Genomic DNA, 105,890 nt, shown 5'->3' on the forward strand with positions numbered 1-105,890 from the left:
GCCCCTGACCTGCCCGGGCAGCCCGAGCTGCACGCTCGACGAGGGGCGTCCGGCGCCGGCCGGACCGGCCTCGCGCCCGCGCCTACCGGCCTGCCCTCAGGTGCCGGGCGAAGAACCTGGCCGCGTCGTCGCCCGCGAACGCCGGGACGCCGGTGTGGCCGCCCGTGTTGGCCTGCAGCGTCTTCTCCGGGGAGCCGAACGCGTCGAACAGGTCCAGCGCGAGCTGCCGGTCGTTGCCCTCGTCGTCCCACTGCAGCAGGACGTGCAGCGGGATCCTGACCTGCCGGGCCTCGTCGAGCATGCTGCGGGGGACGAAGCTCCCCGCGAAGAGGCCCGCCGCCACGATGCGCGGTTCGACGCGCGCGAGCCGGATGCCGATGGCCAGCACCCCGCCCGAGTAGCCGACGGGCCCGGAGATCTCCGGCAGCTCGAGGAGTGCGTCCAGGGCGGCCTGCCACTCCGGGACCGCGCTCTCGACCAGCGGGAGGACCAACCGGTCGACGATCTCGTCGACCGGCTCTCCGGCCGCCAGCGCCCGGTGGAGGTCTGCGCGGGCCTGCTCGGCGTCGGCCGAGCGGGACCGCTCGCCGGCCCCGGGGAGCTCGATGCTGGCTGCGGCGAAGCCGTCCGCCGCGGAGCGCGCGGCCCGCCCCGCGAGCCGGGGGTGCATCGCACGCAGTCCGCCGGGGTGGCCGAGCAGGATCAGCGGCGCCGGCCCGGACGGGGGAGTCCACAGGATGCCGGGGACGTCACCGAGGGTGAGCTCGCGTTCGAGGACGCCGTCGTCGAGGCGCCGTTCTGTCGTGAAGTGCATGGTCGTACCTTTCGGGAGTGCTCGTGAGCGGCGCTCCCGGACGACCTATCGTCCGACCGTGCCCACGGAGGGAAGCACCCTGGTCGATACTGCGTCCACGGGTACCACCTCCTCCTTCTCTCGCACGGCTCCTGCCATCGTACGAGCGTCCGTCGCGGTCCTCCAGGGATTTCCGTCCAGCCCCTTCCGCCAGGCCGAATCGAATCGATACGATCTCGACCGTGCTCACCAAGATGACGGTCACCGACGACCAGCTCTCCCGCATCGTGTCCCCGCTCGGCGAGATCGCCGACGCCGCTCCCCTGGACGGCGGGATGTTCGCCTCGACGTTCCGGGTCGACCTCACCGACGGCCGGCGCCTCGTCGTGAAGATCACGAGCGCGGACACGTCCCGCCTCCTGCGCTACGAGCACGGGATCCTCGGCACCGAGGAGGACGTCTACCGGCGGGTCGCGGACCGGCCCGACCTCCTCATGCCGCGCGTCGTCCACTCCGACTTCAGCCGGACCGCGCTCGACGGCGACGCCCTGGTCGTCACGTTCCTCGACGGCGACGTGTGGAACGCGCTGCCCCCGCTCGACGACGCCGCGACGGCACGCGTGCGGCACGACCTCGGTGCGTTCATGGCCCGCCTGCACACCGTGACGGGCGAGGCGTTCGGGTACCCCGCGCCCGCGTCGGACCTGAGCGCGGCGACGTGGCCCCAGGCGTTCGACCTCATGGTCGAGGCCCTGCTCGCCGACGCCGAGGCCTGGGGCGTCGACCTCCCCGCCGACGCCCTGCGGGCCGTGGTCTCCCGTCACCGCGACGCGCTCGCCGAGGTCACGGTCCCGCGCCTCGTGCACGCCGACCTGTGGCCGGGCAACCTGTTCCTCTCCGCCGGGACCCCCGACGCCGCCGCCGACGCCGCGGCCGACCCGTCCGCCACCCCGGTCCCCCTGCGCCTGAGCGGCGTGATCGACACCGAACGCTGCCTGTGGGCCGACCCGTTGTACGAGATCGCGGGAGCCGACCAGCTCGGCCTCGGCCCCGTCCCGCCCGCTCTCGCCGCGGGATACCGCGCGGCAGGCGGGCACCTCCCGGTCGAGGAGCCGTGGTTCGCGTCGCCCGCACCGGGTGAATTCCTGCCCGACGACGTCGCACCGGACGCGAGCGACGCCGTCGGGCGGGTGCGCCCCGGGGCGAGCACGCTCGGGGTCGGTGACGTGCGACTGCTCCTGTACCGCGCGTACATCTCCGCGGTGCTCGTGACGGAGGTCGCGCCGCGCGACTACCAGGGCGAATGGGTCCAGGGATACCGCGACACCGCTGCCGCGAACCTCGAGGTGCTCCTCGACCAGCTCGCCCGCTGAGCCGCACCCGCCGCTCGGGGACGACCGCGGGCCCGGGCTCGCGTCCGCCGTGACGCGACCCGGGTGCGCGGTACGCGAGACGGCAGGCGACACCTGTCGTCCCAGGGCGCAGTTGAGTCACGCTAGAGTTCGGGCAAGTTCACGATCACGTCAAGTGTTCGGGCGGTCCGTGCTCGGCGGCGCGACGTGACCCACCCTGGGGGTATGCGGTGATCACGTTCGTCGTCGTCGGCATCGTCGGGCTCGTGCTCGTGCTGGTCTCGATGATCCTCGGGGAGTTCATCGAGCTGGGAGACGGCGCCGTCTCCGGGACGTCCCTGGGCGTCGGCGCGATCGTGTTCGGTGCGACCGGGGCGCTCGTCGTCACGAACGACCTGCCCGTCGTCCTCGCCTACGTGGGCTCCGCGGTCCTCGCCGTCCTGGCCGTCCTCCTCGTGGCCGTGCTCACCAAGAAGCTCCGCGAGTCCGACGACGCCGCCCCCGTCTCCCTCGTCGGCGTCCAGGGGACCGCGACGAGCGACATCTCCCCCGCGACCGGCGAGGTCTCGCTCGACGCCGCACGCGAGCTCGAACGACGCCTCGCCTGGGCCGACGAGCCCATCCCGTCAGGGGCCCGCGTCGTCGTGCTCGAGCAGTCCGGGACGCGCGTGCGCGTCCGGCGGTACTACCCCAACGACTGACCGGCCCCAGACCGCACCACGGCACCACCGCACGACCCGCTCGCACGACCCGCCACCGAAAGGAGTCGCGCCGCCGGCGCGTACCGACATGCTCGAAGATTCCAACCTCGTCGGCATCATCGCCACGATCGCCCTCGTCATCGCGTTCTTCGCGATCATCACCTTCATCGCCAAGCGCATCCGCCGCGTCCCCCCGAACGAGGCGCTGATCATCGTCGGGCGCGGAGCGGGTCGCAAGGAGGCCGCCGGCACGGGCCAGCGCGTCGTCACGGGCGGCCGCACGTTCGTGTGGCCCATCCTGCAGCAGGGCTTCTCCATCTCGCTCGAGCAGCGCCAGATCGGCATCACGGTCGAGGGCGTGGACAAGAACCGCATCAAGATCGCCATCAAGGCGTCGATCAACTTCAAGGTCCGCGGCGACGAGGAGGGCGTGCGCCGCGCGGCCCAGCGCTTCCTGTCCCAGCAGGGCACGCTGACCGAGATCATCAAGGAGTCCCTCGAGGGCTCGCTGCGCTCGATCGTGGGCGACATGACGATCGAGCAGATCATCTCCGACCGCAAGGGCCTCTCTGACCGCGTCGTCGAGTCCACCAAGACCGACCTCTCGGAGCAGGGCCTGCAGGTCGACCTCCTCAACATCTCCGACATCTCGACCCCGGGCTCCGACTACCTGTCGAACCTGGGCCGTGCCGAGGCCGCCCGCGCCCGTCAGGTCGCCGAGGTCTCGGAGGCCGAGGCACAGCGCGCGTCGGAGTTCGCCGCGATCGACGCCGCCGAGCAGATCGCCGAGCGCCAGAAGGCCCTCGACCTCAAGCGCGCCATCATCAAGGCCGAGACCGACAAGGCCAACGCCGAGGCCGAGGCCGCGGGCCAGCTCGCCCGCGCCGAGCAGGAGCGCCTGGTCGCGGTCGAGGAGCGCGAGGCGCTGGCCGAGCAGGCGCGCGTGACGCAGGAGCGCCTCGACATCGAGATCCGCAAGCCCGCCGAGGCCGCGGCCTACGCCGAGGTCCAGCGCGCCAACGCCCAGCGTGACGCCGCGAACGCCGCGACCGAGGCCGACGCGTACAAGCGCACCACGATCGCCGAGGCCAACAAGACCGCCGCGATCCAGGACGCCGAGGCGTCCGCCGAGGCCGTCCGTCGCGCCGGTGAGGCCGAGCGTGACCGCCAGGTCGCCCTGGCCGTCGGTATCAAGGCCGAGGGTGAGGCGCGAGCGTTCGCGGTCGAGGCCGAGGGACGCGCAGAGGCCGTCGCCACCGACGCCAAGGCCGAGGCGCTCAAGAAGTACGGCGAGGCGGCCCTGGTCCAGGAGCTCATCGAGCGCCTGCCGGAGATCGTCCGCGCAGCGGCCGAGCCCATCGGCAAGATCCAGGGCATGACGGTCATCTCGACCGACGGCGCGAGCGCGGTCACCAAGAACGTCGCCTCGGTCCTGGGCGAGGGCCAGCAGGTCATCAAGCAGCTCACGGGCGTCGACATCAACCAGCTCATCGCCGGGCTGGCCGGTGGGCACCTGAGCGGCCAGGCGACGACGACCGCGAGCGCGAACGGCTCGTCGGCCGCGTCGTCCAACTGACCCGCCCCTCACCACCGGCACGCCGAGGTGGGTCTTCGGCCCACCTCGGCGTCGCCGTGCCGCCCTCCCGCCGTCCCACCGTTCGATCGGAAGCCCCCGCATGCTGACCGCCCAGCAGGTCCTGAACACGAAGTTCTCCGCGACGAAGTTCCGCGAGGGCTACGACGTGGAGCAGGTCGACGACTACCTCGACCGCGTCATGGCGACGCTCACGGCGTACGAGGCGGGCGATCGCCCCGGCAGGGGGCTGCTCACCGCGGCCGAGGCCCAGGGCGCCCGGTTCTCGGCCACCAAGTGGCGCGAGGGCTACGACGTCACCGAGGTCGACGACCTCATCGACTCGATCATCAGCACGCTCCGGTCCTACGAGGCCGCCCCCACGCCGCCCCCCGAGCCGGCCGTCCCGCACCCGGCCTCTGCGACGAACGGCGCAGCCGGGCCGCACGTCACCGCACCGGGACCGGACGCTGCGGACGCCCGACCCCTCGGCATCCACGACCTGACGACCCAGCTCCAGTACGCGCGCGTCCGCGCGGGCGCGAGCGACCGGCTCGTCGTGCTGCTCCCCGACGGCACGACGGCCTCCGTGACCGCCCTCGACGCGGGCCCGGACGGGATCACGCTCCGCACCGCGCCCCAGGGCTAGCCGGAGACGGCGCTACGGCCGCCGCACGCGCAGCACCGTGTCGCGGATCGCGACGGGCCGCCCCTCGGCGTCGAGCATCTCGCGCGTGGGCGCGTCCTCGGTCTCGACGTCCCACCCGTCGAGGTCGAGCTCGGCCAGGAGGTCGGCCCCCGTGTAGAAGAAGTGCTCGTCGAAGTCGCGCCGCACCGTCTCGTGGTCCTCGGGGTGGTGCCCGACGACGAGGAGCCGTCCGCCCGGGGCCACGGCCTGCGCGAGGCGCGGGAAGACCTGGCGGCGCAGGTCGGCCGGCAGGTGCATGAAGTGGGCCGTGACCAGGTCGAACCGTTCGTCGCCGGGCTGCCACTCGAGCAGGTCGGCCTGACGCCACTCGATGCGGTCGGCGACCCCGGCGATGACGGCGTGGGCGGCGGCCTTCCCCAGGGCGACCGGGGAGATGTCGAGCCCGACCACGTCCCACCCCTGCCGCGCGAGCCACACCGAGTCGGCCCCCTCGCCCGCGCCCACGTCGAGCGCACGGCCCGGCGTCAGGTCGGCGGCCTGCGCCACGAGCTGCGGGTTGGGGTTGCCGCTCCACACCGACTCGGCCGAGCCGTAGCGCTCGTCCCAGAACGCCTGGTCGTGGTGGTGCTGCTGGTGGCCGTGCTCGTGGTTCTGGTGGTCGTGCGCCACGCGGGCTCCTCGGGTCGGGACCGGCCGTGGGTCGGTCGTCTCCCCCGACCTTGACGCCTCGCCGTGCCCGGGTGCAAGCGGCCTTGCCGTTCCGGCAAAAGGACGTCGGGCGCGCCGGCGCCTCACCCGGTCCAGCCGAGCCACACCACCGCGTCGCGCGCCAGCAGGAACCCCACGATCCCCACGACCCATGCCGTGGTCGACGCCGCGTTCCTCGTCATCCAGGCGTTGAGGCGGTCGAGCAGCGGCCCCACCTGCCCGGCCGCGAGGACGCGCCCCGCCATGAGCACGAGCGCGGGCAGCACCATGACGACGCAGTAACCGGCCAGCACGACCGCGGTCGCAGGCCACCCGAGGTCCGCGCTCGTCATCATCCCGATCGCCGCGAGGTACGGGAGCATCGACGCGACCTCGATCGCGGCGGCCGCGAGCGCCAGGCCCACGAGGGCCGTCACGGAACCGGTGCGCGGGGCGGTCGCGACGCCCGGGCGCGGGGAACGCGCGGGGTGCGCTGCGCCGTCGGGCAGGTCCGTGAGGCCCGACGGCGCCGCTCCTGTCGCGCTCGACGCCCCCATCGCGCGGGCCCGCCACCGCAGGACGCGGCCCCCACCGTCCGACGGACCCTTCGATCGCCGGTCGAGCCGGAAGCTGAACGCGACGAGCCCGGCCCCCACGAGCAGCTCGACGATCCGCGCGGGCCGCGTCTCGAACAGCTCCCCGAACCCCTGGGCGAAGGCCCCCGCCCCCAGCGCGATCACGATCCCCACCACGAGGTAGAACCCGACGATCGTGCCCAGGTAGACGAGCATCCGCCCGACCTGGACCCGGCCCGGGGTCATGAGCAGCCAGACGGGGATGAGCAGGGTCCCGAAGCTCGTCGAGTCGACGAGGGCCAGGACCACGAGCGCGCCGAGCAGCGGGAGGAGTTCCATGCCGACACCCTCACGCGGGGCGGGGGCAGGTGTCGTCGGGCGAACGGGTGATCCCCCCGGCCCTGGACCGCCGCGCCGTACATCGTTCGAGCGATCCGCGCACGAGGCCCCTGTGCTGAGATGGGAACGTGCCCGACCCCCTGCCCGCGCCGCCCGACGCCGCGCCCGCCGCCCGCCCGGCAGCGGCCCGCCCGGCCTCTCCCGCCGCGCGTGCTCGCCGCGTCGTGCGCAGCATCGACGCGGGGATCCGCTCCGACAGCGGGCTCGGGGACGCGTACTACGCGGCAGGGGTGCTGGTGATCGGGCTCCTGCTCCTGCTGGTGGACGTCGTCGAGGTGTGGTCGATCCCGCCGCTCGTGTCGGTCGAGGGGCGCTGGTGGCACGCGCTGCCCCTGCTCGTCGGGTGCGCGGCGCTGGTCGTCAAGCGGGGCCACCCCGCGGTCGCGCTCGTCGTCGGGGGCGCGGCGTTCGCCGTCGACCTGTCGTTCGGGGGCAGCCTCGGCATGATCCTGGTCCTGTGGGACCTGCTCTACGCCACCGGGCTCCACGGCACCAAGCGGCTGCGGACCGCCGTGGGCGTGGGCGTCGGGATGCTCGTCCTGCTGGCTGCGGTGGCCACGGGTGAGCACTTCCGCGACGTGCAGGGGTTCGTGCTCGGGGGGATCCAGGTCGCCGCGATCCTCGCGACCCCGCTCTGGTGGGCGGCGAACGTGCGGCAGAAGTCCGACCTCGCGGATCTCGCCGCCGAGCGGGCCGACCTCGAGGCGCAGCGCGCCGACCTCGAGGCGCAACGGGCCACCGACCTGGAGCGGATCGCCGAGCTCGGGCAGCACGAGGCCGTGCGGGCCGAGCGGGCCGCGATGGCCCGCGACCTGCACGACGTCATCGCGTCGCACCTGTCGGCCATCGCGATCCACTCGGGGGCCGCGCTCGCCTCTCCCCCGGACGCCGCGCGGGACCGCGCGGCGCTCGAGCTCGTCCGGTCGAGCAGCATCACGTCCCTCGAGGAGATGCGGGCCATGATCCTGCTGCTGCGCTCGGACCTGCCGCGCGACGGCACCCCCGCGGACCGACGGACCGTGCGTGCCCGTGACGCCGGGCGCACCGCCGTCCTCGACGCGACGCACGGCACGGTGCTCGCGGGCGAGGCCGTCGCCGCTCCCGCGCGCCTCGCCCGGCTCGACGACGTGATCACCTCCGCGCGCGCCCAAGGACTCACGGTCGACGTCGAGGACCCGGACGACGCCCGGGCGGCGGCCCTCCCGTCCGCGGTCGACCAGGCCGCGCACCGGATCGTGCAGGAGGCCCTGACGAACGCGGCCAAGCACGCGCCGGGCGGCCGGGTGCGCGTAGCGCTCGGCCTGCGCGGGGCGCGCGAGCGGGACCTCCTCACGGTCGAGGTCACCAGCACGCTGACCGCCGCCCCCGGGCCCCTGCCCCCGAGCCTCAGCGCCCGCACCGGGCTCCTCACGATGCGCGAGCGCGCCGAGGCCCTCGGCGGGACCTTCCGGGCCGGGCCGTCCGGCGCGGGCGACGCGTGGGCCGTCCGCGCCGACCTGCCGCTGCGTCGGCCCTGCGGCTCCCCCGCGCCGTCCGAGCCACCTGCCACCGACCCGTCCGGAGACCCCGCATGATCCGTGTCCTGCTCGCCGACGACCACGCCGCGATCCGCGCGGGCCTGCGGTTCCTGCTCGACTCCGCGCCGGACGTCGAGGTCGTGGGCGAGGCGTCCGACGGCGCCGCCGCGATCACGAACGCGCGCGCCCTGCGCCCCGAGGTCGTCCTGATGGACCTGCGCATGCCCGGCGTCGACGGGATCGAGGCGACGCGCACGATCGTCGCGGAACGCCTCGCTGAGGTCCTGGTCCTGACGACGTTCGACCTCGACGAGTACGTCGACGAGGCCCTGCGCGCGGGCGCCGCGGGCTTCCTGCTCAAGACCGCGGAGCCCGCGGCCCTCATCGAGGCGGTCCGCCGGGTCGCGGCCGGCGACGGGGTCCTCGCCCCCGAGGTCACGCGCCGCCTCCTCGCGGCGTTCGCGTCCGCTCCCCGGCCCGACGGCGCCGCTCACCTCCCGGGGGGAGCGGCGCCGTCGGGCACGGGGCACGCGGGCGACCCGCGGCTCGCGGACCTGACCCCGCGCGAGACGGACGTGCTCGCGGCCCTGGGGCGCGGGCTGTCCAACCAGGGCATCGCCGACGAGCTGTTCATCAGCGAGGCCACCGCGAAGACGCACGTGTCACGGGTGCTCGCGAAGGTCCAGGTCACGACCCGCATGCAGGCCGCGATCGTCGCTCGGGACACGGGCCTGGCCTAGCGCGCGACCCACCGGGAGACGGGCAGATGCCCCCGACCCGTGGGGGTCAGGGGCATCTGCTCACGTCACGGCAGGGACGCCGGGGGTCACGTCGTCTCGACGATGTGCCCACGCTTGATCACGAAGTCGTCGCGCATGTCCTCGAGCTCCTTGCCCCGCGTCTCCGGGATCTTGAAGTACACGAAGAACAGCGACAGCAGCGCGAAGAACGCGTAGAACGAGTACGCGAAGCTGAGCCCGATGTCCGACAGGACAGGGAACGTCGTCGAGATCGCGAAGTTCGCGACCCACTGCGCGGCAGCCGCGACCGCGAGCGCGCTCGCCCGGATGCGGTTGGGGAACATCTCGCCCAGCAGCACCCACACGACCGGGCCCCACGACGCCCCGAAGAACACGACGAACGCGTTCGCGGCGATGAGCGCGACCGTGGCCCAGCCGCCCTCGAGAGAGGCCGAGGTGGTGCCGTCGGACGCAGTCGTGAGCGTCGCCTGCGTGAACGCGAGCGCCATCATGCCCAGGGAGACGAACATGCCCGTGGACCCCGCCAGGAGCAGGATGCGGCGACCGATCTTGTCGATCAGGAGGATCGCGACGATCGTCACCACGATGTTGGTGACCGACGTGATGACGGACGTCAGCAGCGCGTCGTCCTCCGAGAACCCGACCGACCGCCAGAGCGTCGTCGAGTAGTAGAAGATCACGTTGATCCCGACGAACTGCTGGAACACCGACAGCAGGATGCCGACCCAGACGATCGGCTTGAGGCCCAGGCGCTTGCCGCGCAGGTCCTTCAGGGAGGCCTTGGTGTCGGACTTCAGGGAGTTCTCGATGTCCGCGATCTTGTGGTCGACGTCCTGGACGCCCGTGAACTCCCGCAGGACCTCGGCCGCCTTCTTGGTCTCCCCCTTGGCCACCAGGTAGCGCGGCGACTCCGGGATGCGCAGCGCGAACAGGCCGTACGCCACGGCCGGCACGGCGGCCGCCATGAACATCCAGCGCCACGCCTCCTGACCCAGCCACAGGACGTTCGACGCGCCACCCGCGGCCCCCGCCAGCGCGGCGTCCGTCAGGAGCGAGGCGAAGATGCCGGTCACGATCGCGAGCTGCTGCAAGGACCCGAGCCGCCCGCGGATGCGCGCCGGGGAGACCTCCGCGATGTACGCGGGCGCGATGACCGACGCGGCACCGATACCCAGACCGCCGACCACGCGCCAGATGATCAGGTCCCAGACCGCGAACGCCAGGCCGGAACCGAACGCCGACACCAGGAACAGCGCCGACGCGATGAGCATGACCTTGATGCGGCCGATCTTGTTCGCGATCGGCCCCGCGAACCAGGCACCGACCGCACACCCGATGAGCGCCGACGAGACCGCGAAACCGGTGATCGCCGCGTTGAGCTCGAACTGGTCGGACAGGGCGTCGACGGCACCGTTGATGACCGCCGTGTCGAACCCGAACAGGAAGCCGCCCAGTGCGGCGGCCAGGCTGATCCCGATGACTCTCTTGTTCAGCCGCTTGGCCTGCGCCTGGGCCCGTGCGTCCCCAGCCGCTCCCGCGTCGTTGCTGGTCATGACGACCCCCTCCGTGTCAGGTTGTCCTTCGACGATAGTGAGGAGAAGGCGTGGTCGCGCGGTGAGCGACCGTGGCGAGAGTCACGGCAGGTCACGTGCGACTTCGGAGGATCGATGCGCGCCGCCCTACGGCTCGGGGTGCAGCGCGTCGTACCTCAGGAAGCGCGGCTGGGTGCGCAGGATCAGCCACACCACGACGATGCAGGCCAGGCCGCCCGCGACCGCGGCCCACGCCTCGCCGAACCAGCTCGCCTGGGCCCCGAGGACCACCTCGCCGAGCCGGGGCCCACCCGCCACGACCACGATGAAGACGCCCTGGAGGCGACCTCGCATGTCGTCGGGCGTCGCGGTCTGCAGGATGGTCTGGCGGAAGACCGCGCTCACGGCGTCGGAGGCTCCCGCGAGGGCGAGCGCGACGCACGCCGCGACCAGACCGCCCACGAGCACCTGGGACGGCTCGGTCGACCCGACGAGGAGCAGCACCGCGCCGAACGCCGCGATCGACAGCCCCCACGCCGTGATGGCCCACGCGATCACGAGCCCCTGCCAGCGCACGCGGGAGAGCGCCCCGGAGAACACCCCGGCGAGCACCGCGCCGACCGCGAAGGCCGCGCTGAGGACGCCCGTCGTGGTCTCTCCGCCGCCGATGAACAGCACGCCGACCGCGGGCAGCAGCACCCGGGGGAAGGCCAGGATCATCGCGGCGAGGTCCACCAGGAACGTCGTGCGGACGTTGGGCCGGGTCGCGAGGTAGCGCAGGCCGTCGATCACCGAGCCGATGCCGACGACCTTGCGGCGGGGCGCGGCCGCGGCAGCCCCCGCGGCAGCCGCGTCGTCGCGACCACCCGGGCCGGGGGCGCCCGCCTCCTCCGGCAGGCGGTCCGCAAGGACCGGCGGGATCGACGGGAGGCGCCACACGGCCCACAGCGCCGCCGCGAACAGCACCACGTCGATCGTGTACGCGACCCCGTACCCCCACAGCGCCACGAGGAACGCCCCGAGCAGCGGCCCCACGGTGAGGGCGATGCTCCAGGAGATGGTCTGCAGGGCGTTCGCGGCGGGCAGGAGCCGGGGCTCGACCAGGCGCGGGATGATCGCCGAGCGTGCGGGGTTGTTGATCGCGAACGCCGCGGACTGGAGCGCGACGAGCCCGTACAGGACCCCGACGGACCCCACGTCGAGCCACGCCTGGAGCGCGAGCAGCCCCGTGACGACCCACAGCGCCCACGACGCGAGCAGCGCGACCCGGCGGCGGTCGTACGCGTCCACGAGCGCGCCCCCGTACAGCCCGAGCGCGACGAGGGGCACGAGCGCGAAGATCCCGAGCACACCGACCGCGAGCGTCGAGCCCGTGAGCGCGTAGACCTGGAGCCCCACGGCCACGACCGTGAGCTGGGAACCGAGGTTGGACACCCCGAGTCCCCACCACAGCCGGCGGAACGGCGGGGAGACGCGGAGCGGGGTCGTGTCGGCAAGGATGCCGTCGAGGCGGGGCACGAGCGACGAGGCTACCCCCGACCCCGCGCGGGAACCGTGTCCCGGGGCGACCGTCTCAGGACGTGACGCGCGCTCGCGCGGGGCGCGCGACGCCGTCGGGCTCCCCGGGGCGACGGCCCGGTGGTCGGGGCCTCACGCCCCGAGCGCGGCCCGGACCTCGCCCACGAGCGCGGCCATGGCGCGCTCCGCCTCGACGGGGTCGCCCGCGGCGACGGCGCGCGCGACGGCCTCGTGCTCGTCGAGGGCCTCGGCGACGGGCGCCTGGGGCATGAGTCCCAGGTGGGTGCGCCCGGCGAGGACCTCGCCCACGACGTCGGTGAGCGCCGCGAACATCTCGTTGCCGGACGAGCGCAGGAGCAGGGCGTGCAGGCGGATGTCGAGCTGGAGGAACTCCTCGAGACGGCCGGCCTCGCCGAGCTCGCGCATGCGGGCGGCGGTCTCGACGAGCTCGGTGCGGGCCTCGGCGGTCGCGTAGCGGGCGGCCCCGGCGGCGGCGAGGGGTTCGACGGCGCAGCGCAGCTCGGTCAGCGAGCGCAGCTGCGCGTCGCGGCCGGGTCCGGCGAGGCGCCAGCGGATGATGCGGGCGTCGTAGACGTTCCAGTCCTGCTCGGGGAGGACGACGAGGCCGATGCGTCGCCCGGAGCGGACGAGCCCGAGGGCTTCGAGCTGGCGCATGGTCTCGCGGGTCACGGTGCGGGAGACGCCGAACTCCTCGCCGATCGAGTCGAGGGTCAGCGTGCTGCCCGCAGGGAGGTGACCTGCGGTGATGCGTCGACCGAGGAGGTCGGTCACCGAGCTGTGGAGCACCGTCGCGGACATGGGTCGAGCCTACGGCTTCGCCCATTGGTCACACCATTGTTTGCCAAAGGTGATACCAATCGTGCATGCTCGAACGGCGGCCGTAGAGGTCCGCTCACGACGCAGCAGTCGACAGCCAAGGAACCCTCATGGACACAGACGTCAGCACGACCCCGACCCTGGGGGACCCCCCTCCGCAGGTCCACCTCGTCATCATGGGCGTCGCCGGCTCGGGCAAGACCACGGTCGCGACCCTGCTCGCGGAACGCATGGGCCGCCCGTACGCCGAGGCCGACGAGTTCCACCCGCAGGCCAACATCGACAAGATGAGCGCGGGCACCCCGCTGACCGACGAGGACCGCTGGCCCTGGCTGCGCGCCATGCGCGACTGGCTCGACCAGCAGGCCGCCGACGACCGCTCCGCGGTCGTGACCTGCTCGGCCCTCAAGCGCTCCTACCGCGACCTGCTGCGCACCGCCCACGGGCGGGTGCGGTTCGTGCACCTGACGGGGAGCCCGGAGCTCCTCGCGGAGCGCATGGCCCAGCGCAGCGGGCACTTCATGCCGACCTCGCTCCTGCCGTCGCAGCTCGCGACGCTCGAGCCCCTCGCCGACGACGAGGACGGGATCACGCTCGACGTCGGCCTCGCACCCGCCGAGCTCGTCGACCGGATCCTCACGAGCACCGCTCTCCCCGTGCCCCAGCCCTCCACCACGCCGCACCCCCCCGGCCGGCGACCACCACGACACCGAGGAGCGATGATGCTCTCCCTCGCCTCGCACCCGCTCGCCGCGGGCGCCCTGCGCGCCGCCACCGAGACCCCCACGACGGACGCCGGGACCACCCAGCTCATCCTCGCGGCCGTGATCGGGATCGCGACGATCATCGTCCTGATCGTCTGGCTCAAGCTGCACCCGTTCCTGTCCCTCATGATCGGCTCGGCGGTCCTCGCGATCGTCGCGGGCATCGACTTCGTGAACGCGTTCGTGAGCTTCTCGGCGGGGCTCGGGTCGACCGTCGCGGGGGTCGGCGTCCTCATCGCGCTCGGCGCGATCATCGGCAAGATGCTCATCGACTCGGGCGGCGCGGACCAGATCGTCGACACGATCCTGGCGCGCACCCCCCTGCAGCGCCTGCCGTGGGCCATGGCCCTCATCGCGTTCGTGATCGGCATCCCGCTGTTCTTCGAGGTCGGCGTCGTCCTGCTGATCCCCGTGGTCATGATGGTCGCGCGCCGCTCCAAGGTGTCGCCGATCCTCGTCGGCATCCCGGCCCTCGCGGGCCTGTCGGCGCTGCACGGCCTGGTCCCCCCGCACCCGGGCCCCCTGCTCGCGATCGACGCGCTGGGCGCGAACCTGGGCCTGACCCTCGGTCTCGGCCTGCTCGTGGCCGTGCCGACCGTGATCGTCGCCGGTCCCCTCCTCGCCAAGCCCCTCGCCGCGTGGGTCAGGCTCGCGCCGCCCACGACCGTCCTGGGCGTGACCGAGCGCGACGAGGACGCGCCCCGCCCCAGCTTCGCGGTCTCCGTCACCGTCATCCTGCTGCCCGTGATCCTCATGCTCGCCCGGACCGTCGTCGAGATGACGGGCACCCTGGAGACGCCGGTCGGCAAGGGCCTCGAGTTCATCGGGACGCCCCTCGTGGCGCTGCTCGTCACGGCGCTCGTGTCGCTCGTGGCGTTCGGCAGCGCGATGGGCCGCACGCGCGACGAGATCAGCTCGCTCGTCGACAAGTCGTTCGCGCCCATCGCGGGCATCCTGCTCATCGTGGGTGCGGGCGGCGGCTTCAAGCAGACGCTCGTCGACTCGGGCGTGGGCGAGGTCATCGCGAGCGGCATCTCCGACGCGAACCTCTCGCCCCTCCTCGCGGGCTGGCTCGTGGCGGCGCTCATCCGCGTCGCGACGGGGTCCGCGACGGTCGCGACCATCACGGCCGCCGGGATCATGGCGCCGCTCGCGACCGGGCTCCCGCCCACGCACGCGGCGCTGCTGGTCCTCGCGATCGGCGCCGGCTCGGTGTTCCTGTCGCACGTCAACGACGCCGGGTTCTGGCTCATCAAGGAGTACTTCGGCATGACCGTGGGCCAGACGTTCAAGACGTGGTCCGTCATGGAGTGCGTGCTGTCCGTCGTGGCGCTGGTCGTGATCCTGCTGCTGGGCCTGGTCGTCTAGCGCGCGGCCCGGGCTGTGGAGGCCCGACGGCGGAGGCACGCTCCGCCGTCGGGTCCTCCGGGGTCGAATCTCCGTCAGCCGGTCCGAGCCCCTGCAGAGGCCCCCGCCCACGAGAACGACCGCTCCTCGATCCCGACGCCGTCACGCCAGCGGTAGAACAGGCGGCGGTCCGTGGAGTACTCCCATCCGACGACCTTGCCGCCGCGGTCCGTGTAGTCGAACAGGTACCGGGTCGCAGGGGTGAGGTCTGGCAGGTGCTCGACGACGGTGCCGTCGAGCCTGACGAGGAACGCCCCGTTCGCGTTCACGGCGACGAGGAGGCCGGTGTGCTGGTCATAGTGCAGCTCGCCCGTGACCTCGCCTTCCTTGCCGAGGGGGAACACATCGCAGTCCACGGTGACCGTAGGGTCGAGAAACCTCGCCTCGCCGTCCGGCGTGAGCGGCGAGGGGATCGTGAAGACGTGAAGCTGCTTGTACTCGTACCCCAGCTCGGCGGGGTCCTCGTCGTCCCAGAGGAGGTCACCGAGGCCCCAGTCGTCCATGGCCACGACGAACGTGCTGTCGTCGATGAAGGTGGCCGGTCTGTCCCAGTTGCCCGTTCGGTCACCGACGAGCATCGAGCCCGCCTCCCAGCTCTCCAGGAAGTCGTCGACGGAGTAGACGCCGATCCTGTCCAGGGGCATCCAGAGCCAGCTGTGCCCCAGGAAGTGACGGAAGTCCGGCGAGACCTGCAGGAGCGAGTGGAACAGCGGGGAGTAGTTCTCGCGCTCGACGATCTCGAAGCCCTGCTCGTCCCGCTCACCCGTGCGTCGCACGACGATTTCACGGTCCGTCAGGAGTTCACCCGTCTCGGCGTCGAAGATGTCGAGACGGTTCCACTGCGTCTGCGCGATCAGCAGCGTGCGGCCCTCGCGCTCCACGAAGACGATGGAGTAGCTCGACACGTCCGCGTGATAACGCTCCCGACGGAGCTCGCGCACCGCACCGGTGGCCGTGTTCACCAACGTCGCGTTCAACCCCAGCCGCTCGGTCACGCACACCCACGGCCCGTGGACGTACAGGCGCAGCTCGAGCGGCCTGCCCTCCCAGCGCCCGAGGCCACCGACCTCGGCGATGTTCGGCAGCGCACACAAGGCTTCCGCCTCCGGACCCCTCACGGCCGTCCGCCACAGCCGCCCGTCGGCGACGACGAAGTAACCCGGCCCATCGTCCGCCGGGGCGACTGCCCGCACCGCGCAGTTCCTCAGGTCAACGGTCATCAGCGCGGTCTCCTCGGGATCTTCGACGATCGGAAGCACCGAGACGCTGGCGGGGGGCCGACCAACTGTCGTCGCCCACATCGCCGGGGCGCCCTGCCGCCACCGAGTGTGCGGCGAGTATCGACGCGCACCGGCGGCCAGCGCAAGGAGGACACGTCCGGCACGCCGGTTCACTCCCGACCCGCGGCAGGAACCTGCCCTACGGTCTCCGGGTGAGCATCGCCGTCGGGCCCTCGCTGGGCCACTACGCGACCGTCGCCCCGAACACCAGACCCAGCGCGTACGTCGCGGCCGCGGCCCCGAACCCGATCGCGAGCTGGCGCAGCGCGCGCTTGACGGGCGACGCCCCCGACAGCAGACCGACCGTGGCGCCCGTGCCGAGGAGCGCGAGCCCCACGAGCACGCTCCCCACGAGGATCGCCACACCACCCTGGAGCCCGAACAGGTACGGCAGCACGGGGATGAGCGCGCCCGACGCGAAGAACAGGAACGACGACACCGCGGCGCCCATCGCGGAGCCATGGGTCTCGAACTCGTCGTCCTCGGCGGCCGGTGCGATCACGGTCGCGGCCGTGTACGTCGAGAGGACCTCGCACGCGTGCTCCTCGGCCTCCTCGGGTGACAGGCCCCGCGCCCGGTAGACGAGAGCGAGCTCGTTGGCGTCGACGTCGAGGTGCGGCAGCGCGGCCGACGCCAACGGGCTGGGCGTCGACGCGTCGAGCAGCTCGCGCTGCGAACGCACCGACACGTACTCGCCCGCCCCCATCGACAGCGCGCCGGCGAGCAGGCCCGCGAGACCGGACAGCAGCACGGTCGCGTTCGACGCCCCCGACGCCCCGATCCCGAGGATCAGCGCGAGGTTGGACACCAGGCCGTCGTTGGCCCCGAACACCGCTGCGCGGAACGTCCCGGACATGCGCATGCGTCCGCGGGTCGCGAGCCCGCGCACGACCTCCTCGTGGATGCGCTCGTCCGCGGCCATGCGGGCGGTCGCGTCGACGTCGGTCTCGTACGTCGACCGGGCCTCGGCGCGCTGCGCGAGCGCGAGCACGAACACCCCGCCGAGCCTGCGTGCGAACCAGCCGAGCGAGCGCGTGCGCCAGTCGCCCCGCACCGGCTTGCCGACGTCGTCGCCCAGCAGCGCGAGCCAGTGGTCCTCGTGCCGCTTCTCGGCGTCGGCCAGGGCCAGCAGGATCTCCTTCTCCTCGCCGGTGCGGCGCGACGCGAGGTCGCGGTAGGTCGCGGCCTCGGCGCGCTCGTCGGCCAGGAAGCGGCGCCAGCGGCGGATGTCCTGGGGGGTCCGACGGCGGTCCTCACCTGCGTTCGCGGGCACGCCGGAGGTCGGGGTCGCGGGGGGAGTCATGCGTCCATCATGGCAAGGAAAGGACGTCCGTGGGTTTCGGGACCCCCAACTTTTCCGCACGGTTCTGCGGTTCCCGGGAGTTCCGACAGCCCCTGCGGGGGCGTCCCGTGGTTGGATCGGAGCATGTCCGAGAACACCGAACGCACCCGTCCTGAGGTCGACGCCCCCGAGGGGCCGGCCCCCACCGAGCTCGAGGTCACCGACCTGATCGTCGGCGACGGCCCCGAGGCGCAGCCCGGCTCGACCGTCAACGTCCACTACCTGGGCGTCGAGTACGACTCCGGCGAGGAGTTCGACTCGTCCTGGAGCCGCGGCCAGTCCATCAACTTCCCGCTGCGCAGCCTCATCGCCGGCTGGCAGCAGGGCATCCCGGGGATGAAGGTCGGCGGGCGCCGCAAGCTCGTCTGCCCCCCGGAGCTCGCGTACGGCCCCGCCGGCGGCGGCCACCGCCTGTCCGGCAAGACGCTCGTCTTCGTGATCGACCTGCTCGGCGTCAGCTGACCGCTCCCTGATCACGCGTCGCCCCCGCTCCCCCGGTCACCGGTGGGGGCGGGGGCGTCGTGCTCCCGGGCCCGGTCGCGGGGCGCGCCGGAGCGTGGATGAGGTTCCGGTCACGCTCGTCCCGACCGGCCCGACGGCGGGCCGCGCCTCGCGCGCCCCGGTGCGCTCCGCCGTCGGGCGTGCGGGGCAGACGACGGTCCTGGCGCCCCGGAAAGTCGGGGACAATGGGCGCGACGGACTTCCGACTCCGATGAGCGAGGACGCACAAGTGATCACTGTCAGCACCGACGGCTCGTGCCTGGTCAACCCGGGTGGAGCGATCGGCTGGGCGTGGATCAACCACGACGGAACCTTCGACTCGGGCGGCGCAGCCTCCGGGACGAACCAGATCGCGGAGCTCATGGCTCTGCTCGAAGCGGTACGCGCCCACCCCAGCGCCGAGCCGCTCCTCATCGAGTCCGACTCCCAGTACGCCATCAAGTGCGCGTCGGAGTGGCTCGAGGGCTGGAAGCGCAAGGGCTGGCGGACCGCCGGCGGCACCCCCGTGAAGAACCTCGAGCTCGTGCAGGGCATCGAGGCCGCGATCACGGCCCGCCCCGGTCCCGTGCGGTTCCGGTGGGTGCGCGGGCACGTCGGCAACCACTTCAACGAGCGCGCCGACCAGCTCGCCGGCCTCGCGGCGCAGGACTGGGCCGCGGGACGTGGCGAGGAGCGGGCGACGCTCGCGGGCACCGACGACCTCGCGGTCGCGCCCGCCAAGCGGCCGGTCGCTGCGGGCCGCCCGGCCGCCAAGGTCGGAGCCACCGCCGCGAGCAAGGCCGCTGCGGACGCCTGGACCGAGTCGACGCTCTTCGACTGAACCTCGCGAGCTGCCGAGAACGGACTTGAGGTCGTCACCACGCCGGTGGCGACCTCAAGCCCGTTCTCGGCCCCGCCGGGGCGCCCAGCCTCCGGTGCGACACTGGAGCGATGACCGCGTCCCCGCTCCCCGCCCCAGCGCTCGCCGGGGCCGGGGCGGTCGACGGCTCCCCCGACCCGCTCCCCCTCGCGCTGCGTTCCGACCGCCCGCTCGACCTGCGCTCGACGCTCGCGAAGCTCTCCCGTGGCCCCTACGACCCCACGTTCCGCGTCGTGCCGAGCGGTCCTCTCGCCGGGACCTGGCGCACGAGCCTCTTCCCGACCGGTCCCGTGACCTACCGCCTGGTGCAGGCGGGGGTGCGCGACGTCGTCGGGCAGGCGTGGGGGCCCGGGGCGGGCGAGCTCGCCGAGTCCCTCCCCTCGCTCCTCGGGGAGCCCGACGACGCAGCCTCCTTCGAGCCTCCTGCCCGCCTCGCGGACGCGCACCGCAGGCACCCCGGGCTGCGCGTCCCCCGCACCGGGCGGGTGCTCGAGGCCCTGGTTCCGGCGGTCCTGGAGCAGAAGGTGCAGGTCGTGACCGCGCACCATGCGTGGCGCTGGCTGCTCGCGCGGCACGGCACGCCCGCGCCCGGACCCGCCCCTGAGGGCATGCGCGTGGTCCCCGACGCCCGGACCTGGGCCACGATCCCCGTGTGGGACTGGCACCGGGCGGGCGTCGACCCTCGGCGGGCACGGACCGTCGTGGAGTGCGCGCGCGTCGCCCGCAGGCTCGAGGAGTGCGCTGCGATGGAGTCCCCCGCCGCGCAGGCGCGCTTGCAGCTCGTGCCCGGGGTCGGGGTGTGGACGGCCGCGGAGGTCGCGCAAAGGGCGCTCGGGGACGCGGACGCGGTGTCGGTCGGGGACTTCCACCTGGCCAAGGCCGTCGGGTGGGCGCTGACGGGCGAGCGGACCGACGACGCCGGGATGCTGCGGCTGCTCGCGCCCTACGCGCCGCACCGGTACCGGGTCGTGCGGCTGCTCGAGGTGTCGGGCCTGGGGCACGCACCGCGGCGAGGCCCGAGGCTCTCGGTCCAGGACCACCGGGGCAACTGAGCACGAGGTTCCGTGCGGTCGAGCACGGAGTTGAGGTCGCCAAGCCGGTCAGAACGACCTCTACCTCGTTCTCGGCCCCGCACGTCTGGCCAGGAGGTGACATCCCGTTGTGAACCATCCCACTGGCCCGGTCCCCGGCCTCCCGTCGGCCGCTCCCAGGTGATGAGGTTAGCCTTACCTCTGGCACATCATCCCGTGCAGCACCGACCGAGGAGCATCATGTCTCGCACCATCTCTCGACGGCTCCGGCCCGCAGCGCTGGTCGCCGCGACCGTCGCCACCGCCTTCGCCCTGGGCGCCTGCTCCGGCGGGTCCACCGACGACGCCTCGTCCCCTGCCGCCGACAGCGCCTCCGACAGCGCCTTCCCCGTCACGATCGACAGCGCGCTCGGCGAGGCCGTCATCGAGGAGAAGCCCGAGCGCGTCGTGACCTGGGGCTGGTCGACGCAGGACGCCGTCCTGGCGCTCGGTGTCGTGCCCGTCGCGATGCCCGCCTACGCGTACGGCGGCAACGAGGACGGCGTGCTCCCCTGGGTCGCCGAGAAGCTCGACGAGATGGGCGCCGAGACCCCGACCCTCCTCTCCGGCGGCGACACGAGCGAGGTGCCGTTCGAGGAGGTCGTCGCCGCGAAGCCCGACGTCATCCTGGCGCCCTACTCGGGCATGACGCAGGAGGAGTTCGACAAGCTCTCCAAGATCGCCCCCGTCGTCGCGTACCCGGACGAGCCCTGGGCGCTGTCCTGGCAGGACCAGCTCGACATCGTCGGTGACGCCCTGGGGCTGTCCGACGAGGCCGACGCGCTCATCGAGGAGACGAACGCCGGCATCGCGGCGCAGGCCGCCGAGTTCCCGGTCATCGAGGGCAAGTCCTTCCTGTACGCCGCGGCCAACACGGCCGACCAGCTCAACGTGTACCGCGCCGAGGACCCGCGCGTGCAGGTCGTCGAGGACCTCGGCATGACCCTGTCGCCGAGCGTCGAGGAGCTCGACGCCGACCCCGAGTCGGGGACCTTCTGGTACCCCCTGAGCTACGAGAACGTCTCCAAGATCGAGACCGACGTCCTCATCATGTACTTCGCGACGCAGGCCGACGTCGACACGTTCGTCGCCGACCCGGTCATCGCCGCGATGCCCACCGTGTCCGAGGGCCGCTTCGCCCCGATCGTGGGCGAGTCGTTCGTCATGGCGTCGAGCGCCCCCACGGCTCTGTCCATCCCGTGGATGCTCGACCAGTACGTGCCGCAGCTCGCGGCCGCGGCCGAGAAGGTGTCGTAGTCTCGCACTGCTCATGAGCACGACCCACAGCACCGACGCCGGCACGGGCCGGGCGACCTCTCGTCGCCCGGCCCGTGCTCGGCGTCTCGTCATCGGACTCGCCACCTTGCTCGTCGCCTTGGCCGCGGTGTGCGCGCTGAGCCTCGCGGTCGGGGCCAACGCCCTGCCGCTGAGCGTCGTCGTGGACGCCCTCACGAGCTACGACCCGACCAACCCGGACCACCTCGTGGTGATCGAGAAGCGCGTCCCCCGCACGCTCGTGGGCCTCGTCGCGGGGGCCGCCCTCGGCGCCGCGGGCACCCTCATGCAGGGCCTGACGCGCAACCCGCTCGCCGACCCGGGCCTGCTCGGCATCAGCGCGGGGGCCTCGCTCTTCGTGGTCGGCGCGATCTCGCTCTTCGGCGTCTCGCAGGTCGGCGGCTACGTGTGGTTCGCGTTCGCCGGCGCGGCGGTCGCGGCGGCCGTGGTCTACGGCGTCGCGAGCGTGGGGCGCGAGGGCGCGACCCCGGTCAAGCTCGCGCTCGCCGGTGCGGCCGTCACGGCGGCGCTGACGTCGGTCGTGACCGCGGTCCTCCTGGTCGACCGCGCGGCGCTCGACCTCATGCGCTTCTGGCAGGTCGGCTCGCTCGCGGCGCGCGGCTCGACGGTCGTGTGGCAGGTCCTGCCGTTCGTCGTCGTGGGCCTCGTGCTGGCCCTCGCGCTCGGGCGGTCGCTCAACGGCCTGGCCCTGGGCGACGACGTCGCCCGCAGCCTCGGCCAGGACGTGACCCGCACGCGCGTGGTCGCGGGCGTCGCGATCGTCCTGCTGTGCGGGGCCGCGACCGCGGCCGTCGGCCCCGTGGCGTTCGTGGGGCTCGTCGTCCCGCACGTGGCGCGCTACGTCGTCGGGCTGGACTACCGGTGGGTGCTGCCGTACGCAGCGGTCGCGGCGCCCGTGCTGCTCGTCGGGTGCGACGTGATCGGCCGCGTCGTGGCCCGGCCGGGAGAGCTCCAGGTGGGCGTGGTCACCGCCGTCGTGGGGGCACCCCTGTTCATCGCGCTGGTCCGGCGCGGGAAGACGGTGTCGCTGTGAGCGCCCCGGTCGCCGCCCCGCACGGCCTGCCCGACGGCGCCGCGCACCCCGCCGTCGACGTCGCCCGGGCCTCGCGCCACCGCGGGCGGGTGCGCGAGGCGCGCCTGGTCACGGGACTGTCGGTCGCGCTCGTGGTCCTTGCCGCGATCGGGGTGACGCTGGGCGACGCGGCCGTGCCGCTGTCCGGCATCCTCGACACGGTCCTGGGCCGTGCCGACGTCCTCACGCAGTTCGTGATCGTCGAGCTGCGCCTGCCGCGCCTCCTCACGGCCCTGGTCGTCGGTGCCGCGCTGGGCCTGTCGGGCGCGCTCTTCCAGTCGATCGTGCGCAACCCGCTCGCGAGCCCCGACATCATCGGGATCACGCAGAGCGCGAGCGCGGCGGGCGTCCTGGGCGTCGTGGTCCTGGGGATCAGCGGGCTCGCGCTCACGGGGCTCGTGCTCGCCGGGTCGCTCCTCGCGGCCGTCGCGATCTACCTGCTCGCGTGGCGCGGCGGCGTGGCCGGGTACCGGCTCGTCCTGATCGGGATCGGCGTCGCGGCCCTGTGCATGAGCGTGGTCTCGTGGGTCCTCACGACGAGCGACGTGCGCGACGCGCAGGCCGCGCTCGTGTGGATCACGGGCTCGCTCGCCCGCTCCGACTGGTCGACGCTCGACCCGTTGCTGATCTGCTTCGCGGTGCTCGTGCCGCTCACGGCCCTCCTGGCCCCGCGGCTGCGCTCGCTCGAGCTGGGCGACGACGCCGCGGCCGCGCTCGGCATCCGCGTCGAGCGTTCCCGGCTCCTGCTGATCCTCGTGGCCGTGGGGCTCGCGGGCTCGGCCGTCGCGGTCGTGGGCCCCGTCGCGTTCGTCGCGCTCGTCGCGGCCCCCATCGCCCGCCGCACCCTGGGCGACGGCCGGCTCGCACTCGTGCCCGCCGCGCTCGTGGGCGCCCTGCTCGTGCTCGGCTCCGACCTCGTCGCACAGTTCGCGATCCCCGACGTGACCCTGCCCGTGGGCGTCGTCACGGGGATCGTCGGCGCCCCCTACCTGCTGTGGCTGCTCGTGCGCACCAACCGTTCCGGACGCGGAGGCTGAGAATGACCGACCACCCCGAGACCGCCGGGGGCGCGCCCGGGGCGAGCGACGCCGTCGGGCGTCCTGCTGACGCGCGCACCGCCGGGACGCACACGCTCGCAGCCCAGGACGTGTCGCTCGCGTACGACGAGCGCCGCGTCGTCGAGGACCTGAGCCTCACGGTCGCGGCGGGGAGGATCACGTCGATCGTCGGCTCGAACGGGTGCGGCAAGTCGACGCTGCTGCGCGGGCTCGCGCGCCTGCTCAAGCCCGTGGGCGGGGCCGTCCTGCTCGACGGCGAGGACATCCGCACGCTGCCCACCAAGCAGGTCGCGACCACGCTGGGCCTGCTGCCGCAGAGCCCCGTGGCCCCCGACGGCATCACGGTGGCCGACCTCGTGGGCCGTGGCCGCTACCCCCACCAGGGCTGGTTCCGGCGCTGGACCGCGGGCGACGACGAGGCCGTGGCCGACGCGCTCGCCTCGACCGGGACGCTCGACCTGGCCGAGCGGTCCGTGGACGAGCTCTCGGGCGGGCAGCGGCAGCGGGTGTGGATCGCGATGGCGCTCGCGCAGCGCACCGACCTGCTGCTGCTCGACGAGCCGACGACGTTCCTCGACATCGCGCACCAGATCGACGTGCTGGACCTGCTCGTGGACCTCAACGAGTCGCGCGGGACCACGGTCGTCATGGTGCTGCACGACCTGGACATGGCGTGCCGCTACTCCGACCGGCTGGTCGCGATGCGCGACGGCAAGGTGCACGCCGAGGGGGCGCCGGGCGACGTCGTCGACGCCCGGATGGTGCGCGAGGTGTTCGGCCTGGACTCGCTCGTCGTGCCCGACCCGATCACGGGGACGCCCACGCTCGTGCCGATGGGGCGCCACCACCGGGGCTGAGCCTGCGTCCCGTCGGCGGCCCTGCCGAGAACGGGGTCGTGGTCGTCCTGAGGCTCAGGACGACCACGACCCCGTTCTCGAGCGCACAGAGGCTCGTGCTCGGCGGCCGAGGGTCACTCGGGAAGAGCGCACACCCCGTCGACGCACACCGCGGAGTCGTCGTTGCCGACCATCGTGAACGGTGCAGCGGCCTCCGCGGCCGAGACCGTCATGAGCGTCGTGCGACGCGGGTTCGCGATCGAGTGGAAAGGGTTGTCCTGGACGGTGTCAGTCATGGGATCTCCTGATGTCACGTGCTGCGGTGCTCGTGGGTGGTGGGGCGGGGCGCCGTCTCGACGGGCGGACGGTCGCGAGGCCACCGGGACCAGCGACGCTGCGGGTTTCCGACAGTCTGGCTGATACCCGGTCGCATTCGCTACCGCTCCTCCTGTGATCTCGGTCGCATTCCACGTGGTAGGTGGACGTGACCGGGAGGAGGTCGGACGAAGCCCCGGGACGGGGTGTCAGGCCACGGACTCCGCGGCGTCCGCGACGACCTGGTCGAGGACCTGCGTGAACACGGCCGGGTCCTGAGCACCCGAGACCCCGTACCTGCCGTTGAACACGAAGAACGGGACGCCGCTGATGCCGTAGGCCCGCGCCTGCTCGATGTCCTGCTCGACGGCGTCCTCGAACTCGCCGCTCTCGAGGGCCGCGCGGACCTCGTCGGCGTCCAGGCCGACGTCGGTCGCGAGCGCCGCGAGCTCGTCGATGCGGCCCACGTGGCGGCCCTGCTCGAAGTACGCCTTGAGCAGGCGCTCCTTCATCTCGACCTGCTTGCCGCGGGACTTCGCGAAGTGCAGCAGCTCGTGCGCCTTGAGCGTCTTGGTGTGCTGGAGCGCGTCGAAGTCGTACGCGAGCCCCTCGGCCGCCGCGACCGTCGTCATCTGCCCGAGCATCTGCTCGACCTGGCCCGCGGGCATGCCCTTGTGCTTGGCCAGGAAGTCGACCTCGGTGCCCTCGAAGTCGACCGGGGTGTCCGGAGCGAGCTCGAACGAGTGGTACTCGATCTCCACCTCGGGAGCGTCCTCGCGGCCCGAGAACCCGGCCAGCGCCGTCTCGAAGCGGCGCTTGCCGACGTAGCACCAGGGGCACGCCACGTCGGACCAGATGTCGACCTTCACCTTTTCGCTCATGACCGGGATCAACGACCAGGACGCCCCGAGGATTCCCCGGGACGGTGTGATCCTGCCGACGCGGGGCGTGCCGGCCGGCCGCGCGGGGTCCGTTGGTGGGCCGGTTCAGCCCGCGTGCCGCGCCCGGTACAGGTCCTGGAGCACCATGATCTCGGCGCCGTGGTGGATGAGCTCGCGGTTCATGTGGAGCACGAGGTGGCCGAACGGTGCCTGGGCGTCGATCTCGGTCGCCTGACCGAGGCCGACCGTGAAGACCTCGTCGTCGGGCAGCGAGTCGACGCCGTCGCGCCACAGGTCCACCCACCGGGTGAGCCCCTCGATCGCGGGGTCCACCTCGCCCGAGAACGCGACGGCGTCGCGGCGGGCGATGCGGTCGCCGAACGTCCACTCCCAGCGTTCGAAGAACGCCTCGGTGAGGTGCGCGACGAGCCACGCGATGGTCCGCGGCTGCGGGGAGTCCGACCCCTCGGGCCACTCCATGACCCACTCGCCGACGCCGAGCGTGCGGGGCGAGCGTTCCTCCCCGCGGCGCACGACGCGCAGGGCGTCGGGCCCGGGCTCCCACTCGAACTCGTCCTGGTCGAGGGTCACGAGCCGTCCGAGGACCTCGAGCCACGAGAAGCCGAGCTGGCCGCGCACGAGCGCGAGCGGGGTGGGGACGGTCAGCAGGGACCAGTCGAAGGCGGGGCTGCCGTAGGTCGCGTCGTCGCTCATGGGTCGCTCCTGAGGGGGGTTCGCTCCTGCCCGACGGCGCCGCTCGCCCCGGGCGTCCTGCTCTCCCCCGCGATCATCCCCCGGGGCCCGGGGGCCCGCCTGCGGGAGCGACGGTCAGCGGTGCGAGCGCAGCTCGTCGTGGAGCGAGCGGGCGACGAACCCGAGGGCCTGCTCGGCCGCGGGCTGGATCCGTGCGGGCACGGTGGACTCGCTCAGCACGGCGATCGCGAAGGTGGCGCCGTCGGGGTGCTCGAGCACCCCGACCTCGTGCCGCAGGTGCAGGAACGTCCCGGTCTTCGACGACCAGGTCGAGACGTCGCTCTCCAGGTCCGGTGCGAGCCGGTTCCGCAGGACGTTCCTGGCCAGGAGCGCCCGGGTTCTCTCGACCGTCGTGCGAGCGAGCCGCTGTCCGGTCCACACCTCCTGGAGAAGCCGGACGAGACCACGGGCCGTGCCCGCGTTCGCCTGCGTGACGTCGAGCTGGGGGACGAGGTGCCCGCGCCCCTCGGTCGTCGACCGGATGGCCAGCGAGAGCGCGAGATGCAGCTCGCCCGGGCCGAGGCGGCTCGCGAGCGTGCGGTGGAGCTCGTGGATCGGGTGTCTGAGCGTGACGTCCGTGATACCGAGCGTGCGCAGCATGCCTGTGACGGCGTCCGGTGGGCACAGCGCGAACAAGGCGTCGGCCGCGGTGTCGTCGCTCAGGCACGTCGCGAGGTAGAGCAGGTCCTCGACAGCGACGCTCGCAGGGTGGGCGAACTGCGAGAGCCCCGTCGGCCCCGGCGTCCGCTCGGGGCCGTCGATCGTGACCACCATCGACAGGTCGACCTTCCCCACCGCCGCCCGCTCGAGGACCGCGACCGCGAGGGGGAGCTTGACGACCGATGCGAGCGGGTAGGGAACGTCCGGCTCGATCGCGAGCTCCCTGCCGGTCCCGAGGTCCTGCACGAGGACCGATGCCCGCAGGCCCGCTGCCTCGAGCACCCGGACGGCGTCCCTGACCACCGAGCCGTCACCCACGGGCGGGCTCCTGCTCGGTCTGGGGCTCCCGGGCGACGCCCGTGCCGTCGGCGCCGAGCAACGTCGCGACCGCTGGCGAGCAGGAGGCGAGGAAGCGTTCGGCGAGGCTCTCGTCCCCTGCGGCCAGAGTGTGCGCCCGCACGAGCCGCTGGTCGCCGAGCGGTCGCCAGCGCAGGTCGTAGGTGCGGGCCTCGGACGGGGTGCACAGGACCAGGTCGTCGGAGACGAGGATCTCGGACAGTGCGCGGACGGTCGACTCCGCGACGCGGACCTGCACGGGCGCGAGCCCCGCCTCGTCCCGGGCCCGCTCCAACCGGTCGCGGACGTGGGGTACGTCGTCCTCGGGTTGGAGCCAGAGCCGTCGCAGCGCTCCCATCGGTCGTCCGCGCGAGGGACGCAGCTCACCCAGGCGGAAGGTCCCCGTCGCGTCGTCGTCCGGGTGGGACCCGACCCCCAGCGAAGCGGTCCAGCGCGCCCGGTCCGGGGGGACGTTCTCGAGGAAGAGCGAGGTGCTTCCGGACCGGAAGGCCTCGGCGCGCTCCGCAGGGTTGCCCGCGACGGGTGCCAGCGGGAGCCGACCGGCGGCACCGGCCGCGCACAGCTCCGCCAGCACGAGCGGTGGTACCGACGGCGGGACGCCCACGCTCAGCGGGCGCGAACGAGAGCGCCTGGCGTCGTCGACCAGGTCGGCGGCTGCACCGACGAGCCGGGCCGCGCCGGGCAGGACGCCGCGGCCGAACGCGGTGAGCGCGACCCGCCGCGACGTCCGGTCGAAGAGCCGCCCGCCCAGATGGGCCTCGAGGGCCCCGATGCGTCGGCTCGCGACGGACTGGCTGACGCCCGCTGCCAGGGCGCCGGCCGTGAAGCTCTCCCGGTCGGCGACGGCGACGAACACCTCGCACGCCGCCAGGACATCGAGAGATCGACCCATGGATGCCACTCTCGCATCGATAGGGGGATTTCGTGCTTTGTCTGCATCGATCACCGCTCCGAGACTCGTGGCATGACTCCTCGAGACGCGACCGCCCCGCCGGTCTCCCGCCGATCCGTCCTCGCCCTGCTCGCCGCTGCGGGGCTCACGGCCGCCTGCTCCCCGCAGGGCACGGACCCCGTGGTCGCCGCCACGGCCTCCGGGTCAGCGCCGACTGCCGGACGACCCGACCTCGACGAGGCCCTGCGGGACCTCGAACGGTCGCGGGCGCTCACGGTCGGGGTGAGCGTGCGTGGCGGCGGCCGGGCGGACTATGGCTACCGGTCGGGCGAGCGCTTCCCGATGTGCTCGCTGTTCAAGCCGCTCGCAGTGGGGGCGCTGCTCGCAGACAGGGCCTACGACGACGCGTACTGGGCGCGCGAGATCGCGTTCGGCCCGGAGGACGTCGTGGAGAACTCTCCCGTGACGTCCGCGACGACGACGTGGCGCATGACCCCCACGCAGCTCGCCGACGCCGCGCTCCGCTTCAGCGACAACACCGCGGGCAACCTCCTGCTGCGGGAGATCGGCGGCCCGACGGCCGTCACGAGCTTCGCCGCCTCGCTCGGCGCGCGCGCGACGCGCCTCGACCGGATCGAGCCCCAGCTCAACGAGGCGACGCCGGGAGACGACCGCGACACCTCGACGCCGGACGACGTCGCGCGCATCTACGGCGCCCTGCTGCTCGAGCGCAGGGCCGGCGCCCTGACTGCGGCACGGCTCGGGGACTGGATGCTGCGGAGCACCACGTCCGGCAAGCGGTTCCGCGCCGGCCTCGACGGCACCTACGAGCTCGCGGACAAGACCGGCGCGGGAGGCTACGGCGTCGTCAACGACGCGGGCGTCCTGTGGCGGCCCGCCGTCGAGCCGACGACACTCGTCGTCATGACCCGCACGGACTCTCCGAGCGCGACCTGGGACGACGAGGCGGTCGCCGCGATCACCCGTCTCGTCGTGGCCTCGTGAGCGCGGGACGCTGGGTGCTCGGGGGCCTGGTCACGATCCTGGCGGTCGGCACGCTCGGGGCGGTCCTCGTGCTGGGCGCGGTCGGGCTGCCGCCGGACGCCGGGGTCGACCGCTCGCCGAACCGGTCCTCGGCCTCCCCGACCGTCTCGCCGTCTCCGACCGGAGCCTGCCCGGCGACCGACGACGACATGCCGACCGGCTGCCTGCCGTACGACCCCGAGGCGCTCATGCGCTCGAACGACGCGTACCGGCAACGGAGCTCCAGCCCGCAGGACGCGGCTCTCGCGGCGCGCTCGGTCCCGGCGGTCGAGGCGGCGCTGACCGCGCTGACCGGGTCGGGCGCGACGTTCCGCTCGCAGGACGTCGTCGACGCCCTGACCGCTGCCGGCTTCACGACGGTCCAGACCACGGGCGACACGGACGTCTGGGGAGACGGCGCGACCGCTTTCGGGATCGGCGTGAGCGTCCCGGGCGGGTGCGTGTTCGGAGACGTCCGGCCGGGCGCGCTCGCCCTGGAGTCAGGCGGCCCGATCGCCGACGGCGGCTGCCTCGAGATGCCCTCGCACTAGGTCAGCGACAGGAAGAGCTTCTCGAGCTTCTGGACGTCGGCCGGGCCGTTCTCGTCGTCCGTGAGGCACTGCTTCATGCCCGACGCGATGATCGCGAACCCGGCACGGTCGAGCGCCTTGGACACCGCGGAGAGCTGCATCACGAGGTCGGCGCAGTCACCGCCCTCGTCGACCATCCGCACGACCGCGGCGAGCTGCCCCTGGGCGCGCTTGAGCCGGTTCGAGACCTTCTTCATCTCGTCCTTGTCGAGCTCCATGACTCTTCCTCTCATCGCATGCACACGTCGCGGGTGCTGCTCGTGCGCTGCACCAGCCCGAACAGGACGACGGCCAGCGCGGGCAGCACCATCCCGACCTGGTGCGGCGCCTGGCCCAGCAGGAACGCCGCCGCGAGGACGGTGCCACCCGAGACGACCGCGCACGGCGAGCACCCGAGGGTATCCCGCCAGGTCTCGCCGCTCGCAGGGACGTAGCTCGCGAGCGTGAGCGCCCCGGTCACGGCCACCGCGACGACGAGTCCCAGCCATGCGGGCGTGACGGCGGCCGTCCAGCCGCCGCCCGCCTGCACGAGCAGCGCGAGCAGGCCCGGGGCGAGGACGGCGCCGACGACGAGCCGACGCCGTCCCCACGTCGCCCGGGCCGGGCGCCGGGTCCGCACGGGCAGCGGGACCGGGGTCATGGGCAGGTGCAGCGCTCGGAGGGCTCGAACTCGGCGAGGACCTCCTCGGCGTGCAGGCCGCAGCCGGTCCAGGTGATCTTGCGGCAGGTGCCGCAGCGGGCGGGGCTGCACATGGTGGTTCTCCTCAGGTCGGGTGGGTGCGGCGCGCGGGCCGCGGGCGGGTGGTGGGGCGGGTCAGCGCTTGAACAGGCGCGACAGGAAGCCACCGGCCGCGGGTGCCTTGGGCTCTGCCGCGTGGCCCTCGCAGCGGTCGGTGCGGGGGACTCCCCGCATGACCTGGTCGACGTGCTGGCCGCAGCCGGCCCACGTCGTCTTGCCGCACTTCTTGCAGGTCACAGCTCTGCACACGCTCGTCCTCCTTGGTGGATGTGATTCCACTATACCCCCGGGGGTATGCTGCTTCCCGAACCCCAGGAGGAAAGCATGAAGATCGTCATCGTCGGAGGCGTCGCGGCCGGCATGTCCGCCGCCACCCGCCTGCGCCGCCTGTCGGAGGACGCCCAGATCGTCGTCCTCGACGCCGGAGAGCACGTCTCGTTCGCCAACTGCGGCCTGCCCTACTACGCGGGCGGAGTCATCGAGGACCGCGACGCGCTCCTGCTCCAGACCCCGGAGTCGCTCGCCGCCCGCTTCCGCATCGACGTCCGCGTCCGCCACCGCGTGACCGGCGTCGACGCCTCGGCCCACACCCTCACGGTCCGTGACCTCACGACCGGCCAGGAGACCGTCGAGACCTACGACCGCCTCGTGCTGAGCCCCGGCGCCCGACCGGTCGTCCCGCCCGCCCCCGGCATGGACCGCGCCCTCGTGCTGCGCGACGTGTCCGACGTCGACCGGATCGTCGCCGCGATCGACGGCACGGCCGGCTCGACGACGGGAGCAGCCCACGCGCCCGCCCGTTCGGCCGTCGTGATCGGCGCCGGGTTCGTCGGCGTCGAGGTCGCCGAGAATCTCGTCCACCGCGGCCTCGACGTGACCCTCGTCGAGCTCGGCGACCAGGTCCTCGCACCGCTCGACCCCGAGATGGCGATCCGCGTCCGCCAGGAGCTCGAGGCCCACGGCGTCCACGTACGCACCTCGACCCAGGTCAGCGCGCTCGGTCCGGACACGGCCGACCTGGCGACCCCCGACGGCTCCCCGCGCGGGACCGTCCCGGCCGACCTCGTGGTCGCCGCGATCGGCGTCCGCCCCGACGTCGAGCTCGCGGTCCTCGCCGGCGCACGGATCGACCCCCGCGGTGGCATCGTCGTCGACGAGGACCTGCGCACGACCGTCCCCGACGTGTTCGCCGTGGGCGACGCCGCGACCAAGCGCGACGCCCTCGCGCCCCACGACACCGCCGGTGCCGGGTCGGCGGGCCCCGAGCCGACGACCCTGATCCCCCTCGCGAACCTCGCCAACCGGCACGGGCGGCACGTCGCCGACGTGATCCTGGGTCGCCGCAGCGGCATGCGGCCCTCGATGGGGACCGCCGTCGTCGGGGTGTTCGGGCTGACGGCCGCGAGTGTCGGACGCAGCGAGAAGCGCCTGCGCGCCGAGGGACGGCCCTACCGGGCCATCCACACGCACCCCGCCCAGCACGCGGGCTACTACCCCGGCGCGACCCAGATGGCGCTCAAGCTCCTCGTCGACCCCGAGACCGACCAGGTCCTCGGGGCGCAGGGCGTCGGCCGCGACGGCGTCGACAAGCGCATCGACGTGATCGCCACCGCCGTCGCGGGCGGCCTCACGGCCTCCGACCTCGCCGACCTCGAGCTCGCGTACGCCCCCGCGTACGGCTCGGCCAAGGACCCCGTCAACATGCTCGGGTACGTCGCCGACAACCTGCGCACGGGCGAGACCCGCAGCGTCCAGTGGCACGAGCTCGACGACCTCGTCGCGCAGGGCGCGACCGTCGTCGACGTCCGCACGCCGGGCGAGCACGCGCGCGGGACGGTCGAGGTCGGCCGTGACGACGCTCTCGCCGAGACGGGCACGCGCCCCGCGCTCAACGTCCCGCTCGACGAGCTGCGCGAACGAGCCGCTGCCGAGATCCCGGCCGGGGCACCCGTCGTCGTGCACTGCCAGGTGGGGCAGCGCGGGCACACCGCCGCGCGCCTGCTCACCCAGCTCGGCTACGACGTGCGCAACCTCGACGGCGGCTACCTCACGTGGCGCGACGGGACGCTCGCACGGCGCGCAGCCCGCGCCGAGGACCTCGCGTCCACCGAGGCCTGACCCACCGGCGCGCCGGGCGGGCGAGGGCAGGAAGTCCTCCGCCCGCCCGGGCCCCGGGCAAGGGGGCCGGTCCTCGTCGGCCCGTCCGGGCGCGGCGGTCGCCTCCGCGCGGGCTGCCTACGATGGTCGGGTCCGCCACGCCCCCCGGGCGTGCCCCCGCACCGGCAGGAGCCTCATGCCCGTCCGTCCCCGCACCGTCCTGCTCGTCTCGGCAGGGATCGCCGCCGTGCTGCTCGGCTCGCTCGTGGTGTTCCTGTCGATCGTCGGGATCGACGGCGTCGCCTGAGAGCGGCTCAGACCACCTCGTGCGACCCGGTCCACGACGCCACCGTGCGGTCGTCCGAGGTCTGCAACGAGAACGACGTGAGCGGCAGGTTCCCGCTCCGCTTGCGAGACCGGACGACGTCGAGCGCCGCCTCGTCGCTCTCGGCCTCGAACGGTTCGCCTCGCAGCGCAGCGGTCGCCGTCAGGATCGAGTAGGTGGTCATGACGGACGAGCCTAGAGCCATACCCCGCCCCGAGACGACCCCCGACAGGATCACAGTCGCCGCTCCCCCCTCCCCTCGGCGAGACCCGGTACCCTGCGCGTGCTCCGCCGTCGGGCCTGGGAGATGCTCGGAGGACCACGCCCACCACGGAGGCCACCATGCCCGACCCCCAGCTCGTGCTCCTGCGGCACGGCGAGACCGAGTGGAGCCGTACCGGCCGGCACACCGGCACGAGCGACATCCCGCTCACGGCGCTCGGTGAGGACCAGGCGCGGGCCGCCGGGCGGACCCTCGCCGGACGCGACTTCGCGCTCACCCTGTGCAGCCCCCTGCTCCGCGCCCGGCGGACCGCCGAGCTCGCCGGGCACGCCGACGCGGTCACCGACCCCCACCTCGCCGAGTGGGACTACGGCCCCGTCGAGGGGCGCACGGCCGACGACGTGAGCCGGGAGATCGGGCGGGACTGGCTGATCTTCCGCGACGGCGTGCACGTCGTTCCCCGCGCCGCGGCCCCGGGCGACGCGGGCGGACGCCACGGCGAGACGCTCGACGAGGTCGCCGCCCGGGCGCGCGCCGTCGTCGAGCGCGTCGAACCCGTGCTGCGCGACGGGGGCGACGTGCTGCTCGTCGCGCACGGCCACCTGCTGCGCGTGCTCACGGCCGTGTGGCTCGAGATGGAACCCGACGCGGCCGCCCGGTTCGAGCTGGGGACCGCGAGCATCAGCGTGCTCGGGCACGGGCACGGCCTGCGCACCCTGGAGGGGTGGAACCGGCCGACGGGCTGAGCACGTCCCCGTTCGCCGGGCCACTACCGTGTGCGGGTGACGACGACCGCACCCCGCGTCGGGACGACGCCCCTGTCGAAGGTCAGGCTCCGTGACGTCCCCGGCGTGGCCTGGACCCTGGCGGTCGGATTCGCTCCACGTGCCCGGGACGGCGGGCGCCGTGCCCGCCTGCTGTCCGCCGCGACCTGGCTCTACTGGTGCGCGACCGTCCTCGTGCTGCCCGGCATGAGGCATCACGACCGTCTCGTCGTCGCACGGGTCGGACGCCGTTCCTTCGGCGCCCAGGTGGCGATCGCCGGACGCATCGTCGTCGCCGTCGTCGGCCTGGAGGTCGCCGTGTTCGCGATCCTGTTCCTCCCGGAGGTGCTCGTCTGGTGGGCACCCGCCATGACCTGGGTGGTGCTGGGCTGCCTGGGCGCCTGGCTCGTGACCAGCCTCCTGACGGCCCTCGCGCTGCTGACGCCGACCCTCGCCCGGATCTGGGCCGTGGGTGCCGAGGCGCGGCGACGGCTCGGCACGGAGCAGACCGCCGCCGACCTCGCGACGGTCAGGTCCATCCGCTGGACCGTCGACTCGGTGACCTCACGTCTGCCGCACGGCGGCCTCGCGATCGTCGCGGCCCACGTGCGCGCGACCGTGCCCCTGGGCGAGACGGTCGTGGTGCAGGCCGCGTCGGCGAACCACGTGCGGCTCTACGAGCGGTACGGGCTCGCCCCGCTCGCGATCGCGCCCTGGACCCTGGTCGGGGAGCACCGCTCCCCCGGGCGTGGACGCCCGGGCCGCCCCCGGACCGCCGTCCCGGAGGACTCGCCCGAGGTGGCACGATGCTCCCCATGAGCGTCAACAAGAACCTCGCCGAGGGCGAGAGCGTCGTCATGGAGCTGCGGACCCACCCCAAGGCCCTGTTCCTGCCGGTCCTCGTCCTGGTGCTGATCGTCGCCGCCGCGACGGCCATCCTCTGGTTCTCGCCCGAGCACCCGGTGATCCTGTGGGGGACGCTCGGCGTCGCAGCGGTCGCGGCGGTCGTCTGGGTCGTCGTGCCGCACCTGCGCTGGCTGACCACCAACTACACCGTGACGACCAAGCGCATCTCGACGCGCACGGGCATCCTCACGCGCACGGGCCGCGACATCCCGCTCTACCGCATCAACGACGTGACATACGAGAAGGACCTCGTCGACCGCCTGTTCGGCTGCGGGACGCTCATCATCTCGGACGCGACCGCCAAGCCCGGCATGACGCTGCCCGACGTCCCGCGCGTCGAGGAGGTCCAGGTCCGGCTCCACGAGCTGCTGTTCGCGGCCGACGACGGCTCGGACGACGGCGAGTGGCCCCCGAACGAGCCGCAGCGCGCCTGAGCCTCCCCGCCCCGCGGCGGCCTCTCGCCCCGCACCCGGCGACGGGTCAGCGGACCGCCCGCTCGGCGCGCTCGAGCATCTCCGCCGACAGCCGGACCTCGCCCGCCTCCTGCGACGCGAGCAGCCGCGCCGCGAGGTCGGCCGCCGTCCCGGCCGCCCGTGACCCGAACCAGTCCGCGATGCTCACGCCGTGCGAGGGCGAGCGCACGACCTCGACCGTGTCCCCGGCCTGCACCTCGCCCGGCGTCACGACCCGCAGGTAGGCACCCGTGCGGTTCGCGTCGGTGAAGCGCTTGACCCAGCGGTCCTCGCCCAGGCGGCGCGCGAACGTCGCGCACGGCGTCCGCGGCTGCGTGACCTCCAGGACAGCGCTCCCGACCTGCCAGCGCTCACCGATCAGCGCCCCGCTCGCCGCGACCCCGCGCGTGCGGAAGTTCTCGCCGAACAGGCCGGGCACGACCTCGTAGCCGAGCTCGGCCGACCAGTGGTCGGCGTCCTCCTGCGAGTACGCGTACACGGCCTGCTCCTCGCCGCCGTGGTGCGCACGGTCGGCCTGGACGTCGGCGTACAGGCCCAGCGGGCGTACCTTGACGGGCCCCTCGACGGGTCGCTTGTCGATCGCGGTCACGCCGACCGTGCCCGCGTCGGGCAGCAGGACGTGCACGCGGCACACGGCGAGGAGCTCACCGGTCGCGCCGGGACGGGCAGGGGCGGGGAGTGCTGGGGTCACCGGAAGATTCTCCCAGGTCGGCGCGGTCCCCCGGCCCGACGGCGCCGCACCGGGCGGGTGGTTCCCGTCGCCCCGCGCGGGACCCGGCCGGGCGACGGCACCCCGCGGACCCGGGCCGCGCCGTCGGGCAGTCGCCCCGGCGCGCGTGAGGTCGGCACGCCGGACAGACTGGGCCGATGGGCAAAGGTGTTCTACGACTCAAGTCCGTCGAGGAGTCCCTCGCATCGCTCGACGACCCGGAACGTTCGCTCAAGCGCGACCTCACCGCCTGGGACCTCGCCGTCATGGGGGTCGCGGTCGCGGTCGGGGCGGGCATCTTCTCGGTCGGTGCGACGGCCGCCGCGAACTTCGCCGGGCCGTCCGTCATCATCTCGTTCGTCATCGCCTCGATCGTGTGCGCGCTGGCCGTCATGTGCTACGCCGAGTTCGCGTCGGCGCTGCCCGTCGCCGGGTCCGCGTACACGTTCTCCTACGCGACCATGGGCGAGCTCGTCGCGTGGATCATCGGGTGGGACCTGATCCTGGAGATGCTGCTCGCGTCGGCCGTGATCGCGAAGTTCTGGGGCATCTACCTGTCGGACGCGTTCGGGCTGTTCGGCGTCGACCTGCCGCTGACCATCCCGATCGGGCCCGTGGACCTCGAGTGGGGACCGGTGTTCATCGTCGGGGTGTTCACGACGCTCCTCGCGATCGGGACCAAGCTCAGCAGCCGCATCAACAGCGTGTTCACGATCATCAAGGTCGCGATCACGCTGCTCGTGATCGTCGTCGGCTTCTTCTACGTCAAGGCCGAGAACTACACGCCGTTCATCCCGCCGTCGCAGCCCGCGCCGGAGAAGTCGGCGCTCGAGCAGCCGCTGTTCGGCTTCCTCACGGGCCTCGAACCCACGACGTACGGCGTCATGGGGCTGCTCGCGGGCGCGGCGCTCGTGTTCTTCGCGTTCATCGGGTTCGACGTCGTCGCGACCACCGCCGAGGAGGCCAAGGACCCGCAGCGCACCATCCCCCGCGGCATCCTCGGCGGGCTCGCGGTCGTCACGGTCCTGTACATCCTGGTGACGCTCGTCGTCACGGGCATGGTCCCCTACACGGACCTCGCGGCCTCCGAGGACCCGTCGCTCACCACGGCGTTCATCCTGGTCGGCGCGGACTGGGCCGGGAAGGTCATCTCGGTCGGCATCCTCCTGGGCCTGACGACCGTCATCATGGTCCTGCTCCTGGGGCTCACCCGCGTCATGTTCTCGATGAGCCGCGACGGCCTGCTGCCGCGCGGCGTCTCCCGGACGTCCCCGCGATTCCACACCCCGGTCCGGCTCCAGGTCGGCATGGGGGTCGTGGTGGCGCTCATCGCGGGCCTCGCGCAGGTCGAGCTGCTCGAGGAGATGATCAACATCGGGACCCTGTCGGCGTTCGTGCTGGTCAGCTTCGGCATCCCGATCCTGCGTCGCACCCGCCCCGACATCGCGCGCGGCTTCCGCGTCCCGTGGTCGCCCGTGCTGCCCATCGTGTCGGGTGTCGCGTGCCTGTGGCTCATGACGAACCTGACGACGCTCACGTGGCTGCGGTTCCTCGTGTGGGTCGTGATCGGGCTCGTGATCTACGCGTCGTTCGGGTACCGGAACTCGCTCCTGTCGAAGCGCAACGTCGCGGCGCGCGAGGCGGCCGCGGCCGCGGAGGGCGACCCGGCCCCGCCGTCCTGACCGTCCCGTGCACGACAGCGCCCCCTCCCCCGGCGAGAGTCTCACCGGAGGAGGGGGCGCCGTCGTGCGGGACCACCGGGACAGGGTCCCTCGGTCTCACGAGATCAGCAGGTGAGGGCCGCGTAGTCCAGCGTGTACGTCTCCTGCGACCCCGCGTCGTCCCACGCCCTGACCGTCACGCTGCCTGCGGGCAGCGTGCCCGACCGGGCGCTGAACGTCTGGTGCGCGATCTTGCCCGGGTTGACGTGGTTGAACGTCTTGGTCCCGAACGGCGTCGTGACCAGCACGTCGAGCGGCCGGTCCTCACCGTTGGTCGCGACGACCTTGAGCGAGGCCACCTTGCCCGTGCAGCGAGCGGTCGCGCTGAGCCCCGTCAGCTCGGGGTCGACGGGCGAGACCACACCGTTGATCGCCGACGTGTCCGCCGCGAGCGACGCCGTCGCGTGAGCGATCGCCTTGACGTTGATGTCGAGCGCGACGGGGTCGATGTTGTCGATGTCATCGGCCGCCGAGTGGTAGTTGGGGTCCTGCCAGATCCCCGCCGTGCCGCCGAACAGCGCGACCTCGGCCTCGGTCTTGACGTCGTCGGCCCCCGTGAACAGGCCCGACGCCGGCACCCCGTTCGCGATGAACGCCTGGTAGTCCGAACGACCCGAGAACTCCGAGTCGACCCACGCCTGCCCGATCGAGTCGAAGTAGTCCGTGAAGACGTCCTCCGTCTCCGGGGAGCCCGGCGGGACCTCGACCGGAGCCGGGTACGTGGACTCGTCGGCGTCGTAGACCCCGATCACGTAGTTCGGCGAGCCGACCATGTCGAAGTTCAGGTACGTCGCGATCTGGTCGAGCGCCGTCGGGTCGTTCGCGACCAGGTCGTCGACGTAGTGCGTCGACCCGACGAGGCCCACCTCCTCGGCCCCCCACCAGGCGAACCGCACCTGGTTGTCGAGCGGGCCGCCGTGCTTCGCGAGCTGGACCGCGGTCTCCAGGATCGCCGCCGAGCCCGACCCGTTGTCGTTGATGCCCGGCCCCTCCGGCACCCCGTCGAGGTGCGCGCCCAGCATCACGACGTTGTCCGCACGACCCGTGCCGGTCTCGGCGAGGATGTTGAACGTCGTGTGCGTGACGGTCGAGGTCTGGAGCACGTACGTCGCGTCGGTCTGGCCCCCCGCGACCCCGGCGATGATGGCCTGACCGTCCGCCTGCGTGATGCCGGCCGTCGGCACCCACACGTCGCTCGGCTCACCGAGCGTCGGGCTGATGGGACCCGCCGTGTTGTTGTAGATCAGGACGGCCGCGGCACCCGCCTCGGCCGCGAACTGGACCTTCAGCGAGAAGTTGCACGAACCGCGACTGACCAGGGCCACACCACCCGTGGCCGCGACCCCGGCCCACGCGTCGGCCGTGCACCCCTGCTTGAGGGCGTCGGCCGGCTGGACCACGGGCCCCGTGACGCCCTCAGGAGGCGTGTCCGGCGCGAACTCCGCGGGGAAGATGTTCTCCGTGACCGCGTGTCCCCCCGCCGTGAGCGACAGCGCATCGGTGCGCTGGTCGTCGAACGAGAAGTACTGGCGCTCGGGCGTGTACCCGGCGTCGGTCAGGACCTGCTCGACGTACGCGGCGCTCGCCTCGTAGCCGGGGGTCTCCAGGGCGCGGTTGCCGCCGTTGGCCTCCGCGATGGCCTGGAACTGCTCCAGGTGCTCCATGACGGCCGCACCCGAGACACGATCCTCGAGCGGGGCAGGTGGCGCAGGCGGCGCGGCTGCGGCCTGCGGGACGAACAGCGCGGCGAGCCCCAGGCTCAGCGCGGCGACGGACGGGACGATCGGACGTGTTCTCACACTCGTTCTCCTCCACTGGTCCCCCAACGCAGGCGGACGCACACTCGACGCGACGCTGCGGGGAGTTCGGTTGACGCGAGCGTAGGGGCAGATGCCTGGTCGCGACAGAGGAAAGCGGCGACTTAACACGATACTTACCGCGCCGTCCCTTTTCAGGGGACTTCCGGGACCTCGCCGACCCCGTCGAACGGGGTGATGAGCGCCCACCCCGTCCCCGACCCGGGGATCTGGAAGGACGCGGCATCCTGCAGGTAGAGGCGCACCTCGCCCTCGACGTCGAGCGGGTCGCCCTCGGGGTACGTCTCGCTCGAGCACGTCGGCGGTGTCGAGACGACCTCGATCCGCTCGCCCGGGTCGACGTCCCCCGTGAGGACCGCGTCGACCTCGACCTCCCACACGTTCGCCTCGTCGCCGAACATCGATCGTGTGCCCGCCTGCTCGACCACGGTCGCATCGACGACCAGGGTCGCCTGCTCGGTCCGCGACGCGTCGTCCGGAAAGCCCGCCCAGGACACGCAGGACTCCGTCGCCGTGCACGCCCCGAGCGCCCAGGCCGCGAGGATCCCGCCCAGCACGACGACCCCCGCCCTGGGTGCGCCGACGGGTCGCGGCGGGCGACGCCGTCGGGCCTGGTGCACCGTGGTCCCGACCGTCGCAAGATCCTCCATGACCGGCAAGTGTCCCCGACCCACCCGCCGCGCGCCAGGCCCCCGTCTCGCGGGGTGTCGCGCGGCCCGCACGCGCCCCGGCCCTGGCAGGGTGTGCGCATGGATCCGGACTACTCCCTGGCGGTGCGCGCCGCGTGCGAGTTCATCGGCACGGCGATTCTCATCATCATCGGCAACGGCACGGTCGCGAACGTGCACCTCAAGGGGTCCAAGGGGTACGGCGGCGGGTGGAGCCTCATCGCGATGGGCTACGGGTTCGGCGTCATGATCCCGGCGCTGATGTTCGGCGGGATCAGCGGGAACCACATCAACCCGGCGTTCACGATCGGGCTCGCGACGTGGGGCATGTTCCCGTGGGCCGACGTCGCGCCGTACGTGGTCGCGCAGATGCTCGGGGCCATGGCGGGGCAGCTCGCGATCGTCGCGACCCACAAGCCGTACTACGACCGCACCGAGAGCTCCGCCGACGTCCTCGCGACCTTCTCGACCGTCAACGCCGCGCACAGCCGCGTGAACGGCTTCGCGAACGAGCTGCTCGGCTCGGTCGTCCTGTTCTCGTGCGCGCTGGCGATCATCAACTCGCCCCTGACGACGACCGAGCCCGGCCTGGCGCACCTCGCGCTCGGCTTCCTGGTGTGGGGGCTCGTCGCGGGGCTCGGCGGACCGACGGGGCCCGCGCTCAACCCGGCCCGTGACCTCGGGCCGCGCATCGTGCATGCGCTCCTGCCCCTCCAGCACAAGGGGCCGTCCGACTGGGGCTACGCGTGGGTACCCGTCGCCGCGCCGCTGATCGCGGGGGTCGTCGGTGTGGGCTGCTGGAAGCTGCTGCTGGGCTGAGCCGTGCCGGCCCCACGGCGGGGCGAGCGTCCTGCCGCCGGGCGTGTCGGGTCACCCCACGGGCGCGACGTACGTGAAGAGGTTGCCGGCGGCGTCGGCCGTGTAGCCGAACTCGATCGCTCCGTAGGACCCGTCGCCCCACTCGCCGGCCCCGCGGCAGACCAGGACCTCGTCGGTCTCGCGGCCGGCGGCAACCGTGAACACGCCGTCGTCGAGCTCGTCCTGACGGTCCTCGAGGAACGACGCGTCGGTGATGTCAAGGACCTGCCCGGACGCCGGCTGGCCGGCAGTCATGGCGACGACCTCGTCGATCGCCGACTCGCACGTGAGCGGCGCGAGGCCCAACGCCTTCTCGACCGCGGACCACAGGACAAGGAGAAGCACGACGCCCAGGGCGATCAGCCACCACCCCCAGGCAGGCATCGGGGCGCGTGTGTAGAGGACCCATCCGGAGGGCGGCGGGCCCCAGGCAGGGTCCGGCTCCCATCCCCGCGGGGGCTTCCACCCCTGGGGGGGCACGGGCCAGTTGGGGGGTCGGTTGAACGTCCTGGCCATGTGCGCTCGCTTCTCCGCAGGGCGCCGACGGTGGCGCTGCGAGGAAGATAGTGGACATTCGTACCGGGACCAACACTCCGGCGCCCCCGCCGGCACCGTCCGCCGCCCTACACGCCCGCGATCAGCTCCAGCACCGCGGCCAGGACCTCGTCGAACTCGCGCTCGGGCTGGAACACGAGCCACTCGAGCCCTGCGACGAGCGTCGCCCCGAACACCGAGGCCGCGAGCAGCGACACGTCCGCGCCGGGCCGCTCCTCGCGCAGCGCGGCCGCGTAGAACTCGATGACGCGTGCGCGGATGTGCCCCACGGTCTCCTGCCACTCGCGCCCGACCCGGAAGACCTCGGCCGCGAGGAGCTTCGCGAAGTCCGGGTGGGCGCGGATCTGCTCGAGCAGCGACGCGATGAGCGCCGCGAGCGCCTCCTTGCCGCGCAGCCCCCCGCGGGCCTCGGAGAGCGTGAGGGTCAGTCGTTCGAGGCCGCCCGCGAGCGCGGCCTCGAACACGTCGGACTTGGACCCGAAGTTGTAGTAGACGCTGCCCTTGGCCACGCCCGCCGCGGACGCGATGTCCTCGACGGACGTGGCCGTGAAGCCCTGGTCGGCGATGAGGCTCACGGCCGCGTCGATGATCTGCTGCCGGGTCCCGGCGCGGCGGGCCGCGAAGGCCTGCTCGCGCCGGGTCCCGGTCGGGGCGCCGGACTCCGCGGTGGCGCCCGGCCCAAGGGGCCCGACGGCGTCCGGTCCGTCCGCCGTCTGGTCCGCCTTGGTCGTCGTCATCGTTCGTCCAGCCTCTTCGTCGTCAGATCTCGAGCGCCGGGTGCAGGCGGTCGAGGGTCCAGGTGCGCATGCGCCCCGCCCGCCAGGCGCTGATCGCCAGCGACGCTAGCAGCAGCACGCCGAGGTAGACCACCGCGAACCAGAGCCGTCCGTCGACCCCGCCCGTGATCGTCTGGCGCAGCCCGTCCACGGCGTAGCTCATGGGCAGCAGCGGGTGGATGGCCTGGAAGAACGCGGGCGTGGTCTGCACCGGGTAGGTGCCGCCCGAGGACGCGAGCTGGAGCATGAGCAGCGCCAGGATCGCGACCTTGCCCGCGGCCGGGCCGAGCAGCGCCATGAGCGCCTGCTGGAGCGCGAGGAACGTCGCGGCGACGAGCGTCGTGAACGCGAGCGTCCCGAGCGCGTGGGTCATGTCGAGGCCCACTCCCCAGTGGATGACCGCGAGCATCACGGCCACCTGGGCGAACCCGATGCACAGCGCGGGCAGGAACCCGGCGAGCGTCGTGCGCAGGCCGGACGCCGGGGTCGCGAGAGCCCGCGAGGGCAGCGGCCGCATGAGCAGCCACGTGATGAGCGCACCCACGAACAGGGCGAGCGGGATGAAGAACGGCGCGAAGCCCTCGCCGAAGCCCTCGGCCTCGGCCAGGTCGTGGTCCGCGACGGTCACGGGGGCGGCGATGACGTCGGCGCGCTGCTCGCGCAGGGCCGTGCCGTCGTCGGGGATGGCCTCGGAGCCCTCGGCGAGCTTGTCGGTCAGGGTCTGCGCACCGTCGGTGAGCTGGGACCCGCCGTCGGCGACCTGCGTGGCACCGTCCGCGAGGGTCTGGTTGCCGTCGGCGAGCGCGCCCGCCCCGGTCGCGGCCGACTGCGCGCCGTCGGCGAGCTGCTGCGCGCCCGAGTACAGGGACGACGTCCCGGCGGCGAGGGTGCCCGCGCCGGACGCGAGCGACGCGTTGCCCGCCGCGAGGTCGGACGCCCCGGAACGCAGCGTCGAGAGCCCGCTGCTCAGGGTCGACGCCCCGGCGGCCACGCCGTCGACGCCGTCGCGCACGGTCTGCGTGCCCGAGCCCGGGTGGAGCTGGGCGTCGATCTGCTGGGCACCGGCCGAGGCCGCCTTGACGCCCTCCGAGAGGGCGGGGAGCCCGGCCGCGACCTGCTGCGACCCGTCGACGAGCGCCTGGAGGCCGGCCTCGCTCTGCGCGAGCTCGCCGTCCGAGGGCAGCTGGCCGAGCGCCTGCTCGTTCGCGGCCGCGAGCGCCTGCGCCTGGGGGTCGGCGGAGGCGCCGAGCACGGCGGCGTTCTGCTGGAGCAGCGCGCGGAGCGTCGGGACGCTGCCCGTGAGCGAGGTGACCTGCCCCTGGACCTGCGTGACGCCGTCGGCGACCTGCTGGGCACCTGCGGCGGCCTTGTCCGCCCCGGCGACGAGGCCGTCGGGGGCCGTGAAGCCCGCGACGAGCTGCTGCGAGCCGTCGGCGAGCTGGACCATGCCGGCCTGCGTCGTGGCGGCACCGGAGGCGAGGGCGGAGGCGCCGTCGGCCGCGGTCGCGGCGCCCGCGGCGAGCTGCGAGGCTCCGGCGCTCGCGGAGGACGCGCCGTCGGAGAGCGCGCCCGCACCGGTCGCGAGCTGCTCGGCCCCTGCCACGGCCGACCCTGCACCGTCGGCGAGGCGGTCGATCCCGTCCGCGAGCGTGCCCGCGCCGTCGGCGGCGGTCGTGGCGCCGTCGGCGACCTGGGTCGCGCCGTCGGTGAGCCGGCCGCTGGCCGCGGTGAGCGTGAGCGCTCCGTCGGAGGCCTGCGCGAACCCGTCGCGCGCGCTGCCGAGGCCCACGAGGACCTTGTCGACGGCCTGCGCGCCGATCTCCTCGCGCACCGCGCCCTGGACCTGCGTCATGGCGCTGCGGCCCAGGGTCGTCGCGAGGAACGAGTTGGCGTCGTTGTACGTGACCATGAGCCGTGCGGACTGCGGGTCGTCGCCCGCGGCGCTCGCGACGGCCTCCGAGAAGCCCTCGGGGATGGTCAGCGCGAAGTAGTACGTGCCGTCCTTGACGCCCTTCTCGGCCTCGGTCGCGTCGACGCGCGCCCACTCGAGGTCGCCCGAGTCGACCAGGGTGGACGTGACCTCCTCGCCCGCGTCCAGCCGTTCACCGTCCACCTCGGTGCCGGTGTCGGCGTTGACGATCGCGACGGGCAGCTTGTCGAGGTTGCCGGTCGGGTCCCAGAAGGCCCAGAGGTACATGGCTCCGTAGAGCAGGGGGACGAAGATCATCGCGCCCACGGCGAGCTTGGGCAGGAGGCCGCGGCGGAAGCGCCGCAGCTCCGTACCGGTGGAGGTCCAGGACATCACGAGAGGTGTTTTCCGTTCTGTACGTGCGAGAGGGGGCCCGACGGCGGAGCGTGGGCGGGGCGACGACCGTCGCCCGGGTGGTGGGTCAGGCCCTGACGAGCTGGGGGCCGGTCGTGAGCCGGACGACGTGCGGGGCGCGACCCCAGCGCATCGCGTCGACCTCTCCGGCGGACGCGACCGAGCCGATCACGGTGACTCCCGTGGCGGCGACGGCTTCGAGGCGCTCCCAGACGATCTGGCGGCGGTCCGAGTCGTGGACCTGGTCGAGGTCGTCGACCACGAGGAGCTCGGGGCCCTGTGCCATGGCGATCGCGATGCGCAGGAGCATCGCGTCGACCTCGTCGAGGTCCCAGACCATCGAGTCGAGCGGGGGCAGCTCGCGCGGGCCGAACACGGGGCGGGCCACGCGCTCGTAGACCTCCGGGGTGACCTTGGGCGTGCGGCGGTACCAGGGGGCGAGCCAGGTGAGGCGTTCGCGCACCGAGTCACCGACCGTGACGGCGTCGTCGAGCTCGTCGATCCCGTGGAAGCCGGCGATCGCTGCGCGGCGCTGGACCGCGGTGCGGCGTGCCCGGCGGCCCGTGAGGTTCTCGCCGAGCACGACGAGCCAGCCGTCGGGGGTGTGGTCGGGGGCCATGCGGCCCGCGAGGGTCAGGAGGAGGCTCGAGCGGCCGGCGCCCTGGGGTCCTTGGACGACGACGACCTCGCCGACGGGGATCTCGAGGTCGACGGGTCCGTAGACGAGGCCGCGGGGGCCGTGGAGCTGGAGGTCGTAGGCGCTGATCGCGTGCGGGGTCGCGGCCGGGTGCGGCGCACCGTCGGCGGGTGCTGCGGTCTCGGCGACCTCGGCGACCTCGCCGCCGAGCGGGCTGCGCAAGGTCAGGTCGTCGGCGATGTCCGCGGCGGCGAGGGTCCCGTACGGGAGGTGCGCGACGTCGTCGGGCCTGCTGGCGTGCGCCCGGGCCTGCGCGAGGTGCGTGGCCTCGTCGCTGCCGTGCCGTGCGACGGGCTGATTCATGGGGGTTCCTCCGAGAGTTCCGAGTCCGATCACTCTTTTAGACTGACCGGTCAGTTCGAAGTTACGCGCCCGTGCGCCAGGTTGTCCACACGACGTCAGATCCTCGGGCCCGTGATTCCCGTCACGCGTCCGCCACGAGACAGGCGGTCCGGCCCCAGACGGGCCCTCGCGTCAGGGGCGGGACCACCAGGCTCGGGCCGGAGCACCCGTCTCGCCACCACCCCGCGCGCGACATACGCTCGGACACCGCACCCACCCCGCACATCGAGAGGCACACAGTGAACGACGGCAGCGCCGCGCACCCCGCACCCACCGGGGCGCAGCTCCCCCACGTCGTCGTCGTGGGCGGCGGGTTCGCCGGGCTCGCGACCGTCAAGGCGCTCGCCGGAGCCCCCGTACGCGTCACGCTGATCGACCGCCGCGTCTACAACACGTTCCAGCCGCTGCTCTACCAGGTGGCCACGGGCGGCCTGAACCCCGGCGACGTCACGTACTTCCTGCGCGCGCTGCGCCTGGGGCAGCGCAACGTGCGCGTCGTGCACGAGCACCTCGTGGGCCTCGACCCCCAGCACAAGACCCTGCGCCTGCTCAACGACGAGGAGATCCGCTACGACTACCTCGTGCTCGCCAACGGCGTCACGACCAACTTCTTCGGGACGCCCGGCGCCAAGGAGCACGCGTTCGCGATGTACTCGCGCTCGCAGGCCCTCAAGATCCGCGACACCCTGTTCGTCCGCCTCGAGAAGTCCGCGGCCTCCCCGGGGACCGACGACGGCCTGCGCGTCGTCGTCGTCGGGGGCGGGTCGACCGGCGTCGAGGTCGCAGGAGCGCTCGCCGAGCTCCGCACGCAGGGCCTCGCCCCCGCCTACCCGGAGATCCACGGCGACGCGTTCAGCGTCAAGATCGTCCAGCGCGGCACCGAGCTCATCAAGCCCTTCCCCGCGAAGCTCCGCACCTACGCAGCGCGCGAGCTGCAGCGACGCGGCGTGGACCTGCACCTGGGCGCGGGCGTCGCGAAGGTCCTGCCCGACGGCGTCGAGCTCACCGACGGCGACTTCATCCGCTCGGACCTCACGATCTGGGCCGCGGGCGTCGCCCCGCACGACGAGGTCTCGCGCTGGAACCTGCCCCTGGGCGACGGCGGACGCATCCGCGTGGGCGACGACCTGCAGGTCGAGGGCCTGCCGGACCACTTCGCGGCCGGGGACGTCGCGATCTCGCCCGCGGGGCTGCCGCAGCTCGCCCAGCCGGCGATCCAGTCGGGCAAGGTCGTGGGGCGCAACATCCGGGCGCTCGTCCAAGGACGCCCGACGACGTCGCTCCGGTACCTCGACAAGGGCACCATGGCCGTCATCGGGCGCCGCGCGGCCGTCGCGGACATCGCCGGGAAGCTCCGCCTGACCCGCGGGACCGCGTGGCTGGCATGGCTGTTCGTGCACATCATGAGCCTGATCGGGCCCCGCAACCGCCTCACGACGCTCGCCGGGCTCGTGACGCGCTACGGGTTCCCGTTCCACCGCCGCCCGGTGCCGATCGTGGGCGACGTCCCGACCGTCCGGCCGCCCAAGGGCTGGGTGCCCGAGGACGGCCCCGCACCGCTGCCCGAGGTCACGCCGAACGACTGAGCAGCGCCGGGCTGCCGGGCCTGCCGGGACCTGCCTGACCTGCCGGGACCTGCCTGGACCGACGGACGCCGAGCGTGCAGCTCGGGTCGCCCCGGGGCGCCGGGGACGACCCGAACGGCACGCTCGGTGGGACTACCGGTGCGTGAGCCCCCGCACGTCGGTAGGGTCGCGGAACGCCCGATCCCGTCTCTGCAAGGAGCTCGCCATCACGCAGGAACCCGACGCCACGGCGGCCCGGTCCCCGCAGAGCCACGCCCTGCGCGTGCTCGTCTGGTTCCTGCTCGTCGGCGGCCTCACCTACGTGGTCATCCCGGAGATCAGCGAGATCCCGCGCATGGGCGAGGCGCTGCGCGACGCCCAGCCCGCGTGGGCCGTCCTGGCGGCGCTCCTCGCCGCGACCGGGTTCTTCGCGGCGGCCGCCTCGCTCGCCGCGTGCTCGCCGACCCACCTGCCGTTCCTGCGGACCACCCGCGTCCAGCTCGCGAACGCGTTCGCGGGCACGGCGACCCCCGCGAGCGTCGGCTCGCTCGCGCTCAACGTCCGCTACCTGGCGAAGTCCGGCATGAGCACCGCGCTCGCGACGGGCACGGTCGCGCTCCAGAGCATCGTGCAGGTCCTGACCCACCTGGTGCTGCTGACCGTCCTGGCGCTCGTCGCGGGGCGCAGCGTCGGTCAGCACGTGCCGGGCTGGGCCCGGTGGGCGTTGCTCGCCGCCGGGGTCGCGGTCGTCGTCACGGGCGTCGCGGTGCTCGTCGTCCCGCGGTTCCGGCACGCGGTCGAGACCTACGCCCGCGACGACGTCCTCCCGGCCTTCCGCCAGCTCGGCGGGCTCGCGAAGGACCCACGACGGCTCGGCCTCGCGTTCCTGGGGGCGATGGGCACCACGTTGTCGTCGGCCGCGACCCTGTGGGCGTGCCTCCTGGCGCTCGGCGGCGGCAACGACCCGATCGCCGCGGCGTTCTCGACCATGGTCGGGCAGACGCTCGCGTCCGCGGCCCCGACCCCGGGCGGCGTGGGCGTGGTCGAGGCCGCGCTCACGGGCGGGCTCGTGAGCTTCGGCATCGCCCAGACCGTCGCCCTGCCCGCGGTCCTGCTCTACCGCGTGATCTCGTGCTGGATCCCCGTCCTGATCGGCTGGATCACGCTGCGCCGCCTGCAGCGGCAGGACGTGCTCTGAACCGCCCGCCCGACGGCGCCGCTCCCCGGGAGGGTGCGCTCCGCCGTCGGGCGTGGGTCGTCCCGGCGGGACGCTACTCGCGGACCGGCGCTCCCGCCGGGACCACCGGCTCCTCGACCGGCACGTCCTCCTTGCGGCCCAGGGCGCTCGGCCACCACATGTGCCGCCCCACGTCGAGGTTCAAGGCGGTGACGAGCACCGACCGGACCACGAGCGTGTCGAGCAGGACGCCGAACGCGACCGCGAACCCGATCTCCGCGAACGCGACCACGGGCAGCGTGCCCAGCACCGCGAACGTCCCCGCGAGCACCAGGCCGGCCGACGTGATCACCGCGCCCGTCGCGGCGAGCCCGATCAGCGCCCCGCGCCGCGTCCCGACGCGCAGCGACTCCTCGCGCACCCGGGTCATGAGGAAGATGTTGTAGTCGATCCCGAGCGCGACGAGGAACACGAACACGAACAGCGGCAGCGACGTGTCGGCGCCCTCGAACCCGAACACGTACGTGAACACGAGCGCGCTCACGCCCAGGGCCGCGGTGAAGGACAGCACCACGGTCGCGACGAGGATCAACGGCGCCGTGATCGCCCGCAGGAGCAGCGCCAGGATCACCAGCACGGTCAGCAGGATGATCGGGATGATGAGCATGTTGTCCGCGGCCGAGGCGCGCTGGACGTCGAGCGTGATCGCGCTCGCCCCGCCCACCTGGGCGTCGGCGTCCGGGACGGCGTGGACCGCGTCCCGGACCCGGTCGACCGTGTCGTAGGCGGCGCGGGAGTCCGGCTCGGACGTGAGCGTGCCCTCCATGTACGCGTAGCCGCCGCTCGTCACGGGCTCGGTCACGGTCGACGCGTCGATCCCCTCGGTCCCCGCGAACGCGTCGTGCACCGCAGCCACGGCCGTGGGCGACGACGCGTCCGCGACGACCACCACGGGAGACCCCGACCCGGCCGGGAAGTGCTCGCTGAGGACCTGCTCCCCCACGATCGACGGCTGCTCCCCCCGGAACGACTCGGCGCTCGACAGCCCGTTCGCGTCGAGCTGCGTGATCCCCAGACCCAGCACGGCCAGGACGATCGACGTCACGACCCACACGCGCCGCGGGCGCCTCGCGATGCGGTTGCCCAGCCGCGCCCAGACGCCGTGCTCGGTCGGCTCGTCGTCGCCCAGGTGCGGCACGCGCGGCCAGAACACCCACCGGCCCGTCGCGACCAGGAGCGCGGGCAGGAGCGTCAGCATGACCAGCAGCGCGACCACGATCCCGACCGCCGCGACCGGCCCCAGCCCGGCCGTCGAGCTCATCTGCGCGAACAGCAGGCACAGCATGCCGATCGCGACCGTCGCACCGCTCGCGACGATCGCCGGGCCCGCGCGGTGCAGCGCGAGCGCCATGGCCTCGTGCCGGTCCTCGTGACGACGGAGCTCCTCCCGGTAGCGCGCGACGAGCAGCAGGGCGTAGTCCGTCCCCGCACCGAAGACCAGGACCGTGAGGATGCCCGCGCTCTGCGCGTTCACGGTCAGGCCCGTGGTGTCCGCGAGGACGTAGATCACGGCCTGCGACACGGTCAGGGCGACGCCCGCCGAGACCACGGGCAGGAGCCACAGCGTGGGGCTGCGGTACGTCAGCAGCAGGATCACGATCACGACCCCCGCCGCCGCGTACAGCAGCGTCGAGTCGATGCCCTCGAACGCCTCGGACGAGTCCGCCGCCGCGCCGGCCGGGCCCGTCACGTAGACGTCCATGCCGTTCGCGCCGTCCTCGGCCGTGGCCCGCAGGTCCGCGACGGCGTCCGCCGCGAGGTTCCACCCCTCGCTGCCCAGGTCGAGGGGCACGATCACCTGGGCGGCCTGCCCGTCCTCCGACGGGACCGGCCCGACGACGTCCCCGTCCAGCGTGTCGAGCTCACCGAACGTCGCGACGTCCTGGGAGACCGCCGCGAGGTCCTCGGGCGTGAGGCCCGACTCGCGCACGTAGACCAGGACCGCGGGGATCGTGTTGGGCGAGGTGAAGCTGCTCGCGACGTCGAGCACCTGCGTCGACTCGGCGTTCGCCGGGAGCCAGGACTTGGCGTCGTTGTCCTGCGCGCCCGTGAGCTTGCCCGCGAGCGGCGCCGTGAGCGCCAGGACGACCGCCCAGAAGGCGATGACGACCCACTTGGCATAGCGGTGCGTGATCCAGCCGGCGATGCGAGACATGGTCTCTCCCCGAGACTCCCGGTGCACTTCGGCGCGAGATTCCAGCGCACACCCGCGAGGGGGTGGGTGTCAACGGGTGGATCCGGCAGGCGGCCCACCTCCGGGCCGGACGTACCGGGTCAAGCCCCCCGGGTCAGGTCGGGGCGCCGGCCCGCTCCGTCCGACTGCGCAGCCGCGCCCGCACCGCGTAGATCCCGACGATGACTCCCACGAGCACCAGGGTCGAGGCGAGCTGGACGCGCGCGGCGTCGTCGAACAGCATGAGGACGATCAGCCCCGCGAGCCCGGCGAGCGTCGCCCACGTGAGCCACGGGTAGGCCCACATGCGCAGCGTCATCCTCTCGGCGCCGCCCGCGGCGGCCTCGATGCGTGGACGCAGCCTGAGCTGCGAGACCGCGATGAACACCCAGATGACGAGCAGCGCGGACCCCACGGCGTTGAGCAGGATGCCCAGGACCTCGCCCGGCAGCAGCCAGTTCAGGCCCACGGACACGAGGCCGAAGAACACCGACAGCAGCACGGCCACCCAGGGCACCCCGGTCGGCGACACCTTGGTCAGCGCGCGGTGACCGTCGCCCCGGCCGGCGAGCGAGAAGGCCATGCGCGAGGTGCCGTAGACGTTGGCGTTGAACGCCGACAGCAGCGCCACGACGACCACGGCCTCCATGAGGCGGGCCGCGCTCGGCAGCCCCGCGAGGTCGAGCACCGCGACGAACGGGCCGCTCAGCAGCTCGGGCGCGTCCCACGGCAGGACCAGCGCCATGATCGCGACCGCACCGACGTAGAAGAACAGGATGCGCCACACGATCGACCGGGTCGCGGTCACGATCGCCTTCTGCGGCTCGCGCGCCTCGGCCGCGGCGATCGTCACGATCTCGATCCCGCCGAACGCGAAGACCACGACGAGCAGGCCCGCCGCGATGCCCGGGATCCCGTTCGGCGCGAAGCCCGCGAACGACGCCGGGTCGCCGAAGACGTTGGTCGTCCCCACCGGGTCCGTGCCGGGCAGCCAGCCCGCCACGAGCAGCACCCCGATCACGAGGAAGCCGATGATCGCGGCGACCTTGATGAACGCGAACCAGAACTCGAACTCGCCGAAGTGCTTGACGCCCCACAGGTTCACGACCGCGAACACCCCGACGAACACGAGCGCGACGACCCACTGCGGCACGCCCGGCACCCAGCCCGACACGATCTGCGCGGCGCCCGTGATCTCCGCGCCCAGCACCATGATGAGCGTGAACCAGTAGAGCCACCCCAGGGTGAACCCGGCCCAGCGCCCCAGCGCCGTCTCGGCGTACACCGAGAACGAGCCGCTCGACGGCACGGCCGACGCCATCTCCGCGAGCATGCGCATCACGAGGATCACGAGCAGCCCCGCGACGGCGTACGAGACCAGGACGGCAGGGCCCGCGGTCGCGATCCCGACACCGCTGCCCAGGAACAGGCCCGCCCCGATCGCGGAGCCCAGACCCATCATCGTCAGGTGCCGGGTGCGCAGGCCGTGCGAGAGCTGCTCGCCGCCGGGGGCGGGGGGCTCGGCCGGGTGCGCGGCGTCGTCGGGCAGGGAGGTGGAGAGTCCGTCAGGAGAGCCCGACGGCGCAGGTGCGTTGGTCATGGAGGTGCGGTCTGTCCGTGGTCGAGGAAGGACGCCGAGGCGGCGACGTTCCACGGTACCCGGCATCGGGCGTCTGGCCGGCCCCCGGTGCGCTCTGGGCGAACCGACCACGCATCGTTGCCCCGAGCGACATACGTTCGAGGGGTTCGCCCGTCCGACCACCTGGAGGCAGCACGATGAAGGTCCTGTACACCGCCGAAGCCCTCGCCACAGGAGAGGGCCGCAACGGCCACGTCCGCTCGACCGACGGACGCCTCGACGTCGACGTGGCCGTGCCCAAGGAGATGGGCGGCAGCGGCGACGGGTCCAACCCCGAGCAGCTCTTCGCCGCCGGCTACGCGGCCTGCTTCCACTCGGCCCTGCTGGGCATCGCGCGCCAGCGCAAGATCACGGTCGCGGACTCCGCGATCGGCGCGAGCGTCTCGATCGGCCCCCTCGACGGCGGCGGATACACGCTCGCCGTGCACCTCGAGGCCAGCCTGCCCGGCGTCGAGCGCGCCGTGGCCCAGGAGCTCATCGAGGCCGCGCACCAGGTCTGCCCCTACTCGAACGCGACCCGCGGCAACATCGACGTCACCGTGACCGTGGTCGAGGAGTAGGACGCCCGCCGCCTCAGCAGGCGGCCCCGGCCTCCACGGTGCACGGTGGAGGGACAGCCCGCACGCAACCGGAGGAGAACCATGAAGATCGCCCTGATCGGCGCCCACGGCAAGGTCGGCCGACTGCTCGTCCCCCTGCTCGCGGACCACGGGCACGAGGTGAGCGGGATCGTCCGCTCGGAGTCGCAGCTCCCGCTCGTCGAAGAGCTCGGCGGGACCCCCCTGCTGCTCGACGTCGAGCACGCGTCGACCGAGGAGATCACCGAGGCGCTGCGCGGCCACGACGCCGTCGTGTGGTCCGCCGGGGCCGGCGGCGGGAGCCCGGAGCGGACCTACGCCGTCGACCGGGATGCCGCGATCCGCTCCATGGACGCCGCCGCGGCCGCCGGGGCGCAGCGGTACGTCATGGTGTCGTGGATCGGCTCGGTGCCGGACCATGGCGTCGCGTCCGACAGCAGCTTCTTCCCGTACGCCGACGCGAAGCTCGCCGCCGACGACCACCTGCGCGGCACCGACCTCGACTGGACGATCCTCGGCCCCGGGACCCTGACGAACGACGACGCCACGGGCATGATCACGGTCGACGCCGAAGAGGGGAGGACGTCTCGCGGCAACGTCGCACTGGTCGTCGCACAGGCGCTGCGGTCCCCGTCGACTGTGGGGGAGTTCGTCCGGTTCGTCGATGGCGAAACGCCCGTGCTGGAGGTGTTCGGCCAGTAGCCGCGGACCCCTAGGTGCCGAGAACGGGGTTGAGGTCGCCATGAGGCTGATGACGACCTCAACCCCGTTCTGGACCGCGGGCAACCTCGTGGTCGACGGGCCGTCCGGCCGCTGAGACCGCGGGTCGCCCGCCCCGGACGGCGGCGGTGAGCGCGCAGGACGGAGGTACGGTCGAGGCTCCGCCCGACCGGGCTCCCGAGCCTCGGCCGGGCCCGACCACCCGCCCGACCCCGAGGAGCCACCGGTGAGCAAGGCCAACCCCACGCGCTGGGAGCAGAAGACCGCCGTGAACCCGTCCCACTCGACCTGGTACGTCGAACGGTTCCGCGCCATGGCCGCCCAGGGAGCCGACCTCGCGGGCGAGGCACGGCTCGTCGACGCCATGCTGCCGCGCGGTGCCCGGGTCCTCGACGCCGGGAGCGGACCGGGCCGCGTGGGCGCCGAGCTCGCGGCGCGCGGGCACACCGTGGTGGGCGTCGACGTCGACCCCGTGCTCATCGAGGCCGCCGAGGCCGACCACCCCGGGTCGACGTGGCTCGTCGGGGACATCGCCGAGCTCGACCTGCCCGCCGTGGGGGTCGGAGAACCGTTCGACGTGATCGTGTGCGCCGGCAACGTCGTGACGTTCCTCGCGCCGGGCACCGAGGTCGAGGTCCTGCGCCGCTTCCGCGCCCACCTGGCGCCGGGGGGACGGGCCGTGGTCGGGTTCGGGGCCGGGCGCGGGTACGCGTTCGACGCGTTCTTCGCCGACGCCGCCGAGGCCGGGCTCGAGGTCCAGCTCAAGCTCTCGACGTGGGACCTGCGGCCGTTCGCGGACGACAGCGACTTCCTGGTCGCGGTGCTGGGCTGACGCCCGGCGCCGAACCCGACGTTCGTCAGGCGACTGGTCCCTGGTGCCCGACGAACCTCGGGTTCGGCACCCGGGGGGTGTTCGTCGACGGCGAACGCAGATCTGGAATTGAGCGTAGGCGACTCAAGTTGTACCGGTCAGAGGTTCATCACCGACCGAAGGAGTCACCATGACCACCACCCTCACCACCGGCCCCGCATTCGACCGCGCCCTGCGTGACCTCCTCACCCCGCGCCCCGTGGCAGGCGTCCCGGCCCACGCCGACGTCTACCAGGACGGCGAGGACCTGGTCGCACGCTTCGACCTGCCGGGCATCGACCCCGCCCAGGACGTCACGGTCGAGGTCGAGGGCCGCAAGCTCGTCGTGCGCGGCGAGCGCAAGGACGAGCGTGCCGAGGAGGCCGACGGCCGTCGCGTCCGCGAGGTCCGCTACGGCGCGTTCCACCGCGTCGTGACCCTCCCCAAGGCCGCCGACGCGGACGCGATCAGCGCCCGCTACGACGCAGGTGTCCTGACCGTCACCGTCTCCGGCGTCTACGCCGGCACGACGCCGCAGCGCATCGAGGTCACGACCTCCGCGTCCTGACGGTCCCAGACTCCCGGCCACAGGCCACCCCCCTTCAGCCTGCGGTGCGGTGAGACCGACGGGGCCGGTGCGAGAGCACCGGCCCCGTCGTGCTGTCCACGGTCGCTGGTCGCTGTCGGGCGACCGGTGTCAGGCGGCGGCGCCCGGCTCCCCCGCGTCCGCGACCATGGCCGTGCTCACGTCCCACAGCTCGGCCGCGAGCCGCGCGTCACCCACGAGAGGGTGGGTCGTGGCGACCTTGCGCTTCACGAAGTAGTTCCCGGGCTCCCAGTCGACCCCGGGCGTCGACGTCGCGAGCCACACGAGCGTGTCCGCTCCCTTGGCCGACGACGCCAGGAAGCGGCTCAGCACGCTCTGGTACAGGACGCGCATGCTGCTCGTCGACGTCGCCGCGAAGTTCGTCGCGACCACCCCGGGGTGGAACGCCGCGGCCGAGATCCCGGACGCCCGGTACCGGCGGTCGAGCTCGCGCGTGAACAGGTTCACCGCGAGCTTCGCGTTGCCGTACGCGGTGTTCGGCGCGTACCCGCGCTCGGACTCGAGGTCGTCGAGGTGGAAGTCGCTGAAGATCCGGTGCGCGGCGCTGCTCGTGCTGACGACGCTCGCACGGCTCTCCTCGAGCCGGTCGAGCAGCAGCGTCGTGAGGAGGAACGGGGCAAGGTGGTTGACCTGGAACGTGAGCTCGTGACCGTCCTCGGAGACCTGACGGTCGGCCATGATGCCGCCCGCGTTGTTCGCGAGGACGTCGATCCGTTCGTAGCGCTCCAGGAGGTCCGCCGCGAGCGCCCGCACGTCGCTCAGGCGCGCGAAGTCCGCCACGAGGAAGTCGGCGCCCAGCTCGCGTGCGACGGCTGCGGTCTTCTCGGGCGAGCGCCCGACGACCACGACCTCGTGCCCCTCCGCCGTGAGCTGCCGGGCGGCTGCGGCGCCTATCCCGTCGCTCGCCCCGGTGATGACGATGGTCCTGCGCGCCATGGTTCTCCGCATCGTGTGGTGTCGTGGCTCGAGAGCGGGCCGGCGTGACCGTCTCGCGCGGTCGCCCCGCTCCCTTCGGAGCCTAGGTCGCCGGGCTGCTGCGTCGCACGGCGAGCGACGGTCGTCACCCCGGCTCGCGGTCGCCCGCCGTGGCCGGGATCGAGCCGCGTGCCGCCCGCTCGACGGCGGCTGGGCAGCATGCCCGGCGACGTCGGGCGAACGGTGCAACGCTGGGGCGATGGACCAGATCGTCTCCTCGGGCGGCGAGGGGTCGGACGCCGACGAGGCCGTCGACCACCTGTTCGCCCTGCCCCTCGACGGGTTCGTCGCGGCTCGCAACGCCGCAGCGAAGGAGACAGCCGCGGGCGGTGACGCGGTCGGCGCCGCCCGGCTCCGGGCACTGACCAAGCCGACCGTCGCGGCGTGGGTCGTCAACCAGGTCGCACGCTCGCACGCCGCGCAGGTCGCCGACCTCGTGGCCCTCGGGGACGAGCTGCGCGCGGCGACCGAGGCACGGGACCGGGCACGGCTCACCGAGCTCGACCACGAGCGCCGACGACAGGTCGACGCCCTGGTCACGGAGGTCTCACGGGCGGGCGAGGTCGGTGGGCGCGCGGTGTCGGGCGAGGTGCTGCGGCGACTGGGCGAGACGCTGACCGCCGCGGTCATGGACCGCGACGCCGGCGCCCTCGTCGAGGCCGGCCGGCTCACGCAGGCGTTGCAGTACGTCGGGTTCGGGATCGTGGACGAGTCCGGCGAGACCGCGGACGTGGTGTCGCTGAGCGCGGAACGCGAGGCGCGCCGGGGCCCCGGGGCGGGTGCCGGTGGCGCGGCACGCGCCGGCGGCGGGACGCGGGGGAAGCAGGCGGAGACCGCGCGGGCGCGTACCGGGGAGGGCGCCGGTACCGAGCACCCTGGATCGGACACCGATCTCGCCGCCGCCGAGCGTGACGTCGCCGCGGCAGCCGCGGAGATCGACCACCTCGAAGGCCGCCGCGACCAGGCCGCCGACGTCGTGCGGGAGGCGAGCGACGCCGTCGGGCCGCTGGACGCGCGCCTCAGCGCGCTCGACGAGCAGATCGCCCGCCTGACCGCCGAACGCGACGAGGTCCGTGGTGCGCTCGACGAGGCGCGGGGCGCCCTCGCCGAGGCCGAGGAGGAGCTCGCCGCGGTCGACCGCGACCTGGCGGCCGCCGAGGAGACGGCCGAGGAGGTGAGGCGGCGGCGCCGGGCGGTGCGGGGCAGGTCCTGATGCCGCAGTGCGTGCGACGTCTGGACGGTCAGTCGCTGGTGGGCGGAGCGGTGCGCTCGGGGATCTGGACCCTGATCGAGACCTGGTCGTCGCCCAGCGGCGGCGTCGTGGGCGGCGTCGTCGCGGGGCTGGTCGGGCTGGGGGTGGGCGTCGGTTCGACGGGCGGCGTGGTCGGTGGCGACGTCGGGGTGCTCGTCACGCTGGGCGTCGGGGTGGGCTGGCCGGGGACGGGCCCCTTGCACCCCGCGAGGACTGCGGCGGACAGCAGGACCGTGGCCGTGACGACACCAGTGCGCACTACAGCTCCCCGTTGAATTGGTATGTCCGTACAGGTTAGGAATGATCCGCGCGTATCGCTCGGCGACATGCGCCCCACCGAGCCCTATGCGGGGACTTCACCCCGCAGCCAGAACCTGGCACGCTGTCCCCCGTGCCCGGATTCGCCGTGATCGACCTCGAGACCACAGGGTTCTCGCCCCGCCAGCACGACCGCATCGCCGAGGTCGCCGTCGTCCTCACCGATGCCGCCGGTCGCGTCCAGGACGAGTGGTGCACGCTCGTCAACCCCGAGCGCGACCTCGGACCGCAGCACGTGCACGGTATCAGCGCCGCCGACGTCGGGCTCGCGCCCACGTTCGACGTCGTCGCACCGCACCTCGCGCGGCTCCTCGAGGGGCGCGTGATCGTCGCGCACAACGCGAGCTTCGACACCCGGTTCCTGCGCGCAGAGTTCGGCCGCGTCGGGCTGCCCGTGGGGATCGACCCGCTCGCGTGCCTGTGCACCATGCGCCTCGCCGGGACGTTCCTGCCGTCCGCACCGCGCGGGCTCGCGATCTGCTGCGAGCTCGCAGGAGTCGTGCACGACGGCGCCCACTCGGCTCTCGGCGACGCCCGCGCCACCGCCGGTCTCCTCGAGCACTACCTGGGGCTCGACGACACCGACCCGCTCTGGGCCGTCGCGCACGAGGCATCCGCGACCCACGCATGGCCCGGGCTCCCGGTGTCCGGCGCCTTCACCCCCGTGCTGCGCGGCGCGAGCCGCCCCACCGGGCACTGGCTCTCCGGCCTGTCCGACCGCCTCGACCGCGTCCCCTTCCCCGTCGAGGCCGACGACTACCTCGCGCTCCTCGACCTCGCCCTGCTCGACCGGTACGTGTCGTTCACCGAGCGCGGCGCCCTGCTCGCCGCGGCCGAGGAGGCCGGGCTCAGCCGCGCACAGGTCGAGTCCCTGCACCACGGCTACCTCGACGCACTCGCACGCGTCGCCCTGCTCGACGGCGTGCTCTCGGACGACGAGGTCGCAGACCTCCACGAGGTCGCCGGCCAGCTCGGCATGGACGCCGACGACGTCGCGGCAGCGGTCGGGCGCGCGGCGTCCGGCCCGGTGCTCGCCACCCTGCCCGACGGCGGAGCGCACCTGGGCGCGGAGGTGAGCGACGCCGTCGGGCCGGGTGAGGACGACGGGACTGGTGGAGCCGACACGCCGGGCGGGGCTGCCGCACTGGGTGTGGCCGTCGCGACCGTGGCCGACAGGCCTCGGTTCGCGCTGACGCGAGGCGACGAGATCGTGCTGACCGGGGCCATGACGCGGCCCCGCGAGGACTGGGAGCGCGAGGCGCGTGCTGCCGGACTGTCGCCCTGGCCGAACGTCACCAAGCGCACGCGCGTCGTGATCGCGGCCGACCCGGACTCGCTGTCCGGGAAGGCGCGGACCGCGCGGCGGTACGGGATCCCGGTCGTGAGCGAGCGGGTGTTCGAGGAGCTGCTGGGGCGGGTCGGATAGCGCCTCCTCCGAGAAGCCGGGAGCCGCCAGGCGACCCTGTGAGAACGAGTGCGACGCCGGCGTTCACAATCCAGGCTCAGACGACCTCGATCGTGCACCTCATACCGGGAGCACGCGCGATTCTCGCGTCCCCGGTGACCAGGAGCGCATCGAGCCGTTCAGCAAGCGCGACGTAGGTGGCGTCGTAGGTACTGAGGTTCGCTCCGAGTGCCCATGCGCGCTCACCGAAGGCTTCGAAGGGCCAGAGCTCGACCGGCAACCGCCTCAGCGCGTCGAGCGCGATGCGCGCCTCCCCGTCGGAAAGCAGTCCCGCATTGCGCCGACGACGCAGGACGTTCGACACCTCGTACGGAAGCAACGACGGCGCAACGAGCGTCGCTCCTCGATGGCGATACGCTCAGGCGCGCACGAGTTCCGCGAGCTTCTGCCGGGTCTCCGGATCGACCGAGTAGATCAGCGTCCCGACCATGCCTCGGGAAAGGAGCACCTTGTAGACGTTGCGGACGAGCCGGTCGAAGTCCCCATCGCTCACGTTCTTGCGGGACTTGAAGTCCGGGTCCTTGTTCTCGTCTCGGCGGCTCACCCATCGATCCGTCCGCCACACGAGGTCCGGACCGAGGATCACCCCGTTCCAGTCGTACTCGAATCCTTGAGCCGTGTAGACGCAACCGACCTGGTCGAAGCCGTTCGGGTCCGAGGCCCACAGGGGTGCAGGCGGCGCCTCACCGACCCGACGGTCTCCCTTGACGTTCCAGGGGCGCGACCACTCCCCGATCCTCACGTCGCTCACGAGCGCGCCATCGACCGGATCACTCCACCGCCAGCAGTATCCGGCAGTCATCCTCGCGCCATAGCCGTTCCGGCGGTGTGCAGCGAGCCGGCTCTCGAGCTCCTCGGGGGAATCGACCACATCGACCCCGAAGCGGTCGTCCCCCGCCCACGGGATGGGGCCGCCGGGCTTCAGGTCGAGAAGCCGCAGGACCCACTCGATGTAGGCATCGCTGCCACCTGCCCGGAACTGGGCGTTGAGGTCGATCTGCTCGACCTCCATCCCCAGCTCCGTCGCACGATCGCGGATGCTCTCGATCGTCCCGTTCTCGCCGCTGCGGACGACCTGGTGCTCGTCCAGGAGGAAGACCGGGACGCGGGCCGCCGCGAGGAGCTCGTCGATCTGGGGCCGCGCCCTGTCGCGAATCTCCTTCTTGGTGTAGCGGTTGACCGACTTCTCGCGGATGCGGTGCGCCTCGTCGAGGATCAGCACATCGAGGCCGTTGGTCTCCGCATCGATGAAGCTGTTGAAGTACTTGAAGAGCGACTGGGTCCGCGTGGAGCCCTTGCCCGCAACCTTGCGCATGGTCTGCGTGAAGCTCTGCGAGCCGGTCGCGTGCAGCACTTCTCGTCCCTCGCGCGCGAGCTGCCCCAGGAGCGACAAGGCGATGACGCTCTTCCCCGAGCCCGGGCCACCTGTGATGACCACCGCCGTCTTGGTGTTGCTGCGGCGAGCGCGCTTGACGGCGCGCAGGACGATGTCGTGCGCAACTCGCTGTTCGTCGAGGAGCCTGAACTGCTCGCGGTCGCGGATCTCTGCCGCTGCGACGGTCAGCAGCTGCTTCGACGGCCCGACGGCGGACTCCAGCAGCAGGTCAGCCGCCGCCTTGCCGTCGCTCGGGGCAAGGCGTGATCGCAGATGAGCGTGGAGCGCTCCCCGCTGGCTGGACGTGAAGAGCGGCGCCCGATCGACGGCAGCGGCAACCGTGAGGTCCTCGATCCCGCCGTCGGCCGCGTTGTGCAGGTACGCGAGGCCGGTGATCCGGTCCGTGTCCGACTCCAGAGACTTGGTGAAGTCGAGCATGTAGTCGACGTAGTCGGCGACCTGGATGCTCGGGTGGATCCCCTGCCGGTACCGGGCACCGTCGATCTCCACGAGGGTGTCCGAGTCAGCTGACATGCGAGCGCGGGACCACTGCTTCAGCTCGACGACCACGTAGGACGGGTCGCCGCTCGTAGGATGCACGCCAGCGAGGACGACGTCGGCACGCTTCGACGAGAGCGGGAGTCGGTACTCGAGCAGGACCTCAACGTCCCCCAGACCCGCATCGTGCAGATCTCGCGCAAGAACCGGCAGCGAGTTGCGCCAGGAACGGCGCTCCGGCAATGCCGGTACCCCGAGCCCCTGAGCCACGAAGTGCCGCTCCAGCTCCTGCTCGACGATGGAGAACTCACCGGAGGCGAGCTCCGCGAGCGCAGCGGCAGAGTAACGAACAGTCCCGGACAACATGACCCCTTGGGCAGCACGAATGATCGTGCGGAGGGGGACATGTGCGAGGAGGCAAGGCCTCCGAGCAAGTCCGTCGGTACCGCTGGCTGGAGGATAGCGCGACTGGGGTCAGGTCAGAGACGGTCGATCCAGGCGTCGACGTACCACCCGGTTTGAGAGCGACCTTGCGTGGACACGGTCGATCCGTTCCAGTTCATCCGACCATCGCGGCCGGGTTCGCGCGAACTCCCGCGAGGAGCGTCGCGTCAGGGTAGTGGCCGATGTCCAGGCTGTGTACGGCGCGCCGCGCGAACTGTCGCCTCGACCTCACGTGCGATAAGCGCAACGTCAGCATGCTCCCAGAATCTGAGCACCGTCCACCCTGCGTCGGCAAGGAGTCGGTCGGAGTCCCGGTCGCGCGCTTGATTGGTGGCGATCTTCGTCTGCCACCAGGCAGCGTTTGATTGCGGTTGGGTCCCGTGCACCGGACACCCGTGCCAGAAACAACCGTCGATGAACACTGCCACCTTCGCTCCCACGAATGCGATGTCGATCGTCCGACGTCTCTGCCCCGGGATGGGATAGACGACCCGATACCGCAGCCCAGCCGCGTAGAGGGCTCGACGTGCAGCAACCTCCGGGGCTGTGTCTCTGCGTCTTGCGTGAGACATCCGAGAGGAGACGGCTGGCGACGACGAACCCGGATGCGGCGGAACAGAAGGAATCGGTGTCAGCGTGTCCATCTACCGATGATCGGTGAGGCGCGAGAAGCGGTCCAGTCGCCCTCCCGCGTCCCTGGCCTCAGCGAATCTCGACCTACCCCTCGCAACGACCGACTCGAGCCTGTCGTCAGGGCTCACTCGAGCACCGCCCGTTCTTCTGGCGTTCCTTGAGCGTGCTGTCCACGTCCGCAAGGAGCGCGCCATCGGCCCCGATCTGGTCGACGATGACAGATCCCACTCCACGTTCAAACCGAAGCTCGTCCGATACGACCGGAAATGTGTCGAGCGGCTACCACCGTTGTCGTTGACGCCGGGACTGCAACTACGAGACGGATCGCGGTCCTGTCGGTGGAGGCGCCCGAGACCCCGACCGTGCCACGCAGCCGCCGCAGTAAGTCTGTGGTTTTTCGGGCCGTTGTCAGCGACGGGAAGACCGAGCGCCATGCAGAGCTTGAGTACTTGTCGACAGAGGCCTGGGATGCGCACGACGCTGGCGCTGGCGACGTCATGGGCCGAATGAGGATCGGCGAACCGTCTGTGACGATCCGCACCGAGTTCTTCAAGCCCGAGAAGGGCCGCTACCTTCACCCAACTGAAGATCGCCCGATTACGCATTACGAGGCCGCGCGACTTCAGGGATTCCCTGATAGTTTTCAGTGGTGCGGGTCAAAGATCGAAATCGCCAAGCAGATCGGTAACGCCGTTCCTGTCGCACTTGGACGAGTTATTGCCGGATCGATCTATTCCTATCTTAGACAGGGGGCCTGATCGCGTCGCAACGGGTCAGCTGGCTTCCGGTTTTCCGACGAGCACAGGGCTCCGCATCTTAGGTAGCGGTTTCAGTGCACCCATATCAAGAGCATCTGCGGTAATTTAACCCTAGGCTCATGCGCGACTTGGCGCACTATGGCATCCTCGCTCGGTCTCCATGGCACCTTGCTGGCGGCAGATCGTGCCAACCTGCAACGGCGTGTCGACCGTTCACCCCGGCCAGGTACACGCTCGATTGTGACGGTCCACCGTTCAGAGGCCAGATCTCTATGGCCCAACGTCCGGCAGGGGGCGACGATCTGCCAAGCTGTCCTGCATGGAGAGCAGCTCACCCCGGCGGGCATGGCTACTCATGGCCGCAGGCGACAACCGCGGACATGGCGGCAACGCTGGATATGACGACCAGTACGACGCCTACTACTCGTGGGACAGCAAGGTTCCGAATCATCGGAACCTTCGCACCGGTGACCCCATCGCTCTCTGGGACAAGGAGCGGCTCCTCGGGGTCTCCGTGATCGAGGAGATCGAGACACGACGCGGCCCGAAGGTCTTGAATCGTTGCCCAGCGTGCCACAAGACTCGCATCCATGAGCGCACGACGGTCGAGCCACGATGGCGATGCTCGAAGTGCTTTCACGAGTTCCCCACTCCTGACGTGACAGTCGTAGAGGTGGACCAGTACGTAGCGCGATACGACGCCGCCTGGACGTCACTCCACGGTCTCCTGCGGAAGGACGAGATCAGGTCGGTCCAAATGAACGCCATTGACATCAACGCGATGCGCCCACTGGACTGGGCTGCCTTCAGTGAAGTACTCACCGTCAAGGACGCGGCTCGGGCAGTCGAACGTGTAGCTGCACGGATCGAGTTGTCGTGGCTGCCGCCATCTGGTCCACGGGTTGACATGCCTCAGGGCTTCAGCCACACGCTCGTCCGAGTGCGTAGAGGTCAGCAACAGTTCAGAGAGAAGACGCTCGCTGCCCAGGGGAGCGTGTGCGCGTTCACCGGTGCCGCACCTCAGCGTGTCCTAGAGGCTGGACACCTCTACAGCTACGCACAGATAGGAACGCACTATGAGCATGGTGGCCTGATGCTGCGGCGAGACGTTCACCGCCTTTTCGACGACGGACTGATAGCAGTGGACCCCTCACGCCTTCGAATCGACGTCGGGTCGGAGCTCACCCAGTTCCCGCAGTACGCCAGGCTGCACGACGAACACCTGAACGTGGCACTGAGAGACGAGCAGGTGGACTGGTTGGGCAAGCACTGGGAGGAACACCGGGCCCCCATGGCTCCGGCACCGATCGAACGTCACCGTTCTCGCACAGCGCCATCGGTCGAGACCCCATGACCCCCGGCCACCTCTTCGTCCTCAACGGCCGCCTCGAGGCTCTCGGCGCGGACGCCGTCGTCATCTCGACCGACTCGCGCTTCAGCATCGGCGATCACTGGCGTCCGGCCGCGGGCCTGGGTGCCCGCGAGGACTGGGCCACTATCCGTCCGGACGGCTGGCAGCGCGGCTCCGCGCTCCCGGCGAGCCGCCAGCCTCGGCCCGACCGCCAGGTCTGGTTCCTCGACGCGATCGGCGCGACGCCCGACGAGGTCGGGTGCGCTGCTGCGCGTGCCATCGAGCGGATCGCGTGGGCGGGCACCGAGCGCCTGCGCGCCACCGCCCACGCGGCGGGCCGGGACCTGCCCCTGGTCGCGATCCCGGTCCTCGGCACGGCGGGCGGCGGTCACGACCTCGAGCGAGGCCTGGTCATCGACTCCCTCCTCGCCCACCTCACGGCAGCCGCCGGCGAGCACGGGGTCGACGTCGCGCTCGTCGCGTCGAGCCGGTCCGACTACTCGGCGCTCCAGCACCGCCGCCGGGCCGCAGGACGTCGCGCCCTCCCGCCCAAGGAGCTCGACGACCAGGCTCGCGATCTCGGCGACCGCGCCGCCCGCGGCGACCTCGCCCTCTTCTTCGGCGCCGGCGTGAGCATCGCCGCAGGCCTGCCGTCGTGGGGCGCGCTCCTGGCGAAGCTCGTCGAGGCGATGGATCTCGACATCACGCCCGAGGACCTCAAGGGCCTCGGTTCGCTCGAGCAGGCCGAGCTCCTGCAGGTCACGTTGGCCAAACGGTCGGGTCGGCACGACGAAGCCGCGCGTCGCGACAGCCAGGAGCAGCTGGGCCGCCAGGTCGCAGCAGTCCTCGCCGCGGACGACCTCCGCCCGAGCCTCGCCCACTGCCTGCTCGCGGGCATGCGTATCCCTGAGGCGGTGACCACGAACTACGACCACCTCTACGAGGAGGCGGTCGCGGCGTCGTCGGGCCTTCCTGCCGACCAGCACGACCGCGCGATCTCGACGCTCCCCTGGGACCCCACCGACGCCTCGCGCCCGTGGGTCCTCAAGATGCACGGGGACGTCGACCGTCCGGCGACGATCGTGCTCTCCCGCAGCTCGTTCGTCCGCTACGACACCCGCTGGAAGCCCGTCGGATCGCTCGTGCAGTCGCTCATGATGACCAAGCACCTCCTCGTCGTGGGCGCCTCGATGACCGACGACAACCTGCTCCGCTTCGCCTACGAGGTCGCCGGGCTCCGTGAGGAGCTCGTCGCGGCGGGTGCGCCCGGCGGGCCGGGGAGCGAGATCGGGACCGTCGTCCACCTGGCCGACGACGTGGCCTTCAGCCGTCTCTGGGAGGGTCGTTTCGACGTCGTCGTCGCGTCCCCTCCCCTGCCCGACGACGGCACTCCCGCCCGCGAGACCACCTCCCGTGGGGAGAAGGAGGCCGAGGCTGCGCGTCGGCGTCGGGCCGCCCGGGGCCTGACCGTCTTCCTCGACACCGTGGCGATGCACGCCGAGCGGGACGCCCCGCACCTGCTCGACGACCCCTATCTCCCCGCAGACCCCGACGAGGCCGCGCTCGTGCGGCGGCTCCGCGAGGACGCGCACGCCGTGCGGCAGCGTGCGGACGTCGGGGGCGACCGGAGCGCAGGATGGCGCGAGCTCGCGGAGGCGCTGGAGCGGTTCGGGACCGGGAATTAGTGCCACTTCGCGTCATTCGGCGTTCGAATTCCCTCGACGCGTGCAGATTTCACCCGCTCGGCCCCCCTGCCCGGTGCCAAAGGTCCGTACATTCAGGCTCGCAGACTCACACAGCGACCATGGAGGCACCGTGTCGGCGACCGCAACCGAGAACGCCCCGAACGACTCCGACGACGCCACCGAGTCCCGGGTCGAGAAGGTCGCAGCGCGGCTGACCGCGCTGGTCGGCTCGGTGGTCGCCGACGGAGTGGGCCCCGTGACCGGCTCAGTCGAGTGGGCGGAGTCGCGTCTGGCACGGGTCCAGAAGGAACGGTACGACTCGAGCAAGAAGAGGCAACGAAACCCGGACGAGGACGCCGAGGAGATCGAACGCGTCATCAAGCGCCTCGTCATCGAGTCGACGCAGGCTGCGGGCGCGAACGGCTTCGTCACCGGCCTGGGTGGACTTGTCGCCATGCCGGTCACGATCCCCGCGAACATGGCTGGTGCGCTGATCATCAATGCACGCCTTGCCGGCGCGATCGCCTATCTACGCGGCTACGACCTGCGCGATCCGCACATCCTCACGATGGTCACCCTCGTGTCTGCCGGCTCGACCGCACAGCAGGTACTCAGTGCGTTCGGCGCCAAGGTCGGGCAGCAGTTCGCGCTGGAGGCCATCAAGGCGATCCCCATGAGCGTTCTCCGACAGGTCAACAAGAAGGCGGGCTTCTTTCTCGTCGCGAAGTACGGGACGCAACGGGCAGCGATCACGCTCGCCAAGGTGCTGCCGATCGTTGGTGGTGTCGTCGGCGGAGCGGTGGACGCGACCCTCACTCAGCTCATCGCGCGCACCGCGAAGTCGCTGTTCCCACGCGACATCGACGACATGCCGGAGCGAAAGCCAAGAAGGCGTCGCCGTGACGAGACGGCTGACGGGGTGGCGTGACACCTCGTCCTGGACCCGCCTGAGTTCCTAACCCCACTCCTGCGGCGCGAACTGCGACAGGTTCAGCTCCGCGCCTTGCGGATCCCGCACCACCGCTTCGCGCGTCCACTGGTTCTCGCTGGTCGACAGCACGGTCCCGCCGGCTCGCTCGGCTGCGGCGGCGCTCTCGTCGCGGTCGGCCACCGCGAAGGCCACGTCCCAGCGCGCGGGCCCCGCTACGCGGGCGACCCCTGCGGCGACGTCGGGGAACCCCGGCGGCGCGGACTGCTGCCGCTCGAAGATCCCGGGGTCGGCGGTCTGCGCGAGGTGGTCGCCGTAGCCGGGGACGCGGAACATCCCGGCGCCGAGCGCGGGGTCGAGCTCCCACCCGAGCAGCGGCCCGTAGAACTCGAGGGCTCGGTCGGGGTCGGGTGTGAGGAGGTTGCTGAAGTTCCAGGTACCCGGCCCGTTGACGCTCTGCGCTCCGAGACGCGTGCCCGCCTGCCAGAGGCGGAAGCGCGCACCCTGGGGGTCCTGGACGGAGGCCATGCGTCCGGGCGGTCCGACGGTCTCGGGGGCGGAGAGCAGCGTCCCGCCCGCTGCGGCGACGGCTCCCGCGACGGCGTCGACGTCGTCGACCGCGACGTACGTGATCCACTCGGGCGTCGCGTCACCACCGTCGGGTGGGGAGGCGATCGCCGCGACGTCGTGCCCGTCGAGCGAGGCGACGACGTAGCGCCCCGGCGCGTCGGGCGGCATCTTGTCGGTGAACGTCCACCCGAACAGGGCGCCGTAGAACGCGGTGGCGGCGTCGACGTCGGGCTGCTCGGTGTCGACCCAGCACGGCACCCCGTGCGGGTACGTGCGGGGCTGCGTCGGTGAGCTCATCTCTGCCTTCCCGGCCCCGTCGGGTGCGGGGCCTCCCGCTTTCCACCTTCCCAGGTGCGGCTGACACGGGCCTCCGGGAGGACGCCTGGCCGCGTAGGTGTACTGATCTCGTCGACCCACACCTTCCCCTTCTGGGCGCGGTTGAGCGGCCAGACCGGAACCCGCCCGTGGTGGCGCCCGAACAGCACGCCGCCACGCCCCCGACGGCGCGACCTGCAGCGGCATTCGGTGAACGTACAGCCGAGAGCGAGCAACGACACGCGAAGCCGGACGACGGCTTACAACCAGGGTTCGACTGGCCGGTCGCGAAGCTGGGTCCGGGCCTTCTCCCGGAGCGCAGCACTCTCTTGCGCGCTCATAGCCCTGGAAGGCCTGTAGAACACTTTCACGCCGCCTGCGAGGTCCTTCACGTAGACGGCATACTGGGAGTAGCCGCTCGAGCGGTCATGGACGATCTCGTGTTCCCGGAGGAACTCGAGCGGTTCTGGCTCTGGCCAGGTCAGATGGCGTAGAAGCACGACGAGCGGCCCGATAAGCATCGCGCCAAGAACACCTACCGGAACTGCCAGGAGAACGCTCCCGAAGAGCGTCACCACTGCGATACCGACGTCTCCATCGATGAACATCTGAGCCGCTCCCGCGACGCACGCCAACATTGTGGTCGCACCGATCGCGATCCCGGTTCGACTCATCCACCGGTGTTCGACGGACTCCCTTCGACGGCGCTCGTCGAGTGAAAGCTCGCCATCGATCGTCACTGTCGCCACTTGTCGCGCAAACGTCACGATCTCCCGTGGTACTTCCTGTCCTGCTGCCTCATCCGTCGTCAAAATGATCCTGTTCATCATCGTTGGTCTCGCAGGTGGTATGCCTACCGCCCAGTGAGGGCTGTCGCGTGGTAGTACGTGCGCTGGCAGGGTCACCCACCCACCTCCCAGCCCACCGCCTTCCCCAGCCGCCGCCGCACAGCTTCTCCGCCGACCTGTTCGATCCATTCGCGCGGCCCGACGACCACAAGCAGCGATCGAGCTCGGGACAGCCCGGTGTACAACATCTCGCGTGCCCGGGCCACGTCGCGGACACCGTTGACGGCGAGCACGACGACGGGTCGTTCGAGGCCCTTGAACCCGAGCACGTGCCCGTAGAAGACGTCCGACTCGGCGAAGAAGGCATCCCAGTAGGCGGCGTGGCCGCCGAGCTCGACCTCGTTGACCTGGGCGGGGTGCCGACGACCGGTGGCGAGCAAGGCGACGGATCCGGACGCCCAGCCTTCGTCGAGGAGCGCCTCGACGGCGTCGTCGGCGGCGCCCACGGCCTCCTCGGCGGGGACGTCCACGAGACGGACGGGAGGCCCGTCCATGCCGCGGGGACGGAGCAGGTCCTCGGACAGGGCACCGAAGACCTGGGCGATCTGCTTGGTCGAGCGCAGGTTCTCGTCGAGCGTGACCTGGACGAGCTCGATGGGGACCCGTCCTTCGCGGGGGAAGATGCGTTGGGCGTCGTCCATGAAGACGTAGAGGCCGCTCGTGTCGGGGTCGCGCAGGCACTTCATGAGCGAGGGCCACCAGAGGTCGCCGAAGTCCTGGGCCTCGTCGACGACGACCGCGTCGAACAGTTCGGCCGGCGACCGGTGGGCCGCGAGCTCCCCCAGGGCGAGCGGGAGCCGCCGTTCCCAGTAGTCCCCGTCGTCGTCGGCACCCGGTTCTGCACCCCAGGTGCGCGGCAGGTCGTGGAAGAGCCCGACGTAGGTGGGGCGTTCGCGGGCGGGCCACGTCTCGACGATCCGCTCGAAGTACCGTCCGAGGCCACGTGAGTAGCACAGGAGGGCGACGGACTCGCCGGCGCGTGCACGCCGTCGGGCCTGCTCGAGCGCGAGCCACGTCTTGCCAGAACCTGCGCCGCCGACGACGCGCAGGCGCCGTGCCTTGCGCAGGTAGTCGAGGATGCGGCCCTGGTCGCGGGTCATCTGCTCGAGCCGGTCCTCGTGTGCGGCTGCGGCGGCGAGGTGCTCGGCCTGGCTGGGGAACCCACCGGCGAGCGCCGTGACCAGGTCGTCGAGGTCGGCGTGGGTGAGCGCGGCGTGGCCTTGGCCGTGGCGGGTGATCGCGTTGCGCACGCGTTCGGCGGTCCCGTGCCCGCGTTCGACGTCGCCCCGGTCGATGATCATGTCGCGGGGCAGGTCGAGCGTCTCCCAGGTGGATGCGACGTACTGGTGGGGGAACGCGACGAGGTGCGAGGCACGGGCGTCGGCGGCGAGGAGACCGCGGCGGCGCAGCAGCGACTGGAGGGCGTGCCGGGCTCCTTGCGCTTGCCCGACCGGGTCGATGCGGCGCCGCTGGTCCCCGCTCCCTTGGCTCCACGCGCCGTCACGCCGTTCGATGTGCCCACCCTTGACCTCGATCGCGGCGAGCCCGAACCCGGGCCAGGCGACGAGCAGGTCGATCTCGTACTCTTGCTCGTCCTCCTGCAGCCGCAGGCCGTGGAAGACCGCGGCGTCATCGGGTAGCTGCGCCAGAAGGGCTTCGTGAACGGCACGCTCCGCGCCCCCGTCGGGAGGGTAGGCGGGCTCGGTCGGGTAGGTGCGGGGCGGCATGGCTCTGGTGTACCGGACCTGCCCGACGCCGTCACGCGCCGGGGGCGTATCGGTCGCCCTGGTCATGGCTTTTCACCCGTTCGGGTGGCTTCGTGGATGAGCGCGACCGCGACGAGCTCGTCGAACCAGGCGGCGGGCTTCTCACGGACGACGACGGCTTCGACCCTGCCGGGCTGGACCTCGATCCCTGCCCGGAGGCGGTCGGAGACCGAGCGCAGGTCCCGGGGCACGAGGGCTGTCCACTCGGCGAGCCGGACGTACACGGCCTGGGGCTCGAGCGGCGCGAGGCCGTCGCGCTGGACGGCAGGGTGCACGGACTGACCGACGGGATCGATGCGACCGATCGAGCCCGTGTCGAGCTGGAACGGCCGAGCCCCTCGTGCCACCACCTCGGTGAACATCCCGTGCCACCTCGGCGCGGACTGCGGTGTGGTGACGACGGTGGTGTTCGTCGGGATGTGGCGCAGGACGCGGTCGAGGGCCCCGGGCATGTCGGCGGCCGCCCGCTCGAGCATCGCGAAGACCTCGTGGCAGGTGGTGCACGGCGCAGTGAAGCCGGTCGTGACCCCTCGCCGGAGTTGGCGGACGTTGCGCCTGCACACGACGCAGAGCACCGAGGGGACCACGAGGCAGCCTTCAGCCCTGTCGAAAGGGGTCTGCACGACGGGGTGCCGGAGGCACCGGACGGGGAATGCGTCGTCTCCGACGATCGCCTCGCACTCGTCCTCCGGGAAGACCCGCCGGACGGTGGCCTGGGTCGCAGGGGCGGGCTGGGTGTTCTCCCGGTCGGGGAGGGGGGACGAGTTGTCGAGCTGTTCGGTCATGCTGCTTCCTTCGCCGAGGAAGGTGATCGACCAGCACCGGAGTCCGGGCGGGTCGATGACCCTGCGCTTCCCGCTGCCGGTCGGCTGCGGGCGGGTCTTCCTCCTGGGGCACCGTGCGCAGAGAGCGCGGTTGCCGGACCGGCACGCGGAGGGCGTATCGCCGGTCACTCTGGACCTAGGACATTTGTACCTGAAAGTACGCAGGAGGCGCAAACTGGTCGGCGCCCGGCACCGAACGTGGAGGGCGGGTCGTCCGGTCCGCCTGTGCGACAGCCCGAACTGCACGCTCCGCGACAACGGACAGATCTCGCTGCCATGACCCGCGATCAGCCACCCGGCGGTTGCCCAGTCGCAGTAGTTGCACGCCCCCGCCGCGAGAAGTGGCGTCGAGCAGGATCGGCACATCGCCCCTTCCGCTCGGGCCCCGCCCCGCACAGCCCACCGCGCCTACGTAGTACCCCCTACGTGCATTGACCATCTCCCGTCGCTCCCCACAGGCTCGCAGACGTCCCCCTGAAATCGACGAGAGGCACGTGCATGCTCACGGCACGAACGATCCGACGGCCAGCGACGGTGCTGGCCCTTCTTGCTCTTCTCCTGACGACGGCCCTCGCGTGGTCGGTCGCCGGTCCGGCTCCCCGCGCGGCGGCCGCCGAGGTGTGTGCTCCGGCGTGGTCCGCGTCCGCGGTCTACACGGGTGGCGCGGTGGTCTCGAAGGACAACCAGAACTGGAAGGCGGGCTGGTGGACGCAGGGCGAGGCGCCCGGCACCACGGGCCAGTGGGGCGTCTGGCGCACCCAGGGCGCCTGTGGCTCGACGGGCGGCACCACGGGTGGAACGACCGGCGGCACCACGGGCGGCAGCACCGGCGGCGGCAACCAGTCCGGCTTCGTGGTGAGCGAGGCCCAGTTCAACCAGATGTTCCCCAACCGGAACTCGTTCTACACGTACCAGGGCCTGGTCGCGGCGCTCAGCGCGTACCCGCAGTTCGCCACGACGGGCGGCTCCGAGGTCGCCAAGCGTGAGGCGGCGGCGTTCCTCGCGAACGTGAACCACGAGACGGGCGGCCTGGTCTACATCAAGGAGATCAACACGGCGAACTACCCGCACTACTGCGACGCGTCGCAGTCGTACGGGTGCCCCGCGGGCCAGTCGGCGTACTACGGCAAGGGCCCCATCCAGCTCTCGTGGAACTACAACTACAAGGCCGCGGGCGACGCCCTGGGCATCGACCTGCTGCGGAACCCGTACCTGGTCGAGACGGACGCGGCCGTGTCCTGGAAGACGGGCTTGTGGTTCTGGAACACGCAGTCGGGGGCGGGCACCATGTCCGGTCACCAGGCGATCGTGGGCGGCTCGGGCTTCGGTGAGTCGATCCGTTCGATCAACGGCTCGATGGAGTGCAACGGCGGCAACCCGGCGCAGGTCCAGAGCCGCATCGCGGCGTTCCAGCGCTTCGCGCAGATCCTGGGGACGACGACGGGCTCCAACCTCACCTGCTGAGTCCCTGCACCTCCCCTGCCCGACGGCGGAGCGCACCTTCCAGGAGAAGGTGCGCTCCGCCGTCGGGCGGTCAGCGCACGACGAGGAGGACCGTGAGCCCGAGGACGAGGTCGATGACCACGCAGGTCTCGGCGTACCAGCGCCACACGATCCGGTTCGCACGGTGCAGCGCGGCGTCCCATCCCACGTGCAGGAGCCAGCCGGCCGCGACGACGTACGCGGCGGCGTCGGGCGGCAGGGTGGCCGCGAGGACCGCGAGCCCGGCGTAGACCACGAACCCGACCACGTGCAGGGCCAGGACCCGGTCCCGGCGGAACTGGCGGCGCAGGGTGCCGATCACGAGGTACTCCGCCCCCAGGAACACGAGGAGCCACGGCGAGGGGATGCCCGGGCTGATCCAGCTGTCGAACGTCAGGCCGAGCCCGAGGAGAGTGGGCCAGCGGTGCGCGACGGCGTCGAGCACCTTGCGTGCCCCGGAGACGGGCACGGCCCGCGCCGTCGTCCCCTCGTGGTGCGTGCGCCGGGCCAGCATCACGGCGACCATCGCGGGCAGCATGAGGACGTGCCCCACGACGAGCGCGGTGTCCGCCGAGACCACGCCGGCCCAGTACGGGACCAGGGCCAGCGCGAGCGACAGGTACATCGCCAGGCACATCTCGCCCACGTCGCGCAGACGGTGCCCCTGGTGGACCATCCACAGGCCCATCCCGATGCTCATGGTCGTCGCCATGGCGAGGGCCGTGCCCTCGGCCCCGGTACCAGCGGCCTCCCAGCCGAGTGACCTCAGGGCTGCCTCCCAGACCGGGACGAGCAGGAACATGCCCAGGAGCATGGCGACGAGCATCTGGGCGAGGTGGGCGACGAGGCGCCTCGACGGACGACGGTGCGGTGAACGGTCCCCGGCGGCGACCGCCGGGTCCAGGAGAGGTGTCGTGTTCATGGCACCACCGTCCGGCCGGTGGGCGCACCGGCGTCAGGGGTGCGGTGTCATCAGGATCCGTGCGGAACGCACCAGGACACCGTGCGCGGCCCCGGCCTACGATCGCTGGCATGGACCATCCCAGGTCTCGCCCGCTCGACCCCCGCGACCGGCGCCTCGCGCGAGCGCGGCTGCTCGTCCTCGTGTGGCTCGCGACGACGCTGTGGACGAGCCTGTTGATGCCCGGGATCGGTCTGACCCGCGAGACGCGCCCCGTGTGGGTCGTGCTCGGTGCGGTCGGCATCCTCGCCTTCAGCGTGACGACCGCGGGAGCCGTGCGGTCCGCCGTGACTCCCTGGCTCGGCGAGAGGGCGCGGAGGCGGTGGCTCGTCGCGTCCGCCGTGACGACCGTGGCCTCGCTCGGACTCGTGGCCCCTGTCGCGGCGGGCGTCTGGGACACCTGGGCGTGGATCGGGGCCACGGTCGTCGGGGTCTCGCCCTTGCTCGTGCGGGCGCGGACGGCGGTCGTGGTCGGGCTCGGGTGCACCGCGGTCAGCGCGGCCACGGCGTGGGTCACGGGCGGTGCGGTGTGGCCCGCGGTCGTCATCACGGGGCTGATCGGCGCATCGGTCGCGGCCGTCAACTGGTCCCCCGTGTGGCTGTGGAGCCTGCTGGTCGACGCGGGCGCCGCCCGGGAGGCCCGCGCCCAGCTCGCCGCGAGCGAGGAGCGGCTGCGCTTCGCGCGCGACGTGCACGACCTCCTGGGCCACGACCTCACGGTGATCGCGCTCAAGGCCGAGCTCGTCGCCCGCCTCGAGCCCGGCGACCCCCAGGTGCGCACCGAGGCCGAGCAGATCCGGCAGATCGCGAGCTCGGCGCTCGGCGAGGTGCGCGAGGCCGTGCACGGGTACCGCTCGATCGACCTGGTCGCCCAGCTCGACGCCGTCCGCACGGTGCTCGGGTCCGCGGACGTGCGCTGCACGGTCGACGGCGACCTGACGCTCGTCCCCCCGGGGGCCGCCACGACCCTGGTGCCCGTCCTGCGGGAGGCCGCGACCAACGTCCTGCGCCACAGCGAGGCCACGTGGTGCCGCGTCGAGGTCGGCGTCGGGGACGGGACCGTGACCCTCGCGGTGCGCAACGACGGCGTGCGCGGGGCACCCGTCGACCCGTTCAGCTCCGGGCTCGCAGGGGTCGCGGACCGCCTCGCGGAGGCGGGCGGCGCCCTGTCGGTCGACCGCGACGGCGACGAGTTCGTGCTGCGGGCGCGGGTCCCGGGGCTTCCCGCGCCGTCGACGACCGGAGGTCCTCCGTGATCCGTGTGCTGCTCGCCGACGACGAGGAGCTCGTCCGGACCGCCCTGGCGGCGCTGCTGACCCTCGAGGACGATCTCGAGGTGGTCGCGCTGGCCGCGGACGGTCACGACGCGGTCCGGCTCGCGCGCGAGCACCGCCCGGACGTCGCGCTCGTCGACCTCGACATGCCGGGGCTCGACGGCATCGCGGTCGCCGGCGAGGTCACGGCAGCGGTGCCCGCGTGCCGGACCGTGATCCTCACGGGCCGTGGCCGCCCGCCTCACCTGCGCCGCGCCCTGGAGGCGGGCGCCCAGGGCTTCGTGACGAAGGGGGCGTCCGGGACCACGTTGGCGGGGGTCGTCCGGCTCGTGCACGACGGCGGCCGGTACGTCGACCCGGGCCTGGCCGCGGACGCGTTGACGGCGCCCGCGTGCCCTCTGAGCCCACGGGAGCTCGACGTGCTCCGGCTCGCGTCGTTCGACCTGCCGAGCTCGGTCATCGCGCAGCGCGCGCACCTGGCCGTGGGGACGGTGCGCAACTACCTGGTGTCCGCACAGGCGAAGCTGGGAGCGACCAGCAGGGCCGAGGCCGTCAGGACGGCCGCTCGCTTCGGCTGGTTCTGACCGGCTACCCTCGCGGGCATGCCGATGACGTCACGCAGGGAGCCCGCCGTGCTCGTGGCCGGGCTCGTCACGTCGATCGTGTGGGTCGGGACGGCGGTCCTGAGCGACTGGGCGCACACGAACCTCACCGACAGGGTCGACGCCTCGCTGGTCCGGGCCCTGGTCCCCCACCCGAACGGCACGTTGCCCGGCGGGGCCGCGATCACCGGGCAGACGATCCTCGCGGCCCTGCTCGCCGGGCTGGTCGTCATGGCGGTCGCATACCTCGCGACGCGGCGTCTTCCTCGGCGGAGCGGCGGCTGGGCGGTCTTCCTCGCGGCATGGTCGGGGGTGGTCGTCGGTGGCGTGGTGGGGTCGGTCGCGGACACGGTCGCGGACATCGCCTTCCCTGCGCCCATGAATCCGGCGTTCCACCTGCTGGCGTCCTCGTTCGACGGCGGGTGGTGGGGTCTGGTCAACGGCTGGGTCGTGGCGCTGTCCCTGGTCGGCACTCTCGCGGTGACGAACCGCTCGTCCGCTCCCGACCTCCCTGCGACGCGCAGGTCGCGCAAGCCGCTGCGGGCGCGCGCCTACCCGGCGGTGCTCGTCGCGGGCCTCACGGCGACGGTCGTGTGGGTCGCGGTGGGGGCTGCCGGGTCGTGGTTGGTGTGGCACCGCAGCGCCCGCGGCCCGATCGACCTCGTCGGGGAGATCGCGCCCGGGGCCATGATCTTCCGGTTCGCCCCGCAGGCGCAGGCGGTCCAGGTGACGGAGGTCGTCCTGGCCGTGGTCGTCGGGCTGGTGGTCGCGGGCGGTGCGTGGCTCGCGACCCGTCGGCTGCCGCCGGGTGCGGGCCGGTGGACGTCGACGCTCGCCGTCTGGCACGCGACCGTGGTCGCGGCCGTGCTCGCCGGGACGGCGCGGTCGTTCGCGACGTACGCACCGAGCGGCCTGCATCCGGCCACGGTGGACCTCGTCCTGCCCGCGGCGCAGGCGAGCCTCGTGTGGCCGCTCGCGACCGGGTGGGTCGCGGCCCTGCTGGCCGGTCTCACGTACGAGCGGACGGGCGGAGGGGCGTCCGCGGAGATCGTCCCGCCGACGGACGCGGCCGGTCCGGGGAGTCGTCCCGACGTCGAGGACCCGTCCCGGTCGACCTCGGAGGACGCCCCTCGAAGCGCTCTGCACACCGATACCGAGGAGCCGTCGCTCGTCCCCTAGGGTGGCGCGTGAACGCCGACGGACTGCCCGACGAGTCGCCGACGAGTCGTCGGGAGCGTTCCGTCCAGGACAGTGACGAGAGGGTGGCTCATGGCTGAGACAGGTTCGACGAGCGGCATCACGACGGGCTTCGTGGTGACCGAGGCGCAGTTCGAGGAGATGTTCCCGGACCGCAACCCGTTCTACACGTACGAGGGCCTGGTCGCGGCCACGGAGGCGTACCCGGAGTTCGCGACGTCGGGCGGCCAGGAGATCGCGGCCCGCGAGGCCGCGGCGTTCCTCGCGAACGTGAGCCACGAGAGCACGGGGCTGCTGCACGTGAGCGAGCTCGACACGACCGTGTACTCGCACTACTGCGACCCGTCGCAGCCGTACGGGTGCCCCGCGGGCCAGGACGCGTACTACGGCAAGGGCCCGATCCAGCTCTCCTGGAACTTCAACTACAAGGCGGCGGGTGACGCCCTGGGCATCGACCTGCTGAACAACCCGTTCCTCGTCGAGACGGACCCGACCGTGGCGTGGAAGACGGCGCTCTGGTACTGGAACACGCAGCCGGGCGAGGGCACCATGACGTGCCACGAGGCGATCGTCGGGGAGCACGGCTTCCGCGAGACGATCCGCGCGATCAACGGCCCGCTCGAGTGCGACGGCGGGAACCCGCGCCAGGTCGCCCACCGCGTGGAGCTGTTCCGCCGGTACGCCGACGTCCTGGGGACCACGACGGGCGACAACCTGACCTGCTGAGTCCGCGGCCCGACGGCGGAGCTCGCCCTCCGCCGTCGGGCGCCGCTCGGGCCGCCGCGCGGCGCGGGCCGTCCGGACCGGATCAAGCCGACCTGCCGCCGCACGCCGGGCGGCGACGACCCGCGCGGGCTCACCGGTGGACACGGCACCGGCCGCGGCCCGTGTGCACGGGTCGGGCTAGGCCGAGTCCCGCACCACGAGCGACGTGGGCAGGGTGATCGCCGCGGGCTCCTGCCCCTCGACGACCTCGAGCAGCAGCCGCACCATCTCGGCGCTGATGCGCTCGAACGGCTGCCGCATGGTCGTGAGCGCGGGGTGGAGCGAGGCGGCGACCCCCGAGTCGTCGAACCCGCCCACGGCCACGTCCTCCGGGACGCTGCGCCCTGCGGCCTGGAGCGCGACGAGCGCCCCCGCGGCCATGAGGTCGGACGCGACGAACACGGCGTCGAGGTCGGGCCGGCGTTCGAGCAGCTCGGCCATCGCGAGCCGCCCCCGCTCGCGCGAGTAGTCCCCGTGCGCGACGAGCGTCTCGTCGAACCGGTCCCCCAGCGCGTCGCGGTACCCGTCGAGGCGCAGCGTCCCGCCCGGGGTGTCGAGCGGACCGGTGATCGTCGCGATGCGGGTGCGCCCCGAGTCGAGCAGGTGCTGCGTCATGATGCGCGCCCCGGCCCGGTCGTCGGCCGCGACGTACCCGACGCGCCCCTCGTACCCGAGCGGCACACCGCAGGCGACGGTCGGGACCTTCTGCTTGAGGAGCTCCGCCAGCATGGGGTTGCCCTGGTGGGAGCTGATGAGCAGGACGCCGTCGACGTGGCCCGCCGCGACGTACCCGCCGATGCGCCGGCGCTCCTCGGGGGTGCCCGCGACCATGAGCAGCAGCGGCATCTCGCGCTTCGCGAGCTCCTCGGCCGCGCCGCGCAGCAGGATCGAGAAGTTGGGGTCCTCGAAGAGCAGGTGCTGCGGCTCGGTGAGCAGGAAAGCGATCGAGTTCGACCGTCCCGTCACGAGGCTGCGCGCGTGCTGGTTCGCGGCGTACCCCGTGGTCCGGATCGCCTCGTTGACGGCCGCGAGCGCGTCGGGGGAGACCCAGTGGCCGCCGTTGATCACGCGTGACACGGTCCCGCGCGAGACGCCCGCGACCTCGGCGACGTCACGGATCGTGGGTCGCCGCTTCGCGCCGCCGCTCGCCTTCGCCCCGCTGCCCGACGCCGTCGCTCGCCTCTCGCGGGCAGGCTGCGGCTCGGCGCCCGGGACGTGGTCGGGGGCGGCGTCTTCACCGGGTTGCTCCACGAGACGTGAGTCTAGGGACATCCTCAGGCCTTGACCGCGCCGGCGGCCAGGTCGACCTGCCAGTAGCGCTGCAGGAGGAGGAACAGGGCCACGAGCGGGACGATCGACAGCAGCGCTCCCGTGATCACGAGGGTGTACAGCGCGGGCTGCGACGCCCCCTGGTTGAGCAGGCCCGACAGGCCCACCGTCAGCGGGAACAGCTTGTCGTCGCCCAGCATGATGTACGGCAGCATGAAGTTGTTCCAGATCGCGACGAACTGGAACAGGAACACGGTCACCAGGCCCGGCGCCATCATGGGCATCGCGACCTGTGCGAACGTGCGCAGCTCGCTCGCGCCGTCGGTCCGCGCGGCCTCGACGATCTCGTCGGGGATCGAGGCTCCCGCGTAGATCCGGGCCAGGTAGATGCCGTACGGGCTGATGATGCTCGGCAGGAGCACGGCCCAGTAGGTGTTCGTCAGGCCGATCTGCGCCAGGAGCAGGTACTGCGGGATCGCGAGGACCACGCCCGGCACGAGCACGCCCGCGAGCAGCATGTTGAAGACCGCGGACTTGCCCCGGAACCGGTACTTCGCGAGCGCGTAGCCCGCCATGGCCGACACGACGACCGACAGCATGGCGCCGACCCCGGCGTAGAGGGCCGTGTTCGCCATCCACCGCCAGAACAGGCCGCCGCGGTACGCGTTGAGGTCGGACACGTTCTCCACGAAGTGCGTCGACGGGGCGAACGTGAACGTCGAGAACAGCTCGCTCCCCGACTTGGTCGAGGCGACGACGACCCACAGCACGGGCAGCAGGCAGTACAGGGCGCCCACGAGGAGGATCGCGGTCGCGGTCCCGCTCGGGCGCTCACCTGCGGACCGGTGCCCCGTCCGGGGGGCCCTGCGTGCGGGGCGCCCACCCCGGGCGACGGGTCCGGGACGGTCCCCGGCGGTCTCCGCGACGAGCGCGGTCTCGGCGGCGTCGGTAGTCATGGTCACTTCTCCTGACCGAAGGCACGGCTCTGCACGAGGCGCAGGAAGCCGAACGAGAGGACGAACGTCGCGAGGGCGATGATGACCGAGGTCGCGGCCGCCGAGTACAGGTCGCCGCGGATGAAGGCGTCGCGGTACACCTTCATGAGCGGGGTCCACGTGCTCGAGATCGTGTTGCTGAGCGGCTTGAGCGTCGTCGGCTCGGCGAAGACCTGCAGGGTCGCGATCATCGAGAAGACGAACGTCATGATGATGGACGGGATCACGATGGGGATCTTGATCCGCCACGCCATCCCGACCTGGGTGCAGCCGTCGAGCTCGGCGGCCTCGTACAGCTCGGACGGGATGGCCCGCAGCGACGTGTAGATGACCACCATGTTGAAGCCGACGCCGCCCCACACCGCGATGTTCGCGACCGCGAAGATCACCAGGTTCGACGAGAACAGGGACGGGACGTCCCAGCCGAGCCGCTCGAACACGTAGTAGAAGGGGCTCACGCCCGGCAGGTAGAGGAAGCCCCACAGGAGCGAGGAGATGACCGCGGGCACGGCGTAGGGCAGGAAGATCGCGATGCGCGAGAACTTCGTGGCGCGGGAGCGACGCGAGTCGAGCAGCAGCGCGAAGAGCAGCGCGAGCCCCAGCATGGTCGGGACCACGATCACGCCGTACAGCCCGACGCGGCCCACCGACGCGAGGAACTCGGGGTCCGCGAGCGAGGCCGCGTAGTTCGCGAACCCGTTCCACACCTCGGTCCGCGACCCGGACCCCAGGCCCAGCCCGCTGACCTTCTCGGTGCGGAAGCTCAGGTACACCGCGTAGGCGATGGGCAGCGCGAGGAAGAGGACGAACAGCACGATCGCCGGGGCGAGGAAGCCCCAGGGGGCTGCCTGGCGCCGTGAGGCCCCCGGTCGGCGGCGTCGCACCGCGGGCGGCGCGCTGGGCCGCGCTGGCGTGGTCGTGGTCACGATCTCTCCTCGAAAGGTCTCCGCCGTACGGGAGCAGGCGGCTGGTGAAGCACGGAGCAGGTGGGTGGGCGTGAGCCCGTCGGGCTCGTCCGTCGCCCGGGTGGTCGGGGCCCGGTGCGGGCGACGACCGGGGCGACCGCCCGGACGGACCGGGCGGTCGCCGTCGGGCCTACTCCTTGACGGTGAAGCCGGAGGTCTTCATGTCGTCGAGCGTGACCTTCTGCATGGTCTCGACCGCGGTCGTGAACGCGGCACGCGACCTGGCCTCGGTGGCCTTGCCGAACTCGTCGTTGTACGCCGAGTACGTGACGTTGACGTTGGGGCCGTACGTGAAGCTGCCCGCGGTCTTGGCCGTCTGGGCCGCGATCTCGTAGAAGTCGGGCTGGTTCGCGAAGAACGCCGGCGGCTCGGACAGCGCCTCGGCCGACGCCGGGATGTTCGCGGGGTAGATGCCGGTCTGCTCGACGAGCAGGTCGACGCCCTCCTGCGAGGAGTTGAGCCACGTGATGAACTCCGCGGCCTGCTCGGGGTGCTTCGACTGGCTCGTCACGGCCGTCGCGGAACCGCCCCAGTTGCCCGTGGCGGGCTTCGCGGCGTCCCACTGCGGCATGGGGGCCATCTTCCACAGGCCCGCCGTGTCGGGGGCGTTGCCCTCGAGGACGCCCGGCGCCCAGATGGCCGAGAGCCACCCGATCTGCGTGCCGTCGTTGAGCGCGGCGTTCCACTCGGGGGTGTACATGGGCTTGTTGTCGATCACGCCGGACTCGACGAGCCCGCCCCAGTAGTCGGCGACCTTGAGCGTCGCCTCGTCGTCGACCGCCACGGACCATGCGTCGCCGTCGATGCCCCACCAGGAGGCGCCGGCCTGCTGCGCGAGGCCCGTGAACCAGCCGGCGTCGGTCGCGGAGAACGTGCCGAGGTACTTGCTGGGGTCGGCGGCCTGGAGGGCGGCGGCCGTCGCGGCGTACTCGTCCCACGTCGTGGGGACGGTCAGGCCGAGCTGCTCGAAGATGTCCGCGCGGTAGTAGAACTGCATGGGGCCCGAGTCCTGCGGCACGGCGTACACCGCGTCGGAGCCCAGGGTCACGTCGTTCCAGACACCCTCGGGGAACTGGTCCGCCAGGTCCGAGACCTCGCCGGAGATGTCGGCGAGCGCGTCGGCCGAGACCAGCGTGGGGATCTTCTGGTACTCGGTCTGCATGATGTCCGGTGCGCCGCTGCCGGCCTTGACCGCGGTGAGCAGCTTGGTGATCGCCGGGTCGCCGCCGTCCTGCTTGTTGACCGTGACCTGGATGTCCGGGTTGGCGGCGTTCCAGGTCTCGACGACCTTGTCGACGTTGGGCGCCCAGGTCCAGAACGTGAGCTCGACCGGGCCGTCGCCGGCCGCGCTGTCGGAGCCGTCGCCCGAGCTGCAGGCGGTCATCAGTAGTGCGGCGGAGGCGATGATCGCCGCTGCCTTGGTGCCTGTGGACAGGCGCATGAGGTCCTCCTCGTCAAGGAACCATCGCGCTTCTCGCCACGGCTTGGGCCAGGGCGACTCACGACAGTGTGGGGCTGTGCACGGTCACAGTACTCACGCCCAGCATGGTCTTGTCAACATCATGTTTCATGCTGTTACCTAGGTGTTGCACGGTCGATCACACCTGTGATCGTGCACAGCGACGTGTTGCAAGGAGAGCGCATGACTTCCGCCAAGCCCCGCCCGGTCGGCCCCGTCTACGACGGCTGGCTGCCTGGCGTCGACGCGATCTGCTACGGCGGTGACTACAACCCCGAGCAGTGGCCGGAAGAGGTCTGGGAGCAGGACGTGACCCTGATGCGCGAGGCGGGCGTCAACCTCGTGAGCATCGGCATGTTCAGCTGGGCGCTCATGGAGCCCCGCGAGGGAGAGTTCGACCTCGACTGGCTCGACCGCCTGTTCGACCTGCTGCACGCGAACGGCATCCGCGTCGACCTCGGCACCCCCACCGCGTCGCCGCCCGCCTGGTTCTTCCACGCCTACCCCGACTCGCGCGTCGTGACCCGCGACGGGACCGTCCTCGGGTTCGGCTCGCGCGGCATGGTCTCGCCCAGCTCGCCCGACTACCGCCGCGCCTGCGTGCGCATCACGACCGAGCTCGCCAGCCGATACGCCTCGCACCCCGCCCTGGCCCTGTGGCACGTGCACAACGAGTACGGCGCACCCGTGTCCGACGACTACTCGCCCGCGAGCGCCGCGGCCTTCCGCGAGTGGCTGCGCGAGCGCTACGGCGACCTCGACGGCCTGAACGCCGCGTGGGGCACCCGCTTCTGGGGCCAGGTCTACGGCGAGTGGGAGCACGTGGGCGTCCCTGCGGTCGCGGCCTCGGTCGTGAACCCCGCGCAGCGCCTGGACTTCGCGCGCTTCACGAACGACGCCCTGCTGGCGTGCTTCGTCGCCGAGCGCGACGCGATCCGCGCGCACTCGTCGGTGCCGGTCACGACCAACTTCATGGCGGGCGAGTGCCCGTCGACCGACCTGTGGGCGTGGGCCCGCGAGGTCGACATCGTCTCGAACGACCACTACCTGCGGGCGGGCGACCCGCGCAACGAGGTGGGGCTCGCGCTCGCGGCGGACCTGACGCGCTCGGTCGCGGGCGGCAAGCCGTGGATGCTGCTCGAGCACTCGACGTCGGGCGTGAACTGGCAGCCGCGCAACGTCGCCAAGCGTCCGGGCGAGATGGCACGCAACGCGTTCTCGCACCTGGGCCGCGGCGCCGACGCGATCATGTTCTTCCAGTGGCGGGCCTCGCGCTCGGGGGCCGAGAAGTTCCACTCGGCCATGCTGCCGCACGCGGGCACGAGCAGCCGGGTGTGGCGCGAGGTCGTCGCGCTGGGTGCCGACCTGGGTGCCGTCGGCGAGCTGCGCGGGTCGCGCGTGCACGCCGACGTCGCGATCCTGTGGGACCCCGAGTCGTTCTGGGCGCAGGACCTGGAGTGGCGTCCGAGCGAGGACGCGCGGCACCGTGAGCGGGTCGACGCGTTCTACGACCGGTTCTGGCGCGACGGCGTCCAGGTCGACTTCGCGCACCCCGGGCAGGACCTGTCGGGGTACCGGCTGGTCGTGGCGCCCGCGTCGTACCTGCTGACGCAGGAGTCGGCCGACAACCTCACGCGCTACGTCGAGGGCGGCGGCACGCTCCTGGTCTCGTACTTCTCGGCCGCGGTCGACGAGCACGACGCCGTGCACCCGGGCGGGTTCGTGGCGCCGCTGCGGCGCGCGCTCGGCCTGACGGTCGAGGAGTTCCTGCCGCTGCGTGCGGGCGACTCGTTGAGCGTCGCGCTCGACGGCGGCGACGTCGCACCGGCCCTGACGGGCACGCTCCCGGGCGACGTGTGGGCCGACGACATCGCGCTCGAGGGCGCGCAGGTCGTGGGCACGTACGTCGACGGACCGGCCCCGGGCGCGCCCGCGATCACGCGGCACACGCTCGGCGAGGGCACGGGCTGGTACGTCTCGACCCGCCTCGACGTCGCCGCGCTGGGCACGCTCCTGGGCGCCGTCTACGCGGACGCCGGGCTGGCGCCGTCGGGCCTCGTGGAGGGCTTCGAGGTGGTGCGCCGCCGCGGCGACGACGCCGAGTACGTCGTCGCGATCAACCACACCGACGAGGAGGTCAAGCTGCCCGGCCTGCCGGACGGCACGACCGACCTCGTGAGCGGAGAGGCCACGCCGGGCGTCGCCCCGGTCGCGGCGGGGGCCGTGCGCGTGCTGCGCGCCCCGCTCGCCTGACCCGCTCGCCACGCTCCCGCGGGTGGTCGGGCCGGTCGCTCCCCCGGCCGGCCGGACCACCCGCGGGTCCTTGCTCGACCCACGCACGACGTCAAGGAGGACGGATGAGATCGACGACCACGAGCACCATGGGGGTCCTGGTGGCCGCGCTGGTGCTCGCCGGGACCGCACCCGCGGTCGCGGCGAGCAGCCCGGCGGGCGCCCTGGTGAACCCCGGCTTCGAGGACGGGCTCACGGGCTGGACCGTGACGAGCACCTCGGGGCACGACGGCGGGGCGAAGGTCGAGGACGCGGGGCACGCGTCGTCGTCGGGCCGGCTGACGCACTGGGCCGGTGACGCCTACGACGTCACGACGGCCCAGACGGCCGAGGGCCTGGCCACGGGATGGTGGACCGCGAGCGCCTGGGTGAAGTCGGGCGGCGCGCTCGACGCGACGCGGCTCGCGCTCACGGGCTGCGGCGTCGACGACGCGACCACGACCCCCGTCACGGAGCAGGACGACCAGTGGGTCAGGCTGTCCGTCTCGGCGTACGTGACGGGCGGCGACTGCACGGTCGAGGTCGTGACGGACGGGCCGGGCGGCGCGTGGGCGTCGGTCGACGACGTGTCCCTCGAGCGCGGGCGCGTGGTGCGCGACGTGCGCGGCGGAGACCTGTCGGGCGTCGCCAAGAACGAGGACTTCGGGGCGACGTACGCGAGCACCGACGGCACGCCGGGCGACCCGGTCGAGATCCTCGCGGACGCGGGCATGAACCTGGGCCGCCTCAAGGTGTGGGTGGACCCGGCCGACGGGTACAACGAGATCACGCACGTCGTGGAGAGCGCCCGGCGCATCGAGGCCGCGGGCATGGACGTCATGATCGACTTCCACTACTCCGACCGCTGGACGGACCCGGGCGCGCAGGGGACCCCGGCGGCATGGGTCGGTGGCACCACGGAGGAGCTCGCGCAGGACGTCCACGACCACACGCGCGACGTGCTGACCGCGCTGCGGGACGCGGGAGTGACCACCGACTACGTGCAGGTCGGCAACGAGATCAACCCGGGCATGATGTGGCCCTACGGGCAGACGTGGGACGTGGTCCCCGGCGACGGCTACGACACGGCGGAGTGGGACGCGCTCGCCTCGTTCCTGAGCGCCGGGTCCCGGGCCGTGCGCGAGGTGACCCCCGAGGCGCAGGTGATCCTGCACCTGACGAACATCAACAACGGGATCGGCGGCCTGACCTGGTGGTTCGACGAGGTCACCGCGCGCGGGGTCGACTTCGACGTGGTCGGCCTGAGCTACTACGGCTACTGGCACGGCAGCCTGGGCGACCTGCAGGGGGCGGTCTCGACGCTCTCGGCGCGCTACGACCGCGACGTCATGGTCGTCGAGACGGCCTACCCGTTCACGCTCGAGGACGGGTCGCCCGCGTGGGAGAACGTGATCGACACCGAGGCGAAGCTCGTGCCGGGCTACCCCGCGACCCCCGCGGGACAGGCCGCGGCGCTGCGTGCCATCCAGGACGTCGTCGCGTCGGCCCCGGGTGGGCGCGGCCTGGGCGTCGTGTACTGGGAGCCGGCGTGGACGTCGGTCGAGGGCAACGGGTGGGACCCGGCCGACGCGTCGTCGGGCAACGCGTGGGAGAACCAGGCCATGTTCGACCTCGACGGTCGCCTGCTCGCGCCCGTCGCGGCCGAGCTCGCACCGGATGCGGCCACGTCGGCGTGGACGGCGTCGGCCGTCTACACGGCCGGTGACGTCGTCCTGCACGACGGTGTCGCGTACGTCGCGTCGTGGTGGACCTCGGGGCAGGAGCCGGGCGCCTCGGTGCACGGGCCGTGGCAGGAGGCGGCCGCAGCCGACGGGACGGGCACGAGCCCGTGGGCGGCGACGCGGGTGTACGTCGCGGGCGAGCGCGTGACGTTCGAGGGCGCGAGCTACGTGGCGCGCTGGTGGACCAGGGACCAGCGGCCGGACGGCTCGGCGTGGGGCCCGTGGGAGCGCGTCGCCTGACGTCCCCCGACCCGACCTGACGCCCGACGGCGCCGCTCACCTCCGGGGTGGGCGGCGCCGTCGGGCCGTGGTCTCCTCAGGCGCGCACCGCGAACGCCGCGGACGACAGCGCGACGGCGTCCTCCGCGACCGCGAGCTGCCAGTCCGGCGCCCAGCCGCTCGCGGCGAGACGCCACATCGCCCCGCCCGCCGTCCCGACGGCAGCGGCCACCGCCCCGAGGACCACGGGCGCGAGCACGCCGACGCCCGCACGGCGGGCGAGGGCCAGCCCGCCGAGCGCCCCCGACGCCATGCGGATCGCGGGCCCGGGCGGCTCGAGGCGTGAGCCCGCGCTCGGCAGCTTGTCGCCCGTGAGCTCGGCCGCGACCCCCAGCCCCGCAGCCACCTTGGCCGTCACGCCCCCCGGCCCGGGGAGCGCCGACGTCAGGATCGGCGCAGCCAGGCCGAGCGACGCCCGACTGCCCGCCGCGACGCCGAGCGCGACCGATCGGACCAGGACGTCGAGGGAGAGGTACGGGGCGTCGGCGGCTCGGGTCATGCTCTCCACGATCGTGCCGAGCCGGACGTCCGGCAACCGCAGGCAGCCGCGCCGTCACGGCGGTCGCAGGCAGGGGTCAGCGCGGAGGACCGTACCGCGCCAGCAGGTGCTGCCCGTACGTCTGCGTCCCGTAGGGCTCGCCCGGCACCAGGTGGTGCCCGGCCGCGTACGCGCCGAACGTCCGGCCCGGGAGCCGCACGCGCACGACGGCACGACGCCGCCCGGTCGCCCGCAGCCACGCGCGGGCGGCCTCGCGACCCGTGATCCGCTCGGGCCCGCCGATGTCCGCCGCCCGGCCCGAGGGCCCGGCGCCGACGATCTCCACGAGGCGCGCGGCGACCTCGGGCACGGCGATCGGCTGGACCTGGAGCCACGGGGTGAGCAGGGCGGGCGAGAGGTGCTGCGCCGCGAAGAGGCCGTCCACGAACTCGTGGAACTGCGTGGCCCGCAGGATCGTGTGCGGCAGCCCGGACGCGGTGAGCATCTGCTCGACCTCGAGCTTGGCGCGGTAGTAGCCGAGGGGGATCTGGTCGACGCCCACGATCGACACGAGCACGACGTGCCCCACCTGCGCGTCCTGGGCGGCGGCCACGACGCGTCGCCCCATCTCGACGTCGGCCCGGGGACCGCGCGTCGCGAGGTGCAGGACGGTCTGCACGCCGTCGAACGCCTCACGCAGGCCCTGGCCCGTCGTGAGGTCGCCCGTCACGACGGTCGCACCGGGAGCGGCCGCGCGGCCGGTCGAGGGGCTCGCCGACCGGCTGAGGACGCGGACGTCGTGCCCGTCGTCACGCAGGAGGGCCACCGTGGGCGTGCCGAGGGTGCCGGTGCCGCCGGTCACGAGGATCGTCATGCAGGCATCCTCCCTCTCTGCGGTCCACCCGGCACGCGCTGCCGACCGGGTCGGCGGGCAGCCCCCGGATCCCGGCCCCACCTCGCTCCGGCGTCACCCACAGGCGGCACCTCTGCACGCCCGTCCACAGGAGGCCGCGCGCTCCCGGTCCACGACGCGACGGGCCGGGCACGCTACCGCCCATGAGCCACGGCAACCGGACCCCGCACCCCCGACGACGAGCCACCCCTCGGCACCCCGTCTCGCCCCTCGGCGTGCCCACGCTGCGCGCCCTGTGGAGGCACCAGGCCGCCGAGGCCAACGGCCCCGGCGGGTTCCACCACGTCCACGGCCCCCACACGCACGGCTGGCTGCTCGACGACGCCGTCCCCGAGCTCCTGGAACCGGTCCTGCACCCCGAGGACGACCCCCTCGAACCGACGTTCTTCGCGAGCCTCGACGGCCCCCTCGCCGAGGCGCTCCTCGCCCGGCTCGCCCCCGCACGGCTCGCGCACAGGACGAACGGGTCGCCGCCCCTGAGGAGCCTGCTCCGCGCAGCCGCCGAGCACCCCGAGGACGTGCGGCTCCACGGGTACGTCCTGGGGCCGGGGCGCTGCGACGAGCGGATCGTCGCCGAGGGGGCCGTCGTGCGCTTCGAGGCGGACCTGCTCGTCACCGAGCAGCACACCCCGGACTGCGAGTGCGAGCTGCTGTGGGCCTACGCCGTGGACGAGCTGGGGCTCGGCGACGCGGTCCACGCACCGCACCGCATCCACCCGCTCCAGCGCGCGGACGCGCCGGGCGAGACGTGGTGGCGGCTGCTGTGGGCGTAGCGGGCGGGCGTGCGCCGCACCGGGTCAGGACCGGTCGAGGAACGCCTCACTGGCGCTCTCGAAGCGCCGCATGAGCGCTGCGAAGGCCACCCGGTCCTGGGGTGCCCACCCGTCGAGCAGCTCGTCGACGAGCCTGTCGCCCGCCGCGACGAACACCCTCGCGACCCGGGCCCCCTCCTCGGTGAGGTGGACGCGCGACGCACGGGCGTCGTCGGGGTCCTGGCGCCGCTCGGTGAGGCCCGCCGCGTCGAGGCGGCGCAGGATCTTGCTCACGTTCGACGGCCCCGTCGACAGGTGCTCCGCGATGGCCGAGGGACGGCGCGGCCCCTGCCGCCACACGACCGTGAGCACCACGACGGCCGGGGAGTCCAGGTCGATCCCCTCACGGGCCGCGACCGCTGCGAGGAAGTCACCGCTCGTCCACAGGCCCATGACCCGCACCAGCGAGTCGAGCAGGTCGGAGCGGTACGCGGGGACCCGCGGGTCGCCCGGGGCGGGGCCGTCGGCCGGCCCCGCCCCGGGGAGTGGTGCGTCGGTCACGCGACCAGTGTGCCGCCGTCGACCGGCAGGACCACACCGGTGATGAAGCTGGCCTGGTCGGACAGCAGGAAGACGACGGCGTTCGCGATCTCGGCCGGCTGGCCCAGGCGCTTCATGGGGACGTCGGCGGCGTATCCCGCACGGGCCTCCTCGGGCAGCGACGCGAGCGCGGCCGTCTCGATCGCGCCGGGCGCGACGGCGTTGATGCGGATCCCGTCGGTCACGTACTCGACCGCGGTGCCGCGCGTGAGGGACACGACGCCCGCCTTGGCGGCCGAGTAGGGCGACAGGCTCGGCGAGGCCTTGAGGCCCGCGATCGAGGCGATGTTGACGATGCTGCCGCCACCGTTGCCGAGCATGTGGGCGATCTCGGCCTTCATCGACAGGAAGGTCCCGCGCAGCGTGACGTCGAGCGTGCGGTCCCAGCCGTCCTCGGGCATCTCGTCGATGCGGAACGGCCGGGTGCCCACGCCCGCGTTGTTGACCGCGAGGTGCAGGCCACCGAAGGTCTCGACGGCGAACGCGACGAGCGCGGTGACGTCCGCGGGGTCGGCCACGTTCGCGCGACGGTAGGCCGCGCGCCCGCCGGCTGCCTCGATCTCGGCGACGACCCGTGCACCGGCCTCGTCGTTGACGTCGGAGACGACGACGGCCGCCCCCTGGGCGGCGAGCCGCTTCGCGACCGCCTCCCCGATGCCGGCTCCGGACGCGGTGACGAGGGCGACCTTGCCGGTGAACGGTGCGGCGCCGTCGACGGGCGTGCCGGTGGAGAGGGGGGTGGACATGGGTACCTCCGGGTGACGATGCGAGAATTTTTGTGTCGTCGCGACACTATCTTGCAGTCAACGGGCGTCGCCCGCCCAGAATTCCCGCGACCGCCGCCGCACCCGCGAGAGCCCCCGTGGTGTTCATCACGACGTCCTGCACGGTCGAGTAGCGCCCGGGGATCACGAGCTGCGTCAGCTCGATCGCGAGCGACAGCGCGAAGCCGGCCAGCACCAGGAGCCCTGCCGCACGCCAGATCGGCACCGCCGGGCGCGTCCCCGACACCACGAGCAGCCCCAGGACGCCGAACGGCAGGAACATCACGACGTTGGACGCGGCCTCGAGGAACGCGACCGTCAGGGGCACCCCCACCGAGCGGAACGCGTCGACGACCGCGAGCGCCCAGCCCGGGGCCGCGGTGGACTCGGGCGACGGCCAGCACGTCACGACCAGGACGGCGGCGAGGTAGACCGCGAAGGTCCAGCGGAGGGTACGCACGGCTCACACCCTACGGAAGGATGGTCGGATGACCGCGACCTGGCCCCTGCCCGACGACGCCCGCTGCCCGTGCCTGTCCGGAGAGACGTACGGGGCGTGCTGCGGGCGCTTCCACCACGGGACCCCCACGGGTCCGGGCACGGGCGGCCCCGGCACGCTGACGGCCCCGACCGCCGAGGCCCTCATGCGCTGACTCTCATCCGTGACGCTCAACGTCGGCTCTCACGCCCGCAGTCCGCCCACAGGACTCTGGCCGCGCTGCGCGCCGACTTCCCTATGGCCGAGTGACTCGCAAGGGCCTTGGTTGGAGCGTGCTGTCCCAGGCGTGCAGTGTCCCGTGGGTCCGGGTCGTGTCAAGGGTGGACGTACGCCCATCGCACGCGAAGCGGAGTGCCCTTGACACGGCCCGGACCCACGAGAATCAGCCTGTATCGGGGGCAGCGGGAGGGTATGGCTAAGAGCGCGAGCCCCAGCAGAAACGACGGCGGTCTCAACCCACCAACGCACCACGAGGGTAGATGATGCGTTGTCGTGGAGGCTGGGATGAGTGTGGTGACGTCGCTGCCAGCGGCAGTACAGGAGGGGCTGCTGCATGATTCCGTGACAGTTGGTTAGGCAGCTTGGTCGGCGGCCTGGCTCATGATGATCTCGAACTCGATCGGGGTCAATCGTGCGAGTCTGGCCTGGCGTCGGCGACGGTGGTAGGTCCGTTCGATCCAGGTCAGGGACTGCTGCAGGATCGGTTGACACTCCATCTGCGGGACGAGGTCCTGCTGGAAGGATGTCGCTGTGCCCAAGAAGTTCCCACCTGAGTTCAAGCGTGACGTCGTGCGGGTCGCTCGACGCGGCGACCTGACGCACGCCGAGGTCGCGTCCGACTTCGACATCTCTGTGGAGTCGGTAAGGCGCTGGGTGCGCCAGGCCGACATCGACGACGGTGTCACCGATGGTCAGACGACCATTGAGCAGAACGAGCTGGTCCAGCTGCGCCGGGAGAAGCGTCGATTGGAGATGGAGAACGAGATCCTGCGCCGCGCGGCCGCATACTTCGCCGCTGGATCGCTCCCAAAATGAGCTACCCGCTGGTCCGTGACCTGGCCGCCGAGGGCATCCCCGTGCGGCTGACCTGCGGGGTGCTCGGCCACTCCAGGCAGGCCTACTACGCCTGGGCGGCCAACCCGGTCAGTTACCGCGACCTGGAAGACGCTCACCTGACCAACGCGTTGATCGACGCCCACGGCGACGACCCGGAGTTCGGCTACCGGTTCCTCGCCGACGAGCTCGAGCGCGCCGGTCACGACGTCGGCGAGCGGCGGGTCTGGCGGTTGTGCTCGGCGCAGAAGCTGTGGTCGGTGACCGTGCGCAAGGGCAGGCGCGGGACCGGCAAGACTCCGGGCCCGGCGGTCCACGACGACCACGTCCAACGCAACTTCACCGCGGCCGAGCCGGACCAGGTCTGGGTCACCGACATCACCGAGCACCCCACCGGCGAGGGCAAGCTCTACTGCTGCGCGATCAAGGACCTGTTCTCCAACCGCATCGTCGGCTACGCGATCGACGAGCGCATGACCGCCCAGCTCGCCGTCACCGCGCTACGCACCGCCGTCGCCCGTCGCGCCCCGAGCGGCGTCGTGGTGGTCCACTCGGACCGCGGAGCGCAATTTCGAGCGCGCAGCTTCCGGGCCGTCCTTGCTGCCGCCGGCCTGCAGGGATCAATGGGACGGGTCGCCTCCGCCGGAGACAACGCCGCCATGGAGTCCTGGCACGCACTGCTGCAAAAGAACGTCCTGAACCGTCGCCGCTGGGCCACCCGCGACCAACTGCACGACGCGATCGTGTTCTGGATCGAACGCACCTACAACCGGCGCCGACGCCAGCGCGCCCTCGGCAAACTCACCCCCGTGGAGTACGAGCTCGCCTTCACCGCCCAGAACGCCGCGCTTGCGGCATGATCACCACCAAACCCGTGTCAACGGATCCTGCAGCAGTCCCGCGCGACCTTCGCGGGTGGGTGGTCAGCGGCTGGCGGGCCGGCCGGCCGCTTCCGTGGGGATGTCGGCGGCTGGTTGGTGGTCGGTGACCGAGTGCCAGGGTGCGCGGTCGGTCCAGGAGTAGCCCGTCTGGACGCTCACCGTCTTGGCGTTCGCGCGCACGACCCGGCGCCAGGTGTCGCCGATCTTCACCGCGTCGCCCTTGGCGACGTTGTGCCGGCCGTAGTCACCGGCCGCGCCGGTGGCCACCTGATCGGCTCGCACGCCTTCCCAGTACGCGAGTTGGTCGCGGGTCTCGGCGATCATCGGCTCGAGGTGCCGGGTGCGTGCGGCCCGCTCCAGCTCGGTCGCGGGTCGGTATCCCGTGTCGGGGTCGTACACCGGTGCCGTGACGCGCCGCTCAAGGCGACGAACCTCGGCGGCGAGCTTCTCGATCCGGTTCCCGACGGTGATGGTGCTGTACCGGGCCCCGGTCGTCGCGGCCGCTGTCGTGGCGGCGGCCTGGGCGTCGTCGGCCTCACGCTGGGCTTCGACGGCAGTGCCGAGCGTGGACCACGCCCGGGAGATGGCGCGACGGTGGCGTCCTTCGGAGTGGTGGCCAAGCTTGACCGGTTCCCCACCGCCGGGAAGGCGTCTGACGGCGGCCTCGTGCCGGGCGTAGGCAGCGTCGGCTGCGCTGGCCTTGCGGGCAGCCTTCGTGGCCATGGCCTCGGCGCGGTCAGCCTGGCGGCCAGCCAGGTCGGCCTCGACAACGGCGGCCGGACGGGCTGTGTCGTCGATGAAGACCGCGACGTCGTGGCCGGCTTCGCGCAGCGTGGCCACGGTCGCGGTGATCACCGGGGTCTTGACCGCGCGGTCGCGCGAGTGCGGGACGAACCACGCGCCGAGGGCGCGGCTCCAACGCCACCCGTTCGTCGTGAGGATCGTGTTGGTGCCGTCGCCGCGCTGGGTGCCCGCGATCAAGGTTCCGTCTGCGCGGGTGTGGGTGATGGTGAGTACAGGCATGGTGACCTCTCTGCGCGGGAGGTGGGTGGCCGGGCGTCCCGGACCTTTTTTCGCCCCCTCCTGGCGTCGTAATCACCGCCCGCGCGGGGCCTCGGGGCGCAACCCGCGGTCCGGCCCGACGACGGGGCTCGTTGCCCGGGTGAAGCGACGAAGGAGCGCCGGGCGGCGAGTTTCGACGGCGGGGCGGCGACGAAGTCGAGCGGGTTGAGCCACGGGGTGCGCGGGCGATGATGGAGAGCCAGGAGGGGAAGAAAACCCCGCGCGCAGCGCGGTGACAGCGGCCGCGCAGCGGCCACGAGCACCCGCGACGAAGTCGCGGGCACGGCATGCAGGGGCTCTTTTGAACTTCCCCCTCGCTACCGATAGTTGATCGGGTAGACGTTCCCTGCGTCTACTAGTACGGTCTGTCGCACTGGCTGACCAGTCCAGTGTGGGGGGCGTTTTGCTGGTCCCTCACTCCTCAATGAAGAGAGAGTGTGAAGCATGCGAAGCTCATGCACGTCCAGGCCGGGCCGCTGCCCGACACCAACATGAAGACCGTGAAGCGTACGAACGTCGGGAACGCGACGTGGTCGGCGTCGAACCCGTCGTCCTCCGGAGCTGTGTACCGCACGCTGGTTCGCTCCTCGACTGGTGCGTCCTCGCAGTCTTCGACCTCGTACGCTCCGTGACCGGAGTCGTCGTCCGGTGCATTGACGTGCATCATGCCTATGGTCGCCGTCAGGCCCTTCGGGGTCTGACGGCGGCCATGGGCCCCGGGCTCGTCGGTTTGCTGGGGCCGAATGGTGCCGGGAAGTCGACCCTGATGGGGTTGCTCTCCACCCTCTCGGAGCTTCAGTCGGGAACGATCCACGTCGGGGATGCTGATCTCTCGGATGCGGAGAAGGTGCGGCGTCACGTCGGGTACCTTCCACAGAGTTTCACGGTGCCCGCGTTGGAGCGGGTGCATGCGGTCGTGGAATATGCGGCGTGGGCTCGCGGTGTCGACAGCGCACAGTGCGCACAGGTCGCGGCCGAGGCGATGGCGGCGACCGGGATCGAGGAGCGCGCCCGCGAGCGGGTTCGCTCCCTCTCGGGCGGGTATCGCCAGCGGTTGGGTATCGCGTGCGCGATCGTGGGTGACCCGTCGCTGGTTCTCCTCGACGAGCCGACCGTCGGGATCGACCCGGTACAGCGTGTGCAGATCCGGCAGCTCCTGGGGCAGGTCGCAGAGCGAGCCACCGTGCTTCTCGCCACCCACCTGCTGGAGGACCTCGACCTGCCCGACGCCCGTGTCGTGGTGATCAACGAGGGCCAGGCACTCTTCCAGGGCAGCATCACGGAACTGAGCCTGCTGGGAGCCGGGGTGGTGGAACCGGGCCAACGACCTCTCGAGGCCGGGTACGTGACGGCACTTCGGGGGCAGTCTTGAGCGCGCCCGTCCGAGCGCGCTCGCCTCTGCGCCCTCCGCGGTCTGTTCGCGCGGGGAAGCGATCGCCACTTCGCCGTCTGCTGTGGCCGCTCTCACCGACCCACCTCCTGGTCGTGGTCGCAGTCGGTGCCGCGGGGTGGGCGTATGTCGCTGTCAATGTCTTGGACTGGGCGCCAGCAAGCTGGCTGCGCCTGGACAGGAACATCCGGGACGCGTCATGGGTCCCGGCGTTGGTCGCGGCGTTGTGCGCCGGCTACTTCGGACGCTGGGTGTCCCCGTCTTCGGCGATGTTCAGCCCTGCCGCTGGCCGCGGTCTAGAAAGGCTCACCGGTGCCTTGATCCGTTCACTCGCCCTCGTCATCGGCGCAGTGAGCCTGGGCTCGGTCGCGATACTCGCCTTGATCGTCGCTGCCCGAGGCGCTGACGGTATCGGGGCGGTTCTCAGCACCGTCTCCCACGTGGCCGGGGTGATCGCCGCGGTCCCGCTGGGATTCGTTCTCGCTCGAGTCTCACCGGCACGAACCTGGCCACTGGTCACGCTGGCGGGCACGGCACTGGTGCTCTTCCTTCCCCTCCTGGTCACAGACACCCTCATGGTCGACACGGGACGCTCTCTCCTGTCGGTCTCGCTCTCCTGGGGGATCGCAGCCCCCGATACCGGCTGGACCGTTCCAGCGACCATCGCACTGCTGCGTATGGGGTACTTCGCGCTGCTGGCACTCGCGTGCGCGCTGCTGGCGGGCGCTGTGGTGCGCCGCGGCTCGACGCGGGACAAGGTCCGTGCGCTCGCACCTGCCGCCATGCCGGTCGGGCTGCTCGCAGTGATCGCGCTCGGCTCGCCGAACCTGCACCTCGTGACGCCCACACCCGTCGAGATGGTCTGTGGCGAGCCGACCGAGAAGACGAGGGTCTGCGTCGCCGACGACGACCACGCCCTGCTTCCAGACATTAGCAGGACGGTCGAGACGCTGGCATCCGTCGCGCCGCCGACGAGTCCCGTGCTCGTCTCCTCCCCCACCGGCTCTGCCGGAAGCGACCCCTCGACGATCCTCCTTCCGGAGATCGCGAACGCCACCACCCGCTCAGGCTTCGACCGGCAGGTCGCACGCGAGACATCCCTTGCACTTCTCTCCCCGGGCGATTGCGACGCGCTCGAGGACGCCGATGTCCCGGCTGAGTACTGGCGTGGGGTGCTGTCGAAGATGCTCACGACCGTAGGAGTCCCGCCCGAGCAGACCGGGATCGTCGAGGACTCCGGCGCCCCGGTCTACGGCAACGGCTACGACCGCCTCGCACCCCTCAGCACGCCGGACTTCGCAGACTGGTTGACCCAACACCTGGACCAGGTGCGTGACTGCTCCCTGACGGAGGACCAGCTACCGTGACGACGTCCTACTGGTCGGGCAGGCAACCCACCGTCCTCCTTGCCGCGGCGGCGCTCTACGCCGTGATCTCGATCGGCCTCTGGCGCCACCAGTTCGTCACCGAGCCAGTTGCCGGCGGGGTGCTGCGCGCGTTCCCCGCGATGGAACTAGCGGCGATCCTCTGTGCACCGGTCGCCGCCCATGGCCTCACCTCGCGCATGCCCGCTCTCGACCTCACCTCACCGCGACCGCTGCGGCGGCGCGCCATCGCTGCCGCAACATCCCTCATGGGCGCCTTCGCGGCGGTGCCCCTGCTGATCCTGGCCGCAGTCAACCTGGTTCCCGAACTCCTGCCACCTGGGACTTTCGCGGACGTGAGCACCGAGGACCGACCACTGGACGCGATCTACACACCCACGATGGCGCTCAGCATCGCAATGGGGGTCGCGCTCCTGTGCGCCCTCGCGCTGCTGGCCGTCGGACTCGTCGGCTCGGTCGCCGGCCCCGTCCTCTACCTCGCACTTGCGGGCGCGATCGTGATGGCACAAGGGACCACCTCCGGAAGCGTGATCGCACTGAGCGGAGCAGGAGATCCGCCCTACGAGATCCACCTCTGGGGCGCCCTCCTCGCCGCAGCCGCCTGCAGCACCGCCACTCTCGTGTGGTCCCGAACCCGGGCAGCAGCAGCACCGCTCTCGGCCCGACTACGACACTCCCGTTGGCTCAGTACGGGCATCCCATCAAGCGCGCCGACCAGGGCCTCCGCAAACAACTAGAAGCGCACGCTAGTGAAGTTGACATTCGAAGGCGGTCTCAACCCACCAACGCACCACGAGGGTAGATGATGCGTGGTCGTGGAGGCTGGGATGAGTGTGGTGACGTCGCTGCCAGCGGCAGTACAGGACGTCGTGTGGCAGGCATGGGGCGAGGGCGAGTCACTGCGGCGGATCGCCGATCGGGCCGGCGTCCCGTCGCATCACGTGCGCCGGTACTTGCTGCGTCATGGTGGGGTGCGACCCGCGTTGCCGAGACGCTCCCCACGGCACCTGAGTCCAGGTGAGCGGGAAGAGATCTCGCGTGGGATCGCTGCTGGTCTTTCTGCCCGGGCGATCGCCGAAGGGTTGGGGCGGTCGGCGTCGACGGTCTCGCGCGAGATCGCCCGCAACGGCGGCCGTGACGCCTACCGTGCGACGGTCGCCGATGAGCGTGCCCGCGTCGAAGCCCGGCGGTCGCGGGTGCCGCGTCTCGCGAGCGACGAGCGGCTGCGGGCGGTGGTGCTCTCGCGGCTCGAGCTGGACTGGTCCCCGCAGCAGATCGCGGCGTGGCTGCGCCGCGAACATCCCCACGAGCCGGGCATGTGGGTCTCGCACGAGACGATCTACCGCGCTGTCTATCTGCCGGCATCGCGGAACCTGCCGAAGAGCACGTACCAGCGGCTGCGGTCCGGTCGCACGATGCGCCGGCCCCGGCTCGTGAAGCGATCGCACGGGCGAGGGCATCTGCGCGACATGGTCTCCATCCACCACCGCCCCGCCACCGTGACCGACCGGCTCGAGCCGGGTCATTGGGAAGGTGACCTCGTCATGGGCAAGCGCCCGAGCGCGGTCGCGACCCTCGTCGAGCGCACCACCCGCTACCTGAAGATCGTGCCGCTGCCCGACGGGATCAAGGCCAAGGACGTCAGCATCGCGGTCGCCCGCGCCCTGTTCAACGTCCCACCCGGCATGTGCAAGTCCCTGACCTGGGACCGCGGCCGCGAGATGGCCGACCACGCCTTCCTCAGCGCACTCATCGACGCCCCGGTCTACTTCTGCGACCCCCGCAGCCCGTGGCAGCGCGGCACCAACGAGAACACTAACCGCCTCCTGCGCCAGTACCTCCCGCGGCGCACGAACATGAACGCGACGAGTAACGACGAGCTCGAACGCATCGAGAGGCTCCTCAACGAACGGCCTCGGCAGGTCCTTGAATGGGCGGCGCCGACGGAGAGGTTTCTTGAGACCGCAGCGGCGGCTCGAGAATTGCGCCGGTCGATGAGCAGATCCGACGCAGGCGTGCGAGCTGTAGCTGAGGAATGAAGCCGGGGCAGGCAATGAGAATCGGCGACTGTGATGTGTCTCTGCGAGACCGCCCACCGGGGATACCCCTTCGAGTCAGGAGGGCGACCAGCGTGGGCGTGGCGCCGGTCTGGGCGCAGCCACGATCACATCGGGCTTGTCACGTGGACGATCCTGAGTGGGCCTTCTTCAGGTGTGGGCGTCTCGAACCCGTCGATGTACGCGATCGCTCGCTCGCGCGACACAGCGATGTCGTCCGGGCCGGAGTTCTCGCGCTGGGCCAACCTGTCCAGGAGGATCGACCGCCTGGTGTCCAGGTAGTAGACGACCGGGACGACGCCGAGGGGGGCGCAGAGCCGCCTGAACTCATCGCGCGAGGCACGGGACCAGAACGAGGAGTCCACGACGACGCCCTTCCCCTGCTTCACACAGTCGACGAGCTTGTCCTGGAGCGTTCCGTTGACGACCTGGCGCGCGTCGTCGCCGATCGGGTGGGTCCGGTGCCCGAGGGCCCACGCCTCGCCGTCGAACGAGACCCTGACATAGCCCCGGGCCTCCAGGCCACGCGCGTAGGTCGACTTCCCCGATCCAGCCGGACCGCACATGAGGATGACCTGGTCCACGTAGCCAACCCTATGCGGGCTCAACGCAGGTGAGGGACAAAGGCGGTGACGCCCGGGTAGGAGTCGAGGGCTGCATGACCACCTACGGCCGGCATCACCCGGAAATCCGCTTGACCATACCGCCGTGCCGTAAGCCGATCCCCTACCGAGACACCCCGCGCAACGCCCACGCGGCGAGGCAGCACCTTGATGTCGACTGTCTCGATAGACCCGCTCGAAAATCTGCCCGGTGAGGGCTGCCTATCTGCGACACTCACGGCATGACCGCGACGCTCATCGGGTACGCACGCTGCTCGACCGCCGAACAAGACCTCACCGCCCAACGCCAAGCGCTCGAGACGATGGGAGTCGACCCGAGACGCGTCTACGTCGACCAGGGCGCGACCGGCACCCACCGCGACCGGCCCGGGCTCCGCGAGGCCCTGGCCGCGACCCGGTCCGGGGACACGCTCGTGGTGACCAAGCTCGATCGCCTCGCCCGCTCGATCCGCGACGCGCGCGACATCGTCGACGAGCTCACCACCCACGGCGTCCGGCTGCAGATCGGAGGCACCGTCCACGACCCCAACGACCCGGTTGGCCGGCTGCTGCTCAACGTGCTCGCGAAGGTCGCCGAGTTCGAGGCTGACCTGATCCGCGCCCGCACCCGCGAAGGCATGGCCATCGCGAAGGCAAAGGGCAAGCTCAAGGGCCGCAAGCCCAAGCTCACTCCTGCCCAGGAGCGTCACCTCGTCGACCTCCACCACGCCGGCAACCACACCTCCGCCGAGATCGCCGAGCTCTTCGGGGTCTCCCGCGCGACCGTCTACCGCGCCGTCGGACGTGCTCGACCTCTGGCAGCACGCTCGGGCGAGGCCTAGCCTCGATCCATGTGGAGACGTCATAAGCCGAAGCCGCTGGATGAGGTCGATCGCTGGATCAACGAGGGCCAGTCCGCCACCGTCGAGGACCGGCTCAACACCATCGCGCACCAGCACGCCGGACACTCGGAAGACGAGGTCCGAACCGCGCTGCAGTCCGCGAGGATCCCAGCTCCCGCGTCGGTGATCGACGGGCTCGCGTCCCGGATCTCTGTCCTCGAGCCCGCCCAAGGGACACGGGCCACGGTGCGCATGCGCACCCACGATCCCCGCTGAGCTCGACGCTAGAGTTCCTCGGAGTGAAGGTGGTGCGTTGATCGGTTGAGACCGCCACCGTTTCTCGGACACTGCGGCCGCCGCCGCGACACGCCGACAGAACATGTCGCAGAACTAGTGTCCGGAAACCGCCGGTGTCGCAGAACGCGGTCCGGAGGTTTTCGCTACCGTCGCGGCCATGGCACACACCTACGGGTACGCCCGGGTCTCCACCACGGCGCAGAACCTCGACGCCCAGGTCGACGCGCTCACGGGACCCGGCGGCGTCGACATGCGCGACATCGTCGTGGAGAAGGCCTCCGGCCGCCGCGAGGACCGCCCCAAGCTCGCCCGCGTCCTCGCGCAGCTACGCGAGGGCGACACCCTCGTCGTGACCAAGCTCGACCGGCTCGGCCGCTCGGCCGCGCACGTCGCGCGCCTGGTGCGCGACCTCGACGACCGAAAAATCACGCTGCGATCGCTCACGGAGACGATCGACACCTCGAGCGCGACCGGACGCCTCATGGTGCACGTCCTGGCAGCTGTTGCGCAGATGGAGGCCGACCTCGCCCGGGAGCGCACGCTCGACGGCCTCGCTGCCGCCCGTGCGCGCGGACGTGTCGGCGGCCGCCCGAGCGTCATGACACCTGATCGAATCGAGGCTGCACGCGTTGCGCTCGCCGGCGGGCAGTCCCGCGCCGCCGTCGCCCGCGCGCTCGGCGTCTCCCGAGACACCCTGTACCGACACCTGGGAACTGTTACAGCCCCCTGTGAACTACCGCTCTGACCGCTCGTCGAGGGCGGAAGAAGCCTCCGCTGACCTCGGCCGCACCGTGGCGGGACGGGCAACTCGCACCTCTTGAGCACGCACGCCTACCAGCTAAGTAGTGCGAGTTGCATTGGATGCAAGGACTCGCACCGAGGCGCGATGAAGATGAGTTCGCAGGCCAGGACGCCATTCGGTCCTTACTATGACCTCGACGCCACCCGGGTCCTTGTCGCTGCAGCGCTGCTCACCCTAGGTTTCGTGCATCTGATGCACGATTCCTCGGAAGGAAGGCGGCGTGGCCGAGACTCCTGGGACGGTGCCTACACGGCCTCTGGGCGCGTCGAACGTCTCTCTTCTGCGTGTGGAACTGCGGGTCTTCGACGCGAAGCTTGCCGGCTGGCGCAACCAGATGCTCGCGCGCGGGCTGACCGTAGCAACGATCAAGAGCCGCAATCGGGTCGTCGAGCGCTTCCAGGTGTTCACCAACGACTTCCCGTGGTGCAAGCAGGCGTCTGACCTCGATGAATACTCCGCGCAGCGTCGCTCAAACGGCCGGTCGTTGGGGCTGTCGACGTTACGTGCGGAGTCGAACGCGATCGCGATGTTCTGCTCCTTCGTCTGCGACGGGCGCTACGGCTGGGTGGCCCTTTGCGAGCAGCACTTCGGCGAACTGCCGTCTCAGATCGTGTTCGAGTGGATCTCGCCACGGCACACGACCGACGACGCGCTCAATCCCGGTCGCCGTGCCTTCACGATCGACGAGCTGCAGCGCTTCTTTGACGCCGTCGACGACCATGTCGATGCTCACCACAACGCCCGCTCCAAGCGGTGGTTGACGGCGATGCGTGATTCGGTGGCGTTCAAGGTTGCGTACGCCTACGGGCTGCGCCGTCGTGAGCTCGTCATGCTCGACGTGCAGGACTTTGGGCCGAACCCGCACGTGCCCGCCTACGGACCGTTCGGTGCGTTGACGGTGCATTGGACGAAGGGCATGGCCGGAAGCGGGCCGCGGCGTCGCACGGTCCTGACTACGCCCCGGTTCAACTGGGTCACAGCTCTGCTCCAGGCGTGGCACTCCCCCGGCGGCCGCGACCTGTTCGCCACCGCGGCTCGGTCGGGGGCGCTGTGGCCGTCCGAGCGCACCGACCGCATCACGATGAACGGCCTGGCCCGCTCGTTCGCGCGGTTCCGGGTCATGGCAGGTCTCCCTGCGGAGCTGAGCCTGCACGCGCTGCGGCACTCGTACGTGACGCACCTGATCGAGGCGGGCTACGACCCGCTGTTCGTCCAGCAGCAGGTCGGGCACTCGTACTCCTCGACGACGGCGCTCTACACCTCGGTATCCGCGGACTACAAGCAAAAGGTCGTGCAGCGGATGATCGCCAACCGGCTGCGCATCGGTACAGGAGAAACCCGATGAGTGAGATCAGGCGTCTCGGCTACACCTGGCACCTGCGCCAGCTCATGGCCCAGCACAACCTCTGGAAGTCCCCCGAGCTACGCCCACTGCTGCGTGACCGCGGCATCAACCTCTCCGACACGCAGATCTACCGCCTCGTGACCGGCACGCCCGAGCGCATCTCGCTCGGTGTCCTCGTTGCGCTCTGCGACATCTTCGACTGCTCCCCCGCCGACCTCATCGAACCGAAGGTCGAGCTGCGCGCCGCGAAGACCGCGAACGCACCACGGCTCCCCCTCGACAGCGACACCACAGCCCCCGTGGCACACCGCATCCGACTCGTGAAGGGCGACGATGGCCCGTCCGCGCAAGCCTGATCCGAAGGCATTCCCCACGCCCTGCGCACGCTGCGCCGGTCACCACCTGCTCTGCGTCACCTGGCCCGATGGACGGTTGTGCAACTACTGCCGCCTTGCTGCCATCCGCACGATAGGCACCTGCGCCTGCGGGCACGAAGGAGTCCTACCAGGCCGCATCGCCGGGCTCCCCGCTTGTCGGACCTGCTCCGGAGTCCGCGTGAACATCGACTGCCGGCGCTGCGGTGACGAAGTGGAGCTCGACCGCGACGGCTCATGCCAACTCTGCGTGTTGAACGACCTCGTCGACTCCGCCTTCGCTGACCCCCGCACCGGGAAGACCTCGAGCCAACTGGTCCCGATGGCCGATGCGCTCAAGAGCATGGAGCGTCCTAACTCCGGACTCACCTGGATCCGCCAGAAGCACGTCGCCACCATGCTGCACCAGCTCGTGCGCACGATCCCAGTCACGCACGCTTCCGTCGACAGCCTCACCGCCGGACGCACTCGCGAGTACATCCGCGGCCTGCTCGTAGAGCATGGCGCCCTGGAACCGCGCGACGAGCTCCTCGCCAGGTTCACAGACTGGGCAATGGAGGCAGAGAACCGCTTGACGGACGCCGAGCACCGCACGGTCATCCATCGCTGCATCCGATGGAAGCACCTGCGCCACATGCGCGCCGAATCCCCCATCAGCAACGGCACCTTCCTGCGCGCCAAGCAGGTCACCACGGTAGCGATCGAGTTCTGCAACTGGCTCACCACACGCGACACCACGCTGACTGAGGCCACCCAGGACGACGTCGACACCTGGATCGCCACCGGCACGACGACACGCCTCAACATCGCCCGTTTCCTCCGCTGGGCCCGCGCAGCCAAGATCACGAACCCCGACCTTGAAGTCCCCCGCCATCGACGTGGAACAGCCCCGCGCCTCGACCACGCCGGCCAGAAGGTAGCGCTCAATCGAGCCATCACCGCTTCCGAGATGTCCGCCCGTAACCGGTTGGCAGCGATCCTCGTCCTCGTGTTCGCCCAGCCCGTCGAGCGCATCGTTGCGCTGCGCTGGGACTACATCACGATCACTGACCACAGCGTCACCGTCGACCTCGCTGGCACACCGATCCGTCTTGACGAGCCGCTCGACGCAGCCGTGCGCGAGCTCGCGGCCGATCCGCAGCACGCCCGCACCGCGGCACACCCCGACTCCCCTTGGGTCTTCCGCGGCTCCATGCCCGGCGCACACATCACTGCCACGCACCTGCGCCAGGAACAACGACCGCTGTTCTCCTCCCTCGCCGCAAGGCTCGGCACCCTCACCGAGCTCAGCCGCCAGACCCCCGTCGCGATCCTCGCCGAAGTCCTCGGCTACACACCGCAGACCCTGAAATCGCACGCCATAGCGGCCAACGCGAACTACGAGAATTACCTCGCAGATCTCTGCGCGCCCCTGGCTCCGTCGCCGAGCTCGTAGCAGCGCACGCTAGAGGTAAGCCATGCTCACCGCAAGAATCGCTCCATCGCCGACGGAGAAAACAAGTCACCGGAGGGCAGGCCCATCGCGATGTCCTGCTCAACCGGCGAGATCGCGACCTCTTTCAGTGGATCTCGATCGTCAAGATCGATGGCGAACCACTGCTTGGTCCCGGTGTTCCTGAAGCGCACCCGCGAGAACTGCCACTGATCACGATCAAACTGCGGATGGACTCCTAGCGCTTCCCACTCACCGCTTCGCATGGCGAAGTCGCTGAACTTGCCCACAAACACAGCGGAACGAGGGTCAGGCAAGGGTGCTGAGCCTCGTTCGGAGGGTTGAGGAGATTCGGAGAAGAGGTGCAGCGCGACGATCCGTCCTCTCGGAACCCGTCTTGCCACTACAGCAAACCCGTCCCGCGCGCCTTTGAGTGGAACGCGAAAGGTCGAACCCTCAGGGATTGAAGTTGCCACCGAGATCTCGATTCGCACGGAACGTGAGTGAAGCCAACACCAGTGAGCCCTCGCACACGTCAACGTGCACGTCACCCTCTAGCCCGTTCACACCTTAGTCGGAGCGGAGCCTGCCTCACCATCGGGCCCGACGGTCCGCGAACGCGACCTGCCCAGGCGGCCGCGGACCGAGCACTTCCTACCGCCCGGTCCTCCCGGGCGGCCAGCGTTGCACGGGTAGTGCGTGGCGCTGGTCCGTCCGGACGAGGCGGTGACGCCTGGAACTCGCACCTCCCGGGCACGCACCCCTACCAGCCACCCCTGCCGGTAATCGACCTGATCGTGAAACTCTGATCGCAACCGCCCGATGGGTTGTTCGTCGACGTGCGCGAGGCTTGCTAGCAGCCAGGATCGTCGCGAACGCAGACGAGGGCTTGCTCCGCGATTCTGGCTTTAGCGGTGTTCGTCATCGGTGGGAGACTGCGCGTCATGCGCACCGACACGCTGGATCAGGTTTTCGACTGGCGCGGTCGGCGGGTCCGCTGGACCCGCTTCGGCGCCGGCCCCGCGGTGGTCTTTTGCCAGGGTACGCCGTGGTCGTCGGCAAACCGGAAGCGCGTCAGTCCAACCATTCGGTCGCGATTAGCCCTGCTTCCACAGCGAGCTCACCCTCGGTGAAATATATGACGATGGTCTCAGGCAATTCGGCTGACCCTCCGAAATAATCGAACTGCCAAAAGCCCATTGTGTTTAGCACCTCAATAGCGCCCTCCATACGCATGCCCGTGATGCGCCCGAAGGACACACCCAGACTACCTATCGGTGTATCGAATCGTAACAAGAGACTCCTGGCCCCCGGCTGGATACAGACACTGACAAGTGTTGAGTCATTGAAAAGATCAACAACGCCCCTCTCCGTATGAACTTCGATGATGCCGACATCGCGCTTCCATGGCGAAAGCCCTTGGAACTCCATACTCATACCGCCCTTCGGAGGTGCCAGTACACGCGGCCAAGATCGCGCCACGTCATCATCGACGTGTTCTTACGGTCCGGCTTGCCCCAGCCGGAAGGTGATCTTTCATTCCTTGGCTGGTACACCTTGTGCGGCGTTGCAACATATCGGCCGTTCGCGTAGTGCGCCGCACCCTTGAGGTCGTAGTGCCATTTTCCAGCTTTATCTTCGATCGTGACACGATGCCTACCGCCGTTATATTTCTGCACCATCCTCGCTCCGACAGCTTGTTTTGCGGCCGCGTTAGCGCGTGTAACAAATGTACACGCCGCATTGTGAACCAGGGTCTGCTGCACGGATAGGTGACAGCGGGTCTCAGCCTGGATCCGCCGGCCGGATCGGGCTGAGGGGCGGGTCGTGAGAGCCGAATGCTCCTGTGACCAGCAAGAATGGACTTGCTGAGAGTCCCAGACC

104 protein-coding genes, 2 pseudogenes and 1 riboswitch are annotated in these 105,890 nt (G+C 71.9%); of the genes and pseudogenes, 54 read left to right on the forward strand and 52 right to left on the reverse strand.

Annotated features, from left to right (window positions below; translation table 11 throughout):
- Positions 1 to 82 precede the first annotated feature (82 nt).
- Positions 83 to 814 carry an alpha/beta hydrolase gene (locus NHG27_RS08245; protein ID WP_497015766.1) on the reverse strand — a complete coding sequence of 244 codons (732 nt, stop codon included), beginning with the start codon at positions 812 to 814 and terminating at the stop codon, positions 83 to 85.
- Positions 815 to 1,035: 221 nt separating this feature from the next.
- On the opposite strand from NHG27_RS08245, the gene NHG27_RS08250 reads away from it, so the two are divergent.
- The 4 genes from NHG27_RS08250 (at position 1,036) to NHG27_RS08265 (ending at position 5,068) form a co-directional block, all read left to right on the forward strand.
- Entirely contained in the window at positions 1,036 to 2,166 is a 1,131-nt protein-coding gene (locus NHG27_RS08250; protein WP_497015768.1) for a phosphotransferase family protein, read from the forward strand.
- Between the two features lie 209 nt (positions 2,167 to 2,375).
- Positions 2,376 to 2,846, forward strand: a complete 471-nt coding sequence (locus NHG27_RS08255) for an NfeD family protein (RefSeq protein ID WP_497015770.1) — start codon at positions 2,376 to 2,378, stop codon at positions 2,844 to 2,846.
- 88 nt (positions 2,847 to 2,934) lie between these two features.
- Positions 2,935 to 4,422: a flotillin family protein gene (locus tag NHG27_RS08260; RefSeq protein WP_497015772.1), complete on the forward strand. Its 1,488-nt coding sequence runs from the start codon at positions 2,935 to 2,937 to the stop codon at positions 4,420 to 4,422.
- 100 nt (positions 4,423 to 4,522) lie between these two features.
- Complete coding sequence (locus tag NHG27_RS08265) at positions 4,523 to 5,068, forward strand: DivIVA domain-containing protein (RefSeq protein ID WP_497015774.1); 546 nt, start codon at positions 4,523 to 4,525, stop codon at positions 5,066 to 5,068.
- 12 nt (positions 5,069 to 5,080) lie between these two features.
- Here the strand turns inward: NHG27_RS08265 and NHG27_RS08270 are convergent, their stop codons facing one another.
- Together NHG27_RS08270 and NHG27_RS08275 are read right to left on the reverse strand one after the other, a co-directional pair.
- The gene (locus NHG27_RS08270) at positions 5,081 to 5,737 is read right to left on the reverse strand and encodes an SAM-dependent methyltransferase (RefSeq protein WP_497015776.1); all 657 of its coding nucleotides are present in this window, start codon (positions 5,735 to 5,737) and stop codon (positions 5,081 to 5,083) included.
- Positions 5,738 to 5,859: 122 nt separating this feature from the next.
- Positions 5,860 to 6,669, reverse strand: a complete 810-nt coding sequence (locus NHG27_RS08275; RefSeq protein ID WP_497015777.1) for a GAP family protein — start codon at positions 6,667 to 6,669, stop codon at positions 5,860 to 5,862.
- A gap of 128 nt (positions 6,670 to 6,797) precedes the next feature.
- Between NHG27_RS08275 and NHG27_RS08280 the strand changes: the two genes are divergently transcribed.
- The gene (locus NHG27_RS08280; protein WP_497015779.1) at positions 6,798 to 8,303 is read left to right on the forward strand and encodes a sensor histidine kinase; all 1,506 of its coding nucleotides are present in this window, start codon (positions 6,798 to 6,800) and stop codon (positions 8,301 to 8,303) included.
- Entirely contained in the window at positions 8,300 to 8,986 is a 687-nt protein-coding gene (locus tag NHG27_RS08285; RefSeq protein ID WP_497015781.1) for a response regulator, read from the forward strand. Before NHG27_RS08280 ends, NHG27_RS08285 begins: the two co-directional genes overlap by 4 nt.
- A gap of 86 nt (positions 8,987 to 9,072) precedes the next feature.
- Here NHG27_RS08285 and NHG27_RS08290 read toward each other — a convergent pair whose 3' ends face one another.
- The 3 genes from NHG27_RS08290 to NHG27_RS08300 all read right to left on the reverse strand — a co-directional run bounded on the left by NHG27_RS08290 (position 9,073) and on the right by NHG27_RS08300 (position 12,876).
- Complete coding sequence (locus NHG27_RS08290; protein ID WP_497015783.1) at positions 9,073 to 10,560, reverse strand: sugar porter family MFS transporter; 1,488 nt, start codon at positions 10,558 to 10,560, stop codon at positions 9,073 to 9,075.
- Positions 10,561 to 10,686: 126 nt separating this feature from the next.
- On the reverse strand, positions 10,687 to 12,057 hold the full coding sequence (locus tag NHG27_RS08295) for an MFS transporter (protein ID WP_497015784.1): 1,371 nt from the start codon (positions 12,055 to 12,057) through the stop codon (positions 10,687 to 10,689).
- Positions 12,058 to 12,189: 132 nt separating this feature from the next.
- Complete coding sequence (locus NHG27_RS08300) at positions 12,190 to 12,876, reverse strand: FadR/GntR family transcriptional regulator (protein WP_497015786.1); 687 nt, start codon at positions 12,874 to 12,876, stop codon at positions 12,190 to 12,192.
- 194 nt (positions 12,877 to 13,070) lie between these two features.
- Between NHG27_RS08300 and NHG27_RS08305 the strand changes: the two are divergent.
- Together NHG27_RS08305 and NHG27_RS08310 are read left to right on the forward strand one after the other, a co-directional pair.
- A pseudogene (locus tag NHG27_RS08305) lies at positions 13,071 to 13,508 on the forward strand (gluconokinase); the annotation flags it as partial.
- A 108-nt stretch (positions 13,509 to 13,616) separates the two neighbouring features.
- Positions 13,617 to 15,026 (forward strand): GntT/GntP/DsdX family permease, encoded by a 1,410-nt coding sequence (locus NHG27_RS08310; protein WP_193720885.1) that lies wholly within the window; start codon positions 13,617 to 13,619, stop codon positions 15,024 to 15,026.
- 74 nt (positions 15,027 to 15,100) lie between these two features.
- Here the strand turns inward: NHG27_RS08310 and NHG27_RS08315 are convergent, their stop codons facing one another.
- Positions 15,101 to 16,285: a hypothetical protein gene (locus tag NHG27_RS08315; RefSeq protein ID WP_497015788.1), complete on the reverse strand. Its 1,185-nt coding sequence runs from the start codon at positions 16,283 to 16,285 to the stop codon at positions 15,101 to 15,103.
- 244 nt (positions 16,286 to 16,529) lie between these two features.
- Positions 16,530 to 17,648: a VIT1/CCC1 transporter family protein gene (locus NHG27_RS08320; RefSeq protein ID WP_193720836.1), complete on the reverse strand. Its 1,119-nt coding sequence runs from the start codon at positions 17,646 to 17,648 to the stop codon at positions 16,530 to 16,532.
- A gap of 123 nt (positions 17,649 to 17,771) precedes the next feature.
- On the opposite strand from NHG27_RS08320, the gene NHG27_RS08325 reads away from it, so the two are divergent.
- From NHG27_RS08325 to NHG27_RS08355, 7 genes are all read left to right on the forward strand, one after another.
- On the forward strand, positions 17,772 to 18,149 hold the full coding sequence (locus NHG27_RS08325) for an FKBP-type peptidyl-prolyl cis-trans isomerase (RefSeq protein ID WP_193720837.1): 378 nt from the start codon (positions 17,772 to 17,774) through the stop codon (positions 18,147 to 18,149).
- A gap of 268 nt (positions 18,150 to 18,417) precedes the next feature.
- Positions 18,418 to 19,008 carry a ribonuclease H family protein gene (locus NHG27_RS08330; protein WP_193720838.1) on the forward strand — a complete coding sequence of 197 codons (591 nt, stop codon included), beginning with the start codon at positions 18,418 to 18,420 and terminating at the stop codon, positions 19,006 to 19,008.
- A 110-nt stretch (positions 19,009 to 19,118) separates the two neighbouring features.
- Positions 19,119 to 20,099, forward strand: coding sequence for a DNA-3-methyladenine glycosylase family protein (locus tag NHG27_RS08335; RefSeq protein WP_497015790.1), 981 nt, complete (start codon positions 19,119 to 19,121; stop codon positions 20,097 to 20,099).
- A gap of 219 nt (positions 20,100 to 20,318) precedes the next feature.
- Positions 20,319 to 21,374, forward strand: coding sequence for an iron-siderophore ABC transporter substrate-binding protein (locus NHG27_RS08340; RefSeq protein WP_497015792.1), 1,056 nt, complete (start codon positions 20,319 to 20,321; stop codon positions 21,372 to 21,374).
- 13 nt (positions 21,375 to 21,387) lie between these two features.
- Complete coding sequence (locus NHG27_RS08345) at positions 21,388 to 22,446, forward strand: FecCD family ABC transporter permease (RefSeq protein ID WP_497015795.1); 1,059 nt, start codon at positions 21,388 to 21,390, stop codon at positions 22,444 to 22,446.
- Entirely contained in the window at positions 22,443 to 23,522 is a 1,080-nt protein-coding gene (locus tag NHG27_RS08350; RefSeq protein ID WP_497015797.1) for a FecCD family ABC transporter permease, read from the forward strand. Before NHG27_RS08345 ends, NHG27_RS08350 begins: the two co-directional genes overlap by 4 nt.
- Before the next feature lie 2 nt (positions 23,523 to 23,524).
- Complete coding sequence (locus tag NHG27_RS08355) at positions 23,525 to 24,400, forward strand: ABC transporter ATP-binding protein (protein WP_497015800.1); 876 nt, start codon at positions 23,525 to 23,527, stop codon at positions 24,398 to 24,400.
- A 113-nt stretch (positions 24,401 to 24,513) separates the two neighbouring features.
- Here the strand turns inward: NHG27_RS08355 and NHG27_RS08360 are convergent, their stop codons facing one another.
- The 5 genes from NHG27_RS08360 to NHG27_RS08380 form a co-directional block, all read right to left on the reverse strand.
- Positions 24,514 to 24,675, reverse strand: a complete 162-nt coding sequence (locus NHG27_RS08360; RefSeq protein ID WP_193720842.1) for a hypothetical protein — start codon at positions 24,673 to 24,675, stop codon at positions 24,514 to 24,516.
- Positions 24,676 to 24,903: 228 nt separating this feature from the next.
- On the reverse strand, positions 24,904 to 25,575 hold the full coding sequence (locus NHG27_RS08365) for a DsbA family oxidoreductase (protein ID WP_193720843.1): 672 nt from the start codon (positions 25,573 to 25,575) through the stop codon (positions 24,904 to 24,906).
- Positions 25,576 to 25,680: 105 nt separating this feature from the next.
- Positions 25,681 to 26,289, reverse strand: a complete 609-nt coding sequence (locus NHG27_RS08370) for a DinB family protein (RefSeq protein ID WP_193720844.1) — start codon at positions 26,287 to 26,289, stop codon at positions 25,681 to 25,683.
- A gap of 114 nt (positions 26,290 to 26,403) precedes the next feature.
- A complete protein-coding gene (locus tag NHG27_RS08375) occupies positions 26,404 to 27,306 on the reverse strand; it encodes a serine hydrolase (protein WP_497015804.1) in 903 nt (300 codons plus the stop codon).
- On the reverse strand, positions 27,299 to 28,237 hold the full coding sequence (locus tag NHG27_RS08380) for a LysR family transcriptional regulator (RefSeq protein ID WP_193720846.1): 939 nt from the start codon (positions 28,235 to 28,237) through the stop codon (positions 27,299 to 27,301). Before NHG27_RS08380 ends, NHG27_RS08375 begins: the two co-directional genes overlap by 8 nt.
- 72 nt (positions 28,238 to 28,309) lie before the next feature.
- Between NHG27_RS08380 and bla the strand changes: the two genes are divergently transcribed.
- Entirely contained in the window at positions 28,310 to 29,242 is a 933-nt protein-coding gene (bla, locus tag NHG27_RS08385; RefSeq protein ID WP_497015808.1) for a class A beta-lactamase, read from the forward strand.
- Positions 29,239 to 29,811 (forward strand): DUF6993 domain-containing protein, encoded by a 573-nt coding sequence (locus tag NHG27_RS08390; protein WP_497015810.1) that lies wholly within the window; start codon positions 29,239 to 29,241, stop codon positions 29,809 to 29,811. The genes bla and NHG27_RS08390 overlap by 4 nt, the downstream gene beginning before the upstream one ends.
- Here NHG27_RS08390 and NHG27_RS08395 read toward each other — a convergent pair.
- The 4 genes from NHG27_RS08395 to NHG27_RS08410 all read right to left on the reverse strand — a co-directional run bounded on the left by NHG27_RS08395 (position 29,808) and on the right by NHG27_RS08410 (position 30,838).
- On the reverse strand, positions 29,808 to 30,068 hold the full coding sequence (locus NHG27_RS08395) for a metal-sensitive transcriptional regulator (protein ID WP_056652920.1): 261 nt from the start codon (positions 30,066 to 30,068) through the stop codon (positions 29,808 to 29,810). The genes NHG27_RS08390 and NHG27_RS08395 overlap by 4 nt on opposite strands.
- Before the next feature lie 11 nt (positions 30,069 to 30,079).
- Positions 30,080 to 30,490, reverse strand: coding sequence for a hypothetical protein (locus NHG27_RS08400; protein WP_497015814.1), 411 nt, complete (start codon positions 30,488 to 30,490; stop codon positions 30,080 to 30,082).
- Entirely contained in the window at positions 30,487 to 30,603 is a 117-nt protein-coding gene (locus tag NHG27_RS08405) for a DUF8730 family Cys-rich protein (protein ID WP_497015816.1), read from the reverse strand. The genes NHG27_RS08400 and NHG27_RS08405 overlap by 4 nt, the downstream gene beginning before the upstream one ends.
- A gap of 61 nt (positions 30,604 to 30,664) precedes the next feature.
- Positions 30,665 to 30,838, reverse strand: coding sequence for a DUF8730 family Cys-rich protein (locus NHG27_RS08410; protein ID WP_193720850.1), 174 nt, complete (start codon positions 30,836 to 30,838; stop codon positions 30,665 to 30,667).
- A 75-nt stretch (positions 30,839 to 30,913) separates the two neighbouring features.
- Between NHG27_RS08410 and NHG27_RS08415 the strand changes: the two genes are divergently transcribed.
- Positions 30,914 to 32,707: an FAD-dependent oxidoreductase gene (locus tag NHG27_RS08415; protein WP_497015818.1), complete on the forward strand. Its 1,794-nt coding sequence runs from the start codon at positions 30,914 to 30,916 to the stop codon at positions 32,705 to 32,707.
- Positions 32,708 to 33,000: 293 nt separating this feature from the next.
- Here the strand turns inward: NHG27_RS08415 and NHG27_RS08420 are convergent, their stop codons facing one another.
- Positions 33,001 to 33,195, reverse strand: a complete 195-nt coding sequence (locus tag NHG27_RS08420) for a hypothetical protein (RefSeq protein WP_193720852.1) — start codon at positions 33,193 to 33,195, stop codon at positions 33,001 to 33,003.
- A gap of 158 nt (positions 33,196 to 33,353) precedes the next feature.
- Between NHG27_RS08420 and NHG27_RS08425 the strand changes: the two genes are divergently transcribed.
- Genes NHG27_RS08425 through NHG27_RS08435 form a run of 3 tightly spaced genes read left to right on the forward strand, consistent with a single transcriptional unit; the run spans position 33,354 to position 35,338 of the window.
- Positions 33,354 to 33,980, forward strand: a complete 627-nt coding sequence (locus NHG27_RS08425) for a histidine phosphatase family protein (RefSeq protein ID WP_497015820.1) — start codon at positions 33,354 to 33,356, stop codon at positions 33,978 to 33,980.
- A 36-nt stretch (positions 33,981 to 34,016) separates the two neighbouring features.
- Complete coding sequence (locus tag NHG27_RS08430) at positions 34,017 to 34,817, forward strand: hypothetical protein (RefSeq protein WP_497015821.1); 801 nt, start codon at positions 34,017 to 34,019, stop codon at positions 34,815 to 34,817.
- Entirely contained in the window at positions 34,814 to 35,338 is a 525-nt protein-coding gene (locus NHG27_RS08435) for a PH domain-containing protein (protein WP_497015824.1), read from the forward strand. Before NHG27_RS08430 ends, NHG27_RS08435 begins: the two co-directional genes overlap by 4 nt.
- Positions 35,339 to 35,384: 46 nt before the next feature.
- On the opposite strand, the gene NHG27_RS08440 is transcribed toward NHG27_RS08435, so the two are convergent.
- Positions 35,385 to 36,068, reverse strand: coding sequence for an MOSC domain-containing protein (locus tag NHG27_RS08440; protein ID WP_193720856.1), 684 nt, complete (start codon positions 36,066 to 36,068; stop codon positions 35,385 to 35,387).
- A gap of 176 nt (positions 36,069 to 36,244) precedes the next feature.
- On the opposite strand from NHG27_RS08440, the gene NHG27_RS08445 reads away from it, so the two are divergent.
- Positions 36,245 to 37,768: an APC family permease gene (locus tag NHG27_RS08445; RefSeq protein ID WP_497015827.1), complete on the forward strand. Its 1,524-nt coding sequence runs from the start codon at positions 36,245 to 36,247 to the stop codon at positions 37,766 to 37,768.
- Positions 37,769 to 37,872: 104 nt separating this feature from the next.
- Here NHG27_RS08445 and NHG27_RS08450 read toward each other — a convergent pair whose 3' ends face one another.
- Both NHG27_RS08450 and NHG27_RS08455 read right to left on the reverse strand, forming a co-directional pair.
- Positions 37,873 to 39,606, reverse strand: a complete 1,734-nt coding sequence (locus tag NHG27_RS08450; protein WP_497015829.1) for a M20/M25/M40 family metallo-hydrolase — start codon at positions 39,604 to 39,606, stop codon at positions 37,873 to 37,875.
- 152 nt (positions 39,607 to 39,758) lie between these two features.
- Entirely contained in the window at positions 39,759 to 40,274 is a 516-nt protein-coding gene (locus NHG27_RS08455; protein WP_497015832.1) for a hypothetical protein, read from the reverse strand.
- Between the two features lie 99 nt (positions 40,275 to 40,373).
- Here NHG27_RS08455 and NHG27_RS08460 point away from each other — a divergent pair, with 99 nt between their 5' ends.
- Positions 40,374 to 41,111: an MIP/aquaporin family protein gene (locus tag NHG27_RS08460; protein WP_497015834.1), complete on the forward strand. Its 738-nt coding sequence runs from the start codon at positions 40,374 to 40,376 to the stop codon at positions 41,109 to 41,111.
- 51 nt (positions 41,112 to 41,162) lie between these two features.
- Here NHG27_RS08460 and NHG27_RS08465 read toward each other — a convergent pair whose 3' ends face one another.
- The 4 genes from NHG27_RS08465 to NHG27_RS08480 all read right to left on the reverse strand — a co-directional run bounded on the left by NHG27_RS08465 (position 41,163) and on the right by NHG27_RS08480 (position 45,804).
- The gene (locus tag NHG27_RS08465; RefSeq protein WP_193720860.1) at positions 41,163 to 41,534 is read right to left on the reverse strand and encodes a hypothetical protein; all 372 of its coding nucleotides are present in this window, start codon (positions 41,532 to 41,534) and stop codon (positions 41,163 to 41,165) included.
- A 239-nt stretch (positions 41,535 to 41,773) separates the two neighbouring features.
- The gene (locus NHG27_RS08470) at positions 41,774 to 42,442 is read right to left on the reverse strand and encodes a TetR/AcrR family transcriptional regulator (RefSeq protein WP_497015836.1); all 669 of its coding nucleotides are present in this window, start codon (positions 42,440 to 42,442) and stop codon (positions 41,774 to 41,776) included.
- 22 nt (positions 42,443 to 42,464) lie between these two features.
- Positions 42,465 to 44,783 carry a YhgE/Pip family protein gene (locus tag NHG27_RS08475; RefSeq protein WP_497015838.1) on the reverse strand — a complete coding sequence of 773 codons (2,319 nt, stop codon included), beginning with the start codon at positions 44,781 to 44,783 and terminating at the stop codon, positions 42,465 to 42,467.
- 88 nt (positions 44,784 to 44,871) lie between these two features.
- Entirely contained in the window at positions 44,872 to 45,804 is a 933-nt protein-coding gene (locus tag NHG27_RS08480; RefSeq protein ID WP_497015839.1) for an ATP-binding cassette domain-containing protein, read from the reverse strand.
- A 278-nt stretch (positions 45,805 to 46,082) separates the two neighbouring features.
- Between NHG27_RS08480 and NHG27_RS08485 the strand changes: the two genes are divergently transcribed.
- On the forward strand, positions 46,083 to 47,429 hold the full coding sequence (locus NHG27_RS08485; protein WP_497015841.1) for an NAD(P)/FAD-dependent oxidoreductase: 1,347 nt from the start codon (positions 46,083 to 46,085) through the stop codon (positions 47,427 to 47,429).
- 142 nt (positions 47,430 to 47,571) lie between these two features.
- Positions 47,572 to 48,606, forward strand: coding sequence for a lysylphosphatidylglycerol synthase transmembrane domain-containing protein (locus tag NHG27_RS08490; RefSeq protein WP_497015843.1), 1,035 nt, complete (start codon positions 47,572 to 47,574; stop codon positions 48,604 to 48,606).
- A gap of 73 nt (positions 48,607 to 48,679) precedes the next feature.
- Here the strand turns inward: NHG27_RS08490 and NHG27_RS08495 are convergent, their stop codons facing one another.
- Positions 48,680 to 50,800, reverse strand: a complete 2,121-nt coding sequence (locus tag NHG27_RS08495) for an MMPL family transporter (protein WP_497015844.1) — start codon at positions 50,798 to 50,800, stop codon at positions 48,680 to 48,682.
- Between the two features lie 133 nt (positions 50,801 to 50,933).
- The gene (locus tag NHG27_RS08500; RefSeq protein WP_497015846.1) at positions 50,934 to 52,418 is read right to left on the reverse strand and encodes an amino acid permease; all 1,485 of its coding nucleotides are present in this window, start codon (positions 52,416 to 52,418) and stop codon (positions 50,934 to 50,936) included.
- A gap of 176 nt (positions 52,419 to 52,594) precedes the next feature.
- Between NHG27_RS08500 and NHG27_RS08505 the strand changes: the two genes are divergently transcribed.
- The 4 genes from NHG27_RS08505 to NHG27_RS08520 all read left to right on the forward strand — a co-directional run bounded on the left by NHG27_RS08505 (position 52,595) and on the right by NHG27_RS08520 (position 55,173).
- On the forward strand, positions 52,595 to 53,017 hold the full coding sequence (locus NHG27_RS08505; RefSeq protein WP_497015848.1) for an organic hydroperoxide resistance protein: 423 nt from the start codon (positions 52,595 to 52,597) through the stop codon (positions 53,015 to 53,017).
- Positions 53,018 to 53,098: 81 nt separating this feature from the next.
- Entirely contained in the window at positions 53,099 to 53,737 is a 639-nt protein-coding gene (locus NHG27_RS08510; protein WP_497015851.1) for an SDR family oxidoreductase, read from the forward strand.
- Between the two features lie 244 nt (positions 53,738 to 53,981).
- Entirely contained in the window at positions 53,982 to 54,587 is a 606-nt protein-coding gene (locus tag NHG27_RS08515; protein WP_497015854.1) for a class I SAM-dependent methyltransferase, read from the forward strand.
- Positions 54,588 to 54,756: 169 nt separating this feature from the next.
- Positions 54,757 to 55,173, forward strand: a complete 417-nt coding sequence (locus tag NHG27_RS08520; protein WP_497015855.1) for an Hsp20/alpha crystallin family protein — start codon at positions 54,757 to 54,759, stop codon at positions 55,171 to 55,173.
- A 129-nt stretch (positions 55,174 to 55,302) separates the two neighbouring features.
- On the opposite strand, the gene NHG27_RS08525 is transcribed toward NHG27_RS08520, so the two are convergent.
- Positions 55,303 to 56,148 carry an SDR family NAD(P)-dependent oxidoreductase gene (locus tag NHG27_RS08525; protein ID WP_497015856.1) on the reverse strand — a complete coding sequence of 282 codons (846 nt, stop codon included), beginning with the start codon at positions 56,146 to 56,148 and terminating at the stop codon, positions 55,303 to 55,305.
- Positions 56,149 to 56,386: 238 nt separating this feature from the next.
- Between NHG27_RS08525 and NHG27_RS08530 the strand changes: the two genes are divergently transcribed.
- Positions 56,387 to 57,400: a hypothetical protein gene (locus tag NHG27_RS08530; RefSeq protein WP_497015858.1), complete on the forward strand. Its 1,014-nt coding sequence runs from the start codon at positions 56,387 to 56,389 to the stop codon at positions 57,398 to 57,400.
- A gap of 28 nt (positions 57,401 to 57,428) precedes the next feature.
- On the opposite strand, the gene NHG27_RS08535 is transcribed toward NHG27_RS08530, so the two are convergent.
- Entirely contained in the window at positions 57,429 to 57,698 is a 270-nt protein-coding gene (locus NHG27_RS08535; protein ID WP_497015860.1) for a hypothetical protein, read from the reverse strand.
- Between the two features lie 132 nt (positions 57,699 to 57,830).
- Here NHG27_RS08535 and NHG27_RS08540 point away from each other — a divergent pair, with 132 nt between their 5' ends.
- Positions 57,831 to 59,183: an exonuclease domain-containing protein gene (locus tag NHG27_RS08540; protein ID WP_497015862.1), complete on the forward strand. Its 1,353-nt coding sequence runs from the start codon at positions 57,831 to 57,833 to the stop codon at positions 59,181 to 59,183.
- A gap of 76 nt (positions 59,184 to 59,259) precedes the next feature.
- Here the strand turns inward: NHG27_RS08540 and NHG27_RS08545 are convergent.
- The 3 genes and pseudogenes from NHG27_RS08545 to NHG27_RS08555 form a co-directional block, all read right to left on the reverse strand.
- A pseudogene (locus NHG27_RS08545) lies at positions 59,260 to 59,550 on the reverse strand (type II toxin-antitoxin system VapC family toxin); the annotation flags it as partial.
- Between the two features lie 30 nt (positions 59,551 to 59,580).
- Positions 59,581 to 61,461, reverse strand: coding sequence for a DNA/RNA helicase domain-containing protein (locus NHG27_RS08550; RefSeq protein ID WP_497015864.1), 1,881 nt, complete (start codon positions 61,459 to 61,461; stop codon positions 59,581 to 59,583).
- Between the two features lie 245 nt (positions 61,462 to 61,706).
- Positions 61,707 to 62,183, reverse strand: coding sequence for a very short patch repair endonuclease (locus NHG27_RS08555; protein WP_497015865.1), 477 nt, complete (start codon positions 62,181 to 62,183; stop codon positions 61,707 to 61,709).
- Between the two features lie 255 nt (positions 62,184 to 62,438).
- Here NHG27_RS08555 and NHG27_RS08560 point away from each other — a divergent pair, with 255 nt between their 5' ends.
- The 4 genes from NHG27_RS08560 to NHG27_RS08575 all read left to right on the forward strand — a co-directional run bounded on the left by NHG27_RS08560 (position 62,439) and on the right by NHG27_RS08575 (position 66,894).
- Entirely contained in the window at positions 62,439 to 62,930 is a 492-nt protein-coding gene (locus NHG27_RS08560; RefSeq protein ID WP_497015866.1) for a DNA cytosine methyltransferase, read from the forward strand.
- A 319-nt stretch (positions 62,931 to 63,249) separates the two neighbouring features.
- Positions 63,250 to 64,284: an HNH endonuclease gene (locus tag NHG27_RS08565; RefSeq protein WP_497015868.1), complete on the forward strand. Its 1,035-nt coding sequence runs from the start codon at positions 63,250 to 63,252 to the stop codon at positions 64,282 to 64,284.
- Positions 64,281 to 65,966 carry an SIR2 family protein gene (locus tag NHG27_RS08570; RefSeq protein WP_497015870.1) on the forward strand — a complete coding sequence of 562 codons (1,686 nt, stop codon included), beginning with the start codon at positions 64,281 to 64,283 and terminating at the stop codon, positions 65,964 to 65,966. Before NHG27_RS08565 ends, NHG27_RS08570 begins: the two co-directional genes overlap by 4 nt.
- 130 nt (positions 65,967 to 66,096) lie before the next feature.
- Positions 66,097 to 66,894, forward strand: coding sequence for an EcsC family protein (locus NHG27_RS08575; protein ID WP_497015872.1), 798 nt, complete (start codon positions 66,097 to 66,099; stop codon positions 66,892 to 66,894).
- 27 nt (positions 66,895 to 66,921) lie between these two features.
- On the opposite strand, the gene NHG27_RS08580 is transcribed toward NHG27_RS08575, so the two are convergent.
- From NHG27_RS08580 to NHG27_RS08595, 4 genes are all read right to left on the reverse strand, one after another.
- Positions 66,922 to 67,761 (reverse strand): VOC family protein, encoded by an 840-nt coding sequence (locus tag NHG27_RS08580; RefSeq protein WP_497015874.1) that lies wholly within the window; start codon positions 67,759 to 67,761, stop codon positions 66,922 to 66,924.
- 278 nt (positions 67,762 to 68,039) lie between these two features.
- Entirely contained in the window at positions 68,040 to 68,606 is a 567-nt protein-coding gene (locus tag NHG27_RS08585; protein ID WP_497015875.1) for a hypothetical protein, read from the reverse strand.
- A 74-nt stretch (positions 68,607 to 68,680) separates the two neighbouring features.
- Complete coding sequence (locus NHG27_RS08590; protein WP_497015877.1) at positions 68,681 to 70,354, reverse strand: nuclease-related domain-containing DEAD/DEAH box helicase; 1,674 nt, start codon at positions 70,352 to 70,354, stop codon at positions 68,681 to 68,683.
- A 62-nt stretch (positions 70,355 to 70,416) separates the two neighbouring features.
- Positions 70,417 to 71,178, reverse strand: a complete 762-nt coding sequence (locus tag NHG27_RS08595) for a hypothetical protein (RefSeq protein WP_497015878.1) — start codon at positions 71,176 to 71,178, stop codon at positions 70,417 to 70,419.
- 58 nt (positions 71,179 to 71,236) lie between these two features.
- A riboswitch (SAM riboswitch) is annotated at positions 71,237 to 71,354 on the reverse strand.
- Between the two features lie 361 nt (positions 71,355 to 71,715).
- Between NHG27_RS08595 and NHG27_RS08600 the strand changes: the two genes are divergently transcribed.
- A complete protein-coding gene (locus NHG27_RS08600) occupies positions 71,716 to 72,681 on the forward strand; it encodes a glycoside hydrolase family 19 protein (protein ID WP_497015879.1) in 966 nt (321 codons plus the stop codon).
- Between the two features lie 70 nt (positions 72,682 to 72,751).
- Here the strand turns inward: NHG27_RS08600 and NHG27_RS08605 are convergent, their stop codons facing one another.
- A complete protein-coding gene (locus NHG27_RS08605) occupies positions 72,752 to 73,621 on the reverse strand; it encodes a hypothetical protein (RefSeq protein WP_497015881.1) in 870 nt (289 codons plus the stop codon).
- 110 nt (positions 73,622 to 73,731) lie between these two features.
- Here NHG27_RS08605 and NHG27_RS08610 point away from each other — a divergent pair, with 110 nt between their 5' ends.
- The 4 genes from NHG27_RS08610 to NHG27_RS08625 all read left to right on the forward strand — a co-directional run bounded on the left by NHG27_RS08610 (position 73,732) and on the right by NHG27_RS08625 (position 77,459).
- Positions 73,732 to 74,916 carry a sensor histidine kinase gene (locus NHG27_RS08610; protein ID WP_497015882.1) on the forward strand — a complete coding sequence of 395 codons (1,185 nt, stop codon included), beginning with the start codon at positions 73,732 to 73,734 and terminating at the stop codon, positions 74,914 to 74,916.
- A complete protein-coding gene (locus NHG27_RS08615; RefSeq protein ID WP_193721397.1) occupies positions 74,913 to 75,518 on the forward strand; it encodes a response regulator transcription factor in 606 nt (201 codons plus the stop codon). Before NHG27_RS08610 ends, NHG27_RS08615 begins: the two co-directional genes overlap by 4 nt.
- Positions 75,519 to 75,536: 18 nt before the next feature.
- Positions 75,537 to 76,715, forward strand: coding sequence for a hypothetical protein (locus NHG27_RS08620; protein ID WP_497015884.1), 1,179 nt, complete (start codon positions 75,537 to 75,539; stop codon positions 76,713 to 76,715).
- 90 nt (positions 76,716 to 76,805) lie between these two features.
- Positions 76,806 to 77,459 (forward strand): chitinase, encoded by a 654-nt coding sequence (locus NHG27_RS08625; RefSeq protein ID WP_497015886.1) that lies wholly within the window; start codon positions 76,806 to 76,808, stop codon positions 77,457 to 77,459.
- Between the two features lie 177 nt (positions 77,460 to 77,636).
- Here NHG27_RS08625 and NHG27_RS08630 read toward each other — a convergent pair whose 3' ends face one another.
- The 4 genes from NHG27_RS08630 to NHG27_RS08645 form a co-directional block, all read right to left on the reverse strand.
- Positions 77,637 to 78,617 (reverse strand): LacI family DNA-binding transcriptional regulator, encoded by a 981-nt coding sequence (locus NHG27_RS08630; RefSeq protein WP_497015923.1) that lies wholly within the window; start codon positions 78,615 to 78,617, stop codon positions 77,637 to 77,639.
- 155 nt (positions 78,618 to 78,772) lie between these two features.
- Positions 78,773 to 79,723 (reverse strand): carbohydrate ABC transporter permease, encoded by a 951-nt coding sequence (locus NHG27_RS08635; protein ID WP_193721392.1) that lies wholly within the window; start codon positions 79,721 to 79,723, stop codon positions 78,773 to 78,775.
- Positions 79,724 to 79,725: 2 nt separating this feature from the next.
- A complete protein-coding gene (locus NHG27_RS08640; protein WP_497015888.1) occupies positions 79,726 to 80,688 on the reverse strand; it encodes a carbohydrate ABC transporter permease in 963 nt (320 codons plus the stop codon).
- Positions 80,689 to 80,857: 169 nt separating this feature from the next.
- Positions 80,858 to 82,168, reverse strand: coding sequence for an ABC transporter substrate-binding protein (locus NHG27_RS08645; protein ID WP_193721391.1), 1,311 nt, complete (start codon positions 82,166 to 82,168; stop codon positions 80,858 to 80,860).
- Positions 82,169 to 82,369: 201 nt separating this feature from the next.
- Here NHG27_RS08645 and NHG27_RS08650 point away from each other — a divergent pair, with 201 nt between their 5' ends.
- Both NHG27_RS08650 and NHG27_RS08655 read left to right on the forward strand, forming a co-directional pair.
- Positions 82,370 to 84,439 carry a beta-galactosidase gene (locus NHG27_RS08650; RefSeq protein ID WP_193721390.1) on the forward strand — a complete coding sequence of 690 codons (2,070 nt, stop codon included), beginning with the start codon at positions 82,370 to 82,372 and terminating at the stop codon, positions 84,437 to 84,439.
- A 104-nt stretch (positions 84,440 to 84,543) separates the two neighbouring features.
- Positions 84,544 to 86,439 carry a glycosyl hydrolase 53 family protein gene (locus tag NHG27_RS08655; protein ID WP_497015890.1) on the forward strand — a complete coding sequence of 632 codons (1,896 nt, stop codon included), beginning with the start codon at positions 84,544 to 84,546 and terminating at the stop codon, positions 86,437 to 86,439.
- 76 nt (positions 86,440 to 86,515) lie between these two features.
- On the opposite strand, the gene NHG27_RS08660 is transcribed toward NHG27_RS08655, so the two are convergent.
- Entirely contained in the window at positions 86,516 to 86,977 is a 462-nt protein-coding gene (locus tag NHG27_RS08660; RefSeq protein ID WP_497015892.1) for a hypothetical protein, read from the reverse strand.
- Between the two features lie 76 nt (positions 86,978 to 87,053).
- The gene (locus NHG27_RS08665; RefSeq protein ID WP_497015893.1) at positions 87,054 to 87,830 is read right to left on the reverse strand and encodes an SDR family oxidoreductase; all 777 of its coding nucleotides are present in this window, start codon (positions 87,828 to 87,830) and stop codon (positions 87,054 to 87,056) included.
- A 182-nt stretch (positions 87,831 to 88,012) separates the two neighbouring features.
- Here NHG27_RS08665 and NHG27_RS08670 point away from each other — a divergent pair, with 182 nt between their 5' ends.
- On the forward strand, positions 88,013 to 88,642 hold the full coding sequence (locus NHG27_RS08670) for a hypothetical protein (protein ID WP_497015894.1): 630 nt from the start codon (positions 88,013 to 88,015) through the stop codon (positions 88,640 to 88,642).
- A gap of 24 nt (positions 88,643 to 88,666) precedes the next feature.
- On the opposite strand, the gene NHG27_RS08675 is transcribed toward NHG27_RS08670, so the two are convergent.
- Genes NHG27_RS08675 through NHG27_RS08685 form a run of 3 tightly spaced genes read right to left on the reverse strand, consistent with a single transcriptional unit; the run spans position 88,667 to position 90,445 of the window.
- Positions 88,667 to 89,182, reverse strand: a complete 516-nt coding sequence (locus NHG27_RS08675; RefSeq protein ID WP_193719768.1) for a MarR family winged helix-turn-helix transcriptional regulator — start codon at positions 89,180 to 89,182, stop codon at positions 88,667 to 88,669.
- Positions 89,179 to 89,967 (reverse strand): SDR family NAD(P)-dependent oxidoreductase, encoded by a 789-nt coding sequence (locus tag NHG27_RS08680; RefSeq protein ID WP_193719769.1) that lies wholly within the window; start codon positions 89,965 to 89,967, stop codon positions 89,179 to 89,181. The genes NHG27_RS08675 and NHG27_RS08680 overlap by 4 nt, the downstream gene beginning before the upstream one ends.
- Positions 89,968 to 90,013: 46 nt before the next feature.
- A complete protein-coding gene (locus NHG27_RS08685; protein ID WP_497015896.1) occupies positions 90,014 to 90,445 on the reverse strand; it encodes a VanZ family protein in 432 nt (143 codons plus the stop codon).
- A 28-nt stretch (positions 90,446 to 90,473) separates the two neighbouring features.
- Here NHG27_RS08685 and NHG27_RS08690 point away from each other — a divergent pair, with 28 nt between their 5' ends.
- On the forward strand, positions 90,474 to 90,638 hold the full coding sequence (locus NHG27_RS08690; protein WP_497015897.1) for an SEC-C metal-binding domain-containing protein: 165 nt from the start codon (positions 90,474 to 90,476) through the stop codon (positions 90,636 to 90,638).
- A 418-nt stretch (positions 90,639 to 91,056) separates the two neighbouring features.
- Here the strand turns inward: NHG27_RS08690 and NHG27_RS08695 are convergent, their stop codons facing one another.
- Entirely contained in the window at positions 91,057 to 91,242 is a 186-nt protein-coding gene (locus NHG27_RS08695; protein ID WP_497015925.1) for a hypothetical protein, read from the reverse strand.
- On the opposite strand from NHG27_RS08695, the gene NHG27_RS08700 reads away from it, so the two are divergent.
- A protein-coding gene (locus tag NHG27_RS08700; protein ID WP_497015899.1) for an IS3 family transposase occupies positions 91,235 to 92,397 on the forward strand; the annotation gives its coding sequence in 2 pieces (ribosomal slippage) (positions 91,235 to 91,502 and positions 91,502 to 92,397; 1,164 coding nt in all). The genes NHG27_RS08695 and NHG27_RS08700 overlap by 8 nt on opposite strands.
- Positions 92,398 to 92,460: 63 nt before the next feature.
- Here the strand turns inward: NHG27_RS08700 and NHG27_RS08705 are convergent.
- A complete protein-coding gene (locus tag NHG27_RS08705) occupies positions 92,461 to 93,399 on the reverse strand; it encodes a DUF3560 domain-containing protein (RefSeq protein WP_051027599.1) in 939 nt (312 codons plus the stop codon).
- A 709-nt stretch (positions 93,400 to 94,108) separates the two neighbouring features.
- Between NHG27_RS08705 and NHG27_RS08710 the strand changes: the two genes are divergently transcribed.
- The 4 genes from NHG27_RS08710 to NHG27_RS08725 all read left to right on the forward strand — a co-directional run bounded on the left by NHG27_RS08710 (position 94,109) and on the right by NHG27_RS08725 (position 98,294).
- A complete protein-coding gene (locus tag NHG27_RS08710; RefSeq protein ID WP_497015901.1) occupies positions 94,109 to 94,852 on the forward strand; it encodes an ATP-binding cassette domain-containing protein in 744 nt (247 codons plus the stop codon).
- A gap of 287 nt (positions 94,853 to 95,139) precedes the next feature.
- A complete protein-coding gene (locus NHG27_RS08715; protein ID WP_497015902.1) occupies positions 95,140 to 96,237 on the forward strand; it encodes a hypothetical protein in 1,098 nt (365 codons plus the stop codon).
- A complete protein-coding gene (locus tag NHG27_RS08720; RefSeq protein ID WP_043651913.1) occupies positions 96,234 to 96,992 on the forward strand; it encodes a hypothetical protein in 759 nt (252 codons plus the stop codon). Before NHG27_RS08715 ends, NHG27_RS08720 begins: the two co-directional genes overlap by 4 nt.
- Before the next feature lie 90 nt (positions 96,993 to 97,082).
- The gene (locus NHG27_RS08725) at positions 97,083 to 98,294 is read left to right on the forward strand and encodes an IS30 family transposase (RefSeq protein ID WP_187662127.1); all 1,212 of its coding nucleotides are present in this window, start codon (positions 97,083 to 97,085) and stop codon (positions 98,292 to 98,294) included.
- 125 nt (positions 98,295 to 98,419) lie between these two features.
- Here NHG27_RS08725 and NHG27_RS08730 read toward each other — a convergent pair whose 3' ends face one another.
- The gene (locus tag NHG27_RS08730; RefSeq protein WP_232089073.1) at positions 98,420 to 98,896 is read right to left on the reverse strand and encodes a P-loop nucleotide/nucleoside kinase family protein; all 477 of its coding nucleotides are present in this window, start codon (positions 98,894 to 98,896) and stop codon (positions 98,420 to 98,422) included.
- Between the two features lie 260 nt (positions 98,897 to 99,156).
- On the opposite strand from NHG27_RS08730, the gene NHG27_RS08735 reads away from it, so the two are divergent.
- From NHG27_RS08735 to NHG27_RS08755, 5 genes are all read left to right on the forward strand, one after another.
- On the forward strand, positions 99,157 to 99,756 hold the full coding sequence (locus tag NHG27_RS08735) for a recombinase family protein (protein WP_497015909.1): 600 nt from the start codon (positions 99,157 to 99,159) through the stop codon (positions 99,754 to 99,756).
- 454 nt (positions 99,757 to 100,210) lie between these two features.
- Complete coding sequence (locus NHG27_RS08740) at positions 100,211 to 100,798, forward strand: recombinase family protein (RefSeq protein WP_255178832.1); 588 nt, start codon at positions 100,211 to 100,213, stop codon at positions 100,796 to 100,798.
- A 277-nt stretch (positions 100,799 to 101,075) separates the two neighbouring features.
- Entirely contained in the window at positions 101,076 to 102,200 is a 1,125-nt protein-coding gene (locus NHG27_RS08745; protein WP_497015914.1) for a tyrosine-type recombinase/integrase, read from the forward strand.
- Complete coding sequence (locus tag NHG27_RS08750; protein ID WP_497015915.1) at positions 102,197 to 102,556, forward strand: helix-turn-helix domain-containing protein; 360 nt, start codon at positions 102,197 to 102,199, stop codon at positions 102,554 to 102,556. The genes NHG27_RS08745 and NHG27_RS08750 overlap by 4 nt, the downstream gene beginning before the upstream one ends.
- A gap of 199 nt (positions 102,557 to 102,755) precedes the next feature.
- A complete protein-coding gene (locus NHG27_RS08755) occupies positions 102,756 to 104,009 on the forward strand; it encodes a site-specific integrase (RefSeq protein WP_497015917.1) in 1,254 nt (417 codons plus the stop codon).
- A gap of 26 nt (positions 104,010 to 104,035) precedes the next feature.
- On the opposite strand, the gene NHG27_RS08760 is transcribed toward NHG27_RS08755, so the two are convergent.
- The 3 genes from NHG27_RS08760 to NHG27_RS08770 form a co-directional block, all read right to left on the reverse strand.
- Positions 104,036 to 104,296 (reverse strand): hypothetical protein, encoded by a 261-nt coding sequence (locus tag NHG27_RS08760; RefSeq protein WP_497015918.1) that lies wholly within the window; start codon positions 104,294 to 104,296, stop codon positions 104,036 to 104,038.
- A gap of 784 nt (positions 104,297 to 105,080) precedes the next feature.
- A complete protein-coding gene (locus NHG27_RS08765; RefSeq protein WP_497015920.1) occupies positions 105,081 to 105,443 on the reverse strand; it encodes a hypothetical protein in 363 nt (120 codons plus the stop codon).
- The gene (locus NHG27_RS08770) at positions 105,440 to 105,772 is read right to left on the reverse strand and encodes a hypothetical protein (protein WP_497015921.1); all 333 of its coding nucleotides are present in this window, start codon (positions 105,770 to 105,772) and stop codon (positions 105,440 to 105,442) included. Before NHG27_RS08770 ends, NHG27_RS08765 begins: the two co-directional genes overlap by 4 nt.
- Positions 105,773 to 105,890: the final 118 nt, after the last annotated feature.

This window comes from Oerskovia sp. 140933 (assembly GCF_059651515.1).

Bases quoted from the DNA above. Each gene is read 5' to 3' on its own strand.
- NHG27_RS08670 (WP_497015894.1), top strand. From the start codon at position 88,013: ATGAGCCACGGCAACCGGACCCCGCACCCCCGACGACGAGCCACCCCT.
- NHG27_RS08565 (WP_497015868.1), top strand. From the start codon at position 63,250: ATGGAGAGCAGCTCACCCCGGCGGGCATGGCTACTCATGGCCGCAGGC.
- NHG27_RS08345 (WP_497015795.1), top strand. From the start codon at position 21,388: ATGAGCACGACCCACAGCACCGACGCCGGCACGGGCCGGGCGACCTCT.
- NHG27_RS08765 (WP_497015920.1), bottom strand. From the start codon at position 105,443: ATGAGTATGGAGTTCCAAGGGCTTTCGCCATGGAAGCGCGATGTCGGC.
- NHG27_RS08400 (WP_497015814.1), bottom strand. From the start codon at position 30,490: ATGACCCCGGTCCCGCTGCCCGTGCGGACCCGGCGCCCGGCCCGGGCG.
- NHG27_RS08455 (WP_497015832.1), bottom strand. From the start codon at position 40,274: ATGGAGGATCTTGCGACGGTCGGGACCACGGTGCACCAGGCCCGACGG.
- NHG27_RS08680 (WP_193719769.1), bottom strand. From the start codon at position 89,967: ATGTCCACCCCCCTCTCCACCGGCACGCCCGTCGACGGCGCCGCACCG.
- NHG27_RS08625 (WP_497015886.1), top strand. From the start codon at position 76,806: ATGGCTGAGACAGGTTCGACGAGCGGCATCACGACGGGCTTCGTGGTG.
- NHG27_RS08610 (WP_497015882.1), top strand. From the start codon at position 73,732: ATGGACCATCCCAGGTCTCGCCCGCTCGACCCCCGCGACCGGCGCCTC.
- NHG27_RS08470 (WP_497015836.1), bottom strand. From the start codon at position 42,442: ATGACGACGACCAAGGCGGACCAGACGGCGGACGGACCGGACGCCGTC.
- NHG27_RS08715 (WP_497015902.1), top strand. From the start codon at position 95,140: ATGTTCAGCCCTGCCGCTGGCCGCGGTCTAGAAAGGCTCACCGGTGCC.
- NHG27_RS08570 (WP_497015870.1), top strand. From the start codon at position 64,281: ATGACCCCCGGCCACCTCTTCGTCCTCAACGGCCGCCTCGAGGCTCTC.
- NHG27_RS08300 (WP_497015786.1), bottom strand. From the start codon at position 12,876: ATGTCCGCGACGGTGCTCCACAGCTCGGTGACCGACCTCCTCGGTCGA.
- NHG27_RS08355 (WP_497015800.1), top strand. From the start codon at position 23,525: ATGACCGACCACCCCGAGACCGCCGGGGGCGCGCCCGGGGCGAGCGAC.
- NHG27_RS08425 (WP_497015820.1), top strand. From the start codon at position 33,354: ATGCCCGACCCCCAGCTCGTGCTCCTGCGGCACGGCGAGACCGAGTGG.
- NHG27_RS08360 (WP_193720842.1), bottom strand. From the start codon at position 24,675: ATGACTGACACCGTCCAGGACAACCCTTTCCACTCGATCGCGAACCCG.
- NHG27_RS08340 (WP_497015792.1), top strand. From the start codon at position 20,319: ATGTCTCGCACCATCTCTCGACGGCTCCGGCCCGCAGCGCTGGTCGCC.
- NHG27_RS08495 (WP_497015844.1), bottom strand. From the start codon at position 50,800: ATGTCTCGCATCGCCGGCTGGATCACGCACCGCTATGCCAAGTGGGTC.
- NHG27_RS08750 (WP_497015915.1), top strand. From the start codon at position 102,197: ATGAGTGAGATCAGGCGTCTCGGCTACACCTGGCACCTGCGCCAGCTC.
- NHG27_RS08620 (WP_497015884.1), top strand. From the start codon at position 75,537: ATGCCGATGACGTCACGCAGGGAGCCCGCCGTGCTCGTGGCCGGGCTC.
- NHG27_RS08420 (WP_193720852.1), bottom strand. From the start codon at position 33,195: ATGACCACCTACTCGATCCTGACGGCGACCGCTGCGCTGCGAGGCGAA.
- NHG27_RS08740 (WP_255178832.1), top strand. From the start codon at position 100,211: ATGGCACACACCTACGGGTACGCCCGGGTCTCCACCACGGCGCAGAAC.
- NHG27_RS08635 (WP_193721392.1), bottom strand. From the start codon at position 79,723: ATGACTACCGACGCCGCCGAGACCGCGCTCGTCGCGGAGACCGCCGGG.
- NHG27_RS08690 (WP_497015897.1), top strand. From the start codon at position 90,474: ATGACCGCGACCTGGCCCCTGCCCGACGACGCCCGCTGCCCGTGCCTG.
- NHG27_RS08380 (WP_193720846.1), bottom strand. From the start codon at position 28,237: ATGGGTCGATCTCTCGATGTCCTGGCGGCGTGCGAGGTGTTCGTCGCC.
- bla (WP_497015808.1), top strand. From the start codon at position 28,310: ATGACTCCTCGAGACGCGACCGCCCCGCCGGTCTCCCGCCGATCCGTC.
- NHG27_RS08520 (WP_497015855.1), top strand. From the start codon at position 54,757: ATGACCACCACCCTCACCACCGGCCCCGCATTCGACCGCGCCCTGCGT.
- NHG27_RS08275 (WP_497015777.1), bottom strand. From the start codon at position 6,669: ATGGAACTCCTCCCGCTGCTCGGCGCGCTCGTGGTCCTGGCCCTCGTC.
- NHG27_RS08600 (WP_497015879.1), top strand. From the start codon at position 71,716: ATGCTCACGGCACGAACGATCCGACGGCCAGCGACGGTGCTGGCCCTT.
- NHG27_RS08465 (WP_193720860.1), bottom strand. From the start codon at position 41,534: ATGCCTGCCTGGGGGTGGTGGCTGATCGCCCTGGGCGTCGTGCTTCTC.
- NHG27_RS08530 (WP_497015858.1), top strand. From the start codon at position 56,387: ATGGACCAGATCGTCTCCTCGGGCGGCGAGGGGTCGGACGCCGACGAG.
- NHG27_RS08555 (WP_497015865.1), bottom strand. From the start codon at position 62,183: ATGGACACGCTGACACCGATTCCTTCTGTTCCGCCGCATCCGGGTTCG.
- NHG27_RS08335 (WP_497015790.1), top strand. From the start codon at position 19,119: ATGACCGCGTCCCCGCTCCCCGCCCCAGCGCTCGCCGGGGCCGGGGCG.
- NHG27_RS08725 (WP_187662127.1), top strand. From the start codon at position 97,083: ATGAGTGTGGTGACGTCGCTGCCAGCGGCAGTACAGGACGTCGTGTGG.
- NHG27_RS08395 (WP_056652920.1), bottom strand. From the start codon at position 30,068: ATGGAGCTCGACAAGGACGAGATGAAGAAGGTCTCGAACCGGCTCAAG.
- NHG27_RS08415 (WP_497015818.1), top strand. From the start codon at position 30,914: ATGAAGATCGTCATCGTCGGAGGCGTCGCGGCCGGCATGTCCGCCGCC.
- NHG27_RS08285 (WP_497015781.1), top strand. From the start codon at position 8,300: ATGATCCGTGTCCTGCTCGCCGACGACCACGCCGCGATCCGCGCGGGC.
- NHG27_RS08290 (WP_497015783.1), bottom strand. From the start codon at position 10,560: ATGACCAGCAACGACGCGGGAGCGGCTGGGGACGCACGGGCCCAGGCG.
- NHG27_RS08655 (WP_497015890.1), top strand. From the start codon at position 84,544: ATGAGATCGACGACCACGAGCACCATGGGGGTCCTGGTGGCCGCGCTG.
- NHG27_RS08505 (WP_497015848.1), top strand. From the start codon at position 52,595: ATGAAGGTCCTGTACACCGCCGAAGCCCTCGCCACAGGAGAGGGCCGC.
- NHG27_RS08665 (WP_497015893.1), bottom strand. From the start codon at position 87,830: ATGACGATCCTCGTGACCGGCGGCACCGGCACCCTCGGCACGCCCACG.
- NHG27_RS08460 (WP_497015834.1), top strand. From the start codon at position 40,374: ATGGATCCGGACTACTCCCTGGCGGTGCGCGCCGCGTGCGAGTTCATC.
- NHG27_RS08480 (WP_497015839.1), bottom strand. From the start codon at position 45,804: ATGAATCAGCCCGTCGCACGGCACGGCAGCGACGAGGCCACGCACCTC.
- NHG27_RS08260 (WP_497015772.1), top strand. From the start codon at position 2,935: ATGCTCGAAGATTCCAACCTCGTCGGCATCATCGCCACGATCGCCCTC.
- NHG27_RS08645 (WP_193721391.1), bottom strand. From the start codon at position 82,168: ATGCGCCTGTCCACAGGCACCAAGGCAGCGGCGATCATCGCCTCCGCC.
- NHG27_RS08315 (WP_497015788.1), bottom strand. From the start codon at position 16,285: ATGACCGTTGACCTGAGGAACTGCGCGGTGCGGGCAGTCGCCCCGGCG.
- NHG27_RS08445 (WP_497015827.1), top strand. From the start codon at position 36,245: ATGGGCAAAGGTGTTCTACGACTCAAGTCCGTCGAGGAGTCCCTCGCA.
- NHG27_RS08525 (WP_497015856.1), bottom strand. From the start codon at position 56,148: ATGGCGCGCAGGACCATCGTCATCACCGGGGCGAGCGACGGGATAGGC.
- NHG27_RS08580 (WP_497015874.1), bottom strand. From the start codon at position 67,761: ATGAGCTCACCGACGCAGCCCCGCACGTACCCGCACGGGGTGCCGTGC.
- NHG27_RS08510 (WP_497015851.1), top strand. From the start codon at position 53,099: ATGAAGATCGCCCTGATCGGCGCCCACGGCAAGGTCGGCCGACTGCTC.
- NHG27_RS08365 (WP_193720843.1), bottom strand. From the start codon at position 25,575: ATGAGCGAAAAGGTGAAGGTCGACATCTGGTCCGACGTGGCGTGCCCC.
- NHG27_RS08265 (WP_497015774.1), top strand. From the start codon at position 4,523: ATGCTGACCGCCCAGCAGGTCCTGAACACGAAGTTCTCCGCGACGAAG.
- NHG27_RS08475 (WP_497015838.1), bottom strand. From the start codon at position 44,783: ATGTCCTGGACCTCCACCGGTACGGAGCTGCGGCGCTTCCGCCGCGGC.
- NHG27_RS08435 (WP_497015824.1), top strand. From the start codon at position 34,814: ATGAGCGTCAACAAGAACCTCGCCGAGGGCGAGAGCGTCGTCATGGAG.
- NHG27_RS08560 (WP_497015866.1), top strand. From the start codon at position 62,439: ATGTGTCGAGCGGCTACCACCGTTGTCGTTGACGCCGGGACTGCAACT.
- NHG27_RS08595 (WP_497015878.1), bottom strand. From the start codon at position 71,178: ATGACCGAACAGCTCGACAACTCGTCCCCCCTCCCCGACCGGGAGAAC.
- NHG27_RS08500 (WP_497015846.1), bottom strand. From the start codon at position 52,418: ATGACCAACGCACCTGCGCCGTCGGGCTCTCCTGACGGACTCTCCACC.
- NHG27_RS08325 (WP_193720837.1), top strand. From the start codon at position 17,772: ATGTCCGAGAACACCGAACGCACCCGTCCTGAGGTCGACGCCCCCGAG.
- NHG27_RS08650 (WP_193721390.1), top strand. From the start codon at position 82,370: ATGACTTCCGCCAAGCCCCGCCCGGTCGGCCCCGTCTACGACGGCTGG.
- NHG27_RS08320 (WP_193720836.1), bottom strand. From the start codon at position 17,648: ATGACTCCCCCCGCGACCCCGACCTCCGGCGTGCCCGCGAACGCAGGT.
- NHG27_RS08585 (WP_497015875.1), bottom strand. From the start codon at position 68,606: ATGAACAGGATCATTTTGACGACGGATGAGGCAGCAGGACAGGAAGTA.
- NHG27_RS08550 (WP_497015864.1), bottom strand. From the start codon at position 61,461: ATGTTGTCCGGGACTGTTCGTTACTCTGCCGCTGCGCTCGCGGAGCTC.
- NHG27_RS08605 (WP_497015881.1), bottom strand. From the start codon at position 73,621: ATGAACACGACACCTCTCCTGGACCCGGCGGTCGCCGCCGGGGACCGT.
- NHG27_RS08310 (WP_193720885.1), top strand. From the start codon at position 13,617: ATGCTCTCCCTCGCCTCGCACCCGCTCGCCGCGGGCGCCCTGCGCGCC.
- NHG27_RS08370 (WP_193720844.1), bottom strand. From the start codon at position 26,289: ATGAGCGACGACGCGACCTACGGCAGCCCCGCCTTCGACTGGTCCCTG.
- NHG27_RS08735 (WP_497015909.1), top strand. From the start codon at position 99,157: ATGACCGCGACGCTCATCGGGTACGCACGCTGCTCGACCGCCGAACAA.
- NHG27_RS08405 (WP_497015816.1), bottom strand. From the start codon at position 30,603: ATGTGCAGCCCCGCCCGCTGCGGCACCTGCCGCAAGATCACCTGGACC.
- NHG27_RS08590 (WP_497015877.1), bottom strand. From the start codon at position 70,354: ATGCCGCCCCGCACCTACCCGACCGAGCCCGCCTACCCTCCCGACGGG.
- NHG27_RS08660 (WP_497015892.1), bottom strand. From the start codon at position 86,977: ATGACCCGAGCCGCCGACGCCCCGTACCTCTCCCTCGACGTCCTGGTC.
- NHG27_RS08245 (WP_497015766.1), bottom strand. From the start codon at position 814: ATGCACTTCACGACAGAACGGCGCCTCGACGACGGCGTCCTCGAACGC.